Source organism: Bacillus sp. AFS029637 (assembly GCF_002584985.1).
Lineage (GTDB): Bacteria > Bacillota > Bacilli > Bacillales > Bacillaceae_G > Bacillus_A.
Genome location: NZ_NUPZ01000041.1, coordinates 114,440 through 229,782, shown reverse-complemented (window position 1 = coordinate 229,782; position 115,343 = coordinate 114,440). Strand labels below are relative to the sequence as shown.

General features: G+C 33.6%; 125 protein-coding genes, 8 pseudogenes, 1 riboswitch and 1 other annotated feature (1 of these 135 cut by a window edge). Of the genes and pseudogenes, 102 read left to right on the top strand and 31 right to left on the bottom strand.

The features are described 5' to 3' along the window. Positions 1-94: 94 nt before the first annotated feature. The 6 genes and pseudogenes from COE49_RS23830 to COE49_RS23810 all read left to right on the top strand — a co-directional run bounded on the left by COE49_RS23830 (position 95) and on the right by COE49_RS23810 (position 3,758). Entirely contained in the window at positions 95-511 is a 417-nt protein-coding gene (locus tag COE49_RS23830; RefSeq protein WP_088229164.1) for a VOC family protein, read from the top strand. A 123-nt stretch (positions 512-634) separates the two neighbouring features. Beyond that, positions 635-818 (top strand): annotated as a pseudogene (locus tag COE49_RS23825) (hypothetical protein); the annotation flags it as partial. A gap of 15 nt (positions 819-833) precedes the next feature. Further along, on the top strand, positions 834-1,760 hold the full coding sequence (locus COE49_RS23820) for a zinc-binding dehydrogenase (protein ID WP_098946124.1): 927 nt from the start codon (positions 834-836) through the stop codon (positions 1,758-1,760). Between the two features lie 81 nt (positions 1,761-1,841). Beyond that, positions 1,842-1,907 (top strand): annotated as a pseudogene (locus COE49_RS28525) (NmrA family NAD(P)-binding protein); the annotation flags it as partial. Positions 1,908-2,054: 147 nt separating this feature from the next. Continuing rightward, positions 2,055-2,552, top strand: a complete 498-nt coding sequence (locus tag COE49_RS23815; protein WP_098946123.1) for a DUF421 domain-containing protein — start codon at positions 2,055-2,057, stop codon at positions 2,550-2,552. Positions 2,553-3,128: 576 nt separating this feature from the next. After that, on the top strand, positions 3,129-3,758 hold the full coding sequence (locus tag COE49_RS23810; RefSeq protein ID WP_098357684.1) for a class I SAM-dependent methyltransferase: 630 nt from the start codon (positions 3,129-3,131) through the stop codon (positions 3,756-3,758). Positions 3,759-4,097: 339 nt separating this feature from the next. Here the strand turns inward: COE49_RS23810 and COE49_RS23805 are convergent, their stop codons facing one another. Next, positions 4,098-4,799: a class I SAM-dependent methyltransferase gene (locus COE49_RS23805; RefSeq protein ID WP_098946122.1), complete on the bottom strand. Its 702-nt coding sequence runs from the start codon at positions 4,797-4,799 to the stop codon at positions 4,098-4,100. Beyond that, positions 4,796-5,698: an SMP-30/gluconolactonase/LRE family protein gene (locus COE49_RS23800; protein ID WP_098946121.1), complete on the bottom strand. Its 903-nt coding sequence runs from the start codon at positions 5,696-5,698 to the stop codon at positions 4,796-4,798. Before COE49_RS23800 ends, COE49_RS23805 begins: the two co-directional genes overlap by 4 nt. A 142-nt stretch (positions 5,699-5,840) precedes the next feature. Between COE49_RS23800 and COE49_RS23795 the strand changes: the two genes are divergently transcribed. Together COE49_RS23795 and lysS are read left to right on the top strand one after the other, a co-directional pair. Next, positions 5,841-6,011 (top strand): DUF2197 domain-containing protein, encoded by a 171-nt coding sequence (locus COE49_RS23795; RefSeq protein WP_088229169.1) that lies wholly within the window; start codon positions 5,841-5,843, stop codon positions 6,009-6,011. Between the two features lie 70 nt (positions 6,012-6,081). Continuing rightward, positions 6,082-6,338, top strand: a binding site (T-box leader). Between the two features lie 82 nt (positions 6,339-6,420). After that, positions 6,421-7,974 (top strand): lysine--tRNA ligase, encoded by a 1,554-nt coding sequence (lysS, locus tag COE49_RS23790; RefSeq protein WP_098252135.1) that lies wholly within the window; start codon positions 6,421-6,423, stop codon positions 7,972-7,974. 61 nt (positions 7,975-8,035) lie between these two features. On the opposite strand, the gene COE49_RS23785 is transcribed toward lysS, so the two are convergent. Next, positions 8,036-8,464: a cell wall hydrolase gene (locus COE49_RS23785; RefSeq protein ID WP_088229171.1), complete on the bottom strand. Its 429-nt coding sequence runs from the start codon at positions 8,462-8,464 to the stop codon at positions 8,036-8,038. A gap of 116 nt (positions 8,465-8,580) precedes the next feature. Between COE49_RS23785 and COE49_RS23775 the strand changes: the two are divergent. From COE49_RS23775 to COE49_RS23735, 8 genes and pseudogenes are all read left to right on the top strand, one after another. Next, positions 8,581-8,709: pseudogene (locus tag COE49_RS23775) on the top strand (acetamidase/formamidase family protein); the annotation flags it as partial. Positions 8,710-9,083: 374 nt separating this feature from the next. Then, complete coding sequence (abc-f, locus tag COE49_RS23765) at positions 9,084-10,712, top strand: ribosomal protection-like ABC-F family protein (protein WP_088229174.1); 1,629 nt, start codon at positions 9,084-9,086, stop codon at positions 10,710-10,712. 75 nt (positions 10,713-10,787) lie between these two features. Further along, on the top strand, positions 10,788-11,369 hold the full coding sequence (locus tag COE49_RS23760) for a GNAT family N-acetyltransferase (RefSeq protein ID WP_088229175.1): 582 nt from the start codon (positions 10,788-10,790) through the stop codon (positions 11,367-11,369). Positions 11,370-11,739: 370 nt separating this feature from the next. After that, positions 11,740-12,777 (top strand): homoserine dehydrogenase, encoded by a 1,038-nt coding sequence (locus COE49_RS23755; RefSeq protein ID WP_218014246.1) that lies wholly within the window; start codon positions 11,740-11,742, stop codon positions 12,775-12,777. A gap of 142 nt (positions 12,778-12,919) precedes the next feature. Then, positions 12,920-14,368 carry a MocR-like pyridoxine biosynthesis transcription factor PdxR gene (pdxR, locus tag COE49_RS23750; RefSeq protein WP_098840945.1) on the top strand — a complete coding sequence of 483 codons (1,449 nt, stop codon included), beginning with the start codon at positions 12,920-12,922 and terminating at the stop codon, positions 14,366-14,368. A 4-nt stretch (positions 14,369-14,372) separates the two neighbouring features. After that, positions 14,373-15,287: a D-alanine--D-alanine ligase gene (gene ddlB, locus COE49_RS23745; protein ID WP_098252149.1), complete on the top strand. Its 915-nt coding sequence runs from the start codon at positions 14,373-14,375 to the stop codon at positions 15,285-15,287. Positions 15,288-15,360: 73 nt separating this feature from the next. Continuing rightward, a riboswitch (TPP riboswitch) is annotated at positions 15,361-15,466 on the top strand. 123 nt (positions 15,467-15,589) lie between these two features. Then, positions 15,590-16,279 carry a thiaminase II gene (gene tenA, locus COE49_RS23740; RefSeq protein ID WP_088229178.1) on the top strand — a complete coding sequence of 230 codons (690 nt, stop codon included), beginning with the start codon at positions 15,590-15,592 and terminating at the stop codon, positions 16,277-16,279. A 255-nt stretch (positions 16,280-16,534) separates the two neighbouring features. After that, positions 16,535-17,149 carry an ABC transporter permease gene (locus tag COE49_RS23735; RefSeq protein WP_088229179.1) on the top strand — a complete coding sequence of 205 codons (615 nt, stop codon included), beginning with the start codon at positions 16,535-16,537 and terminating at the stop codon, positions 17,147-17,149. Between the two features lie 601 nt (positions 17,150-17,750). On the opposite strand, the gene COE49_RS23730 is transcribed toward COE49_RS23735, so the two are convergent. Beyond that, entirely contained in the window at positions 17,751-18,227 is a 477-nt protein-coding gene (locus COE49_RS23730; RefSeq protein ID WP_098252140.1) for a hypothetical protein, read from the bottom strand. Between the two features lie 259 nt (positions 18,228-18,486). On the opposite strand from COE49_RS23730, the gene COE49_RS27725 reads away from it, so the two are divergent. From COE49_RS27725 to COE49_RS23665, 13 genes and pseudogenes are all read left to right on the top strand, one after another. Beyond that, a complete protein-coding gene (locus tag COE49_RS27725; RefSeq protein ID WP_170933737.1) occupies positions 18,487-18,651 on the top strand; it encodes a hypothetical protein in 165 nt (54 codons plus the stop codon). A gap of 108 nt (positions 18,652-18,759) precedes the next feature. After that, a complete protein-coding gene (locus COE49_RS23725) occupies positions 18,760-19,002 on the top strand; it encodes a DUF3947 family protein (RefSeq protein WP_088229181.1) in 243 nt (80 codons plus the stop codon). A gap of 383 nt (positions 19,003-19,385) precedes the next feature. Next, entirely contained in the window at positions 19,386-20,450 is a 1,065-nt protein-coding gene (locus COE49_RS23720; RefSeq protein ID WP_098882311.1) for a Vgb family protein, read from the top strand. Between the two features lie 822 nt (positions 20,451-21,272). Further along, the gene (locus tag COE49_RS23715) at positions 21,273-23,660 is read left to right on the top strand and encodes an RNaseH domain-containing protein (protein ID WP_088229183.1); all 2,388 of its coding nucleotides are present in this window, start codon (positions 21,273-21,275) and stop codon (positions 23,658-23,660) included. A 207-nt stretch (positions 23,661-23,867) separates the two neighbouring features. Beyond that, on the top strand, positions 23,868-24,632 hold the full coding sequence (locus tag COE49_RS23710) for a DUF3959 family protein (RefSeq protein WP_088229184.1): 765 nt from the start codon (positions 23,868-23,870) through the stop codon (positions 24,630-24,632). A gap of 195 nt (positions 24,633-24,827) precedes the next feature. Further along, positions 24,828-25,052 (top strand): annotated as a pseudogene (locus COE49_RS23700) (RNA-guided endonuclease TnpB family protein); the annotation flags it as partial. A 191-nt stretch (positions 25,053-25,243) separates the two neighbouring features. Then, a complete protein-coding gene (locus COE49_RS23695) occupies positions 25,244-26,029 on the top strand; it encodes a class I SAM-dependent methyltransferase (RefSeq protein WP_098840946.1) in 786 nt (261 codons plus the stop codon). A gap of 156 nt (positions 26,030-26,185) precedes the next feature. Then, positions 26,186-26,374 carry a DUF3970 family protein gene (locus tag COE49_RS23690; protein WP_071711923.1) on the top strand — a complete coding sequence of 63 codons (189 nt, stop codon included), beginning with the start codon at positions 26,186-26,188 and terminating at the stop codon, positions 26,372-26,374. A gap of 78 nt (positions 26,375-26,452) precedes the next feature. Beyond that, a complete protein-coding gene (locus COE49_RS23685) occupies positions 26,453-27,418 on the top strand; it encodes a nucleoside hydrolase (protein WP_088229186.1) in 966 nt (321 codons plus the stop codon). Between the two features lie 123 nt (positions 27,419-27,541). Next, the gene (locus COE49_RS23680) at positions 27,542-27,784 is read left to right on the top strand and encodes a GlsB/YeaQ/YmgE family stress response membrane protein (RefSeq protein WP_088229187.1); all 243 of its coding nucleotides are present in this window, start codon (positions 27,542-27,544) and stop codon (positions 27,782-27,784) included. Between the two features lie 92 nt (positions 27,785-27,876). Further along, positions 27,877-28,272, top strand: coding sequence for a hypothetical protein (locus COE49_RS23675; RefSeq protein ID WP_000847585.1), 396 nt, complete (start codon positions 27,877-27,879; stop codon positions 28,270-28,272). Between the two features lie 173 nt (positions 28,273-28,445). Beyond that, a complete protein-coding gene (locus COE49_RS23670; protein ID WP_088229916.1) occupies positions 28,446-28,592 on the top strand; it encodes a chorismate mutase in 147 nt (48 codons plus the stop codon). Positions 28,593-28,863: 271 nt separating this feature from the next. Then, positions 28,864-29,541 (top strand): YjgB family protein, encoded by a 678-nt coding sequence (locus COE49_RS23665; protein ID WP_088229188.1) that lies wholly within the window; start codon positions 28,864-28,866, stop codon positions 29,539-29,541. Positions 29,542-29,556: 15 nt separating this feature from the next. Here the strand turns inward: COE49_RS23665 and COE49_RS23660 are convergent, their stop codons facing one another. After that, positions 29,557-30,762 (bottom strand): MDR family MFS transporter, encoded by a 1,206-nt coding sequence (locus tag COE49_RS23660; protein ID WP_088229189.1) that lies wholly within the window; start codon positions 30,760-30,762, stop codon positions 29,557-29,559. 101 nt (positions 30,763-30,863) lie between these two features. Between COE49_RS23660 and COE49_RS23655 the strand changes: the two genes are divergently transcribed. From COE49_RS23655 to COE49_RS23635, 5 genes are all read left to right on the top strand, one after another. Continuing rightward, positions 30,864-32,600 carry an ABC transporter substrate-binding protein gene (locus COE49_RS23655; protein ID WP_098252144.1) on the top strand — a complete coding sequence of 579 codons (1,737 nt, stop codon included), beginning with the start codon at positions 30,864-30,866 and terminating at the stop codon, positions 32,598-32,600. A 158-nt stretch (positions 32,601-32,758) separates the two neighbouring features. After that, complete coding sequence (locus COE49_RS23650) at positions 32,759-33,382, top strand: YhbD family protein (RefSeq protein WP_088229191.1); 624 nt, start codon at positions 32,759-32,761, stop codon at positions 33,380-33,382. A gap of 13 nt (positions 33,383-33,395) precedes the next feature. Continuing rightward, entirely contained in the window at positions 33,396-34,106 is a 711-nt protein-coding gene (locus tag COE49_RS23645) for a bactofilin family protein (protein ID WP_088229192.1), read from the top strand. An 18-nt stretch (positions 34,107-34,124) separates the two neighbouring features. Further along, the gene (locus COE49_RS23640; RefSeq protein ID WP_098252145.1) at positions 34,125-34,832 is read left to right on the top strand and encodes a polymer-forming cytoskeletal protein; all 708 of its coding nucleotides are present in this window, start codon (positions 34,125-34,127) and stop codon (positions 34,830-34,832) included. Between the two features lie 24 nt (positions 34,833-34,856). Continuing rightward, positions 34,857-36,392, top strand: coding sequence for an MDR family MFS transporter (locus tag COE49_RS23635; protein ID WP_088229194.1), 1,536 nt, complete (start codon positions 34,857-34,859; stop codon positions 36,390-36,392). 54 nt (positions 36,393-36,446) lie between these two features. Here COE49_RS23635 and COE49_RS23630 read toward each other — a convergent pair whose 3' ends face one another. After that, on the bottom strand, positions 36,447-36,767 hold the full coding sequence (locus COE49_RS23630; protein WP_088229195.1) for a hypothetical protein: 321 nt from the start codon (positions 36,765-36,767) through the stop codon (positions 36,447-36,449). Between the two features lie 399 nt (positions 36,768-37,166). On the opposite strand from COE49_RS23630, the gene COE49_RS23620 reads away from it, so the two are divergent. Then, a complete protein-coding gene (locus COE49_RS23620) occupies positions 37,167-37,946 on the top strand; it encodes a BC_2878 family exosporium-associated protein (RefSeq protein WP_088229196.1) in 780 nt (259 codons plus the stop codon). Between the two features lie 195 nt (positions 37,947-38,141). On the opposite strand, the gene ycaC is transcribed toward COE49_RS23620, so the two are convergent. Continuing rightward, the gene (gene ycaC, locus COE49_RS23615) at positions 38,142-38,777 is read right to left on the bottom strand and encodes an isochorismate family cysteine hydrolase YcaC (protein WP_088229197.1); all 636 of its coding nucleotides are present in this window, start codon (positions 38,775-38,777) and stop codon (positions 38,142-38,144) included. A 290-nt stretch (positions 38,778-39,067) separates the two neighbouring features. On the opposite strand from ycaC, the gene COE49_RS23610 reads away from it, so the two are divergent. The 3 genes from COE49_RS23610 (at position 39,068) to COE49_RS23595 (ending at position 42,219) form a co-directional block, all read left to right on the top strand. Further along, positions 39,068-39,838, top strand: a complete 771-nt coding sequence (locus COE49_RS23610; protein ID WP_088229198.1) for a GNAT family N-acetyltransferase — start codon at positions 39,068-39,070, stop codon at positions 39,836-39,838. 535 nt (positions 39,839-40,373) lie between these two features. After that, the gene (locus COE49_RS23605) at positions 40,374-41,069 is read left to right on the top strand and encodes a CsxC family protein (RefSeq protein WP_088229199.1); all 696 of its coding nucleotides are present in this window, start codon (positions 40,374-40,376) and stop codon (positions 41,067-41,069) included. Positions 41,070-41,199: 130 nt separating this feature from the next. Next, positions 41,200-42,219 carry a BC_2427 family protein gene (locus COE49_RS23595; RefSeq protein WP_088229200.1) on the top strand — a complete coding sequence of 340 codons (1,020 nt, stop codon included), beginning with the start codon at positions 41,200-41,202 and terminating at the stop codon, positions 42,217-42,219. A gap of 237 nt (positions 42,220-42,456) precedes the next feature. Here the strand turns inward: COE49_RS23595 and COE49_RS23590 are convergent, their stop codons facing one another. Further along, positions 42,457-42,888: a GNAT family N-acetyltransferase gene (locus COE49_RS23590; protein WP_088229201.1), complete on the bottom strand. Its 432-nt coding sequence runs from the start codon at positions 42,886-42,888 to the stop codon at positions 42,457-42,459. Positions 42,889-43,113: 225 nt separating this feature from the next. Here COE49_RS23590 and COE49_RS23585 point away from each other — a divergent pair, with 225 nt between their 5' ends. Next, positions 43,114-43,974, top strand: a complete 861-nt coding sequence (locus tag COE49_RS23585; protein WP_088229202.1) for a DegV family protein — start codon at positions 43,114-43,116, stop codon at positions 43,972-43,974. Positions 43,975-44,068: 94 nt separating this feature from the next. On the opposite strand, the gene COE49_RS23580 is transcribed toward COE49_RS23585, so the two are convergent. Beyond that, positions 44,069-44,839, bottom strand: a complete 771-nt coding sequence (locus COE49_RS23580) for a putative protein N(5)-glutamine methyltransferase (RefSeq protein WP_098946119.1) — start codon at positions 44,837-44,839, stop codon at positions 44,069-44,071. 412 nt (positions 44,840-45,251) lie between these two features. On the opposite strand from COE49_RS23580, the gene COE49_RS23575 reads away from it, so the two are divergent. The 3 genes from COE49_RS23575 to COE49_RS23565 all read left to right on the top strand — a co-directional run bounded on the left by COE49_RS23575 (position 45,252) and on the right by COE49_RS23565 (position 48,474). Then, positions 45,252-46,856: a M3 family metallopeptidase gene (locus COE49_RS23575; protein ID WP_098357528.1), complete on the top strand. Its 1,605-nt coding sequence runs from the start codon at positions 45,252-45,254 to the stop codon at positions 46,854-46,856. A gap of 116 nt (positions 46,857-46,972) precedes the next feature. After that, positions 46,973-47,983 (top strand): phosphotransferase, encoded by a 1,011-nt coding sequence (locus tag COE49_RS23570; protein ID WP_088229204.1) that lies wholly within the window; start codon positions 46,973-46,975, stop codon positions 47,981-47,983. A 59-nt stretch (positions 47,984-48,042) separates the two neighbouring features. Continuing rightward, positions 48,043-48,474, top strand: coding sequence for a GNAT family N-acetyltransferase (locus COE49_RS23565; protein ID WP_098252108.1), 432 nt, complete (start codon positions 48,043-48,045; stop codon positions 48,472-48,474). A gap of 83 nt (positions 48,475-48,557) precedes the next feature. Here the strand turns inward: COE49_RS23565 and COE49_RS23560 are convergent, their stop codons facing one another. Next, a complete protein-coding gene (locus tag COE49_RS23560; protein WP_141555251.1) occupies positions 48,558-48,974 on the bottom strand; it encodes a hypothetical protein in 417 nt (138 codons plus the stop codon). A 122-nt stretch (positions 48,975-49,096) separates the two neighbouring features. On the opposite strand from COE49_RS23560, the pseudogene COE49_RS23555 reads away from it, so the two are divergent. Beyond that, positions 49,097-49,195: pseudogene (locus COE49_RS23555) on the top strand (response regulator transcription factor); the annotation flags it as partial. Between the two features lie 216 nt (positions 49,196-49,411). After that, positions 49,412-51,151, top strand: coding sequence for a Xaa-Pro dipeptidyl-peptidase (locus COE49_RS23550; protein ID WP_098946118.1), 1,740 nt, complete (start codon positions 49,412-49,414; stop codon positions 51,149-51,151). Positions 51,152-51,235: 84 nt separating this feature from the next. Here the strand turns inward: COE49_RS23550 and COE49_RS23545 are convergent, their stop codons facing one another. Continuing rightward, entirely contained in the window at positions 51,236-51,514 is a 279-nt protein-coding gene (locus COE49_RS23545) for a hypothetical protein (protein WP_088229207.1), read from the bottom strand. A gap of 221 nt (positions 51,515-51,735) precedes the next feature. On the opposite strand from COE49_RS23545, the gene COE49_RS23540 reads away from it, so the two are divergent. From COE49_RS23540 to COE49_RS23510, 7 genes and pseudogenes are all read left to right on the top strand, one after another. Beyond that, positions 51,736-52,296, top strand: coding sequence for an AAA family ATPase (locus COE49_RS23540; protein ID WP_088229208.1), 561 nt, complete (start codon positions 51,736-51,738; stop codon positions 52,294-52,296). A gap of 144 nt (positions 52,297-52,440) precedes the next feature. Beyond that, positions 52,441-52,707: a hypothetical protein gene (locus COE49_RS23535; RefSeq protein ID WP_088229209.1), complete on the top strand. Its 267-nt coding sequence runs from the start codon at positions 52,441-52,443 to the stop codon at positions 52,705-52,707. Between the two features lie 483 nt (positions 52,708-53,190). Next, positions 53,191-53,682 (top strand): COG4315 family predicted lipoprotein, encoded by a 492-nt coding sequence (locus COE49_RS23530; protein WP_088229210.1) that lies wholly within the window; start codon positions 53,191-53,193, stop codon positions 53,680-53,682. Between the two features lie 215 nt (positions 53,683-53,897). Next, on the top strand, positions 53,898-54,449 hold the full coding sequence (locus tag COE49_RS23525) for an RNA polymerase sigma factor (RefSeq protein WP_088229211.1): 552 nt from the start codon (positions 53,898-53,900) through the stop codon (positions 54,447-54,449). A gap of 10 nt (positions 54,450-54,459) precedes the next feature. Continuing rightward, positions 54,460-55,203 (top strand): anti-sigma factor, encoded by a 744-nt coding sequence (locus COE49_RS23520; RefSeq protein ID WP_098840952.1) that lies wholly within the window; start codon positions 54,460-54,462, stop codon positions 55,201-55,203. A gap of 26 nt (positions 55,204-55,229) precedes the next feature. Next, a pseudogene (locus COE49_RS23515) lies at positions 55,230-55,404 on the top strand (invasion protein); the annotation flags it as partial. Between the two features lie 174 nt (positions 55,405-55,578). Next, positions 55,579-55,809 carry a hypothetical protein gene (locus tag COE49_RS23510; RefSeq protein WP_000789031.1) on the top strand — a complete coding sequence of 77 codons (231 nt, stop codon included), beginning with the start codon at positions 55,579-55,581 and terminating at the stop codon, positions 55,807-55,809. Between the two features lie 263 nt (positions 55,810-56,072). Here the strand turns inward: COE49_RS23510 and COE49_RS23505 are convergent, their stop codons facing one another. Further along, positions 56,073-56,504 carry a cytidine deaminase gene (locus COE49_RS23505; protein WP_098252101.1) on the bottom strand — a complete coding sequence of 144 codons (432 nt, stop codon included), beginning with the start codon at positions 56,502-56,504 and terminating at the stop codon, positions 56,073-56,075. Positions 56,505-56,950: 446 nt separating this feature from the next. On the opposite strand from COE49_RS23505, the gene COE49_RS23500 reads away from it, so the two are divergent. From COE49_RS23500 to dltD, 7 genes are all read left to right on the top strand, one after another. Then, positions 56,951-58,198, top strand: a complete 1,248-nt coding sequence (locus COE49_RS23500; RefSeq protein ID WP_098252100.1) for a DUF4153 domain-containing protein — start codon at positions 56,951-56,953, stop codon at positions 58,196-58,198. A gap of 527 nt (positions 58,199-58,725) precedes the next feature. Further along, positions 58,726-59,082: an FtsB family cell division protein gene (locus COE49_RS23495; RefSeq protein ID WP_088229215.1), complete on the top strand. Its 357-nt coding sequence runs from the start codon at positions 58,726-58,728 to the stop codon at positions 59,080-59,082. Between the two features lie 300 nt (positions 59,083-59,382). Continuing rightward, positions 59,383-59,709 (top strand): DUF3870 domain-containing protein, encoded by a 327-nt coding sequence (locus tag COE49_RS23490; RefSeq protein ID WP_088229216.1) that lies wholly within the window; start codon positions 59,383-59,385, stop codon positions 59,707-59,709. 67 nt (positions 59,710-59,776) lie between these two features. Further along, positions 59,777-60,823 carry a dipeptide epimerase gene (locus tag COE49_RS23485; protein ID WP_088229217.1) on the top strand — a complete coding sequence of 349 codons (1,047 nt, stop codon included), beginning with the start codon at positions 59,777-59,779 and terminating at the stop codon, positions 60,821-60,823. A gap of 45 nt (positions 60,824-60,868) precedes the next feature. Then, on the top strand, positions 60,869-61,870 hold the full coding sequence (locus COE49_RS23480) for a C40 family peptidase (RefSeq protein WP_088229218.1): 1,002 nt from the start codon (positions 60,869-60,871) through the stop codon (positions 61,868-61,870). 21 nt (positions 61,871-61,891) lie between these two features. Beyond that, on the top strand, positions 61,892-63,514 hold the full coding sequence (locus tag COE49_RS23475) for a peptide ABC transporter substrate-binding protein (RefSeq protein WP_088229219.1): 1,623 nt from the start codon (positions 61,892-61,894) through the stop codon (positions 63,512-63,514). Between the two features lie 336 nt (positions 63,515-63,850). Continuing rightward, entirely contained in the window at positions 63,851-65,032 is a 1,182-nt protein-coding gene (gene dltD / locus COE49_RS23470; RefSeq protein ID WP_088229220.1) for a D-alanyl-lipoteichoic acid biosynthesis protein DltD, read from the top strand. 39 nt (positions 65,033-65,071) lie between these two features. Here the strand turns inward: dltD and COE49_RS23465 are convergent, their stop codons facing one another. Beyond that, positions 65,072-65,296, bottom strand: coding sequence for a hypothetical protein (locus COE49_RS23465; RefSeq protein WP_088229221.1), 225 nt, complete (start codon positions 65,294-65,296; stop codon positions 65,072-65,074). 141 nt (positions 65,297-65,437) lie between these two features. Between COE49_RS23465 and COE49_RS23460 the strand changes: the two genes are divergently transcribed. After that, a complete protein-coding gene (locus COE49_RS23460) occupies positions 65,438-65,926 on the top strand; it encodes a hypothetical protein (protein WP_088229222.1) in 489 nt (162 codons plus the stop codon). Positions 65,927-65,964: 38 nt separating this feature from the next. On the opposite strand, the gene uptA is transcribed toward COE49_RS23460, so the two are convergent. Both uptA and COE49_RS23450 read right to left on the bottom strand, forming a co-directional pair. Then, on the bottom strand, positions 65,965-66,570 hold the full coding sequence (gene uptA / locus COE49_RS23455) for an undecaprenyl phosphate transporter UptA (protein ID WP_088229223.1): 606 nt from the start codon (positions 66,568-66,570) through the stop codon (positions 65,965-65,967). Positions 66,571-66,803: 233 nt separating this feature from the next. Further along, positions 66,804-67,568: a DUF1836 domain-containing protein gene (locus tag COE49_RS23450; protein ID WP_088229224.1), complete on the bottom strand. Its 765-nt coding sequence runs from the start codon at positions 67,566-67,568 to the stop codon at positions 66,804-66,806. Between the two features lie 260 nt (positions 67,569-67,828). Here COE49_RS23450 and COE49_RS23445 point away from each other — a divergent pair, with 260 nt between their 5' ends. Then, entirely contained in the window at positions 67,829-68,278 is a 450-nt protein-coding gene (locus COE49_RS23445) for a hypothetical protein (protein ID WP_088229225.1), read from the top strand. After that, a complete protein-coding gene (locus tag COE49_RS23440) occupies positions 68,266-68,574 on the top strand; it encodes a YxcD family protein (RefSeq protein ID WP_000447757.1) in 309 nt (102 codons plus the stop codon). The genes COE49_RS23445 and COE49_RS23440 overlap by 13 nt, the downstream gene beginning before the upstream one ends. 24 nt (positions 68,575-68,598) lie before the next feature. Here the strand turns inward: COE49_RS23440 and COE49_RS23435 are convergent, their stop codons facing one another. The 4 genes from COE49_RS23435 to COE49_RS23420 form a co-directional block, all read right to left on the bottom strand. After that, complete coding sequence (locus COE49_RS23435; RefSeq protein WP_088229226.1) at positions 68,599-69,834, bottom strand: NAD(P)/FAD-dependent oxidoreductase; 1,236 nt, start codon at positions 69,832-69,834, stop codon at positions 68,599-68,601. After that, positions 69,831-70,163 carry a (2Fe-2S)-binding protein gene (locus COE49_RS23430; RefSeq protein WP_088229227.1) on the bottom strand — a complete coding sequence of 111 codons (333 nt, stop codon included), beginning with the start codon at positions 70,161-70,163 and terminating at the stop codon, positions 69,831-69,833. Before COE49_RS23430 ends, COE49_RS23435 begins: the two co-directional genes overlap by 4 nt. After that, positions 70,160-70,432, bottom strand: coding sequence for a (2Fe-2S)-binding protein (locus COE49_RS23425; protein WP_088229228.1), 273 nt, complete (start codon positions 70,430-70,432; stop codon positions 70,160-70,162). Before COE49_RS23425 ends, COE49_RS23430 begins: the two co-directional genes overlap by 4 nt. A gap of 73 nt (positions 70,433-70,505) precedes the next feature. Beyond that, positions 70,506-72,167, bottom strand: a complete 1,662-nt coding sequence (locus COE49_RS23420; RefSeq protein WP_088229229.1) for a sigma-54 interaction domain-containing protein — start codon at positions 72,165-72,167, stop codon at positions 70,506-70,508. A gap of 181 nt (positions 72,168-72,348) precedes the next feature. On the opposite strand from COE49_RS23420, the gene COE49_RS23415 reads away from it, so the two are divergent. From COE49_RS23415 to COE49_RS23385, 7 genes are all read left to right on the top strand, one after another. Further along, on the top strand, positions 72,349-73,524 hold the full coding sequence (locus COE49_RS23415; RefSeq protein ID WP_098252098.1) for an NAD(P)/FAD-dependent oxidoreductase: 1,176 nt from the start codon (positions 72,349-72,351) through the stop codon (positions 73,522-73,524). Further along, a complete protein-coding gene (locus COE49_RS23410) occupies positions 73,521-74,558 on the top strand; it encodes a proline racemase family protein (RefSeq protein WP_088229231.1) in 1,038 nt (345 codons plus the stop codon). Before COE49_RS23415 ends, COE49_RS23410 begins: the two co-directional genes overlap by 4 nt. Then, the gene (locus COE49_RS23405; RefSeq protein WP_088229232.1) at positions 74,555-75,496 is read left to right on the top strand and encodes a proline racemase family protein; all 942 of its coding nucleotides are present in this window, start codon (positions 74,555-74,557) and stop codon (positions 75,494-75,496) included. The genes COE49_RS23410 and COE49_RS23405 overlap by 4 nt, the downstream gene beginning before the upstream one ends. Before the next feature lie 22 nt (positions 75,497-75,518). Beyond that, positions 75,519-76,415 (top strand): 4-hydroxy-tetrahydrodipicolinate synthase, encoded by an 897-nt coding sequence (dapA, locus tag COE49_RS23400; protein ID WP_088229233.1) that lies wholly within the window; start codon positions 75,519-75,521, stop codon positions 76,413-76,415. Between the two features lie 16 nt (positions 76,416-76,431). Further along, positions 76,432-77,916 carry an aldehyde dehydrogenase family protein gene (locus COE49_RS23395; RefSeq protein WP_088229234.1) on the top strand — a complete coding sequence of 495 codons (1,485 nt, stop codon included), beginning with the start codon at positions 76,432-76,434 and terminating at the stop codon, positions 77,914-77,916. A 137-nt stretch (positions 77,917-78,053) separates the two neighbouring features. Next, positions 78,054-79,544 carry an alanine/glycine:cation symporter family protein gene (locus COE49_RS23390; RefSeq protein ID WP_088229235.1) on the top strand — a complete coding sequence of 497 codons (1,491 nt, stop codon included), beginning with the start codon at positions 78,054-78,056 and terminating at the stop codon, positions 79,542-79,544. Positions 79,545-79,574: 30 nt separating this feature from the next. Next, on the top strand, positions 79,575-80,015 hold the full coding sequence (locus COE49_RS23385) for a carboxymuconolactone decarboxylase (protein WP_140417255.1): 441 nt from the start codon (positions 79,575-79,577) through the stop codon (positions 80,013-80,015). 146 nt (positions 80,016-80,161) lie between these two features. Here the strand turns inward: COE49_RS23385 and COE49_RS28155 are convergent, their stop codons facing one another. Both COE49_RS28155 and COE49_RS23375 read right to left on the bottom strand, forming a co-directional pair. Beyond that, the gene (locus tag COE49_RS28155; RefSeq protein ID WP_088229237.1) at positions 80,162-80,458 is read right to left on the bottom strand and encodes a hypothetical protein; all 297 of its coding nucleotides are present in this window, start codon (positions 80,456-80,458) and stop codon (positions 80,162-80,164) included. Positions 80,459-80,476: 18 nt separating this feature from the next. Further along, entirely contained in the window at positions 80,477-81,121 is a 645-nt protein-coding gene (locus COE49_RS23375; protein ID WP_088229238.1) for an HD domain-containing protein, read from the bottom strand. Positions 81,122-81,227: 106 nt separating this feature from the next. Here COE49_RS23375 and COE49_RS23370 point away from each other — a divergent pair, with 106 nt between their 5' ends. From COE49_RS23370 to ppaC, 3 genes are all read left to right on the top strand, one after another. Continuing rightward, complete coding sequence (locus COE49_RS23370; protein WP_088229239.1) at positions 81,228-81,731, top strand: GNAT family N-acetyltransferase; 504 nt, start codon at positions 81,228-81,230, stop codon at positions 81,729-81,731. 149 nt (positions 81,732-81,880) lie between these two features. After that, entirely contained in the window at positions 81,881-82,396 is a 516-nt protein-coding gene (locus tag COE49_RS23365) for a DinB family protein (RefSeq protein ID WP_088229240.1), read from the top strand. A 238-nt stretch (positions 82,397-82,634) separates the two neighbouring features. After that, positions 82,635-83,564, top strand: a complete 930-nt coding sequence (gene ppaC, locus COE49_RS23360) for a manganese-dependent inorganic pyrophosphatase (RefSeq protein WP_088229241.1) — start codon at positions 82,635-82,637, stop codon at positions 83,562-83,564. A gap of 261 nt (positions 83,565-83,825) precedes the next feature. Here the strand turns inward: ppaC and COE49_RS23355 are convergent, their stop codons facing one another. Beyond that, the gene (locus tag COE49_RS23355) at positions 83,826-84,014 is read right to left on the bottom strand and encodes a DUF4017 family protein (RefSeq protein WP_088229242.1); all 189 of its coding nucleotides are present in this window, start codon (positions 84,012-84,014) and stop codon (positions 83,826-83,828) included. 254 nt (positions 84,015-84,268) lie between these two features. On the opposite strand from COE49_RS23355, the gene COE49_RS23350 reads away from it, so the two are divergent. Both COE49_RS23350 and COE49_RS23345 read left to right on the top strand, forming a co-directional pair. Continuing rightward, positions 84,269-84,718, top strand: a complete 450-nt coding sequence (locus COE49_RS23350; RefSeq protein ID WP_088229243.1) for a DUF6884 domain-containing protein — start codon at positions 84,269-84,271, stop codon at positions 84,716-84,718. A gap of 285 nt (positions 84,719-85,003) precedes the next feature. After that, the gene (locus COE49_RS23345) at positions 85,004-85,810 is read left to right on the top strand and encodes a GH25 family lysozyme (RefSeq protein WP_088229244.1); all 807 of its coding nucleotides are present in this window, start codon (positions 85,004-85,006) and stop codon (positions 85,808-85,810) included. 531 nt (positions 85,811-86,341) lie between these two features. On the opposite strand, the gene COE49_RS23335 is transcribed toward COE49_RS23345, so the two are convergent. The 4 genes from COE49_RS23335 to COE49_RS27720 all read right to left on the bottom strand — a co-directional run bounded on the left by COE49_RS23335 (position 86,342) and on the right by COE49_RS27720 (position 88,892). Further along, positions 86,342-86,794 (bottom strand): hypothetical protein, encoded by a 453-nt coding sequence (locus COE49_RS23335; RefSeq protein WP_088229245.1) that lies wholly within the window; start codon positions 86,792-86,794, stop codon positions 86,342-86,344. A 138-nt stretch (positions 86,795-86,932) separates the two neighbouring features. Continuing rightward, complete coding sequence (locus COE49_RS23330) at positions 86,933-87,289, bottom strand: hypothetical protein (RefSeq protein ID WP_000606231.1); 357 nt, start codon at positions 87,287-87,289, stop codon at positions 86,933-86,935. A 129-nt stretch (positions 87,290-87,418) separates the two neighbouring features. Continuing rightward, the gene (locus COE49_RS23325) at positions 87,419-88,042 is read right to left on the bottom strand and encodes an acetylglutamate kinase (RefSeq protein ID WP_141524719.1); all 624 of its coding nucleotides are present in this window, start codon (positions 88,040-88,042) and stop codon (positions 87,419-87,421) included. A gap of 688 nt (positions 88,043-88,730) precedes the next feature. After that, positions 88,731-88,892, bottom strand: coding sequence for a hypothetical protein (locus tag COE49_RS27720; RefSeq protein WP_170933738.1), 162 nt, complete (start codon positions 88,890-88,892; stop codon positions 88,731-88,733). A gap of 282 nt (positions 88,893-89,174) precedes the next feature. Here COE49_RS27720 and recQ point away from each other — a divergent pair, with 282 nt between their 5' ends. From recQ to COE49_RS23225, 19 genes and pseudogenes are all read left to right on the top strand, one after another. Continuing rightward, positions 89,175-91,292 carry a DNA helicase RecQ gene (gene recQ, locus COE49_RS23315; protein ID WP_098357457.1) on the top strand — a complete coding sequence of 706 codons (2,118 nt, stop codon included), beginning with the start codon at positions 89,175-89,177 and terminating at the stop codon, positions 91,290-91,292. Between the two features lie 25 nt (positions 91,293-91,317). Next, positions 91,318-91,698: a gamma-glutamylcyclotransferase family protein gene (locus COE49_RS23310; protein WP_088229248.1), complete on the top strand. Its 381-nt coding sequence runs from the start codon at positions 91,318-91,320 to the stop codon at positions 91,696-91,698. A 250-nt stretch (positions 91,699-91,948) separates the two neighbouring features. Then, positions 91,949-92,236, top strand: coding sequence for a hypothetical protein (locus COE49_RS23305; RefSeq protein ID WP_088229249.1), 288 nt, complete (start codon positions 91,949-91,951; stop codon positions 92,234-92,236). 82 nt (positions 92,237-92,318) lie between these two features. Further along, entirely contained in the window at positions 92,319-93,305 is a 987-nt protein-coding gene (locus tag COE49_RS23300; protein ID WP_088229250.1) for an LLM class flavin-dependent oxidoreductase, read from the top strand. A gap of 230 nt (positions 93,306-93,535) precedes the next feature. Then, a complete protein-coding gene (locus COE49_RS23295) occupies positions 93,536-95,605 on the top strand; it encodes a HelD family protein (protein ID WP_088229251.1) in 2,070 nt (689 codons plus the stop codon). A gap of 77 nt (positions 95,606-95,682) precedes the next feature. Then, complete coding sequence (locus COE49_RS23290; RefSeq protein WP_098252089.1) at positions 95,683-96,015, top strand: DUF952 domain-containing protein; 333 nt, start codon at positions 95,683-95,685, stop codon at positions 96,013-96,015. A 168-nt stretch (positions 96,016-96,183) separates the two neighbouring features. Further along, positions 96,184-96,531, top strand: coding sequence for a PadR family transcriptional regulator (locus COE49_RS23285; RefSeq protein ID WP_088229253.1), 348 nt, complete (start codon positions 96,184-96,186; stop codon positions 96,529-96,531). Further along, entirely contained in the window at positions 96,518-97,525 is a 1,008-nt protein-coding gene (locus tag COE49_RS23280) for an HAAS signaling domain-containing protein (RefSeq protein ID WP_088229254.1), read from the top strand. The genes COE49_RS23285 and COE49_RS23280 overlap by 14 nt, the downstream gene beginning before the upstream one ends. 62 nt (positions 97,526-97,587) lie before the next feature. After that, entirely contained in the window at positions 97,588-98,100 is a 513-nt protein-coding gene (locus COE49_RS23275) for a GNAT family N-acetyltransferase (protein WP_088229255.1), read from the top strand. Between the two features lie 164 nt (positions 98,101-98,264). After that, positions 98,265-99,041, top strand: coding sequence for a serine hydrolase (locus COE49_RS23270; RefSeq protein WP_088229256.1), 777 nt, complete (start codon positions 98,265-98,267; stop codon positions 99,039-99,041). Next, on the top strand, positions 99,038-99,409 hold the full coding sequence (locus tag COE49_RS23265; protein ID WP_088229257.1) for a hypothetical protein: 372 nt from the start codon (positions 99,038-99,040) through the stop codon (positions 99,407-99,409). Before COE49_RS23270 ends, COE49_RS23265 begins: the two co-directional genes overlap by 4 nt. Positions 99,410-99,441: 32 nt before the next feature. Then, positions 99,442-99,858 (top strand): GNAT family N-acetyltransferase, encoded by a 417-nt coding sequence (locus COE49_RS23260; RefSeq protein WP_088229258.1) that lies wholly within the window; start codon positions 99,442-99,444, stop codon positions 99,856-99,858. 35 nt (positions 99,859-99,893) lie between these two features. Then, on the top strand, positions 99,894-100,298 hold the full coding sequence (locus COE49_RS23255; protein ID WP_088229920.1) for a GNAT family N-acetyltransferase: 405 nt from the start codon (positions 99,894-99,896) through the stop codon (positions 100,296-100,298). Between the two features lie 15 nt (positions 100,299-100,313). Then, entirely contained in the window at positions 100,314-100,673 is a 360-nt protein-coding gene (locus tag COE49_RS23250; protein ID WP_088229259.1) for an MmcQ/YjbR family DNA-binding protein, read from the top strand. 86 nt (positions 100,674-100,759) lie between these two features. Next, entirely contained in the window at positions 100,760-101,146 is a 387-nt protein-coding gene (locus COE49_RS23245; RefSeq protein ID WP_088229260.1) for a ribosomal maturation YjgA family protein, read from the top strand. 23 nt (positions 101,147-101,169) lie between these two features. Beyond that, entirely contained in the window at positions 101,170-101,676 is a 507-nt protein-coding gene (locus COE49_RS23240) for a DNA topology modulation protein (RefSeq protein ID WP_098252088.1), read from the top strand. 158 nt (positions 101,677-101,834) lie between these two features. Beyond that, entirely contained in the window at positions 101,835-102,515 is a 681-nt protein-coding gene (locus COE49_RS23235) for a formylglycine-generating enzyme family protein (protein ID WP_088229262.1), read from the top strand. Positions 102,516-102,568: 53 nt separating this feature from the next. After that, the gene (locus tag COE49_RS23230; RefSeq protein ID WP_098252087.1) at positions 102,569-103,771 is read left to right on the top strand and encodes a macrolide family glycosyltransferase; all 1,203 of its coding nucleotides are present in this window, start codon (positions 102,569-102,571) and stop codon (positions 103,769-103,771) included. A gap of 321 nt (positions 103,772-104,092) precedes the next feature. After that, positions 104,093-105,817, top strand: a pseudogene (locus COE49_RS23225) (ABC transporter ATP-binding protein). Positions 105,818-105,959: 142 nt separating this feature from the next. Here the strand turns inward: COE49_RS23225 and COE49_RS23220 are convergent. The 3 genes from COE49_RS23220 to COE49_RS23210 all read right to left on the bottom strand — a co-directional run bounded on the left by COE49_RS23220 (position 105,960) and on the right by COE49_RS23210 (position 107,478). Continuing rightward, positions 105,960-106,394, bottom strand: coding sequence for a GNAT family N-acetyltransferase (locus COE49_RS23220; protein WP_098252086.1), 435 nt, complete (start codon positions 106,392-106,394; stop codon positions 105,960-105,962). 90 nt (positions 106,395-106,484) lie between these two features. Continuing rightward, complete coding sequence (rpiA, locus tag COE49_RS23215; protein ID WP_088229266.1) at positions 106,485-107,153, bottom strand: ribose 5-phosphate isomerase A; 669 nt, start codon at positions 107,151-107,153, stop codon at positions 106,485-106,487. A 4-nt stretch (positions 107,154-107,157) separates the two neighbouring features. Next, positions 107,158-107,478 carry a 2Fe-2S iron-sulfur cluster-binding protein gene (locus tag COE49_RS23210; protein ID WP_060631141.1) on the bottom strand — a complete coding sequence of 107 codons (321 nt, stop codon included), beginning with the start codon at positions 107,476-107,478 and terminating at the stop codon, positions 107,158-107,160. A gap of 143 nt (positions 107,479-107,621) precedes the next feature. On the opposite strand from COE49_RS23210, the gene COE49_RS23205 reads away from it, so the two are divergent. After that, a complete protein-coding gene (locus COE49_RS23205) occupies positions 107,622-108,308 on the top strand; it encodes an RNA polymerase subunit sigma-70 (protein WP_088229267.1) in 687 nt (228 codons plus the stop codon). A gap of 21 nt (positions 108,309-108,329) precedes the next feature. After that, entirely contained in the window at positions 108,330-108,911 is a 582-nt protein-coding gene (clpP, locus tag COE49_RS23200) for an ATP-dependent Clp endopeptidase proteolytic subunit ClpP (protein WP_098252085.1), read from the top strand. 44 nt (positions 108,912-108,955) lie between these two features. Here the strand turns inward: clpP and COE49_RS23195 are convergent, their stop codons facing one another. Then, positions 108,956-109,813 carry a glycine betaine ABC transporter substrate-binding protein gene (locus COE49_RS23195; RefSeq protein WP_098357704.1) on the bottom strand — a complete coding sequence of 286 codons (858 nt, stop codon included), beginning with the start codon at positions 109,811-109,813 and terminating at the stop codon, positions 108,956-108,958. 258 nt (positions 109,814-110,071) lie between these two features. Here COE49_RS23195 and COE49_RS23190 point away from each other — a divergent pair, with 258 nt between their 5' ends. Together COE49_RS23190 and COE49_RS23185 are read left to right on the top strand one after the other, a co-directional pair. After that, the gene (locus tag COE49_RS23190; protein WP_088229270.1) at positions 110,072-111,277 is read left to right on the top strand and encodes a quaternary amine ABC transporter ATP-binding protein; all 1,206 of its coding nucleotides are present in this window, start codon (positions 110,072-110,074) and stop codon (positions 111,275-111,277) included. After that, complete coding sequence (locus COE49_RS23185; protein WP_002147403.1) at positions 111,270-112,106, top strand: ABC transporter permease; 837 nt, start codon at positions 111,270-111,272, stop codon at positions 112,104-112,106. The genes COE49_RS23190 and COE49_RS23185 overlap by 8 nt, the downstream gene beginning before the upstream one ends. Positions 112,107-112,155: 49 nt before the next feature. Here COE49_RS23185 and COE49_RS27390 read toward each other — a convergent pair whose 3' ends face one another. Next, a complete protein-coding gene (locus COE49_RS27390) occupies positions 112,156-112,392 on the bottom strand; it encodes a hypothetical protein (protein WP_140417257.1) in 237 nt (78 codons plus the stop codon). Positions 112,393-112,607: 215 nt separating this feature from the next. On the opposite strand from COE49_RS27390, the gene COE49_RS23175 reads away from it, so the two are divergent. From COE49_RS23175 to COE49_RS23150, 6 genes and pseudogenes are all read left to right on the top strand, one after another. Continuing rightward, on the top strand, positions 112,608-112,775 hold the full coding sequence (locus COE49_RS23175; RefSeq protein ID WP_098357703.1) for a glycine zipper domain-containing protein: 168 nt from the start codon (positions 112,608-112,610) through the stop codon (positions 112,773-112,775). Positions 112,776-112,903: 128 nt separating this feature from the next. Beyond that, positions 112,904-113,396: pseudogene (locus tag COE49_RS23170) on the top strand (HIT family protein). Beyond that, a complete protein-coding gene (locus tag COE49_RS23165; protein WP_088229272.1) occupies positions 113,374-114,216 on the top strand; it encodes a PP2C family serine/threonine-protein phosphatase in 843 nt (280 codons plus the stop codon). The pseudogene COE49_RS23170 and the gene COE49_RS23165 overlap by 23 nt, the downstream one beginning before the upstream one ends. Positions 114,217-114,239: 23 nt before the next feature. Continuing rightward, entirely contained in the window at positions 114,240-114,596 is a 357-nt protein-coding gene (locus COE49_RS23160; RefSeq protein ID WP_170933739.1) for a DUF4181 domain-containing protein, read from the top strand. Between the two features lie 61 nt (positions 114,597-114,657). Continuing rightward, positions 114,658-115,107, top strand: coding sequence for an NUDIX domain-containing protein (locus COE49_RS23155; RefSeq protein ID WP_088229274.1), 450 nt, complete (start codon positions 114,658-114,660; stop codon positions 115,105-115,107). 11 nt (positions 115,108-115,118) lie between these two features. After that, positions 115,119-115,343, top strand: the 5' portion of a protein-coding gene (locus COE49_RS23150; protein WP_088229275.1) for a DUF4181 domain-containing protein. 159 nt of this gene lie beyond the right edge of the window; 225 of the gene's 384 nt are visible here — the first part of the coding sequence; the start codon lies at positions 115,119-115,121; the stop codon falls past the right edge of the window.

The window sequence follows — 115,343 nt, the reverse complement described above, 5'->3', positions numbered from 1 at the left end:
TAGGATTATTTATAAGGAAATCGAAATTAATTCAGAAAATGTTATTTCGTTTAGTATTGAGAAGTACTACTCAATAGTATGGAGGGAATCGATTATGAACGATACAAAGACATTACGAGGACTAACCACAGTTAGTTTTTGGGCGGATGATTTAGAAGCAGCAAAGAAGTGGTATGCTGAGCTATTAGGTAGCGAACCATATTTCGAACGTCCAGGATATGCCGAATTTCGCCTTGGCGACTACCAACACGAGCTAGGTTTAATCGATAGCCGTTATGCGCCAGATGGTTCAGTGACCGGACCATCTGGTGCTATTGTGTACTGGCACGTTGATGATGTAACAGCAACTTTCAATAAGTTGCTGTCTATGGGAGCGAAAGAGTATGAGGCACCTACAGAGCGCGGCGAGGGATTCATCACCGCTTCCTTAGTTGATCCCTTCGGAAATATATTAGGCATTATGTACAATCAGCACTATTTAGATGTGCTGATTTCGAGCAGAAAAGTATGAACCACGCCGTTGCACAGCGAGGTATGGGTTGCGATGCTAAATCTAAATAAATTTAATTAATTATATTTTAACCCCATTCTTAATATCGGAACGGGATTATGCTTATTTTAGGTATTGTATTGTCATTTTATAGCATCAGAAACTCCTTTCTTCGTTGGACGCAAGCGATCCAAATGTTCATGAAAAAACAGACCGTACAATTAGTTCGTCGGAATTAAGAAGAGAGTATGTTTTTACAGATATAGATGGAATATGTACATTTATTATTAAAAATAGTTCAAAAGCTAATTTGAATACATTTTCATAAAAAGAGAGGGTATGAATGAAACAATATAAATTAGTTTTAGAAGGACTTAAACAACTAAAGTGGCAACCATGTGAAATTAGGACCATTCAGGATGATGAAATTATAGTTAAAACAATCGCAGGTGCAATAAGCATTGGGGCCGAGTTACCACAGTATAAAGAATCAGATGTTACAGATATTAATCCTTTTTATCCAAGAAAAACTGGATATGAAAGTTATGGTGAAGTTATCCAAGTTGGTAATAAAGTAACAAATTTAAAAATAGGTGATAAAGTAGTTTCCTTTTATGGGCATCAAACGATAGGGATAGTTAAGGGTCATAAAGTTATTCAAGTACCTAGTTGTATAAAACCTAAAGTTGCCTTATTATCCATCCTTTCATGTGATGCTGCTAAAGGGGTATTAAAACTAAATCCAGGTAAAAATAAAAAAGTACTTATAACTGGATTGGGAGTTATGGGTTTGCTCGCTTGTTATTTCTTGAAATACTATGCAGGTGTTGAGCATGTGGATGTTGTTGAACCTAATAGAACTAGAAGAGAATTTGCAAAGAAATTTGGTGTGAAAAACATATATGATTCAGAAGAGAAAATAATAGAAACATATAGTTATGGTTTCGAATGTTCTGCTACAAATAGTGGATTTCGTACATTGCAAAATGCTCTAAATAGTAACGGTGTAATATGTATACTTTCTGATGGTAATAAAGAAGAACTAACATTAACCGCCGAATTTTATGAGAAAGAATTGCAGATCATTGGGTCAAGTGACGGATATGATTATCAAAAACATGCAGATTGGTTTTTTAGTCAAATAGAGCAAACACCATTTATAGAAGAGATTTTTCAACATGAAATTCATTACACTACACTTGAACAATGTTTTGAGGAATTGAGTGAAGGGATAATAAATCCTTTAAAAGTGTTTGTTTCATATGAATAACATATAAATCTATCAATTACTTGTCACATATCTCATATATATTTCGTCACTTTTATGATTACTAAATGAGGAGGAACATATATGAAAATATTTGTGGCAGGTGCAACGGGGGTAATAGGACGTTCTTTATTGCCAATGTTAATAAAAAAGGAGCTCCAAATGATAAAGCACGTGTCACCTTTATATCCTTCATGGTCTGAAGGGTGTGAAAATTCATTGATTGTGTAAAAAATATATAATTCATCCTTTAATGGAGAACACTATTAATATTCAACATTAAAGGATTGAACGATAATGACTATACTATTTGAAAGTATTATTTTAATTTTGACTGGGATTTTTGTTTTAAAAATGACAGGAAGTATATCTGTTAGCCAAATGACTCGGGCTGAAATTATTATTGTTGTTTCTATTGGACGTATTATTGTAGAACCAGTTTTAAGTAGGAAAGTGATACCATCTATTGTTACTGCTGTTATATTTTCAAGCATTTTACTCCTCATTCATTTTTTAGAATTGAAATCACGAAAAGTGGAAGAATTTTTAAATGGAAGCAGCATCGTTATTGTTGAAAACGGAGAAATTATTAAAGGCGGCTTATCACAAGCAAAAATGTCAGAACAACAATTATATATGCAATTAAGAGAAAAAGGGATTCATGATTTAAAGAGTTTACAGCAAGTTACAGCAGAACCAAATGGGCGAATTGGATATCAGTTAACAACTAAAGTACAACCGATAACGTTGGAAATGTTAGAACAAGTTTTAGATCAATATAATTTGAAAAAGTAATAAAGAAAAAGTCAAAACTGGAATTGTATTTTTGGCTTTTTTCATCTACAAATGAATAGGGAATAGTTTGTATATTTAAACTCAAATTATAATATAAAAATTATTCACGAATAAAAAGGACAAGCATATATTGTCCATATCCACTTAACTTTCGTTAGGGGGTATCTCAAAATCCCTAGAAAGAGCACTTGCGGAAACAAGTGCTCTTTTATTCTTTTATGTTAAGTTAGGTGAAAAGAAATGTTTTCGCACAGTTTATTTGGATTATTAAAAAGTGAAATTAAATAGAAGGGTGGATGGATAACGCATCGATTTTTAAAACAATCTTTAAATTAGATATAGCCATATTAATATGCTATATTCAATGAAGCTAGAATGATTAAGATTAGTGAAACAAGGTGTATGGAAGAGAAGATTACATTTAGATTAACGGAACAAATATCCTTGTAGAGGAGTTTTTTGTATTTTGTATTTTGTACATAAAATGTGAGAGTGCTCTAGGATTTACATATACCAACGAATAGTTTGTACAATTAATGATCTATAATTATATAAAGAATAAGGAGATAGAACATAATGGAATTTTGGGAATCAAGTTTTATCGAGAAACAAACGATGTGGGGATTTGAACCTACAGATTCTGCAATTTTGACAAAGGATTTTTTCCTTGAAAAGAACGTTAAGGATATTTTGATTCCGGGTATTGGATATGGTAGAAACGCAAAGGTTTTTATCCATAATGGTATAAATGTAACAGGTATTGAAATTTCAAAAACGGCCATTGATTTAGCAAAGCAAAACGGACTAGAAGGTATTAGAATACATCATGGTTCGGTAAATGATATGCCTTTTGATCGCAACCTGTATGATGGAATATTTAGTCATGCGCTTCTTCATTTGTTGAATGAACCGGAGAGGGAGCAGTTTATTAAAGATTGTTATAATCAGCTAAAACCAGGTGGATATATGGTTTTTACAACAGTTTCTAAAAAAGCTCCAATGTATGGAAAAGGAAAACAGTTGGATCAAGATTATTTTGAGATAATGGAAGGCGTAAAAATGTTTTTCTATGATGAGGATTCTATAAAACAAGAGTTTAATAAATATGGACTAGTACAAGTTTCGGAAATTGACGAACCAAATAAGAACATGGAAAATAAACCATCAATCAATTTTTTAATGATAAAATGTACGAAAGAGAAATAAGTTTTTAAATAGTACGGATAATTGATATATATTAATTGTACACAAATAAAAGGGACAAGCATATATTGTAAATACCTCTTAACTTTAAGTAACATTAACTTTCGTTAATAGGATATCTCAAAATTCCGGAAAAGAGCACTTGCGGAAACAAGTGCTCTTTTATTTATGTAGTAATAAATTTAAGTCCTATTATTTGGATTTTTAAACCATAAATATAGAAAATATTTTTTTGGTATTACGATTTAAGCAGTAAGCGATTCTTATGGAGAAATCGTAATTGTAATGGAAGGGTATGTCAGTAAATAGGTAATGAAGTATTGTCCTAAGTGTTTTATAATATTATTTCTGTACGACAAACGTAATCGCATTCGTCTTTAATTGAATGTGTCTTTCATTACGAACTATCTCATACGCCAATTCTTTTATTTCAAATTTTATTTCTTTCCATTCCTTATAAATGCTTTTTAAGAGTTGTATCATATCTTCAGTAGGAAGGTTAATTTCAATTAAAGCATCTAATTCTTCATTCGTATGTAAGTCAATTTCTTGTATGTTCGAGTTAATAATTAAACAAATGATACCACCAGTCTTTGTACCTTCTTTCATAGAATGGAGCACGTTTGTTAAATCTTCTTCTGATTTAACATGCTCTAAACTGGATACTGCAACGATATAATCATAAGCGTTAGCGTCGATATGATAGTTTTCAATTGCTGCTTGTACGGTTTTAATAGTATTAATGACACCATATTCTTTACTATAAGTTTGTAGTTTTGTCAAAGCAGAATCAAGTAAATCGACACATGTAACAATGCCGCTAGTATTTTGTAGCTTTTGTGCAATTGGAATGCTATTTCTTCCGACGCCGGATCCAAGGTCAAGTACTTGTAAATTGTTTTGCCCTTCAAAGTAGTCCATTAAGTCCATAACCGTTTTAACCGGTTTGTTAAGCCAAGATCCAGTTTCAAATAGTTTATATTGTTCATAGCAAAGATCGTGATATTTCTTTTCTTCTTGTCTTATGTATTTGATACGATTCATATTGTTTCAGCTCCAATATTTTTATTGAAAAATGAATAGGTAGGACAACCTTTAACATTTGTTTGAATTCGAAAGATACTACCAGCATGTGGATACTTCTTTAATTCGTCATCCGTCATTCTTGTTCTAGCTGTTGTAACATATAAATCTGTTAAATTAGGCCCGCCAAATGTACACGACGTTACATATAACGCTGGAATTGGAATACTCAATATTTGTTCTCCAGTTAAAGGGTTCCACCTAGTAATCTTTGAACCTCCCCAATGAGCAATCCATAAACAGCCTTCTTCATCAATTGTCATACCGTCGGGTAGCCCATCATTTTTGTGGAAAATGATTACATCACTTGGATTACGAATTTCTCCAGTACGTATATCATAATGATAGCGAACCACTTTTTTAGTAGGTGTATCAATAAAGTAAAGGTATTTATGGTTAGGTGACCAAGCAATTCCATTTGATGTATTTACATGTGAAACTTTTTTCTCGACACTTAAATTATTATTTAAACAATACAAGGAACCTGTAGCATTAATACCGTATGTATCTGTAGTACCTGCCCAGAAGCGACCAGCTGGATCACATTTCCCATCATTAAAACGATTTTCAATTAAGTGTGGTTCGGGGTCAAAAATATGTGTCAGTTTTTCAGTATTTAGATTAAGAGAATAAAAGCCGCTTTCCATTGTTAAAAGTACTACATCCTCTACATATGGTACAACACAGCCAATTTGCTGATCGAGGGTGATTACTCGGTTCGTATTATTAGTAGGATTATAAATGCACAATTTTTTCTCCATAATATCAACCCAGTATAAGAGCTGTTCCTTTTCATTCCAACATGGTCCTTCAGCTAAACTAGCTTTAGCAGCTAAAACTAATTCTATATTACTGAACAAGATGTTCACCTCATTTTATAAGATATTTATATAATTCGATAAGAATAGAGGTAAACCTTTAGTGAGAGGATATTAAGATTTGTAAGGTAGAAAACCGACCTTCTCAAATTATTAAAAAAAGTGTATAAACACGGAAAGGAAAATGCATATGATGTTTTATGAGATTGTTTGCTTTTCGTGTAAAAATATATTCCGTGTATACGAGGGAAGTGAAGAATATAAGCGATTTAAAGAGAAATCGAAAGGGATATATTGCTGTGATGAATGTAGCCACAAAATTCAATTAGAAATGATAAAACATTTTTTTAGATAGCTATATATTTTTGTTCGGAAAAGTTTGACAATAAAAGCATTATAAATTATCATATAAAAAACTAACATTTAAAATGGCATTGAAGAGAAGAGTAGTTAAGAACGAATACGTACAGAGAGCTCTAGTAGCTGAGAAAGAGCGGTATACATCTTAATGAAAAAAGACTTGGAGCTGCGCAAGGAACTAATTTATTTAGGGATGGTGCGACGGGATCTCCCGTTATAGAGATAGGGTATAAGCATATTTTGCCGTACCTGAAGAGGTTAATGCGGTGACGTATTAACAAACTGAGGTGGTACCGCGAAGCTAATAACTCTCGTCCTCAAGATGAATAATCTTGGGGGTGGGAGTTTTTTTATTGCATAAAACTGAAAATGTGAAAACAAAAAACAATTGAGGTGAGTAAAATATGCATTGGGCGTATGAAGTAGCAAATGAATTAATTAGGAAACATCCAAACAAAGAAACTTTTGTTTGTGCATCTGGAATTAGTCCATCAGGTTCTGTTCATATTGGGAACTTCCGTGAAATCGTAACGACTTATTTCGTTGTAAGGGCTCTTCAAGATTTAGGGAAAAAGACTCGTTTCATTTTTTCATGGGATGATTACGACAGGTTTAGAAAAGTTCCTAAAAATATTGATCCATCTTTTGCAAAGTATATTGGTATGCCATACTGTGATATTCCAGATCCATTTGGTTGTCATAACTCGTATGCAGAGCATTTTGAAAAAGAGTTTGAAAAATCGCTCCAAGCATTTGGAATTGAAGTGGAATTCATTTATCAACATGCTGAATATAGAAGTGGAAAGTATAACGGAAACATAGTAGAGGCTTTGGATAGAAGAAAAGAAATATATGATATTTTAATGGGTTTTAAAACTGGAGAGTGTAGTGAAGAAGAGCGAGAGAGCTTTTATCCAGCTACATTGTATTGTGAGAAATGCGGGAAAGATACAACAAATATTTCACATTTTGATGAAGTATTAAAAAAAGTTCGGTATGACTGTAAGTGCGGAAATGAAAATGAATTATCGGTATTAAATACAAATAAAATGAAACTGAATTGGAAAATCGATTGGCCAATGAGATGGATGACAGAGGATGTTATTTTTGAACCGGGCGGAAGAGATCATTCATCGGAAACAGGTAGTTATAATGTATCAAAAGAAATTGCAAGGGAAATATTCAATCGTGAAGCTCCTCATTACGTTGCTTATGATTTCATTGGGATTAAAGGTAATCATGAAAAAATGTCCAGTTCTTTAGGGAATAGTATTACACCTAGCGACTTATTAAAAGTGTATTTACCAGAAGTGATTCTTTTTATGTTTGCAAAATATAGGCCAGGCGCTGCTTTTCATATTGGATTGGATGAAGATGTGATTCGCAATTATACAGAGTATGAACGATTGAAGGACAGTTATGAAAATAAAACGCTGAAAAATGAAGATTTATTTGATGCAATTAAACTCTCTAGAGTTGATAGCGGGTTTAAAGAATATCCAAAATTTAATCAAGTAGCAGGAACGTTACCATTATTAAATTTTGATTCATCTATTTTACAAGGTATATTAGAGAAAATAGATAGGAGCTATGCATTACCTGACATGATAGCGATAAGTAATCGTGCAGAGTATTGGATCAGAAACTTTCAATCTAAAAAATTGATTACGGTAAATCAAGAGAGAAATACAGAGTTTTACAACTCATTAGAGGAAAGGCAGAAAAAATGGCTAGTAGAAGTTTGTAAAATACTTCGTTCTAATAAAGATTATGCTAACTTAATGGAACAATTGTATCCGATTTGCCATCATGAAAATAAAAAAATAATGAAAGAAAATCAAAAACAATTGTTTACTATTATATATAAGCTCATTATGAATCAATCAAATGGCCCTCGTATACCATTATTAATACATGTGGTAGGTATCGAAAAATTCGTCACATTATTAGATTTCTAAAATACAGCAAATAACCAACGCAAGTAATTAAATGAATAAATACTTACGTTGGTTATTTTGGCTATCGAGTATACATTTTCGGACATTCATCACCTTTCGGTTCATAAAAACAATGGCTTTTAAATTGTCCTACAAACGGCTGATTATACCACTGGGGCGGGCAAGCCCCGACTGGACGAAAATACCAAAGAGCCCACCTTGCCGGCCAGCGCCATTCACCTTGTAAAACTTTTCTTGCGATTTCTTTTTCTGATTCACGGGCACGTTGATAAAAGTATCCGTATTGAACCGCTTCGAATCCACCAGGGCTTTGATATACAGCATCAGGTACGGTACGGAGTTGTTTAAAATCTAAGCAATCACAAAATACACGGTTTACTACAACACATCCAACAAGTTGTTCGCCTTGCCGACCTTCGCCTTCAGCCTCAGCACGAATTAAACGAGCTAGTAAATCAACATCACTTTCGTTGTATGGAATAAGGGGCATAGTGATACCACCTTTCTATAACTGTTATAGTAAAGAGTGTATGTTTCAAAATGAACTAAGTGCTTTTTTACATGCAAATATCATTAAAATTTCAAGAGGAGCTTGTATGAAAAAAGCTAATTAGCAATGAACTACAAATTCCAATTAATCCAATAATCGGTGTAATTGGTACTGCCCCGAAAGAAGAGAGTATTTCATGTGGGACACCGCATGATCACGGCGGAAATATGGACTGTAAAGAAATTTCGAATGAATAAACCATTCAACATAGTGAAAACTAATGGTTGATAAACATAAGAAGAGTAGCGATGAAAAAATACACTTTTGTAGTACATATAAAAATATTTACGCATACAGTGTTATCATGGTACAATATGGTTACTAATGATGGAAAGGAATGATGGGTGGACGATGATTAACTAATCTTATTTTTAAATGTTGAAATTAAATAAATTTCAATTTATAAAAAATAGGATTAGTCTGCCCAATTCCAAACAACGGTGTTGCTATTTGTTTTGCGTAATAGCTTATTTGGGTATAAATAATGTAACGACTAATCCTGCCAAAATTACTTTGGGAGGATTTTTTTGTTCTCCCTTAATGAAAGGGATCGATATTTATGAAAGAACTTTTAAAATTAAATGATGTTTATGTTGAAATAAATGAAAACACTTTGTTAGAAAAAATGAATGTGACAGTAAAACAAGGGGATGTTATCGGATTAATCGGTAAAAATGGTGCTGGTAAATCAACGTTACTTCAATTAATAAATGGGAAAGTTGAACCATCAAAAGGGATTGTTGAATGGCAGCAAATGAATATGACAACGGCATATGTTGAACAAGAAATAGAATCTTTTATTAGTAGTGATATGATTGCAACAGAAGCAGAACTTCTTGCAAAATGGGGCGTGCCAACGAACGATTTTGTGACGTTAAGTGGTGGTGAAAAGTTGAAGGTTCGACTAGCAAAAGGATTTGCTGAAAACCCTAATGTATTAATACTAGATGAACCGACAAATCATTTAGATGAGATAAGTACGGAATTTCTTATTAAACAGATAAAAAATATGAAAGGTACAGTTATCGTTGTATCGCATGATCGATATTTTTTAGATGTTGTCGCAACAAAAATATGGTCAATTGAGGATAAGAAATTAATTGAGCATAGTGGTAATTATACGAGTTATATGAAAGCACGTGAGCAAAAAAGAAAGACGCAGCAGCGTGAATATGAAAAACAACAAAAAAAGATAGAAGAAGTAGAAGCAAATATAAAAGAATTAAGTTCATGGTCACAAAAGGCACACGCGCAGTCCACAAAACAAGAAGGAGTTAAAGAATTTTATCGTGTAAAAGCGAAGCGAATGGATGCACAAGTGAAGTCAAAACGAAAACGTCTCGAAAAAGAGCTTGAGAAAACGAAAGTAGAGCGTGTGAAAGAAGAGTATTCAGTTGAGTTCTCTATTCAAGCGAATAAAAAAGTAGGAAAACGCTTTTTAGAAGTGAAACAATTGAGGAAAGAATTTAATGGACGAACATTATTTGAAAACGTTAATTTTACAATCCAACACGGTGAGAAAGTTGCGATTATTGGACCAAACGGTAGCGGGAAAACAACATTATTGAAGATGATTATGGAAACGGAAACTGTTCAAGGAGAAATTTGGATTTCACCATCGGCAAACATCGGTTATTTAACACAAGAAGTATTTGATTTACCACTGGATAAAACACCAGAAGATTTGTTTTTTAAAGAGACATTTGAGGAAAGAGGAAAAGTCCAAAATCTAATGAAACATTTAGGATTCCAAGCTTCTCAATGGAAAGAGCCGATTGAGCATATGAGCATGGGAGAACGAGTGAAGTGTAAGTTAATGGCTTATATTTTAGAAGAAAAAGATGTACTTATTTTAGATGAACCGACGAATCACCTGGATCTTCCTTCACGTGAACAGCTTGAAAATACATTAGCGGAGTATAATGGAACACTAGTTATAGTTTCTCACGATCGATATTTTTTGGAGAAAACAACTAATATGAAATTAGTGTTTTCAAATAACACGATACAAAAGCAGCTAGAAGAGTCTGCTAAAACAAGAGATGACATTGAAGAGCTACGTTTAACGCTAGAAACAGAGCGACAAGAAGTATTAGGTAAATTAAGCTTTTTAACTTCTAAGGACAAAGGATATAAAGAACTTGATGAAAGATTTATAGAACTTACGAAGCAGATAAAAGAGCTTTAATGTAATTATGGGTACCTCTAGCTAGGAGGTATCTATAATTATTTTCAATTTCAAACGTAATTAAGGGGGATTATTATGGGAGAAGAAAGTTTGACTAAGTTATTTAGAATAGATTGTGGAGATATTTACTTACAAGAGTTTACCATCAAAGATGCGGAGAGTATTTATAAAATATCAAATCAACCAGAGATAGAAAAGTATTTGCCAGACTGGAAATCAACAAAAGAACAACGAGTTAATTGGGTTGCAAATTATGAAATACCAGCAAATAAAGCATTTCTTGACGCCGTCAAAACCACATCTAACATAGATGGCTATTCTTTAAAGCTAGGAATATTTATGAAAAATACAAATGAATTTATTGGATGGTGCTGTACAAGTATGAAGGAAGAACTTCCGTCACCAAACCGAGAAATTATGTATGCCGTTTCAAATAAATATCAAAATAATGGTTACGCTACAATAGCGACTAAAGGAATGATTGACTATTTGTTTGAATATACAAATGTAGACATTCTTAACGCAATTGCTTTAATTCATAACGTATCATCAAATAAAGTTATTGAAAAATGCGGGTTTACTTATTTGAGTCAACAGACGATAGAAAACGAACTATACAATCATTATATATTGAGTAAATCAGAATGGATAAAGTGAAACTTTAATCAGTGGGGGACTATCCCCACTGATTATTAGCCTTCACCAATTGGGTATTTACGGGAAGTTATCTCCCAGCTAAATTCCTCGCATTTGCTGAATTTTTAGCTGAGAGTCTTACTGTCCGTCAATACGGAATAAAAAGTATCGCTCTTTAAAAGGAATTGTAATGCAATGAAGTATGTAAAAAGCTTAGAGCCTAAAACTCTAAGCTTTTTTACATACTATTTTAGTAATTATTATTTGTTATTTTTAATCTGTAGGTTTCCTCATTACCAAAACAGAAAATGATAAAGCCCCTCGATGGAATTCAAGGGCGCTTTATATTATATTGAAAGAGGGATTTGGTAGAAAAATATGGGGGGATATTATGAAAATTCAAATTGTGTTATCAGGATATGGAACAGTAGGAAGAGAGTTTATAAAATTATTAAATGAAAAATATTTATATATAAATGAAACATATGGAATAGATTTAGTTGTAAGTGGTGTATTAGGTAGAAATGTTGCAATACATAATGTGGAAGGGTTGTCTATTCATCATTTATTAATGTTTGGGAGCGGTACTGCTGCAATTGAAAAATATTTAGAACATCATCCGAATGAGCGTGCAACAAATAGCATCAGTGGTACTGTTTGGGTAGAATCAACCGTTACAAACCTTAGAGATGGAAATCCAGGGAAACAATATATGAAACAAGCGATTGAGAAACAGATGGATATAGTTGCAATTTCAAAAGGGGCACTTGTTACAAACTGGAGAGAAATAAATAAAGCAGCAAAGCAGGCGAATGTACGAATTCGATATAGCGGTGCAACAGCAGCTGCATTACCAACACTAGATATTGGGCAATTGAGTTTAGCGGGCTGTAATATTGAGAAAATAGAAGGGATATTAAACGGGACAACAAATTATATTCTTACAAAGATGTATGAAGATGATATTTCGTTTGAAGAAGCATTGCAAGAAGCACAAAATAAAGGAATTGCTGAAACGAATCCAATATTAGATGTAAGTGGTTCAGATAGTGCATGTAAATTGTTACTTTTAACAAACAGTTTAATGGGAGTAGAGAATGCGCTTACAGATATACATATAAAAGGAATTGAGAACGTTACAATACAGCAAATACGAAATGCTAAAGAACAAAATAAATGGATCAAACTAATTGCATCAGCGTATAAAGATAAGGATGGCAACGTGAATCTTACTGTTGAACCATATGAAATAGATAAAGAACATCCGTTAGCAAAAGTAAATGGGACAGAAAAAGGAATTACGTTCTTTACAGATACGATGGGGCAAGTTACTACAATTGGTGGTGCTTCTAATCCGCGCGGAGCTGCAGCGGCTGCTTTAAAAGATATAATTAACTTATACCGAAAAGATTTGTCCCGCTATTTATGAGCAGACCGATTAGTGGGGGGATATCCTCCACTAATTAAAGTTTCACTTTATAAGACCGTACCGCCCATTATAGAAAATACATATGTAGTGGACCTTTTGAGAATGAAATAAATATGCAAAAATAATTGCAGGGGGTAAGGAATTGTTTAAGGATTTTAAAGTTGTAAAAGATCGTCCCGTTTATATTCAATTAAAGGATTATTTGAAAAAGATGATTATGAAAGGGCATTTGTTAGGGAACCAAAAAATCCCATCAACAAGGGAACTGAGTGAATTATTATCAGTGAGCAGAAATACAGTACTCTCTGCTTATGCGGATTTAGAACAAGAAGGGCTCATTTATGCAGTTAAAGGAAAAGGGAACTTTGTTGCGAAGGTGGATATTTCTAACACTTCGTCTGTTGAAATAGATTGGAAAAATAAACTTAATACAGTTACCGCATTAGCGGATGAATTAGATTTAATGAAACATGGAGTTCGCTGGGAAAAAGGAATGATTGTTTTTAATAGTATAGCACCAGATGAAAAGCTATTTGATGTTGAAAATTTCAAAAGAGCTTTTCTTACTCGTATGTCCATTGAAGGGGATATCGTATTGAATTACGGATATGCAAAAGGTTATCGACCTTTAATGAATTATCTACTTCATTATATGGAAATGAAAGGTGTAGATATTTCGAACAAAGATATTTTAATTACAAATGGATTTACAGAAGGATTAGATATTGTACTCTCTTCTTTATCAAAGAAATCAGGGCGTGTTATTTGTGAGAATCCAACTCACCATGCTGCACTGAAGCTTTTTCGCTTGCATGGACTTGAAGTTCATGGGATTGATATGAATGATGATGGTATTGATACGCATGAAGTAGAAAAAAGTTTACGTGAAATGGATTTTGATTTTGCGTATTTAATTCCTTCTTATCATAATCCGACTGGCATTGTTACGAGTTCGGAGAAAAGAACGGAACTAATGAGACTATTTTCAAAATATAAGATTCCTATTATAGAAGATGGGTTTAATGAAGAATTACGTTATTCAGGTTCGCATTTAGCACCATTATTAACTTTTGCTGGAGCTGGTAATAATGTCATTTATATTAGTAGCTTTTCAAAGGTACTTTTTCCCGGGTTACGTGTAGGCTGGATTATCGCAGATAAAGAGCTAATTCATTATTTAGAAAGTGTAAAAAGAGCGAGAACGATTCACACATCTACGTTAGATCAAGCTGTTTTATTTCAATATTTACATGAAGGATATTTTGAAAAATATTTAAAAAAGGCAAGGTCTGTTTATAAGAAAAAATATGAGTTAGCTGTTGGAGCGTGCAATCAGTACATTCCGTTTAAAAGAATGACTGGAGACGGTGGACTTCATTTATTTATAGAACTAGAAGAGCATATTAATGCCCGAACACTTTTACAAAAGTGTTTTGAGAAAGGAGTTACGTTTTCTCCGGGAGATGTTTTTTATTCTGACGGAGGAGGAGCGAACACTTTCCGATTAGGATTTTCACGTTTGAAAGAAAAGGAAATAGTTAGCGGGATTCAAATAATTGGTGATACATTAAAAAATGAAACTTGGAGTTGAGAAGATGAGAATTGGCGTTATTATGGGAGGAGTATCCTCTGAAAAACAAGTATCAATTATGACTGGAAATGAAATGATTGCACATTTAGATAAAAGTAAGTATGAAATCGTTCCAATTACGTTAAATGAAAAAATGGATTTAATTGAAAAAGCGAAAGACATTGATTTTGCATTGTTAGCATTACACGGAAAATACGGAGAAGATGGTACGGTTCAAGGGACGCTTGAGAGTTTAGGTATTCCTTATAGCGGTAGCAATATGTTATCTAGCGGTATATGTATGGACAAAAATCTTTCAAAAAAGATTTTACGTTATGAAGGAGTAGAAACACCCGATTGGATTGAACTTACAAAAATGGAGGATCTAAACCTTGAAGAGTTAGAGAAGTTAGGATTTCCGTTAGTGGTAAAACCTAACTCTGGTGGTTCGAGTGTTGGAGTGAAAATCGTCTATAATAAAAATGAATTGATTTCAATGCTGGAAACTGTATTTGAATGGGATTCAGAAGTAGTAATTGAGAAGTATATAAAGGGTGAAGAGATTACATGTTCCATTTTTGATGGAAAACAGTTACCTATCATCTCAATTCGACATGCAGCTGAATTCTTTGATTACAATGCAAAATATGATGATGCTAGTACAATTGAAGAGGTGATCGAACTTCCAGCTGAAATTAAGGAACGTGTAAATAAGGCGTCACTGGCTTGTTATAAAGCATTAAAATGTAGTGTTTATGCAAGGGTTGATATGATGGTGGAGGACGGAATTCCATATGTAATGGAGATTAATACGTTACCAGGGATGACACAATCAAGTTTACTGCCAAAAAGTGCAGATGCTGCGGGGATTAATTATAGTAAACTATTAGATATGATAATTGAAACTTCATTAAAAGTGAGGAAAGAAGAAGGTTTTTAAGATAATTGCGCAATTAAAACTTTTGATAGTTCCACGAAGTATGCTATGATAATTACAATACGATAACTAAATATTTATCCACTAGGGGGGCCTTTTATAGGCTGAGATCAAATGGGATTTTGAGACTCTTAGTACCTGATCTGGTTAATGCCAGCGTAGGGAAGTGGGAAAGACGTTGCTATTTAATGAATAAATACTGTCAATTTCACTTTCTTTACGCCTGTAAAGAAAGTTTTTTTGTTTTATAGATTTAATAATTGTGGGTAAATACGTATGTTTTATAAATTATTGGAGGGATTTAAATGACTTTTTCACAATCATTACGTAAAGAAGTAGATTCAATTTGGGAAGCTAGTTTTAATCATCCTTTTGTAAAAAAACTTGGAGAGGGAACGTTAGATTTAGCTAGTTTTCGCTATTATGTGCTTCAAGATTCATATTATTTGAGTCATTTTGCTAGAGTACAAGCGTTAGGAGCTGCAAAAGCTCTTGAATTAGAAATAACTGCCCGTATGGCGCACCATGCTCAAAATACGTATGAGGCGGAATTATCATTACATGAGAATTTTGCCAAAAAGCTAGGGATTACAAAAGAAGAAAAAGATCATTTTATCCCTGCGCCAACCGCATATGCGTATACTTCACATATGTATCGAGCTGCGTACGAAGGACATTTAGGGGATATTATTGCAGCAATTTTACCTTGCTACTGGTTATATTATGAAATTGGTGAACGTTTAAAAGTGTGTCAACCTGAAGAGCCAATTTATCAAGAATGGATTTCTGCTTATGGATCTGATTGGTTCCGTACGTTAGTTGAGGAACAGATCGCTCGGTTAGATGCTATAGCTGAGACAGTAACAGAGGCAGATCGTAACCGTATGAAACAGCATTTTATTATTAGTAGTCAATATGAATATTCATTTTGGGAAATGGCTTATACTTTAGAAAAGTGGCCAGTGGATACAGACGTAAAAGATGTAATTGGATAAAGAGTAGAGGTATTGCTATACATAGGTATAGACAATACCTTTTTTTATAGTTTTTTGATGATCAAGAGAAATGAGAAAAGGAAGTAAGAATTATATGGGGGAATTACGGTTATTAACATTTATACATTTTATTGTTTCCTTCCCCACAAAATGGTGGGATTTTTTTAATTCTATTAAAAATAGTAAAAGCTCGTCCAAACTTTTTAAATCTATCTTACATAATATATAGTAATAAATTTGAAAGGAGATGTTAGTATGTCCTATTCTTATGGTGAAAATTGTAAGAGTTACAAAAAGAAATATCATGATTGTCAAAAAAGTAGTAAGTGTTATGACAAATATGATGGATATTATGAAAAATGTGATAAAAAGCATGAGGAAAACCCTTGGGTTCATGTGAAAGTGGATTGTTGTGATGATAAAGGGGAGAAGCTTGTAAGGGCGTCTGCTTTTAGAGCTATAAAAACAGGAAGCCAAAATGTTCCAGCTGATACTTTTGTTAAAGTATTATTCCAAAATGAACAATTTGATTTAGCGAATGAGTATAATCCAGCTACATCAATTTTTATTCCAAAGACAAGAGGCGTTTATTCTGTTATTGGAACGATTGCTTTTATTCCGAATAACATAAACGTAAATTATAGAGCGCGGGTAGAAATTCGTGTTAATGGAAATCCAGCAATTGCAATAGATAATGACTTTTTTGGTCCAATAAACTTTGCCAATGTCGTTGCTGTTTCATCAATCATTCAATTGAATGCAGGGGATTTAGTCGAGATTTTTGCACAAAGTAGCGCAGCTGGAGTTATTTCTAATGTAGAAAACAGTACGCATTTTGAAGCTGCAAGATTTCCGTCTCCAAAAGCATAAGTGATATGAAATTTCATCAGTAATTTTTTCTAAGGACATTCCCTAATTTATATTTGACCTGCATGTATGCAGGTCTTTTTTTCGAGAAAAAGGGGACGTTTCCGGGGATTTCTCAAAATAGAATCAATATACGCTATACCTATACAGTTCTTTGAAAAAAATAATGTGTGGATAACGTATCTATGCGCTCATAATCGATGATCGTAGCCCTTCTTATGTAGGGAAATTGAAACAACAATGGAAGCAAGCTAGTGTTTGGAAAGGACTAACTATTTGTAGTTTAAACAAGCATTAATTAATTATACAAACAAAAAAAGAGCACTTTGTATAGGTGACATGATCGGGCGTGCGTAATGATCAAGATAATTACTTGCCGCATATTTATATGTTTTAAATAAAAGCCCTTTTCGTGTAGATTGTTTTTTTTTTGCGATGAAAATAAGACCTTAGATCAAATCCAGGTCTTAAGTATTTATGAAAGCTTTCTTCGTATGGCGATATTAATCTTCAACACAATTTCTAAATTCAAACAATAACCTAAATAAATGCACAAGGTAGAATCCGAAAATCAGCTTTATAAATATAAATATTTACTAAAATTCTATTTTTTGTGCACATTGCCATTTAGAATATTGTTGCATTTTCTGATATTTCGCTTGATTTGCTGATTTTCAAAAAAATAAACCTCTGTACCTGCCCAAATAAAAACCCAACAGACAATGCTTAATACTCCTGCAACATAGGCATGAGTGCTTGAAAGTTTCAAGAATATTAACCCAACAATAATACCAAGCACAAACAAAACAATAGCCTTTTTGACATTTCTCGCATATGTATATTCCTCTTCGTTCAAGAGGTTAGAAAAAGTGTTAAATGTTGCAGTCTTCAATGACTTTTCGTCAAAATCATTCTGACCTGAAAAAAATATTTCTACTTCTTTTCTTTTGCCACTGTGCAGCTTTGACAAAATAAAATCTTCAAGGTCAGAGCTTAGGTGAACATTATCTGAGCTATAATATCTTGAAAACGGAGTATCAGTTTCATCTAAATAGATATTTATACTTAATTCATCTTTCATATTAACCCCCCTTTAAATCCAATTTACTAGTTGAAAGTCAACCTTTTATCAGTATGGTCAAGATAGCAACAATTCTTACGAAAACAACGTAAATAAAAAAACAGAACAGAATTCTTATTTAAACATAAAAGAGTGATTTCCAATGCGCTCTCTGACCAAAATTAATATTGAAAAAGAATACCAAATGTTATCGTATGTATGCTTCTTAGGTTTGTGTGGATTTAATGCAAAATCTTTATTTTAGAAGGAAGAGAACTAAATGGGAAAATTGATCTATGATTTTGAGTTAATGATACAAGATGGTGATTTGAAAGTAGGAGATAAAATTTATGCTCCTAATGATAGAAAAGCGGAAGTACTATCAATTAAAATTTTGTGTTGGAAAGTAAAGATTAAAGGAAAAGACAAGTTAAAAAGGCTATAATAAAAACACTATTTGAATAAAGGCTAGTGGGCCAGTTTTTAACACTCACTGAAATTAAGAATCATAACATACTTTGTAATAACTTATATGGAAGTGAGTTGAATAATAATGTTTTATTCATATTTTGATACCAGAGCTAGAATGCGTCCGTATGGTACGGCGGGTATTACGTATAGCGGAGCACAAAGTACAATTCAGGCTGTTCAACAAGCGTTACAAGCACAGCAGCAAATGCAACAAGGTATACAGCCGTACTATTCATCTACGGAATATTATTACCCAATGCATTATATTACGCCATACGGAATTTCTTTTGCAACGGTTCCATATGGAACTGTATACAATTTATAAAAATATACGGGAGGATAAATTTAAGTATTTAATTAAGGGAGCAAGCGCAGTGCGTCCTTATAAGAAATGATTCGTGTCTGATGAATTACTATTCAATTAAATGTGTAATTTAGATTAATATAAAAATTTCATTTTAAGGAACTGTTGAGTAGCAATAAAGTTCCTCCACTAAAGGGCCAGATTGTGGAGGAAACAGAAAGAGTAAGAATCCTGATTAAAGATCATTTGTGAAACGTTTTACTTAAACTAAACGTGGCAGGTTACTTTAAAAATATGCTATATTATCAGCTGCATGTCCTATACGAAAAAATCTCCGTAAGCATATATTAATTTAGGTAAAAGCTAGTTTTTTATTTAAAATATGTTTTTAAAAGGGTGATAAAATGCATAATCAAAAAGATCAGGACAGGTGCTTCCAGTGCGACTTTCTCTACATTGGTGATAGCTTCGACGACACTGTGAAGACTTTCGACCCGAAAACAGGGAAGTTCCTTGGCACTTTTGTCGCACCAAATAGTGGAAACTTGCATGGTCCCCGGGGACTTATCTTTAACCATGTGGGCAATCTCCTTGTCACTAACCAGAACGTCGGGCAACCCGAGAATGGCGACGTATTGAAGTTAAATGGGCAAACCGGGGCGTTCCTGGGCGAACTCGTCCGTTCAGCCGAACCAGGCGCTCCGTTGGCACCGCGTGGTATCTTACTCTCCAAACATAATGTCCTGTTTGTGGCGGATTTGGGTGACTTCGACTTCAACACGGGCATAGAAGTGCCTGGAGAAGTGCGGATGTACAATGGTTCCACTGGGATGTTTCTAGGCAATGTCGACCACCCCTGCTTCAACCCATGCCACCCCCGCGGATTGGTCTTCGGTCCTGACGGCTTGCTGTATGTCTCCGTCATTGACTTTTTAGATTCGAATAAAGGTTGGGTGCTGCGCTTCAACCTGAAATCAGGGGGATTCGATGTGTTTATTGTGAGTGATAACAAGAACAAACTCCATCGTCCCGAAGGTTTAGTCTTCGGTCCTGACGGCAACCTCTACGTCACTAGTTTCAAAAAACTTGATGACCCTAATGACACCGACAAAATTCTGATCTTCGATGGTGATACTGGCGAGTTTATCGACAAGATTGACCTCTATGCCCCGGGAAAACCACGTGCTTTCGCACAGGCACTCCTTTTTGGACCGAATGGAAAATTGTTTGTCCCTATTACGGGCCCGTTTGACAATGCTACGGGGGCCCCTACAGGCGAATTTACCGGTTCAGTACGACGTTATAATGTCCATAGCAAGAAGTTCAAGGAGGTGGTCCCCCCTTATAAAAAGGGCGGACCATTGGGAGTGCCGTGGTACCTGACGTTTGGCAATACGAATCCCGCAACACTAGCTTACCGGTGTAACCGGGAAGAGAACAGCCATCATCATCATCAACCTCATGAGTAAAGTAGTAACGAGAGCAGTAGTTAATATTTGAATATATAAGGAAAGACCGCTTCTAGAGTTTAGAACGGTCTTTTTAAACCTTCTAAAAGGTTAGATTCACAATATCCTATGATTTGTTAAACGATATTCCATATTCAGCGAACGGGTGCTTGTCTTGAATAAGATTTAAGCAATGATCTTCAACAATCGGGAACGATTGTTGAGCAAACACAGGTAGAAAAATGATTAAACTTTTTTATGAAAAATTATTCACTAGCAACAAATAACCCAAGGATTTTAATCAAAATCCTTGGGTTTCTTCTGTTGAAAAATCAATTTTTGTAACATGCTTTTGATCAAAATTTATTACAAACCACTAGCATTCACGGCAAGCTTATGGGTTAATAATTAAGCTACGGCAAAGATAAGCTTCCTTTTGCGGATATTACGTAACCTTTGGCCAGAAAGATGTACAAGTTATGGAATCGTTTGGACCTGTAAAAGATGAAGTCGGGAATCGTTATATGCTTAAATGATAGGGTGCTTTCTATTAGGTATAGAATTTATATAACTATGCTATTTTTTGGTTTTTTGTAAAAATATTGTAAATATTAAATGTAATACACTTGTATATTGTATAATCATAATGTGTAATTACAATGATTTCGAGAGGGGGATGTAAATGATAATTACTTTAAACTTTTAAAAAGGTTGTTTTAATAATGTATTATACAAATAAAATGTTTTTAAAAAAATACTCGGTTTAAATTGTTTAGATTAAGCAACGGCTTCTTCTAGTTTTTTGGATGATCAAGACAAATGAAGAAAGGAAGTAATCATTACATGGAAAAATTATCGTTATTAACATTTGAAAATATAGTAGAACCTCTTTTAAACGAAAGTGTATCATTTATATATTTTCCTATTGAATGGCTGGACATTGTAGAAATACATTATAAGACGTTTTTATTAACGAGTAAGTTGAAACGTTTGAATGAAAGATTGTACGATATGTTTTCTGATATATTGTTTATTCAGCATAATCCGTATGTATTAAATGAAGATACACCATGGATTATATCAAAAAAACCGATTAGACAAGAACAACTCGATTATATTTTCCAATGCTGGTATGAAGTCATTCATGATTGGAAACCGAACAAATTAATAGAACCACCAAAATATGAATGGCATAACGATTTAATTTCTAATTTGGCAATTTTACATGATAATGAAACGTATGCTAAGTGGGTACCCGCTTTAATTTCACATATTTTTTGTGAACGACCTGTACAAATGGAAGATAAAATTGAAGAAGAGATCTATTTTTCGCCACTACGATCACAAAATATTTGTGAGGCAATGTCAGAACCGATTAAAGATGAAAAAACACAAGATTTTTTTGCCTATGTATATAGGTTTGAATGTATAACTCGTGCAGGAGAGAATACCCCTTTATTAAATGTTTCAGTAGGTATTCGAAGATTCTATCAAGAATATAATCATCCAGATATTCCTTTGCTTTTGAGACGAAAACGGGGAATGATATTGATTTCTACCCCAGATTCTGCATTAAATAATAAAAAGTTGAGGTTTGTAAAACTGAAAGTACAGCAAGCGACAAACGGTATGAAATGGATTAAGATATTTAGAAATTTAAAAGATGATTTTCATATAGGTGGAGAAGTAGAATTAGACCATATTCTCGAATATCCGAAAGACTATATTATGGGAACAAATATTAAGGTACTACTTCCATATAATGAGAGAATATATAAAGTGCAAGGCACTAAAATAAAGTGTGGTATAAAAGTAGAGGATAGGAAGTATTTATTTAAAGAATTTCAGCAGAAGTTTACTTATTTCACATTACTCCCAGAATGTAAAAAGATAGTAACAAATAATGAAGATGAATTATTTCCTTTAATTGCCCCAAAAGGATTAGAGACTTTAACGTTAGAAGTTTGGTCTGAAAATATATCGATGGAAATAGAACAAGCATTAATGGATAGTGAACTTGTTTTAGCTACAATTGGTGAGTCATCTTATGTATTAAATACAGATTCACCAGTATTGTTAAAGGTAGTGAGATTTAATATTGAAAAGGTGTTGCAAAATCCATATAAAATGCAGTATTGCCAGAAGTATAAGACAAACCTTGTAGATGATGTTACGAAAGCGGTTTATGAAACTGCAGGAGAGCGGTGTGATGCGACATTAGCATTAATCGCAATGAAAAATTGTGATGGGCGAGAGAAAGTTGATCCAAAACAAATTGTTCGAGAAGGATTTGCACGAACAAATCGTATTTCATCATTTATTAATTTATTTATAGGTAAAAGTGTTTCTCGTAAAACAATTGTAGATTGTATTTTTAGTTTATTAGAACAAAAAGGGTTTTTGAAGCGTAGTTGGAATAAAATACATTTACCTTGTACATATGTCAATTTATCAATTGAACGAATTTCGAAAGTTGATTTCTTGCCTATTTTTTCGAAAATACAAGGTAGGGAAATTTTATATAAATTATATGGGAATAAAGAGTGGCAAATGATTGACCAGTTATTATTAAATATAAATAAACATAATGCATTTTTGCCGCAACCATCAAAAAGAAATGATATGGGGGCTCTTTTTAAACAATTTGTTTCCGATACATTAATGGAAATTTTACAACATGCGAAAGAGCGAAATGAACAAGTGTATTTCATTGTAGATGCGGATATGAGAAAATATTGGATAAAAGAGTTGCAAAATGAAAAAATTGACATAAATATTTTACCTGAGATTGTTCCAGCTATGCAAAAGGTTCCAAACTTAAATGTCATAAGAATAAATACAGCTTTTGATGTACCAAGCTATGGTGTGATAGAACATGATGATGTTACGGATGGCACAGGTTTATATGCAGATCAAAAAGGTATGTATTATAGCACTGGTGAATATGCATTAAATGGTCGTGAAATATTGCAGCGGCATATACTTGAAATTTTACCGTTAGGTGTAAAACCTATAGAAAGGGATTACATTGCTAAAATGATACATTACATGTGTTGTAATTCTAGTATGCTCTTGGAAAAGAATGTACATATGACATATTCCGGACATATGGTTAAAGTGATCAAAAGTTACGTTACAGATATAGATGCAAGAGAGTTTAAAGAGTTTGAAGATGAATTAGATGTAGATATAATAAAAATAGAAAAGAAAGATTCCATGATTCTACTATAAATAACGTTAACAAATCCTGTTCGTTATATACCGATCAGGATTTGTCATTTTTTCATGTAAATAATGCTATCCTTTGTCATGTATCGCTTCTTTTAAGTATTTACTTTATGAACATACAGGATTAAGATGTTTTTTAGAAATATAAAAACTATATCATATGAAAAAACGAGTTTTACTAATTTAAAAAATTGAAAGGAATGGGGAATTGTGAAGAAATTAGATGTTCTATTAATGCTACTGAGCGGCCTCTTTCCAATTGCAGGAATTATAAAGCAAATCCCGCTAGAACAATCTTTATATATTGGAGGACTATTATTTTTTACTAGTTTCGGTAGTTATTTTGCGAAAAAGATATATTCACGTATATGTAGCTGGATAGCGTATGCACCATTTATAACACTACTGTTAGTCATTTGGAATCAGGATATATCAACAAGTTCAATCATTTCGAACGCAAAAATTGCCGCTTGTATCGCGTTAATTCCGTGTTTATTCCGTTTTCGTACATATGGACTTACTTTGGGCTTATTCTCATTATGGGCTGCTTTACTATGGGATATAAAAGAAGTACAGTCGTTAGTCATACTTGAACGCATGACAAGTTTAATGACAAGCCATTATGTGTACCTACTACTTCTAATTGGAGGACTTATATTAGGAGGGTTACTTGCGATGTTAATACATCGCAAAGAGAAAGATAATAAAGAGAATACAAATCTATTTCAACAAAAAAAGAAACGCAAAAGGCTATCATTTAAGATCCGTCTTCCAAGATTACCAAAATTAAAAATGAAATTATTTAAGTTTGGGAGAAAGACGTCTAAACGTAAAAATCCAGAAAGAGTCCATGAGCGTAATTACGAAGAACCAGCTGCAACGTATGAAATGACAGAGCAAATAGATCAATATAAAGAAGGGACTGCTCAAGGACAAACAAGGATGGAACGTAGAAGAAATAAGTATAATACGTAATGAAATTTAGTAACCCTTTAATGATTTATCGTTAAATAGATAAATTATTAAGGGTTTTTTTATCTTTTTCGGCAATTCATCTCCATCTGATTTGTATTACGGGTGAAGCCCAACAATTCAGGTGGAGATGAATTGCCGTTAGAAGGTAGACTGAACTCTTTTGTTTCGTTCAAAATAATTTTTTGAGGGCGAATAGTTTGGTCTAAGGATAATAGGACGCATTATCGATATAGTGGCAAACGAATCACTCGTGGGCAGTACCAAAGTAAAGCAGGAACATGTATACACGTTGATATTTATGGTGCATTGAATACATTGCAAAAATCAAGAGTTGTAGAATTACATGAAAATCTCAAAGTGAAAACACCGATTCTATTAGAAGTGCAAAAACGTAAGGCTGTTGCTTCACGTATAGTTTAGTGGGTGTGTCAACCATCTATGTGTACTCGACTTGTCGGGGCTTGTTGCACACGCCGGAGTCATCTCGGTAGGGGTAGTTGACTTCTCAGGATTATATGTCATACGTCTAAAAGAGGAATTGATAATATGAACGAGAACTTATTAATTAATTGAATCGCATATGTGAATAATAATAGAAAGAAGATGATAAAGTGAACAAAGAAGAGCTTGTAAAGAAACAATTTGGTAGTAATGCAGAAAAGTATGTGAAAAGTAAAATTCATGCACAAGGACTGGATTTACAATATGTAGTTCAACAAGTTGAAACTCGCCATAATACTCGTCTTCTTGATATTGCTACTGGTGGTGGACATGTTGCAAATATATTAGCACCTATGTTCGAAGAGGTAGTTGCACTTGATTTAACAGAAACGATGTTGGAAAAAGCAAAAGGTTTTATAAAACAAAATGGTCATGAAAATGTGTCTTTTGTAGCTGGAAACGCAGAAGATTTACCATTTGCAGATCATTCTTTTGATACAATTACATGCCGCATTGCAGCACATCATTTTACGAATCCAATGCAATTTATTTTTGAGGTGAATCGTACGTTACAGGATAAAGGGCTATTTATATTAATAGATAATGTCTCACCAGAAAATAATGAATTTGATACTTTCTATAATTTTATAGAAAAGAAACGAGATCCGAGTCATGAACGAGCTTTGAAGAAAACAGAATGGATTACGTTATTGGAAAAAAGCGGTTTGCAAATGCAGTCATGTTTCACCTTTGATAAAAAGTTTGATTTCGACTGGTGGTGTGACATGATGGACGTACCAGTACAAAAGCGTGAAAAGTTAACAGAGTGTATGATGAAAACACCAAATGAAATGAAAGAATACTTTCATATTCAATTTAAAAATCATAAAGTAGAGTCGTTCTATACTGAAATGGCAATGTTTATATGTAAAAAAAGTACAACGTTAAAAAGATAAAGTGAAATTTTAGTCAACGAGGGAGTGCCCACTTATTTCTAATTACTAGTCTTCACCAATCGAGCTACCCGGCAAATAGCAGAATAAATATGTTGCAGTCTTTCCGAAGTACGATATACTTAGTACAGAGAAAATGAGAATTGAGGAATAGTAATAATGATTCGTGTACGTATTGAAGGAACCGAGGAAGAAATGCTTGAATTTATGGAGAAAATGCCGGACATTCCTGGTTTTGAAAAAACACATATGAGAGAACCGAGAAGAGGAAATAATCCAAAATATGATTCCAGTAAAAATGTATTAGCATATTTATCTTATAAAAAGATAGAAGTCGCCAATAAATAGGCGGCTTTTATTATTTTGTGCGGTTTCACCACCTTGTCTTTTTCGCATAATAATGGTAGTAGATTATGCTGAAGAGGGGTGAAGACAGTTAATAAGAAAATAATTTTTTTCGGAGATTTTGGTATTGATGATGCTGTTACTTTAATTTATGCGAATAAAACATGTAAATTAGATATTTTAGGTATTGTTGCAGAGTATGGAAATGTATCGAGGGAAATTGTTACGGAAAATGTATATTTTTTAGAAAGATATTATGCGACAGAAGTGAAAATTATTGAGGGCGCTAGTAGGCCTATGACAGCTGAAGAACCTTTATTTTTCCCTGAAATCCATGGTGATCATGGTTTAGGACCAATAATCCCTCCTGAAATGAGGATTTGTAAAAGGGAAAATTTTTGTGAGTTGATTACATTAATTGAGCCGTGTCCAGAAGAGATTGTTATTGTGGCGACGGGACGTTTGACAACACTTGCAACGTTATTTTTATTGTATCCAAATGTAATGAATCGTATTTCTTCATATTATATAATGGGAGGCGCTTTCCTATTTCCTGGTAATGTTACACCAGTGTCTGAGGCGAATTTTTACGGCGACCCAATTGCGGCGAATATTGTTATGAAGTATGCGCAGAACGCTACTATATATCCGTTAAATGTAACGCAAGAAGCACTTATTACACCTGAAATGGTCGATATTATAGATAAACAAGGAACCGGACAGGCGAAATTAATTAAGCCAATGCTTGATTTTTACTATGATAACTTTTATAAAAAAGAGTATCCGGGTATTGGTGGGAGTCCGATTCACGATTTACTTCCGTTCATTTCATTTATAAATGATGATATTTTTGAATATAAAAAATCCGCAATTTGGATAAATACGACAAATGATGTAACGAGAGGTCAAAGTGTTGCGGATTTTAGGAAAATAGCTGAGCCGACGGTGTTTGATAATAGGCCTGTACAAAAAATTGCGGTTGGTTTTAACTATCCGGCTTTTAAAGAAGAGTTTATGAAGACGATATTGAAGCCGGATTGTCCTTAAGTTTTGTATACACAATCTGATTGATTTTTGAAGAGCGAATAACTTATGAGAAATGAAACATAACTAATGGTAAGCAATTGTTTCTGATTATAATTTTTGTTTCTATATAAAGGAGGCTTTCATATGATTTGGTCTTTAATTGTCGGTGGTATATTAGGATGGTTTGCAAGCTTACTTATTGGAAGGGATGTACCTGGTGGTGTAATTGGTAATATTATTGCTGGTATTGTCGGTTCTTGGCTTGGTACGAAGCTATTTGGTAATTTTGGACCTGTTATAGGTGGATATGCAATTGTCCCAGCTTTAATTGGTGCAATTATTTTGATTTTCATCGTAAGTTTTCTATTTCGGTCAATGCGAAAATGAATACAAGGGACTGCTTGCATTTGTAAGCAGTCCCTTTGAATTATGTTGTTTAATCTGTTATGCTACTGTTATACAATCAGGAGGTGTCAGCATTGAAAACATTTACAGTAAATTTCCATCAAGAAGATAATGCAAAAGCGACAACAGTACATAAACTAAGTGAAGAGGACTTCAATAAAGCAACAGAAAAAGGTACTCGTCATCTATTTGATTTAGATACAAACGTTGGCTTCTTTGTATTCTTTGACGCAGAAGATGCAGAAGGAAATGATCAATACTTAATGTTACAATATGAAGGAGATCATGAAGAGCCTAGTGCTTGCTACGGATTTGATTTAAAACTATACTATCAATTTTTAGCACTATACTTAAACGATCTTGAATTCCATGGCGAGACAGATGAAGAAGAGGAAGAGTATGGTCCGATTCATCATTTAGCGCATTTACTTTATCATATCGTTGAAGATGGTAAATCAATCGAAGTGTAATATACATATTTGAAGCTGTCCTTAATTAGGACAGCTTTTTAATTATAGGATATGGGACATGTAGATTGCAGGATAAACAAGGGGAGCTTACGATGGCTTGTTTATTTCTTCCATATTCCTATGGCAATACATCTGTTCTAATGAGCGTAAGTAAATGTATGGAGGCTAATTCAATGCTTGTAGATGTAAAACACTTTATTAAAGCAGCAGGCTTAACATGTATAACGACACTGAGTGGAGATAATACATTTGCTCATAATTTTGAAACTGTAAAAAGTACAATTACTACATATGTAAAAAAATTAACATTTATCTCTTAGTTTTACTTTTATAAGGTATCTACATATATTATTTTGAAAAGAATCTGTTTTACTTCAGGTTTTTTTTATTTGGTATAAAGTCTGTTGTTTTTTGGCATTTACATATGCTTTTTGTGACATATTTTATTTCATGCAATAGAAGAAGGATATAGCAGGTAAGAAGAGAAGGTGTATATAAGGAAAGTATAAACAGCAAAATCTCAATTTATTTGAAATCGATGCAAGGTAAAAATAATGTTATAGAATGTTTATGAATAGGAGGTAGAAAAGTATGAAAGTATATTTGAGAGTACTGAAATTTTTTCTAACTTTAACATGTGTAATAACATTGATTGCTTGTGCGAATACCGAGGAAAAGAAACAAACAAATTCAACATCTGAAAATGATATGCCTGAAACGGGTAACAAGAATGAGGATACTGCATCGAAAAAAGAATCAACGGAAAAACCAAAAAATCAAGATTCAACAAAACCTTCAGCAGATTCGAATTCGAAAAATACAACACTTAATCAAAAATCAATTAACCATGTTAAAGAGTTATTTGAGCAAGCAAAAGAAGGGAAAGTACCTAACGTACCATACGCAGCACATACAGGTGACATCGAGGAAATTGAAAAAGCGTGGGGAAAAGCAGATAAAACAGAGCAAGCGGGGAACGGAATGTACGCAACTTTTACAAATAAAAATGTTGCATTCGGCTTTAATAAAGGATCACAAGTTTTTGATGTTCGTTCTTACCATGCTGAGCTTAAGTTAATTACGTTACAAGAAATCGAAAAAGCTTTAGGAAAACCGTCATCGGTTAAAGTAAATGGGAATGATAAAATATATGTCTATAAAGTAAACGACCAATTTGAATTAAAGTTCATTATTCCAAATTCAACTGGTAAAGTACATCATATTTCGGTTTTCTCACCGGAGGATAGTATGAATAAAATGGCAGGTTAAAAGAAAGAGCTGTTCCTATAGGGATAGCTCTTTTACTTTTGTTCGCTCTAATGACTGAACGAAAACTGCTTGAATAATTCCACCAATAACTAAGAAGAAGGCACAAATATAAAATAGAGTACTACCACTAAATATGCTTACTAATAGTGCTCCTACAAACGGTCCGCAAGTTCTTGAAATATCCCAGTGTATACCGTAAATCGAAAAATACAATCCGCGTCTATGACTTGGAGCAATTTGTGAAACGAATCGAAGCAAGTGGTTTAAAGCAATACTTTCCCCCATTACTAAAAAGAGTAATGTAAAGAATAATGACCATATAGTTGTAGAATAACCGTATCCAAGCGCAGCTAATGTATAGCAAGTATAGGAAATGATAATGATTTTAGACATTGAAAATCGTTCAGACCATTTTACAAGAAAGATTTGGAGAATGACTTCCATAACAGCTTTACAAGTCGAGATAAATACAAGTACGAATAGAAAATTTGGAAATACACTTTCGGCATATATTCGATAATTCGATTCGGTTTGAGCGTAGAAAAAACTAATAGGAAGTGTCGAAACCATAAGTCCAAATACAGCATAATGTTTTGAAATAAATTGTTTTGGTGAATATGCTTCTTTCGTTGTTTTGATGTTTTTCATAAGTGGCGCTGTTTCAGGAAGCTGCGTCCAAACAAGTACGGCATATAGCGTAAGGACTACACCTTGCAGTACAAATAAATATTCAGGGTGACTATTATAGAAAAAGGCGCCAATTAATGGGCCGATTACAGACCCAATCGCTCCCATCGTTTGCAAAACAGCAAATATTTCAGCCTGTTGTTCTTTCTTTGTTAAGTCAGCGATTTGAGCTCGCTGTGCTGGAATATATAAGGAGCGTCCAATACCATTTAAGATATAAAGTAAGGCGAAAAATACGACTGATTCAGCAAAAACGAATCCACTTATGGCAAAAGCTTGTAAAAGTAACCCGATTAACATGATTTTCTTTCGGCCGTATTTATCTGTTACGCCACCAGCAATTAATGTAAACACAATATCAGATAGTGGCTGTAATCCGAAAAGAAGCATCGTTACGATGATATTTCCATGTAACGCTTTATTAACGTGAACAATAAAAATGATGGCTAGCATCGCTTCTGTCGTTCGGACTAATAATTCACCAAAAAATCGAATGAGAATGGGCTTGTTATAACGTTTTATCAGTTGATTCATTTCTATATCCTCCTCTCTATATTGAAATGATAAGATGGAAGCAAGAAATGAAAAAGTGTAGAATGAAAGTGGAAGATTTTTCATCTTTTAGGGGGCGTTTTATGACGGTTTTGGAGCAATATATGCACCTATGGCTTCAGTATGGAAAAGGACGATCAGAGGGGGAACAAGTAGAAATAACAATACAAAATATATCTGAAACATTATTTTGTACGGAGAGAAATAGTAAACTAATCATAAAGAAATTGGAAGACTTACATTGGATTATGTGGTTTCCTGGCAGAGGAAGAGGAAATCGTTCGAAATTGTCATTTGAAAAACATCCACTATTTTTAATTTTAGAACGAGGGAAAGAAATAACGAGACAAGGGGATGTAAAAAGCGGAAATGCATTTATTGAAAGGTATAGCTCGTATTTTCCATCGCTTCAAACACAGTTTCAAACGTGGATCGATTCGATATTTGGTTATCAAGTTGAAAGGACATCTTATGGGAGAAGAGATGTGCTTCGTTTGCAAGTACAAATGAATCTAGATATCGCATTAGATCCTGTCTACGCTACAATGCGTTCGGAGTGTCATATGGTAAAACATATATTCGACACACTCGTGTATGTAGACGGTAATACAAACATTATAGAACCAAGACTTGCATTTCACTGGGAATATAATGATGTTGAAAAGGTATGGACGTTTTATTTACGAAAAGGAGTCTACTTTCATAATGGAAAACAACTTACTGCACATGAAGTTGTATACTCACTGAATCGATTTCAGAAAGCTGAAAACAATCCACATGCATGGATGTTACAACACGTTGCAAGTGTCCGTTCAGTAGATGATTATATTGTAGAAATTCAATTACATATGGAAAATAGTATGTTTTTACATATGCTAAGTACAGAACAGTGTTCTATCGTAAATGAAGATGAAGCAGGAAATTTAATTGGGACAGGGCCTTTTAGGTTATATAAAAGGAATGAAAATCTCTTTATACTAGAAGCTCATCATTTATATTTTCGAGAAAGGCCTTTTCTAGATCGCGTTGAATTATGGAATGTAAAGCAAAGTGTCAATACATATGATGTTTTAGTAAAGGCGCAGTATAAAGATAGAGAGAAACATAATAAAGACCTGTCTCGACTTGAGTCGAATGTAACATATATAACATGTAATCAAGTGAAAGAGGGACCAATGCAAGATGAGTTATTCCGGAAAGCGTTATATAAAATCATTCATGGCAATCCAATCGTTCAACAACTCGGCGGAGAACGTGGAGAAGTGGCAAAGGAGCTACTATTAGCAAATGGCAGTGTAATAGAGAGTGAAGAAGATATAAAAGGTTTAATTAAGAGAAGTATTTACCGTAATGAAGTACTACAACTCTATACATTTAAAGGACGGGACCATGTTGAAGATGCACATTGGATACAAAAAGAGTGTGCAAAATATGGCGTAAATATTGAAGTCAATTTTCTAGAAACAGAAGAGTTATTGCACATAAATATAATACAAAAAGCTGATATGATGCATGATAGCGCAACGATTAGTGAACGGTTAGAAGATAGTCTGCTGTACATGTTTCTTACAAAAAACAGTTTCGTTCATCAGCATAGTAATATAAATTTTAATGAAGAATTACAGCTGTATTTTACCGAAAATCAATTAGAGAAACGGGTCACATTGTTGCGCGACATTGAGGACACATTGTTACGTAGAATTCATATTGTTCCGTTATATCGCAACAAACAAGAGGTAAGTTCTCACGAAAAAGTACAAAATATAATAATTAATTCACAAGGGTGGATTGATTATTATAAAATATGGTTTAAACCTTGATGAATAAAGGTTCTTATGCATTTTCATGAAATGTACAAGAGCCTTTTTTCTGTGTAAAACAGGTTTGGTTTACACATTGTTACGCTAAATGTAGTAAAAGTTTATTTACAGCGTAACAGTGTTATGTTACATTGTTGTTAGGAAGGAGTGTTATACAGTTGAGTACAGATTTAATTTCAAAAAAAGATTTATTAGAGCTTACTGGTATTTCATATGGACAGTTATATAGGTGGAAGAGAAAAAATTTAATTCCGGAAGATTGGTTTGTACGGAAATCAACATTCACTGGTCAGGAGACATTTTTTCCGAAAGAAAAGATTTTAGAGCGTATTGATAAAATCCAAACGATGAAAGAGGATTTATCACTAGATGAATTAGCGAATATGTTTTCACCAAGTGTAACAGAGATTCTTTTAACGAAAGAAGATCTCATTCATAAAGGGATTACATCAGAATCTGTTTTACAGTTTTTCATAGAGCAAACGAACAAAACGGAAGATTTTCAATTTGTAGATATTCTTTATGTGTATATGTTAGAAGAACTATTGCAATCGGGAGAAGTTAGTTTAGAAGAAGGAAAAATGGTTCTGCAAGTTTTACGAGAAAATTATGAAGCGATTAAGCATAAAAATTGTGACTTAGTTATGATCCGAAAAATGGGGATTTCTACATGCTTATTAGTATCAAATGTTGAAGATTTGATTTTTGAAAGGGGAACGAAGATTGTTTTACGTGAAGCAATTATGAAGTATACAGAAGCATTAAAAACTAAACTATTGTAGTGGAGGAGAAATAATGCGTACAGAAAATTTAATTATAAACGGTTATGGTACATCGAATGGTGGTGGGTTTTATAAAGTACAACTAAATGGAAAAGGGACTGTGAATGGAAATGTTGAATGTGAGCAATTTGAATGTAACGGTTACGGTGCAGTTACTGGCGATTTGAAAAGTAGTAGTGCACGAATTAGCGGATCTGGTAAAGTCGATGGCACAGTTCATGCTGAAACGATGCGAATTGATGGAAAAGCAACAATTACGCAAAATGTAAAGGCAAACAGTTTGAAAATTGCAGGAAAAGGTACGATAGGTGGAAATGTCACTGGTGAAGAATTTAAAGTCAATGGTCAAGCAACAATTGACGGTAATTGTGAAGTGGATACTTTCTCTTCAGAAGGACAATTTACAATTGGCGGATTATTAAGCGCTGATGAAATAAATATTAATATTCACGGTACATGTCGAGCGAAAGAAATTGGTGGTCAAACGATTAAAGTAAGACATAGATCAGGTACATTAAGTAGGCTGTTTAAAACAGTATTTGGTTTGCAGTTAGAAGCGGAACTATTAGAAGGTGACAATATCGATATTGATTATGCTCACATAAAAACGGTAAGAGGAAACAATGTTACAGTAGGACCGAACTGTGAGATTGAACTCATAGAATATACCGGTGTTCTTACTGTTGATAAAAGTGCAAATGTAAAAGAAATTAAGCAGGTATAAAGGAAGGGAGAAATCAGTATGGAACATCAACATAGTCTTACAGTGAATGGTTCTGGTAGTTCGGCAGGCGGAGATTATAATAAAGTGAAGATTCGCGGCGAAGGAACAATTTCTAACGATATGAGTTGTAATGACTTTAAAACGTACGGCACAAGTGATGTACGCGGTAATATGAAAGTTAAAAATTATGTTGTGTATGGAGATAGTGAAGTACAAGGAAATGTAAATGCGGATTATGTAAAAGTATACGGTAATACACAAATAAATGGTGATGCTCATATTGAAAAAACAAAAGTTAGAGGTATGATTGAAGTGAAAGGAAAGCTTTCAGGTGATTTCGTAGATGTGAAAGGTGCTTTAAATGTGAAGGGAGATATTGAAGTAGAGGAACTATCACTAACTGGTGGTCTTGAAAGTGATGGATTACTTAATGCTGAAAATATTGAAATTTCACTTCGTTATGAAGGAAGTAAAGTAAGAGAAATCGGTGGTAAAAAGATTACCGTTCGTAAAAAAGCACGATTCGTTCCATTTATAAGTCATGCTGGAAGCCTTCAAACATCGATTATTGAAGGAGATGATATTTATTTAGAACATACTATTGCTGAAGTAGTAAGAGGAAACAACGTTATAATTGGTCCTGGATGTGAAATTAGTGTTGTAGAATATCATACTAGTTTTAATCAGAAAGGTAACGCAGTCGTAAAAGAACATAAACAAATATAAGTAATGCGAGGGAGAATACGAGATATGGTTGAGAAGAATAATAAGCTCGGCTTTGTTGTGGCGGGTTTATTGCTAGGTATTTTAATGGCATCAATGGATAATACCATTGTCGTAACAGCGATGGGAACAATCGTTGGTGACTTAGGAGGCCTTGAAAACTTTGTATGGGTCGTTTCTGCCTATATGGTTGCAGAAATGGCAGGTATGCCGATTTTCGGTAAACTATCAGATATGTATGGTAGAAAGAGATTCTTTATTTTTGGTTTAATCGTCTTTATGATTGGTTCGGCACTTTGTGGCACTGCTGAAAATATTACACAGTTAGGTATTTATCGTGCTATTCAAGGTATTGGCGGCGGGGCATTAGTACCGATCGCTTTTACAATCGTTTTTGATATTTTCCCTCCTGAAAAGCGTGGGAAAATGGGCGGGTTATTCGGAGCAGTATTTGGCTTATCGAGTATTTTTGGGCCACTACTAGGCGCATATATTACAGATTACATTAGTTGGCACTGGGTATTTTACATTAACTTACCACTTGGTATTTTAGCACTTATTTTTATTACATTCTTTTATAAAGAGTCACGAGTTCATAGAAAGCAAAAAATTGATTGGTTTGGCGCAATTACTTTAGTTGGTGCAGTAATTTGTTTAATGTTCGCCTTAGAGTTAGGTGGTCAAAAATATGATTGGGATTCTAGCTTTATTTTAAGTTTATTTGGTGGATTCTCTATTTTAATAATCGCATTTATTGTTATTGAGCGAAAAGTCGAAGAGCCAATCATTTCATTTGAAATGTTTAAACAACGCTTATTTGGAATGAGTACAATTATTGCCTTATGTTACGGTGCTGCGTTTATGTCAGCAACTGTATACATACCGCTATTTATTCAAGGTGTATACGGTGGTACCGCAACAAACTCCGGATTATTACTTTTACCGATGATGTTAGGGTCAGTTGTAACAGCTCAATTAGGCGGATTTTTAACGACAAAGCTTAGCTACCGAAACATTATGATTATTTCTGCAGTTATTATGCTAATTGGATTATTCTTATTAAGTACGTTAACCCCAGAAACAAGCCGTGTATTATTAACTATGTACATGATTATAATTGGTTTTGGAGTCGGATTCTCCTTCTCTGTGCTAAGTATGGCAGCTATTCATAACTTTGGTATGGAACAGCGCGGATCTGCGACTTCAACGAGTAATTTCATTCGTTCATTAGGAATGACACTTGGTATTACAATCTTTGGAATGATCCAAAGAACAGGTTTCCAAGATCAATTAGAGGAAGCTTTTAAAGGGATGAGCGGAGGAATGAATACAAATGCATTAGGAGATTCAAGAGCCATTCTATCAGAATCGGCAAGATCTCAAATTCCTCCGCAAATATTAGATAAAATTATTGAAGCTCTTTCTAGTTCAATCGTTCAAACGTTCATGTGGGCATTAGTACCAGCTGGTTTAGCATTCATATTCATTTTCTTTATGGGAAATGAGCGCATGGTAATTAAGAAACAACAAATGAATAAAAAGAGTGAAACATCAAAAGCGTAATGAAAAAGCTCCTTTCAAAGTTGAAAGGAGCTTTTTCGTATGTACGGCGTTAAATTAGCCTTCGATAATTTCGTATTCTTCGTCTGCTAATAATAAAATTTGTGTTTTCTTACCTTTGTTTTGAACTTCGATTACATCGTATGTACCTAAGTCTCTTACTTTGCTTTGAGAAGCGTTAACCATAACTTCAATAGAATCAATTAAGATATCTTCTTCAATATATGATTCAGGTAATGCCATATCTTCAGTATCTAATACACATGCGTATAGATTTTGTAAGTTTTCAGCAGTTGGGTTTTGTTCCTCAACATCAATGATGTTTTTTACTGCTTCCATATTTTCTTCTTTTGCTTGGTATACTTTAATTTTAGCCATTGTTTTAATCTCCTTTATAACGTAATCGTAGAGGCTACACATCATCCCGCGCTAACGAGCAGTAACTCCCACCCAAAGGTGAAGAAGCGAATGATGAGAAGCGTGGCAGATAACTGCCTGTAAGAGCTCGATTGGTTCAACTAACCATTAGTGGGGGAAATCTTCCCGCTAATGAAAGTTTCACTTTATTATAACGTTTTTTTCATGAAAGATGAAATTGTTATATGTATTTATAGGAAAATTTATGTGTTATTACGCATTATTGACGTAATTTCATTATTAATGTGATGAGTAGGTAACTATATTCCTACGTTAAAGTTATATTGTCCAAGCTTTTCTTATATTCCGCTCATATTATATGTATTAGATAAAAACAAATAGGGAAGGGATGGAGTGTAAGTGGATTGTGAGCCGAAACGTAATTATAGATGTCGCAAGAATAGAATTTGTGAATTTTTACGAAGTTTAGAACCTTTTACAAAGGTTGAAAGTGTCGTAATAGCTGGAAACGAAATTGTTGTATCTTATTTTCTCTCATTTAATAATATGAAAGGCATCGTATCATTCGTACAAGAGGACAATGATGTTATCTTTGTAGATTGTTCAAAGATTGATGCAATTCGAATAGGAAAAGTGTGTAGTTGTAAAACGAAAGTTAAATTTATTGAAGAGGATTTTAGTCTACTTGGAAATGTTTGTCCACAATGTTTAACGGAGGGAAGTACACTCTTTTTTGACTTTCACAATCCAGAATTGAATGTATCTCTACAAGCAAAAACAATTGATGCGCCTAGTTGTACTAAATTTACAGATGAAAATGGCAATGCAGTGAAGCAGGTTACAATAGTTGGGGAAGCGGTTGTTTCTAAAGATTTTGTGCAAGTACCTGAACTGTTAGATTTTCGATTAGTTTTATCGAATACAGCTGCGAATCCTTTGAAGTTTGGAGTACTGTTCATTAATTTCCCTGATGTTACGTTTATTATTCTTTTCGCATCAAGGGGATATCTCAACATTTCGAACTGTTTAAAAATAGAAAGTGGGACTGGTAATGTTGAGATTGAAGAGATGAAAAAAATGATAATTGATGATCATACTTTGTATAAGTCAATTATTAAGTTGACTAAAATATATACAAATGGTGCCACAGAATCCTTTACTTCTAAGAAGGAAATATAACGTATTTATAATTGATTAATCCTCTTGCAAGATAGTGAGAGTTTTTATATATATGAATTGAATTGTATTAACGAAAAAATTGCTTTGTTAATATGAATGTTAGTAAAGCAAATAAGAAAAGGGCTATTGAAGTAGCCCTTTTTTACTATGCAAATAGTTGTGAGTAACTTTTTTTAAGATTAATTAATAATTGTGTTATTTACTAAATTCTTTTTGAGCTCCCATGTAGCTTCCGATGATATTTTGATAACTTGGAAGGTGCTTAGCAAGTAAAGCTCCAAAGCCTTCAACATCATTTCGCCAGTCACGCTGTAATTCAGCTGCAACGCTAAACCAGTTCATGAGTTGAACTCCCCCATGGGCCATACGCATAAGAGCGGCATTAGCGACTTGTTTATTAAAAGTTCCAGATGCATCAGTTGCCACAAATACTTCATATCCTGCATTTACAGCAGATAGCGCTGGGAATGCAACACAAACATCAGTAACGACGCCTGCGATAATTAGCTGTTTTTTACCTGTTGCTTCAATAGCTTTTACAAATTCATCATTGTCCCATGCGTTTATTTGTCCAGGACGCGCTATTTTAGGCGCATTTGGAAAAAGTTCAATTAATTCTTGCATAAGTGGGCCATTTGGGCCATCTTCAAAGCTAGTTGTTAAAATAACCGGTAAATCAAAAAACTTAGCGGTATTTGCAAGAGCTAAAACATTATTTTTGAACTCATCAGCTCCATAGTCACGCACTAGGCTAGAAATTAGACCAGTTTGATGATCCACAAGAAGAACAGCGGCATCACTTTTTGAAAGACGAGAATAGAAATCAGACATTTTATAATCCCCCTTAAAAAGTTTATTTACAAATTAATCTTACAGTTATTTAGATGGGTTTGGTATACGTGAAAAAGTTTTTCAATAAATTGGTTTTATTTAGATATAAAGATGTGTATTTTGAAATTGCAAAAGTGAATTTTACTTTTTTGATTAGATGTTATAATAATTTTATATTTATGAATATTTTATAATTATATGGAATTTAGTAGACGTTTGCATATTTGTAGAATAAAAGGGCTTATGAAAAAAGTAGAGGTACATGGATTCTAATGAAAGCAGGAATGTAAATGATATATGAAGCGAATATGTATACAAGAGAAAAACTAGTTACTATGTTCGAAGATTTCAATAACGTTGTTTTACTGTCTTATTTACAGGGACATATGGGGACCGCTTGGGTAAATAATCTTGAAAATCCAACAGTAGCGCAAGTTACGATAGGGATTTTCACATTTTATGCTGGGGATTCAAATGCGAAAGAAACAGAAGAATTAGTACGTAACATTCCTGATAGAATGTTAGTAATCGTAAATAGTGAAGATTGGAAAAAGCGTTTAGAAACATTTTACGGAAGAAAAATAGATAAGTTTTTACGCTATAAATTCAAACGTAATGCTGAAGTTTTTAATCGTTCAAAATTACAATCTTTTATATCAGTGCTTCCAAAAGGATACGAGTTAAGAAGAATAGATGAAGATATCGTAAATAACCCTACATTACATAAAGCCTCTGAAGATTTTACAAGTCAATTTCAATCAGTTGAAGATTATATAAACCGAGGTATAGGGTATTGTATTTTGTATAAAGGAGAAGTTGTATGCGGTGCATCATCATATATCATTTATGATGATGGAATTGAGATTGAAGTTGCGACTGATCAAAATCATAGAAGAAAAGGTTTGGCGACTGTAGTAAGTGCGGCGTTAATATTGGATTGTTTAGAAAAGGGTAAATATCCAAACTGGGATGCAGCGAATACTACATCTGCCAAATTAGCAGAAAAGCTAGGATATATTTTTGACAGGGCCTATGATACTTATTTTGTGGATAATAGGTAAATGAACGGGGATTGATACGAATTGAACAACACAAAAAAGCTAATAAATCCTATTAAATTAATATTAATTAATCCTTTTTTAAAATGACAAATTGGGTATAAAAACTGACTTGAAAAAGTCGGTTTTTATTTTTTAACAATAAGGTAAGGTGCTTCCAATATTAATTTGCTGGTTCATGAATATTATGAAATGAAGAAATTAACAAAATTAATTTTATCTGTTTTAATAAATTTAAGAATAGAATTTTGAAAGTTTCTTCGGAAATATTGTTATCTTTTTAACTATTGAACTTACTCAACATATTATGGTATTTTTCCGCGATTCTAGTTAAGAAATTTCATTTTTAATAGGTAAATATTCATAAAAACTAGGTATATTAAGCTGGGTGTATTTGATTATTAAAGAGAGAACACTCTTTATATTTGCAAATGATAAAAGTGACTATGATACAAGCCCGCGCATTAATAGAAAAAGTACATATACAGTAAAGAGAGTTAAAAAGCTCTAAATTCTTTTATAAAGGAGATTATAAAATATGAGTGAACAATGCCCAATTAATGTACCATGTCAAGTAGAAGGACAAACTCAAACACCATTAAGTGATGCAGCTGCAACACCAATTCTTACTCCAGGAGCGCCAATTGTAAAAATACCAGTTGTATTAGCAGAAAGAACAATTCAAATTGTTGTAGAATCTGATATTTCATTAGATCCTCCAGCAGTGGAAATTAAACGTATTTTAAAAAATGTATTTTTAACACAATGCAAGTTAGTTCCTGTAGCATTTACTCCAGTACCAGGTACAAATTTCCGCCGAGTTACAAGAGCAAAATTATTTGTACAAGGATATATTCGTAAAAATATTGAATATGCAAATGATGAGTGTAATGGAGTGCTATATGACCGCGTTGCTAATGTTCCATTTTCTGGTTTTGCGGATTTAATGGAAGCTGATTTTCTATCACTAGCTTTAGTAGCTGCTTCCTCAGATACTACTTCTCACTTTATTAATCCTAAAAATGGTGATCTACCACGTTTAGACAAATACTTCTTCGAAAATACAGTTTTTTATAATGAACAACCGTATTGCGAATTAGTAAGCGCTCAATTTTTCGAGTTAGACTTTTCCCCTTGTCCAACAGAATTAAACGAGCCATTTGGTACTCTTCGTGAAAAAATTGTACTAGACCTTACTTTAAAAGTGTTGCAAGTACAACAAGTACAAGTATAAAAATAAAAAAGGCATTGTCTTTAATAAAAAGACAATGTCTTTTTTATTATTATAAAACATATATAATGATGAAATACTCGTGTACCAAAAGCATATTCTTATGAATTTCATCAGATGGGGGGGGATGGTGATGAATAAGCCATGGGTTGGTAAGGAAATATGGAACAAAGTTTACAAAGAGAAAATACTGAATGGTCAAGATGATTCGGGCGAAATAAGAAAAAAAGGGGGGATTGAAGAAATTGAATCAAAAAAAGAAGACGTAGTAATTGAACCAGAGAGAGAAGAAATGACAATTGAATCAAAGAAAGAAAGAGAAGAAACTGGATCAGTAAAAGAAGATAAAGAGGTTAGATTAGAGGAAGAGGAAATAGCAATTGAATCAAAGAAAGAAAGTAAAGAAATTGGATTAGAGAAAAAAAGTATAGATTCAGGATCAAAAATAGAGACTTCAGTGCGTTCAATAGTAGTAAAAACTCCATTTTCTATTATTTCGGATGTGACTAGTTTTATAAAATTCCCTAATATAAATGTGAAAACTCAAGAAGCGTTTCTATTTCGTAATGAACAAAATGTAGGCGGGCGTGAGCTGGATGCTAAGTTATTAACTACAGTGCAACATTATCATGGAGAAGTTAATTGTAATTTAATTTCTTCAAATCTTTATGAAAAGAGAGTGCTTTTAGAACTTCCTAATAAAAAAGTAAAAGGGAATATGGAGGAGAATTGGGTAGATGCATCTTCGTGGATTCCTATCCACGGTATAATATTAGAGAAGGAAGATGAGGCAGACGTAAATAATTATATAACTGCGAAACTACCAATAGAAATAGGGAGATATAAAGGTGAAATTAGTTTGCAAGAAAAAGTGGAATTTAAAGAAAAAGTTACAGGGATAAAAGAGGTGTCACAGGAAATTATTTTAACAAAAAAAGAATTCTTATTGCCTAAAATAATAAAGGAAGGAAATAATCCATCTAAAATTGAAAAAGGGAGTTTACTTGTAGAAGGTTATATTTTTCAATGTATAGAATTTATATCAGAGCGCAGTACATTTCATGATAATGCGTATCAGCTAATACAAAATATTGTATTGGAATTAACAGTACAATTATTACAAGAACAGGAAGCTTGGGTGCGGATTAAATAAATGATCATATCTCCATAAATTAGCTAATAATATCTTCAGGAGTATGTAATAGTGAAACTTAAAAATAATGCTAGCAAGTTTGTAAACGAGCTAGCAAATAAGGGATGGGAAAAAATCCAAAATACAACTGATGGGTTGATTGAAAAAATTATGCAATTATACGATAGATAAAACGGATAAATATTCGTTAAAACATGATGTGTATTAGAAGGTATATCCCCTACAAGTAAAGAAAACTCACAACTTAAATAGTAATACATGTTTATCGTAAGTTTTTAAACACCAATTATATTTTTTTAGAATAACTGGATGGACAACCTCTTGTGTAGTATCTATTTCAGTAAAACCATATTTTTTATAAAAGTTTTTTAATTCCTCGAAAGGGAGACAGAATACATTTTGAATATGTGATTCCTGCGCTGTTTGCACTAAAAATGAAACGAGTGCTTCTGCTAATTGTAACCCTCTAAATTTAGGAGCGATGAAAATACCACCCATTTCCATAGTCTCTCCGTCAATTTGGACTAAACGACCTACACCTGCATACTCACCCTTACATGTAATAATCGCAACTTTATCCCGCTTTAAATCACTTGGTGCAAATCCTACAGATGCATATTGATTATTAATCCATTCTAAATCTTGAATGGTGGCTAGTTGTATACCCATATGCCTCCCCTTTCGGAAAAGTATTAATGTTCTCATTATATATAGCTCAATAACTGGTGAAAAGAGGATAAATCGAAATGATTTTTCTCTGTGGTTCAAGTTTTGAAGAATAGTGCATACAATATAAAGTCTTTCCCTTTCTTCATTTATGTTTTACGTATATAATTTAAAAGTACTATTATTTATTATTATTTTTTTATATTTTAACAGAATAGAGGTTTAAAAATGGGTGTTAAAATCATTACGGATAGTGCGGCGGATTTACCGGTAGAATTGCTGCGGGCATATGATATTGATTTAATTCCACTCCGTGTATATGATGAAGCAGAAACAGAGTATTTAGATGGAGTTACATTAAATTCAGTTACATTATTGCAAAACATGAAAGAAGGCGCGGCTTACAGAACGTCATTGCCTTCACTTGAAACATTCCAAGAAAAATTTGTTTCTTATGCAAAAGAAGGTAATCCTTGTATATATTTAGCTTTCTCATCTGAACTATCAGGTACATATCAATCGTCAGTTCTTATTAAAGAAGAAGTGAAAGAAACATACGCTAACTTAGATTTAGAAATTATCGATACGAAATGCGCTTCACTAGGTCAAGGGCTTGTCGTATTAGAGGCTGCTAAAATGGCAAAAGAAGGCGCAACAAAAGAAGATATCTTAAACCGTGTCGCTTTTCTAATGAAGCATATGGAACACATCTTCACTGTAGCTGACTTACAGTACCTTGTTAGAGGCGGGCGCTTAAGTAAAGTAGCAGGTTTTATCGGCGGTTTATTAAACATTAAGCCGATATTAAACGTGGAAGAAGGAAAACTTGTACCACTTGAAAAGGTAAGAGGGAAAAAGAAAGTACTTGGCCGAATTGTAGATATTATGGAAGAGCGTGGAAAAGACCTTAAAGGTCAAACAATTGGTATAACACACGGTGATGACTTAGAAACAGCTGAAGCGTTAAAAGAGTTAATTACTGAAAGATTTGGCTGTGAAGTATTTATTGTAAATACAATCGGAGCAGCAATCGGGGCACATACAGGACCTGGTGTTATAACATTGTTCTTCTTAAATAAAGTAGGGTAAAGGATTGATCTTTTGATCAATCCTTTTTGTTTATTGTTATAATGCTAAGAAAATTATTATTTCGTTTGTGATTAAGTCTAAGTACGTATTTAATCTAAAAAACAGAATTCAATCCGATAACAACAGTAGCGTCCAATTTCTCGTCTCTAGCCACTTTCGTAGTGAGGCCAGCACGAGTGAAAATTTCAAATGTCTGAGGTGCCTGTATTTCACTCGTCTCTATCAAAAGATGTCCTCCTGGTGCTAGCCAGAGAACCGCTTCATCTACTACTCTTCGCTGAATATCAAGTCCATCCACTCCGCCGTCAAGCGCCAACTTTGATTCATATAGGCGAGCCTCCTGTGGAAGCAGTTTGATAGCTTCAGTAGGAACGTAAGGTACATTCGCAACTAAGGTGTTCACATGACCTTTAAGTGAAAGGGGAAGAGATTTATACAAATCACCTTCAAAAACATGGCCACCGAAATCCATTACGTTGCGTCCAGCGCATTGTACTGCGATAGGGTCAATGTCAACAGAATATAATTCAACCCGTCCTAAAGCTGCCGACAGTGCGACACCTACAGCACCTGATCCGCAACATAAGTCAACAATGACATCATTGGAGCATGACAGGGCTTCAGCTTGGTGAACAAGGAATTTGGTACGTTGGCGCGGTACGAAAACACCTCGGTCCATTTCTATCCTCACACCACAGAAATCTGCATATCCAACAACATATTCTAGAGGTAAACCATCAACTCGCATTTTCACCATTTTCTTAAGGTCATCAGGAGTTCGTGCCTCTGAGATAAGGAAACGAGCCTCTTCTGCTGCGAAAACACAACCAGCGCTCTGAAGCTGTTTAATTATACATTTTTCCATTTTATCGTCTAATAAGAAATTAAATTGTTTTCCTATTTATCTCACCACTTTTGATAAGGTTATTTATAATCCTGTATTCGTTAAAGAGTGAAGATATCCTTCTGTTGTGGTTGGAGTTAAATTAATAAAGAATAGGCTAGGTGAAATTTTTTCTATTATTGCGTTTACATGTTGTGAAGCGGTTTACCCTTTTATTGGAGGAGTAATACTTATTCCAATAGCAGTAGATTTAGTGCTTTAATGCTACTTACATTCGAAAAAAGGTAGACTTTTAAATAGGAGAAAATAAGGAATGTTAATCTGGATTCGTTTAAGAAAGAATATTTAAAAATATTAAAATATTGTAGGTTCGTATATAATTGTGGAGAGGTTAATTTTCTGTAACTATTTGTAAAAATAGGAGGCTATTAAAATGAAAATGCTTATACAAGCTCCGACTAACTGGAATTTATGCAGATTATATTCCAATGAACAGGACCTTATGATTTCTATAGAACAGCTAAAAGTAGAATATAAAGCAACAAAAGACCAAGTAATCCTTTCACAACTTATACAGGCAATTGAAAAAGCAGAGTATTACTTATATTGCCGATCTATTGAAGATGATACACAACCTGAAGATACTTTACTAAGTGTAAAAACAAATCAATTAAAGAAAGAAGTTCAACTATTAATAGAATCTAGTAAGGAACAAAGTGTTAACAATCCAATTATTAACCTATTAGAAAATGAACTGAAAGCTTGGGAAAATATGTATATACAATTACGAAACAAGATTGAAGTAATACATGGTAAAGATACGTTATTTTATGGACAAGCAAACTACGTTGCAATGAATAATGATGATCCTAATAAAAGATTAAAAGTATTTGATTCTCTTACAAATGCTTTGAATAAGGAAAAAGAAATCTTTGCGACTGTGTTAAATCAAATAGGGAGATTACGTAATGCAAAAAGTTGCGAGATAGAAGATAGTGAGATTTTAACACAATCTCTTCATGCAAATGGTATTTCTGAAACTGTATTATTACAAATGTGGAATGCGACAGAAGAAAATCTTAATAAATTAGTAAGTGCTTTAAACGTGTATAAGAAAGGGAAAACTCCGATTACATGGCATGAACTTATGACAGTAAAGGAAAATAATGGGGATAGTATTCCTTTTTCAGTAGCAGTACAAAACATATATGATGCATTAAAGATTATAGATGAAGAATTAGCAGAATTTGCACGGAATGCGATTGTGAGTGGATGGATAGATGCGGAACCGAGAGAGAATAAACCACCAGGTGGATTTTGTGCTCCTTTTTTCAGTGAGAAAGAATCGCGAATTTCAATGCGTTATGATGGAAGTATTGATAGTGTAAGGGTACTTGCTCACGAATTAGGTCACGCTTGGCATTTTTATAATATGAGTTTTGAACAGTCTAGTTCATTTTTAGATGATTATTTGCCAATGAGTACAGCAGAATCAGCGTCTATTTTTTTTGAAACTGTACTCATAAACTATTTAATCGAAACTACAGAGTGTATTGATATGAAAAAGTCATTGCTTAGTTGGAAAATAAGAAACTGTTTTAATTATGTAATGGCAATTCGAGCATCGTTTCAATTTGAGAAGAAGTTTTATGAGAGATGTAAAGCAGGTCCTTTAAGTGCTGATGAAATAGAAAAAACATCTATAATAGCACAAGAAGAAGCGTATGGAAATGCTTTAAGTGAATACCAGCCCTTCGTTTGGATGAAATACATTCAATTTTATATTGCAGATGTTCCTTTTTATAATTATCCATACACATTCGGGTATTTAGCAAGTTTTAGTTTATTAGAAGTAGCTCAGGAAAGTAAAAGTACTTTTCATTCGAAGTATAAAGAGTTTTTACGAGAAACAGGAAAGGCCCCAGTAGAAGAACTTATGAAAAAACATTTTGAAATAGATATAACAGATTATGAATTTTGGAATAAAGCCTTTATGCAAATTCATAAAGATGTAGACGAATATTTGAGGCTTATTTAAAGGAATCGAAACTAAATAATGGGGACTATTAAAAATATATCGAGTGAATGCTCTAATATTTTTGAGCATTTTTTCATAGATTTGAACAAGTAATTTTAGAATAGCAGGTGAAAAGAATGGATAGCATAAATTATCAATTAGAATTTGAAGGGATATGTAAACAATCTTTTCTTGGAGAATTGTTAACTTCTCCAAAACCTATATGTGGAGGTCTTTTGCATCGGATGTATGCAATTGAAACGACAAAAGGAAAGTACGCGATAAAACTTTTAAATCCACAAATTATGATTAGAACGACGGCGGTGCAAAACTATATACATTCAGAAAAGATAGCTACTCTCATATCGAAGAAGGTACCAGCTCTTCCCGCTAAAAAAATCAATGGAGATTCCTTACATAAAATTAATAACCAATTTTATCTTATATTTGATTGGGTGGAAGGTAAAAGATTGAAAGACGATGAAATAAATAATACCCAATGTGAAAAGATAGGTGAAATACTTGCGGAAATACATAAAACTGATTTTACAAAGTTAAGTATAACCAATGATACATTCGAAAACGACCAATTAATTGATTGGAACTATTACTTAGTAAGAGGCGAAGAAGAACATTTGGAATGGTATCAGCTATTCTTAAAAAGCTATGAAAACCTTAAAAGGTGGAATGCAATTGCGAATGAAGCATCCAAAATGCTATCAACAACTACGGTAATTAGTCATAGAGACTTAGATCCTAAGAATGTAATGTGGAATTATAATAAACCAGTACTTATCGATTGGGAATCAGCTGGTTATATTAATCCGATGCAGGATTTAATAGAAACTGCAATTTATTGGTCAAAAAATGAACAAGGTAAACTTAATAAACAAAGATTCGATTCTTTTATAAATGGATATAAAAAGAAGTTTGGTGCACTACATGCGAACTGGGAAAATATATTAGCAACAGGATTTTTAGGGAGGTTAGGTTGGCTAGAGTATAATGTAAAGCGCTCGTTAAGGCTTGAATGTACGGATGAAGAGGAGCAAAAACTAGGAACGAATCAAGTGACTACAACATTAAATGACATCAATCTTTATGCAGATACTATTCCTAAACTATTGAATTGGTTAAATAATGAATAAGCAAACGTTCAAATAAATTTCAAAAGATGGAGTAGGTGGCAAAGTTGAAAGAAATACAAATGAAGAAATTTGAAGATGTATTCAAATATGAGATTCATCACCTTGTCCAAGAAAGTAAAGAAGAAGGCTTTAACTTCCTAACGAAATTAGTAAATGAATATGAAAGCGAAGTAAATACATTTAATAAAACTGGTGAATGTTTATATGGTATGTTTCAAGAGGAAATGTTAATTGGAATTGGGGGCTTAAATCAAGATCCATACACAGAAGATAATAAGATTGGCCGGTTAAGGAGATTTTACATTTCAAAGGATTATCGGCGTATAGGGTTAGGGAACTTATTATTAAATCGGCTATTAAGTCATGCGGAGAAGTATTTTCAAATTGTTATTTTACATACAGATACAAAACAAGGTGATGCGTTCTATATGGCAAATGGATTTGTAAGAGGGAACATGTATAAAGGATCTAGTCATTATAAAGTATTATAGGAGTAGCTGTCCAAAGAAAAGTTTTGGACAGCTATTTTAGTTGTTGATTTATATTGTGAAAATTAGATTAGAGACCAATCCAATTACATTTTAACTTTCATCTGTTTCAATAAAACTTTTGGATCACCTTTTACATAATAAAAATGTGGATTATTTTCATCATCGTAAAGCATAATATAAGGTTTTTCATTAAGAGGAAGTAAGATAAGTACTTCATCAATTGTTGAATGTAACCATTGATTTGTGATGGAAACTGGTTTAGATAAAGGGATTTTTATCATATGGCCATCTTTCGGAACAACATTTAAGTTTTTAAATGGGCCAGTGATTGCTTTAGCGTATTGGACTGCTTCTTTTTCAAGCGCTGGATTTAAAGATTGCTTTTGAACGACCATTTCTTTTTGACAATCAAATAATTCAATTTGTTTATTTGTATTTGCGAAAGCATTTGTTGATAATAAGAAGAAAAGAAGAGTAATGACGCCGATTTTTTTAATCATAGTATAACACCTCATCATTACTATACCCTCAATAGATATAAATATTTTTCTTTCACATTCATGTAACAAAGAAGTTGTATGATACAATTGATTTTTTGTTTAAAAGTAATGGAGAAATAAGCATGAAAGTATTAATTGCAGATGATGAACAAGATATGTTAAAAATTCTAAAAGCTTATTTTGAAAAAGAAGATTTCGAAGTTTTATTAGCGAAAGACGGTTTTGGATATGAAGTTTCTATTATAGGTGAAGAAATACAATTTTATGTGAATATGAAAAGAGGCTAATGAAATATTAGTCTTTTTTACAGTTTTAGAAATTACCGATGATCGATAGATACATCACCATAAATTTCTCAACTTTTACACAAAATTAAAACTGAATTTTCAGTTATTTTATTATATAGTAAAAGAGAGCAATTAAGGGGAGGGGACATTTTGAGTAAAAAGAAAATAGCAATTACACTGTCAGCAATGCTATCTGCAACTTTTATACCTAACTTGACAACGGATGTGCATGCAGAGAAGAAGGACGAGACAAGCAGTACGAAAATTGAATTAGAAAATGGGATGACAAAACCAATTTATTCTCTTGATGAAGCAATTATTGAAAATTTATTTGTAGAGACAGAAGTTGATAGTGATCGCGATGGTAAAAAGGACCGCGTATCAATAAAGGTAATGCGTCCAAAGACTGAACCGAATGTGAAGGTTCCTGTTATTTATGAAATGAGCCCATATCGGGCAGGGTTAAAAGATGTTCCGGTTTACAATGTAGATAAAGAATTGTATGCGTATGAAGGAAAGCCGTATGGGGCGGTTAATCTTGGTTCATACGGAAATTATTACGTGCCAAGAGGTTATGCCGTTATTTTAGGAGAAAGTATTGGGACTGGAAAATCAGATGGGTGTCCGACAACTGGAGATGAACAAGAAATACTTGGGACGAAATCTGTGATTGATTGGGTGAATGGACGTGCGAAAGCCTATACAGAAAATGGTGAGGAAGTTAAGGCTGATTGGTCTACAGGAAATGTCGGTATGACAGGGGTTTCTTACAATGGTACATTACCAAATGCTGTTGCAACGACTGGAGTTGAAGGATTAAAAACGATTATTCCAATCGCAGCGATTAGTAGTTGGTATGATTATTATCGCGCAAATGGTGCAGTTATTGCTCCTGGTGGATATCAAGGGGAAGATACAGATAATATGGCAGAAGCAGTACTAACAAGAAAGAATCCAGAAGTTTGTGGTCCCATAATAAAAGAACTGACTGCTGGACAGGACCGAAAAACTGGTAATTATAATGATTTTTGGGATAAACGAAATTATGTAAAAGATGCTAAAAATATAAAAGCAAGTGTATTTGTCGTTCATGGTTTAAACGATTGGAACGTAAAAACGAAGCAGTTCGCACAATGGTGGGATGCGCTGGGAGAAAATGATGTACCTCGTAAAATGTGGTTACATCAAGGTGGACATGGTGGTACGTCAAGTAATGACTGGCAAAAAACACAAAATAAATGGTTAGATTATTGGTTGTACGGAATTGAAAATGGAATTATGGATGAACCAATGGTTGATGTACAACGAGAAAATAAAGCATGGGAAAAGTTGAAAAATTGGCCAGATTCAGCAGCTGTACCATCAAAAGTTCGCATGTATTTAAGTAATAAAGCAGTTAATTTACCATTAAGTATGGGATCTGCTAATAAGGTTTTCTCATTTGTTGATGATGCAAAAATAAAGTCAAATCAATTAGTAGAAAATCCGGATCTAGAAGTAGCAAATCGATTAGTGTATACAATGCCTGTACTGCAAAAAGACACGCGTATTAGCGGTACACCGAAGATTTCATTTACAGGAAATATTGATCGCTCTGTATCTAATTTAACGGCATTACTTGTTGATTATGGCGGAGCGAAGCCTGAAATCGTTACGAGAGGTTGGATGGACCCACAAAACTTAAATAGCATAAAAAACTCAACAGCACTTCAACCAGGTAAAGATTATACATTTACATGGGATATGCAACCAGATGATTATGTATTTAAAGCTGGGCATCAAATAGGAGTTGTTTTAATCGCAAGTGACTACGACTATACAATTAGACCGAAAGCTGGAACAAAACTAACAGTAAAATTAAGTGAAGTGACATTACCGATTGTGAAATAAATGATTAAAAACAAAGAGCTTACTCTTACTATAGTAAGCTCTTTGTCATTTGAAATGATATATTTTTATAAATGTAGTGATTTATTATGAATTTTTATTTGTTGAAACAAAAAAACTTACAACAAATAAGACTATTGCATTTATGATTAAAAGTCCTCCAAAGGTAAGTCCAGCAATTCCTCCAGCGAAGCCATCTCCTACTTTTTCACCAATTATGTGCAAAGTGGTGAAAAAAACAAGAGGAGAAGAAAGAATAAAAATACAACTAGCTATTTTCCATGTTTGCTTATATTTCTTTGCTATAAAGAAAATTAGTGTATTAGAAGCGATAAGAAGAAAAAGAAATCCAATTAATGAATTCATTATATCCTCCTTTTGAGAATTCCACATGTTTATTTTGAAGGGAATATTATACAATATGATTACATTCTATGGAAATGAGTATTGCCAAGAACGTTTTTTAAAATTCTCAAAGAAACGTTAGAAGTGGCACGAGTCATTATTTCATTTCTTAAGGATAATTTTAAAGTTGATACAAAAGTGACTGCCTTATTTTCAATCTTATGTGGTTCGGAGGAAAAAATATGAAATTCATAATAATATTTGGCCCACAAGCAGTTGGGAAAATGACGGTTGGACATGAATTAGAGAAAATAACCGATTTGAAGTTGTTTCATAATCATATGACAATTGATTTTGTTAGTCCATTTTTTGATTACAGTACAAAGGAAGCAAAAAGATTAGTGAGTTTGTTTCGGAATGAACTCTTTGAAGAAGTGTCTAATAGTAACCTATATGGAATGATATTTACATATGTTTGGGCATTGGATCTGCAATCTGATTGGGAATATATAAATCATATAGTAAGCATTTTTGAATCAAAAGGTGGCACAGTATATTTTGTAGAGCTAGAAGCAGACTTAGATGAAAGATTGGAACGCAATAAAAGTTCACATAGATTAGAGCATAAACCGAAAAAAAGAGACATTGAGTGGTCTGAAAAAAATTTAAAAGAGACGTTGGAAAAACATAGATTAAATTCATTTCATGGTGAAATTGAAAAAGAAGATTATATAAAAATTAATAATACTCATTTGAGTGCTAAAGAAGTAGCTGTAATGCTTAAGGAAAAATTCCGGTTGTAAAATACTTAAATGTTGTTATGTTTTCGTTGTCCAAGCATTTTCTTAATAAACACATATACTATTTATATTAAAGGCGGTCACTAATTTACTGAGAAACCGTCATTTATATAAAAATGACAACTTCAGAAAGAAGGTAAGAAGAAATTGGAAAACGAACAACCTGGAAGAATTGAAAATCAAGTGTATTCTAATCGAGTGCTAAGATCGGAATTTGATAAGAATTGGGCAACTTGTATTTCGAAGAGTGGATATGTAATATATACGGCTACGAATGACAATGCAGAAGTAGTAGTGTTACTTTCTGATGGTTCAAGAAAATTATTAATCTTTGATAAAGGTGGAAAAGTAATAGTAGGCGGTGGTGGAACGAGTCATTATAGTAAACCACATATTGCAAGAGATATTATATAAGGTAAAAATGTTAATCAAAAAGACGTAGGTAATCCCATAATTTTTAATCCGTATATATGTGTTTCATTTTGTAACGGAAATGATAAGAGGGAAATGTCGTTATAAATGTAGAATCGCACAACAAATCATAATACAAAAAGGGTATTTCGTTTTTAAATAAATGCCCTTTTCTATAAAAACTAAACTTAAATTTACTAGAAGAGAATCAATTTTGATCAATCCTTTCAAAATTGATTCTTTTTATTTATCGTAAAACTTTTGGTTATGAGGTATTTTTGAGTGAACTTTATTGTAGAGATATAGAATACTATGAGGGGAGTATCCCTTTTTGGTATAAGAAAAATACATAAATTGATAGAGTTAAAAAAGATGTAAGTAGAGGGAGAGATGAACAACTTGCATCTTTTTTTATTTTTTATCAAACCATTTAAACCTTTCTATCGTTACCTTAAATATAAATAAAAAATTGAAGGAGGAATCAGTATGAAAGTATGGCAATGTATTGTGTCTATATTAGCAAGCCTTTTTTTATTAACAGCGTGTAATAGCGATCAGAAAGAAGATTCTCAAAGTAAGAAAACGGGTGGAGAAAAGGTGAGTGAAGTTAGTAGTGATAAAAACGAATCTCCTAGTTTACAAGTATTAGAGAACGATAAGGTTGGAAAATACTTAACAGATTCAAACGGAAAGACACTCTATTATTTTGCAAAAGACACATCTAAGGTAAGTAATTGTAGTGGTGATTGTGTAAAACTTTGGCCACCATTTGTTGCGAAAGATTTTGAAGTTCCAAAAGGATTTGATAAAAAAGACTTTGCTACGATAACAAGAGAAGATACAAAAGAGAAACAAGTAACGTATAAAGGCTATCCTCTTTACTATTTTGCTAATGATAAATCAAAAGGGGATATAAATGGACAAGGGGTTAAAGATATATGGTTTGTACTGAATAGTGAAACTACATTTAAGCAGTGATGGGAAGCATGTTGAATAGGGCACATGCCAGCAGTTATTCACCTCAATGAATTTTGAAGTGGGGGTCTTACTGCCCGCGAATAGCGGGATAAATATTCTGCTAAAAGGAGCGACCAACGTTGTTGGTGGTTCCTTTTTCTCTATTTGGATTATATAATTAAGTTAATTTAGAATTATCAAAAATTAAAGAAAAACAATAGGGAGTGCAGGTGAAAATGAAAGAAAAAAATGATTATGAGTTAATGCAATTAGTACAAAGAAACTATCGTCCTGCATTAGAAGAAATATATGAACGATATGTTAAGTTGATATATAGCTTCACTTTTAAATTTTTCAAAGGAAATGAAGACAAAACAAAAGAAGTTGTTCAATTAATTTTCTTGAAACTTTGGACAACTAAAAGTATGTATAATCCTTCAAAAGGTGATTTCGTAAATTGGATACTTACTATTACGAGGAATGTATGTGTTGATTATGTCCGAAAAGAAAATAAAGAACTTATGTATAAAAACTTTCAAAATATTTATGATTCTGAAAAACATATGCATATAGCAGATTCGGAAAATCAAATCGAGCAAAGGATGCACAGTGTTGAAATTCAAAAGGCAAAGCAGAATTTGTCTATATCTCAAAAAAGATTAATCGACTTGCTATATTGGAAAGGTTATTCCCTTAGTGAGATTGCTAAAATGGAAGGTGAACCAGTAGGAACCACTAAAAGTCGTCTTCATCAATCTTTAAAGCGATTAAAAAGATATCTAGAATAGAGGGGATAGTATGGAGAGAGAATGTGAGCATTTATTATCTTACGTTACGAATACATTTGATGAAAGAGAACAAAGAAAGTTTCAAGAACATTTAAAGACATGCCTGAAATGTCAAACTGAGTATTCATCAATGCAGGCAGCTTGGGAAGCGTTACATTTCGATTTTGAAGAGAAAGAAGTACCAGCAACATTAAAAGCGGAAGTGTTTGATTTTATATTTGTTCACGAACAAACGAGTAGAGATAATACAGTAACAGCGAAATTGAAAGAATGGACGGGTTTACTAAGAAAACAATTTACACCGTTGGCAACGGTATTATTAGGGATAATGGCAGTGATTACTGTAGCAGTAACAATCGAAAATTCGCAATTAAAAATACAATCTTTAGCTAAGCATGAATTAAGCAGTGATCCGATTAAAGTAATTTCTACTCGGCCATTAATATCAAGCGATCAAAACCATGAAAATACAAAGGGCTATATATTTGTTATGCAACAAGGAGAAAAGAAAAAATTAATTGTACAAGCCGAACATTTGCCACAAGTAAAAAATTCAGAAGTGTATCAAGTTTGGTTGTTAAAAGATGGAGAAAGAAAAAACGCTGGAATATTTAAACCTGATGAAACTGGTTCTGGACTCTTGACATATGAAATCTCACAAAAACAGCCCGTGTCCTTTGATAACATTGGTATTACAATTGAACCAGATTCGAATAGCACGAAACCTCTTGGTAAAAAAGTACTAGGGACTTAAACATATGCCGCAGTAATTTCACGGAAATTTCCAGTGTAGTCAAATCGTATGAACGTGTTGTAAAAAAGATTGAAGGGTTGAAATTTACTTAAATATGTTACCAATACATCAGAATGGCCAGGAGGTTTAGGGGGAGAATGGACAGATAATAATATAAAGTATAATATAGGGCTAGAACAATCATATCAATTATATAAATAAAATAGATACATATAAAAGGCATTTCCAATTTGGGGAAATGCCTTTTATATGTTATAGTGTAATAGTGTTTTAAGACGATGTTATTTTAATATATTTCGAATTTTGTTATGTATTATTTTTATATTAAATAATCATTTAACGTATTTTTTTATATGAGGAGTAAGAATTAGAGAAATGAAAAATATAGACTTTATATTAGAAAGTGATGAGGCATTAAAACCGTCAGAGCGATTAGTACTATTATTATTAGAGAAACATAGAATGTTATATACGAACGATCTATTGGCGCTATCTAATTTATCATATAAAACATTAACAGATTCGTTAACCGCTCTTGTTTTGAAGTCGTATGTGTTAAAGGAAACAGGTAAGGGCAGAAGACAGAATTGTTATAGATTGGTATGATAAGGCTACTAAATTAAGAGAGTTTTATACATATTTTTCAAATGTAAGGGTAAAGTGGATTTTTGTTTTCGAATGATAAATTCTATCGTGATATACACGAATATATTCTGATTTCATTTTTCATTAATGAATTTCTATTAAGAATAAAAATAAGAAAAAATAAACTGCATAAAAAAGAAATACAAAAACAATCCATTTCAAAAACGGATTGTTTTTTGTATTTATTGGAATAATATTTTTTTATTAATTGTAAGCATTAAAAATTATTTTACTTCACTTGTATACTTTTCAGGTAATAATTCCATTACGTTACATTTTACAATTTCGCCATTATAAGAAAGGATAACGTTCGTATTTTTTCCATAATCACTTATTAATTCTCGACACATGCCACATGGAGCAACAACCCAACATTTTTCTATATCTTCGTGAGGGTGTGGGTGAGCAACTGCTACAATAGTATCAAATTCATGATCACCTTCTGAAATAGATTTTCCGATTGCCATAGCTTCACCGCATACTGTTATTCTTCCGACGTTTGCTTCAACATGTACTGCTGCATAAACATTTCCCGTTTTAGTTCGTACAGCTGAACCGATATGGTGGCGACCATACTTATAGTTTTTTTCGATTACTTTTTCAGCAGCTTTAATTAAATCATAGTCTTCAGTGTCTAAAGGCATTACTCGTAACATAATCTCTCCCCCTTAAAATAAGCATAATACGATTATTTTAACAGAAAATTTTAATATTTAAAATAGACAATAAAGTTTAATTAAAATCAATCGAATAATATTATTATGTAAACTATTGATTTTCAAATGAAAACGTGCAATTAAGATAACAACTAGAAGTAGCCTAGTCGATGTTTATAAAAAGTTATAGAGTATTTCTTGGAATGAGAAATACTTTTTATTTTTCCTTGAAACAAAAATACAATAAAAATATTATTTTAATTGATAAAAATTTATTGTAAAACAATAAAGTTTGTATTAAAATCAGAATGAATAATTGAGGTGCTTTTTATTGAAAAAGAAACAACTTTGTATTTAAAAATAGCTGTTATTTTTTCAGGAGTGATGAAGACAGTTAATTACTGTCGGAGAAACGTAACATAATAATTATTAGGGGAGGCATAACTATGGATATTAACAATTGGATTGTTGAAAATATTGATAACCCTCATGAGTTGGAGAAAATGTATAGAAAAGACCCGAAAGCTTTTAAAAAGTCATTCTCACATGCATGGGAACAAAATCCTGATTCTCAAGTTCTGGGTATTTGGTATGAAAGATTGCATTTCAAGGAGGCGGAAAATACAGGGAAAACTTCCTTGATTCAAAAAGGTTTCTTATTCATGGGCATTTTATCCATTTTGGCCGGGATAAGCACTAGGATCATTTTCCATTTTGTTGAACAGGAAGTAATTGCTCCAATTAACCTAGCTTTTGGTATAATCCCTTTTATTGCTGCCTATTTTATTTACAAAAATACGCCGAAAAAAAGTGTTATATATTCCATTGCAGCGTTGTTCCTAATTTCCGGATTGTATTTTAATATGCTGCCATTAAATTATAAAGACAGTATTATCCTTGCCTATTTACACTTTCCTATATTTTTATGGGTATTGGTAGGACTTGCATTTACAGGAAATGAATATTCAAAAGGAAGTAAAAGATTAGCTTATATTAAATTCAATTTAGAATATTGTATTCTCTACGCCTGTATGGCAGTTAGCGGAATGATACTAGCGATATTAACCATGCGATTATTTAGCTTTATTGACTTGGATATAGGAGACTTCTATTTTAGTAATGTCGTTTTATTTGGTGCTGCCGCTCTCGCTATTGTGGCTGCATATGTAGTATCAATGAATCTTAAACTTGCTAAGAATATTACACCCTATATAGCTAAAATTTTTAGTCCGCTTGTCTTGGTTACATTGTTGGTATATCTTATAACGGTTATATGGGTAGGGAAAAATCCATTCTTGGATCGCAATTTCCTGATAGCCTTCAACGGGATACTTCTTGGTGTATTGGTAGTTACTGTATTTTCTATTACCGAGAGCAACTCAGACGAGCAAAAGAACATTTCAGATTATATAAATTTTGCCTTAATTGTTCTTGCGCTTATCATTGACAGTGTAGCTCTGTCAGCTATCGTATTTAGACTTTCTTCTTATGGGATTACGCCTAATAGGCTGGCTGTTTTAGGAGTAAACATACTTATTTGTGCAAATCTAATTTGGATTATGTTCTCCTATATGCGTTTTCTACAAAATAAATCTGGACCTTCAGCTATCCAAGATGCCGTTACTAAGTATTTGCCGGCCTATGGACTTTGGGCAGCTTTCGTTACATTTACTTTTCCGATCATTTTTAATTAGAAGAGTTCTGTAAATGTAATGAAAAGTTAATCTTCTATAACGTATAAAATTACTAGAGCCGATATTATACAGCATTGTGTAATATCGGCTTATTTTCATTACTAAAGTTAAAAAATAGGGTATTCAAACTAGAAGACATAATATATTGTCGCAACTGGATTCTTCAAAATATATCTATATGGATTTTTAACTTGAAAAGGTTGCTTATGTTGAAGTTTATAGTTGTTGGATTGATGAGGAAAAGGACATTACATATTAGTCATGTAATGTCCTTTCATTTATCTATATTTATTTTTTTGTGTGGAAAAACTCTTCTACAATAGTAGAAAAAGAATAACATAAACTACTATTTTATTGCAGCATACATAAAAAAATTCGATGGAAATACGGAAATGTCGTCGAATGCTATCTTTAATTGGTTAATTTATGAGATATTTTTGTGAAGGAGCTTATTTTATAAAAATAGAATTTAGTTAAATAAGAAAACGTGCCGATGGTAGTGAAAAATATGGGTTAGGGGGATTTGAATGAGGAAACTCAAACGAGTAAATGTTCCTAATATACCAGAGCAACAATCACAGCCTAGTCACAATCGTACTATAAACAAAAAGAAGTTAAGACGACTTATTTTAATGACCCTTTTTATTGCAGCAACTACTTTGTACGTTCAATATATTTTAACGAAGCAACAAGAGATAATAATGAATAAAAAAAATACGATTACAAGTCAAAAAAAACAATTAGTTTCATTAGAAAAGGATCATTTGTCTTTAAAGACGAATATCGAGAATTTAACGGATAATGAAGAGGAAATATTAAAGTTTGCGAGAAAAGAATATCAATTTTCTAAGTCAAATGAAACAATTTTCGTATTGCCAAAGTAATGAAACAGTTAGCTATAGCTAACTGTTTTTTATTTGTGAAGAAAGTGTGGAAAAAGAAGGAGTTAAATTTTAGCATGTTACAAGGAATAGTGACATATTTTTAGATGAAGAGTTAGAGATTTCTCCAGTCAAATGTATGAATATCCTTAATTATGGAATATATGTAAAAATAAATGTTGTTAAAATTCTGATAATTTTATATAATGTGCGTAAGCGGATACATTTCTTAATCAACGTTGAGTTACCACTCATACGTCTATTAAGAAAACCGTTATCCTCGTATAAGAAAGGAAGATAGTTGTGTACGCTTCAAATACAATTTATATTGTAGGAGATGCGAAATCTCCTCAAAATAATCCGATTACAGAGAAGTTTAAAAGTTATTTTGTAGCATTTGTAATCGAAAAGGATACAGGAAAAATTGTTGATGCAGATTGTTCCGCAACAATTGCATTAACATCGCAGTTCGTTAAATATTTATTCTTATATAAAAGTATAAACGATCCAGAGCTAGTCATGGAAATTAAAAATCGTTATTTCGGTTCATCTCAAAAGGCGCTACTTGTGGCGCTAAAAGATGCGCAAAAAAAATATAATCAGATTGCTGCTTTGTCTACTCAATCATAGACAAAATCCAGCCGTAAGCATGTTCTTACGGCTGGATTTTTTATTGGACAACGAAAGGATGATCGACATGAAAATTACGGATATAAAAGTGAAGCGCCGACATGTAAAGCTTCATACTCCTTTTAAAACAGCACTTCGCACTGTAACAGAAATTGAAACTATAGATGTATATATTCATACGGACGAAGGCATTGTTGGAAAGGGTGCCGCGGCTGCAACACCAGTTATTACAGGTGATTTTGCAAGTGGGATTGAGGAAGCGATATTAGGGCCGATTCGTTTATGTTTAATTGGTCAAGATATGATTCAATTTCAACAATTGATCCAGTATATTCAAATGAGTTGTATTGGAAATACAAGTGCGAAAGCAGCGGTAGATATCGCTTTATTCGATGTATATTGTCAATATCAAAACGTTCCACTTTACGCATTATTAGGCGGGAAGAAAGAAATTTATACAGATATTACAGTGAGTGTAGATGAACCTTTATTTATGGCAAAAGAGGCGAAGAAACATATAGAAAAAGGATTTCAAACATTAAAGATTAAAGTGGGGAAAGAGGCACATTTAGATTTGGAGCGCATTGAGGCAATTCGAAATGTGGTCCCAAAAAATACGACGTTACGTTTAGATGCGAATCAAGGATGGAGTCCAAAAGAAGCGGTATCTATCATTAAAGAGATGGAAAATCGTAATTTAAATATTGAATTTATTGAACAACCTGTACACGCGAAAGATTGGGATGGGTTAAAGTACGTCAAAGAAAATGTACAAACGCCAATTATGGCGGATGAAAGTATATTTTCAGCAAGTGACGCCTTAAAACTCGTTCAAGGAAGATATGCAGACTTAATCAACATTAAATTAATGAAATGTGGTGGCATACGCGAAGCATGGCGTATTGCAGATATCGCAGAAGCAGCTGGTGTGAGATGTATGGTGGGCAGTATGATGGAATCTTCGCTTTCTGTTAGCGCTGTTGCACATTTAGCAGCAGCTCATCCTAATATTCATTATTTTGATCTTGATGCACCACTGTGGTTAATGGAGGAGCCTGAGGGAATGACGTATTCTGGTTCAAAGGTAAACCTCCATTCTACAGTGAATATTTAATCTTAGAAGAAGTGACTAGTAAACTATCTTTTAAGGAGGATATATATGAAAAAAGTAGGAACTGCATTTTTAACAACTTTATTTATTTTTTCATCGTTTACATCGGTAAATGCTGAAGAAAAGAAGGATAGTACAGCATTTATAGATGTATCTGCTGCGACACTTTGGACTGCGCCTGATTCATTACGGCCAATTGATGCACCGAGCGCTACAAATCCAGTTGATTTATGGAAGTGGACGAAATCAATGACACTTGATGAGAAGCTATGGTTAACAAGTGCGAATAAATTAGAAACGCAAGCACTACTCGGTCAAGAAGTAACGGTTGTTGATAAGAGAGGTGACTGGGTGAAAGTGTTAGTCCATGGTCAGCCAACACCACGAAACGAAGAAGGTTATCCGGGATGGATGCCTGAAAAACAATTAACATATAATCAGGAATTTGCAGATAAAACAAATGAACCTTTCGTATTAGTAACGAAACCGACAGCGATTATATATATTAATCCTTCTGAAAAATATAAATCACTTGAAGTTAGCTATAATACGCGTCTGCCGCTACTTAGTGAAGATACAATTTCATACCGTGTATTGTTGCCAAATGGTCAGAAGGCGTGGCTACGGAAAAATGATGGCACTGTTTATCGTTCTCAAAATGATATTCCGGCTCCGACGGCCGACGATTTAATAAACACTGGAAAAATGTTTTTAGGTTTACCGTATATATGGGCAGGTACAAGTGGTTTTGGATTTGATTGCTCCGGGTTTACACATACGATTTATAAATCACACGGTATTACAATTCCGCGGGATTCTGGTCCACAATCAAGAAATGGAGTTGCGGTTGATAAAGAAAACTTACAAAAAGGGGATTTAATCTTCTTTGCACATGATCAGGGGAAAGGTAGTGTTCATCATGTGGGGATGTATATTGGTGATGGAAATATGATTCACTCTCCAAAAGCTGAAAGGTCGGTAGAAATTATACCGCTCAATACACCAGGATATATTGAAGAATTTGCTGGTGCACGTCGTTACTTGCCTTAAAACATAGAGGGGGGTTTTTACATGAAAAAAGTTGTTCGCTACTCATTAGTTAGTACTCTATTAGTTTCTTCATTTTTAGTTGGCTGTGCAAAAGAAAAAACAGCTACAAAGCCGAAAGATGAGAAGAAAGTATTACAGCTACTAGAAACGGGTGAAATTCCATCATTAAATTCAGGTAAAGTAACAGATGCGGTCTCGTTTAACGTTTTAAATAACGTGATGGAAGGGCTATTCCGTTTATCAAAAAATGATGAAGTGATTGAGGCGGGAGCACAAAAGTATGAAGTGAGTAAAGATGGAAAGACATATACGTTCCACTTACGTGATGCGAAATGGTCTAACGGAGATCCAGTAACCGCTCATGATTACGTGTATGCTTGGAAGCAACTAATTAATCCAGATATGGCTTCTCAATATGCATATATTGCGTACGATGTAAAAAATGCTGAGAAGATAAATAAGAAGCAGCTAGGGCTAGATGAATTAGGGATAAAAGCAAAGGATGATAAAACATTTGTTGTAGAGCTAGAACATCCTGTACCGTATTTTACGAAACTACTCATTTTACCGTCCTTCTATCCAATTAATGAAAAGTATGCGAAAGAACAAGGTGATAAATACGGATTAGAAGCAAATAAAACGATATATAATGGGCCATTTACATTATCAGAGTGGAAGCATGAAGCTAGTTTTACAATGAAGAAAAATGATAAGTATTGGGATAAAAAAGAAGTGAAATTAGATGAAGTAAACTATCAAATTGTTAAAGAAATTTCAACTGCGGTAAATTTATATGAGACAGATAAAGTTGATAGAGCTGTCATTTCCACAGAATTTGTAGATAAATATAAAACTAGTAAAGAACTAAAGCAATATACAGATCCGGTTATGTACTTCTTCCGTTTCAATGAAAATGTACCGATTCTTAAAAATAAAAATGCACGTCTTGCGCTGAGTACAGTGTTTGATAAGAAAGGCCTTGCAACTTCATTTTTAAACGATGGATCGGTTGCTGCGAACTACTACGTACCAAAAGGGTTTTTAAAAGGACCAGATAAGAAAGATTTTAGAAGTACAGCAGGTGAGTTTAATAAGACGGACGTAAAACTGGCGAAAGAATATTGGGAAAAAGCAAAACAAGAGACAGGTACAAATGAAGTGACATTAGAACTATTGAACTATGACTTAGAAAACTTTAAAAAAGTAGGAGAGTATATTAAAGAACAACTTGAGAAAAACTTACCAGGCTTAAAAGTGAATGTAAAACTACAACCACATACTCAAAAACTAGCACTTGAGAAGAAGAAAGAATATGAAATGTCATTATCACGTTGGTTACCTGATTATCCAGATCCAATGACTTACTTAGAAGTATTCCTTTCTGGAAGTACTGTCAATAATACAGGATATGCAAATCCAGAATATGATGCGTTAATTAAAAAGATTAAAACTGAATTAGGTAATGATGAAAACGTACGTTGGAAAGCACTGCAAGATGCTGAAAAAATACTTCTTGATGATGCAGTAATTGCACCGGTATTCCAGCGCGGTTTATCTTACTTGCAAAAACCTTACGTGAAAGATCTATACGTACATCAATTCGGTCCAGCAACAAGTTTAAAGTGGGCAAATGTACAAAAATAAAATGGTAGAAAAACAGACTTCACAAATGTGATAGTCTGTTTTTTTCTTTTATATTCAAATGAATTATAGACATTTATTATGTTTTTTCATCTTTGATAAATAAAATTGTTACAAAAATTCCAGTGTGAAATTTATGTAGAATCTTGTATAATTAACGTGTTTCTATGGAAACATTTTCTTGCGCTATTTATATAGGATTTAATAGAACAAGGAAAGAAATACATACATGTATATAATAGATAAATAGAATGGAACATGTATAGAGAAAAAGGAGAAAAAAATGACGTGTCAAAAACAAGGGTTACAATTTAATAGCGAGAGAAAGAGGAATAGACGATGAAGATGAAACATGCTTTTGGTCCAATTATTATAGCATGTCTACTCTTTTTCATTGTCGTGCTTATTCCATCTAAAAATTTAGTATCACTTATTAGCGATAAGAAAGTTGAAGATGCGGCAACTTCCTTACAAAAAGAAAAATTACAAAGTGTTTTCTTACAGCAGAAAATGTTAGAGAATTCGCAGTATTTACCGATGTACGGTTCATCTGAATTTTTACGAATGGATGCATACCATCCGTCCAATTATTTCAAAGTAAATCCAGCAGGTTTCACACCATTTTTAATTGGAACTGGCGGTACGCAAAGTTTAGCTCATATTTTAAATATGACATCTACGATGGATGAATTAGAAGGTAAAAAGGTAGTCTTTGTTCTTTCACCACAATGGTTTACAAAAACCGGTGTATCACAAGGGGATTTTACAAATAATTTCTCCAAACAACAAGCCTATCATTTTATTTTTAATGACGAAATAAATCCTGAAATGAAGAAAAAAATTGCGGAACGTTTGCTAGATTATAAAGTTGTTCGTAAAGATGCGATATTAAGTAGTTCTCTAGAAAGTATTGTATATAACGATACAAAACATAATATAAAAGCTGGGCTAGCTAAACCGCTAGCATATATGTACCGGAATATTTTAGATCATAGAGATTTATTTAATTCCCTATTTAAGATCGAACCGATGAAAGAGAAAACAAATACGGGACTACGTTCACTTTCTTGGGAAGATGCACGTAAACAAGCGGAACAAGAAGGTAAAGCGGAATCTACAACAAATACATTCGGAATTGAAAATCCGTATTACTATAAACATAATTTCAAGAAAAAATTAAAAGGTCTAAAAAACTTTAGAGCAAATGAATCGTATGATGAATCACCAGAATATGATGACTTACAAATTGTTTTAGATCTTTTCAAAGAAAAAAATGTTGAACCACTCTTTATTTCTGTTCCTGTAAATGGACCTTGGTATGATTATGCTGGTTTCCCGAAAGAACGCCGTGATGTGTATTATAATAAGGTTCGCGAGCAAGTCGAGAAAGCGGGATACCCAGTAGTTGATTTCTCTAACCATGAATATGATAAGTATTTCTTAAAAGATACAATTCATTTAGGTTGGAAAGGTTGGATTTACTTTGATGAAGCGGTGCAGAAGTTTTATTCTGAGAAATAAAGTAGAGAAACCGGAATGGCTATTAGCCGTTCCGGTTTTTTAGTATAGAGGATTTTGGTGCGGGCAATTAGGAAATGCATGTATATCTTGAATTTGTCTAAAATCATAATGTTTCATGGCGAATTGTGCTTGGTACAGGTATTCATATACATATAATTGGCCATCATGTGCTGAACATAATACACCAGAAGTTCCTTGCCCGTTAATGAAGGAAATGCCGATAGGGCGTCCAATTAAGTATGGTATTTTTTGTTGCCAGTGCATAGGAAAATCACTCCTTTTTGAGATAATATACGAAATGAATGAGTGAATTGTAGCTTATCCACATAATTATGGAGGCTTTTTTATACAATTTCTAGAAGATATTAATATGAATGAATTATAAGTACGAGAAAGGAATGAATAATGAAGAAAGAGAATATTTTGGAAGGAAAATTAAATTTAATAGAGTGGTGTCAAACATTACAGCGAGTGCCTGATGATATATGGTTTCAGGCATTAAAAAAAGGTTCATGGGCAATTGCGGATGTGATTTCACATTTTATCGTTTGGGATGTGTTTATAATAAAGGATAGAATTCCATACTTTATAAGTGGACAATCTGTACCAAATGTTCCAATAGATGTTGAGGAAATGAATATGGGAGCAATTAAATATGCGAGATCTGGTATTTCAAAAGAAGAACTATTAAATCAATTTAGTGTTACTCGTAAACAATTAGTGGATGAAATTGAGCGAATTCCCACCAAATATTTTTATAATGACTACCAATTTGACACTAAAAAAGTGAAATTAAATAATTACTTTTCATCACTCATTCAGCATGATTTAAAGCATAAAGAAGAAATAATACAATTTCTAATATATAATCAAGCCTATAATAAAAACCGCTAACATTCGTAATGAATATATAGCGGTTTTTATTTATATTTTTACGCAAGATTTTTACGCTTTTTTGTCCATTTTTTTATGACGAAGTATAAAAGAATAAGTATGACGCCACCTATTGCGAACGATTTCACATACGGTCCAGCAATATCATTAATATTCTCCCAGTTTTCACCTAGTTTTTCACCTAAGTAAATGAAAATGATAGACCAAGGAATAATCGCAAGTCCTGTTAACGTAATGAAACGTGAAATTGGCATTTTTGTAATACCAGCAGGAATTGAAATCGCATGGCGTACTACTGGAATAAAGCGGGCTGTGAAAATTACGCCAGTTCCGTAACGATTAAACCAATCTTCAGCAGCGTCTATTTGTTTTTTATGAATGAAAATATATTTTCCGTAACGTTCTAATACAGGGCGACCGCCGTATCGGCCAATCCAATAAATAAAGACTTGAGCAATAACACCGCCAATTGTACCGAATATAACTGCGCCTACAAACGAGATACTTCCATTTGATACTAAGTATCCTGCGTAAGCGAGGACAATTTCACTCGGGATAATTTCAATCATTAATCCAAGCATAATGCCCCAATAACCTAACCCTTCAAAAAACGTCAATACTGAATGAATAAAACTACTTAACATTGTTGCACCTTCTAGTTTATGAATTTTTGAATAGATAAACCTTTTTGTTAATAAAGTAAAAGGTTTATCATGTGTAGATTATACCTTATTTACATAGGGGATTGCTATTTCAATTCTTTTATGTCTCTCTTAAGTATTATAGTAAAGCATGTAAGCTGATTTTTCATGAAGTGATAATGAAAAGAGTATTAAAAATTTCTCATAAAAAATAGAAGCACTTCTGCTCCTATTTTTTACGGCTTTACATCTAAATTTTGTAAAAATAACGTTGCTGTTACGTAACGTTTCGCTAGCATTTGTACATAAGCGGTATGTACAGAAAGCGTGGCGATAATAATAGCGTTACGAATTGCTTCGCGTTGTTCATTATTAACTTGATCGAACTTGCTTGCAATTTTATCAGCTTTTTCTTTTACAATATTTTCAATCGTATGAATTGTATCTGTTGCATTTAGTTGTAAGCAATTCCCTTGATTTAGTTCTTCAAATAGAGAAGAGTATGCTACATATAAATGAACAGGATTGATTAAATCATCACTTCGATCGGCTGGGTCATTTACGATAAGGCGCAATAGCTTACGAATGGATTCAAAATCCAGTGCTGTTTTTAAATCTTCGACAATGAATAGTAAGGCTGCTTGTTCGATTGAATATTTCTTCCCTTTTTGAGGGGAGCCAATCATTTCTTTTATATCTCGTTTCACCCAGTTTTGCATAGCGGTTACAGAGAAACTCGTGTTTTCAATCTGATTACCAAGCGCAACTATTTCATTTAATGAAAAACCAATGTCTGTATCTTCAATTTTAATCAATTTTTCAAAAATAGGTGAAAGTGCGGTTGTAATAAAAGCTGTAACGCTTTGTCCGCTTTCAATATCTTTTTTATGTGACTTTGCCCAAGCTTCTTGTAAAATGCTAAGAGGCTTTTTCGGATTCCATCCTCTAAGTGATAGAAGGAGCGTTGCCATTTCGTTTCGTGTGAGATGAAATGTTTCCATCTTTTCACCTCCAAAATTATAAAAAGTTCTTATGAACTTATAATATGTTTTGTTTCATTTAAAGTCAATTCCGTTTTTCTTATTTTTTCCTTTGTTATGGAATTATTGTCTTAAGTAAATAATACTTGCATATTTCGACAAAAGTTCATATAATAAGTTCATAAGAACCTTTAAAATGATTTTAAAACAAATCTATCATTCTGAATTTACTAGAAAGGTAGATTTCACATATATCTATATAAAAGGAGAATGGATATAATATGTTGAAAAAACTTGTAGCAGTAATGACAGCATTCATGGTTATCTTTGGGGCTAGTAGCTTTATGTTCGTAAATCACGCGGAAGCGAAAAGTTACAAATCTGGTAAAAAATCATATACACCAAGTTCTGGTCAAAAGTCTAAGGTGGATTTAAACAAAAAAGATTCTAACGTAAATTCACAAAAAACGACAACAGATTCAAAAACAAAAGCAACAAACACAGCGCCAAAAAGTAATAAAGGAAGCTTTATGAAAGGTTTATTACTAGGTGGTCTTGGTGGTTTACTAATGGGTAGCTTATTTGCAAATATGGGAGCTCTTGGTTCTGTATTAGCGTTTATGGTAAATATGTTAGTTATGGCTGGTATCGTAATGTTAGCAGTTCGTGCATTTAAATACTTCAAAAATCAACGTAAGAAAAAGGCAGATGAAGTAGCATGGAAACAATAAAAATTTCCGAACAAGAACTTATAAATGCGCTTTGTGTGTATATCGCTGAAAAAAGACAAGTTGGTCCAGAAGAAGTTTTAGTTGAACTGATGTATGATGATGACTATGGTTTCTCAGCTGAAGTAGAGGTAAATGGTCGTCAGCAAATATTAATTCAAGCAAACTTAATTGAAGCGTTGCGCTTATTACTTGACAGAGAATATAATGTCAATGCATTCGCGGCAAGATTACAACTTGAATTAGATGATGAAGAAGGCATTTACGCATTAGCGAAATTTAATAACTCAGATGAGTAGGAAAAAGAGCTGTTGAGAGTAATCTCAACAGCTCTTTTTAGTATGTGCATATGAAGAGGAATAATCACGCCAAATTTCATTCATTTTTCGTCTACCAGCATCGATCATTGGATTAAACTGAATTGCTGCTTGTTGACGTACAGCGTGTACATGTTGAATTGCTTGTTGCAAGTGTTGTTCAATCGAATTAGATTTTATATTAGCGTGTTTTACAATTGAGTAGCCAGCAACTGTTCCTTGCGCCATTGCGATTTTTCCGCTTTCAATTCCTGTAATATTTCCAGCTACAAATAAGCCCGAAAGAGGGGTTTCCATTGTTTCGGAATGAAGAGGGACGTGTCCGCCTAATTCCGGGATGTAACGGAAAGGACAACCAGCTACAGCAGCAAGCTCGGCAAGTGGGTATAAACCACCAGCAATACAAACGAAGTCTGCCTCTAATATTTTTTCTGATCCATTAATAATATTCCCTATAGAATCAATGTTAGCAACACGAACACCTTCAACTTGATCTGTTCCAATAATTTCAAGTGCGGCTTTACGGAGATGAAGTGGTGTCCCATTTATTTTCATCCCGTTATTTGGGTAGAAGGTTAATCCGGCTTTTCGAATCCAATCATATTTCATAAAGCGGCTACCTATGCGTAGAAAAGCAGAAGGAGCAAGATGAGCTGCATTTAAAAGAGAGTTTAAAACTTCTTCTGGTTCACCAGCTTTTTGGCTTAACTCACTTTTTTCAGGAAGTACAATATGATCCACTTTAATTCCAGCTAATTGCAGTTCATTTAAAATCGCAAATGACAAAATGTTAGCACCAATAATGATTCCTTTTTTCCCAACTTGCACTCGGTGAACATTTGTCATAACTTGAGCTGCTCCAATTGACATAACTCCTGGAAGTGTCCAGCCAGGAAGGGGAATAGAATATTCAGCAGCCCCGGTAGCAATTAGTACAAACGGTGCTTCTAACGTACCGATATTTGTATGTACGAACCAATTACTTTCATCTTTATCTAAATTAAAGACGGAAACACCGCACTGAATATCGACTGAAAGGGATTTTGCTTCTTCGTGAAGGCGTTTTGACTCTTCTATTCCGTTCCACCATTCTCCAGTAGGTTCCTGGTGTAACTGACCTAATAATCTCCCACCTGGCTTCATAAATTCATCTATTACAAGTACGTTAAGTCCAAAGCGTGCACAAGAGATGGAAGCTGATAATCCTGCTGGTCCTGCGCCAATAATAATTACATCAATCATCGCTTTTTCACCATCTCTCTCACGATATTCGGGTGCTGTTTTCCGCTTTCCACAACCATATTGTTTTCAACTACAGTTAAGCAAGCTCGTACGTTCGTTTGATTGTTTACAGTTACGCGGCATTCAGAACAATGCCCGATATTACAATAAATGCCTCGCGGACTCCCGCTATCTTCATGGACTCTTAACGTTCGAATTCCGTTTGCAAGTAAAGCGGCCGCAATTGTTTCATGTTCATATGCTTCATATTGTTGACCGTTAAATTGAAAGGTGATGCGCTGACTATGATTTAAACTACCTAAAATAGGGTGATGTGTAATTCTACTCATTTACTTTCACCTACCGATCCAAAAGTAACCGCACGTACTGGTGGCTGATATTTCAAAGGAATTTCATTCGAATTTATATTAGGATTTGCATTTTCAATCATTCGATCTATCATCATTCTACATGTGCGGCCACCACAAAATCCCATGCCAGCACGTGTTCTTAGTTTTAATTCCCTTGCCGAGCAATTATATTCAGCGATTGTTGATTGAAGTTGTCCGTATGTTACTTCTTCACAACGACAAACAATTATGTTCTCTTTATTCGTCATATGTATTCCTCCTCTAGTTCGGTTTGCACAAATTATAATGCAAAAACTGTGCCAAAGTAGAGGGGAGAGGTGGTTATTGTAACCCAAGTTTTTTTAATCGGTTATATAAAGTAGCCCTCGTTATGCCGAGTTGCTTTGCACATTCTAATTTATTTCCATTTAGAATGCGTAAAGCTCGTTCAATTACCTTTTTCTCATGCTCATCCATTTCATTTTGTAAAGAGAGGATCGTGTTATTGTTACTCAGCAAAAAGGAATGAGACGTTTCGCTTTCTAAAGTATCATTTGTGTGAAATGGTAAATATTCTTGTTTAATAATACCGTCTGTCGCAAATACGACGAGCCGTTCGACTACGTTACGGAGCTCGCGAATATTACCTGGCCAATTGTAATGAAGTAGTTCATGCATAATACTTGAAGGTAAGTCGCGAACTGGTCTGTTATAGTTAATTGAAAAATCATTTAAGAATGAGTATGTTAATTCAATAATATCTTCTCGTCTTTCTCGTAGTGGCGGAATATGCAAACTAACTACATTTAAGCGATAATATAAATCTTCTCGGAAAGTTCCTTTTCTCATTTCTTCTTGTAAATCACGATTTGTAGCAGCGATAATACGGAAATCAATATTTATTTCTTTTTCTCCACCAACTCGGTAATATTTTCGTTCTTGTAGTACACGTAAAAGTTTCACTTGCATATCGAGTGGCATTTCGCCAATTTCATCGAGGAATAAAGTACCGCCTTGTGCCAGCTCAATTTTCCCTTTTTTCCCTTTACTATTTGCGCCAGAAAAAGCGCCTCGTTCGTACCCAAATAACTCACTTTCAAATAACGCTTCAGGGATGGCACCACAGTTGATCGAAATGAAAGGTGACTTTGCTGTCTCGCTTGCTTCATGAATTGCTTTCGCAAATACTTCTTTTCCAACTCCACTTTCGCCGAGAATTAAAACAGTCGACTTCACAGAACAAACCTTTCGAGCTAATTGTATCGTTCTTTGTATGACAGGGCTTTTTCCGTTCATTGCATGGAAAGGATCAGATGTATCTTTATACTTTGCAACTTCTTGTTCTAATCGGTGCATTTCATGCGACATATTAAATAATTTTTCATTCAAAGCGACTTGATTTGTAACATCCGTTTCTGAAACGACTGCCCCTATTATTTTATCGTTACAATAAACTGGGTTTGAATTAATTAATACGAACAAATCAGGCCGAGGCTGATGGAATTGAGCGATTATGCTTTTTCCACTATGTAATGATTGTAAAATTTCTAAATCTTTATAATCAAAAAAACGAGTGATCGGTTGCCCGATAATTTCATTATGGTTTACTGAAAAAATCTTTTCAGCACCATCTGTCCAAGTGCGAACGCATTCTTTATCATCAATGACTGTAACAGAAGAATCAGACGTTTCAATAACAGTGTTATAAAACGCTTGTAGTTCATTGTAATACTTATAAAGAAAAGGAATCATTTGCTGTGTAGTAATACAGTATATAGGTTCTTCGTCTTTGTTCATGATGACAACAGCTAGTTCATGAGAAAATGCGTCGATTAAAGCAGTGAAAGAGTCATCCTCATATATAACTGCGCAACGCCATTTTTCAGTAGATGAATGGATGTAATAAAAGTTCTCGTTTACTTGCTTGATTGATTGCATGATACTGTTGTGATCCATTGACAAAATTTTTATAAACTCTTTTATTGTTGGAAATGAAAATGTCATAGTGACCTCCTATTGTGTAAAAAAAAATAGACAGTGATAAAAAAATAATACACCTATTTATGATAAATTTAAAATATTTTTACAAATAAAAATATTATTTATAAAAAGTGTATATATGTAGAGTTGGCACGTCAATTGCATAAAAGAAAGTGAGAGATTTATGAGAAAGGAGGAGTGCTATGTGAGGCACTGCGACGTTTTAATTATAGGTGGTGGAATAATAGGATGTTCCATCGCTTATTACACTTCAAAATACGGAAGAGATGTAACAATCATTGAAAAAGGAGAATTTGTCAGCGGGACGTCTTCACGGTGTGATGGAAATATATTGGCAATTGATAAAGATCCAGGGTTTGATAGTCAAATGTCATTAGTAAGTCAAAAGTTAGTAACCGAACTAAGTGAAGAGTTGGAGCATTCATTTGAATATAGGGCACCTGGCAGCATCCTTGTTTGTGAATCAGACGAAGAGATGGAAGCGGCGCAGCAATGGGTAGACAGGCAAAAAGAAGCGGGTTTACCGTTTCGAATGTTAGATAGGCAAGATATAAGAGAGGAATCACCATTTTTTGCTGATGATTTATTAGGTGGTTTAGAATGCGCAACTGATTCAACTGTAAATCCGTATCTTCTCGCTTTTTCACTTTTAGCAGAGGCGAAAAAATTTGGTGCAAAAGCTTATAACCATACAGAAGTTAAAGAAATGAAAAGAGAGAAGGACGGCTCATTTATTGTAGAAACGACAAACGGTACATATACTGCGAAGCAAGTTGTGAATGCAGCTGGTGTGTGGGCTCCTAAAATCGGACAGATGTTAGATGTGAATATCCCAATTGAACCGAGAAAGGGACATATTATTGTAGCTTCGAGACAACAACATGTTGGCTGCCGTAAAGTAATGGAATTTGGTTATTTGATTTCCAAGTTTGGTGGGAAACGAAAAGTAGATGCTTTAACTGAACAATACGGAGTCGCGCTTGTATTTGAACCGACAGAAAGTCAAAATTTTTTAATTGGTAGTAGTCGAGAATTTGTAGGGTTTCACACGAGAATAAACAATGAAGTTATTAAATGTATTGCAAATAGAGCAATTCGTTTTTATCCGAAAATGGCGGATATGATGGTGATCCGTTCATATGCTGGATTACGTCCGTGGACAGAAGATCATTTGCCAATCATTTCACGAGTGGAACATATTCCGAACTACTTTATAGCAGCGGGGCATGAAGGTGATGGGATTAGTCTTGCGGCAGTTACTGGGAAGGTGGTTGAGGAACTGTTAAATGAAAAAGAAACAATCATTCCTATTGAACCACTTCGTTTGAGTCGTTTTACAGAAAGGGTGTTAAACGGATGAGGTCACAAAGAGTCTTTACGACGATTGATACACATACGGGCGGGAATCCAACGAGGACATTAATTAGCGGACTTCCTAAGTTAATTGGAGAGACGATGGCAGAGAAGATGTTGCATATGAAAAAGGAGTATGACTGGATTCGCAAATTGTTAATGAATGAACCACGTGGGCATGATGTAATGTCAGGTGCACTATTAACAGATCCGTGTCACCCTGAAGCTGATATAGGTGTTATATACATAGAGACAGGCGGGTATTTACCGATGTGTGGCCACGATACAATCGGTGTATGTACATCATTAGTTGAATCAGGCTTAATCCCAGTAGTTGAACCGGTTACTTCTTTAAAGCTAGATACACCAGCAGGCTTAGTTGAAGTAGATATTTTTGTTCAAGATGGGAAAGCGAAAGAAGTCTCCTTCTGCAACATACCAGCTTTTTTATTGAAAAACATTACTGTAGACGTTGAAGACATTGGAACTGTAGAGGCTGACATTGCATATGGAGGGAATTTTTATGCCATTATCGATGCGAAGTCAGTAGGTTTAGATTTAGTACCAGAAAACGCATCTACGATCATTGATAAGGCAATTCATATTCGAAATACAATTAATGAGAAGTTTGAAATCATTCATCCAAAGTATTCGTTTATAAGAGGATTAACACATGTTGAATTTTATACAGATCCTACTCATGAAAGTGCGCATGTGAAAAATACAGTTGTTGTTCCGCCAGGAGGAATAGATCGATCTCCATGTGGTACAGGAACATCCGCGAAGTTAGCTGTACTATATGCCCATAAAAAAATTGACATTGATGAAGAATTTGTTCATGAGAGTATTGTAGGTTCTTTATTTAAAGGGTGTGTTATGAGTACAACAAATGTAGAAAATATTGAAGCTGTAGTAACGAAAATTACTGGATCGGCTTGGCTTATGGGCATGCATAGATTTTTTTACAATGAAAAGGATCCACTTAAAGAAGGTTTTTTGTTAATTCCGCCGATGGAGCATGAAACGGAGGATGTAAAATGAACATTCAAAAAATGTATACAGCAGTAGATGTGCACGTAGCTGGCGAAGCATTTCGTGTAATAAAAGATGTACCATGCAAATACTACTACAGTTTAGAACATTTAAATGAACAGTTTTCTGGGGAATTAGCAGAAGAAATGCAGCTTTTATTAAATGAACCACGTGGTTTTATCGGTTTAAATGGATGTATTGTCGTTCCTTCTATTCATAAGGAAGTGGATGCAGCGGTATTGTTTTTTGATCATGAAGGATCTATTCCTCTTCATTATGGCGGTATAGTAGCGGTAATAACAATGTTATTAGAAAGTGGTTATTTAAAAAAGAGAGAGTCTAATCAATACAAAATCGAAACGCTATCTGGAATATTTTCGGTTCATGCGTATGTGGAGCATGATGAAGTTGTATCTGTTTCGTTTGAAAGCAAACTTTGTTATATGGTTGAGAAAGATTTGAAGATTGGTAATATAAATTACTCTCTCATACAAGCAGATAAAGTTTATGCAGTTGTAGAAAAGGATACGTATTCGCCTGAAATTTCTGTTGAAAATATATCTGAATTAAAAAAATGGGGAGAAGCTACACTTGAAGCTATACAAAAACAGTCACTTATAAAAAGACTTATTTTAGTAGATTCTTCGCAAAAAGAAAAGAATCATATAAAGTCAATCACATTTCATGAAGATAACTTTATCGTACGTTCACCAGGTTTTGTTTCTACAATTGTGTCTTATGTTCATGCTTTATTTAAAAATGATTATATAGCGGATAAACCTTTTAAAAATGAAAGTATTTTTAATAGCTTTATAACAGTGGAACAAGTGAAGAAAGAAGAATTAGGATACATTTTCCGTTTTGAAAGTAGAGGATTTATTACAGGTATGCAGACGTTTTTGCTAGATCCGACAGATCCGTTTCCAACAGGGTTTCTATTAAAATAAAATGTTAAAGGGAGAGATAAAGATGAAAAAAATTAAAGGGGCATTTCCAGTATTAATAACACCGATGGATGAGTTTCAAGAGATTGATTGGAAAGGTGTAAAACAAAATGTAAATTACTTTATTGAACAAAAAGTAGCTGGAATTATTATTAATGGAAGTACGGGAGAATTTGTTAGTTTATCAAAAGAAGAACGTTTTAATATGGTAGAAACTGTATTAAAAGAAGTTGATGGCCGTATTCCCGTTATCGTTGGTACTGCAGCAGAGACGACGAAAGAAACGATTGAATATACGAAACATGCGGAAGCGCACGGGGCGGATTGTGCGTTAATTATTAACTCGTATTATTGTAAACCGAAAGAAGAAGAAATCTATTTTCATTTTAAAGAAATCTCAAACGCTGTAAATATACCAATTATGCTATACAATAACCCATTTACTTCTGGTGTTGATATGAGTACAGAGCTTATGCTTCGCATTGGTAAAGAGTGTGAAAATGTTACACATATTAAAGAATCTAGCGGAGATATTCGAAAAGCGAGAGATTTAGTAAGACAAGGCGAAGGTGCTTTTCAAGTCTTCTGCGGATCTGAAGATTTAGTTATGGAATCTTATTTAGTTGGTGCCTCGGGATGGGTTTCAGTAGCAGGAAATATCGTTCCAGGTCTAGTTACGAAAATGTATGAGCATTTTCAAAATGGTGAATTAGAAAAAGCGTGGGAAATAAACGATGCGATTTTACCTCTTTGCGAGTTTCTTGAAGGATCGGGAAAATATGTACAAATCGTTAAACGCTCAATGGAATTACACGGGCAAGTCGGAGGACCTTCACGTTATCCGAGACTCGGATTAACTGAAGAAGAAGATCAAAAGCTTCAATCGATTTTATCAAATATCACAGCTCATACAGCTGTTTAAATAAGGAGGAGTGTATATGTTAACGACAAATATTGAGCTGAAACCAAAAGTGAAAGCGTTTTTAAACGAAGAAATTAAAATGTTTATTAATGGTGAATTTATTTCTTCTATTAGCGGGAAGACGTTCGAAACATACAATCCAGCAACAGAAGATGTTTTAGCTGTCGTATGTGAAGCGCAAGAGGAAGATATTGATGTCGCAGTCAAAGCAGCAAGAGCTGCATTTGAAAGTGGACCTTGGGCAGAAATGACTACCGCTGAAAGAGCACATCTTATTTATAAATTAGCAGATTTAATTGAAGAGCATGGAGAAGAATTAGCGCAGTTAGAAGCTTTAGATAATGGGAAACCATATCAAGTAGCACTAGATGATGATATTGCAGCGACTGTAGAAAATTATCGCTACTACGCGGGATGGGCTACAAAAATTATCGGGCAAACCATTCCAATTTCAAAAGATTACTTAAATTATACGCGCCATGAACCAGTTGGCGTTGTAGGTCAAATTATTCCTTGGAATTTTCCGCTCGTTATGTCTTCTTGGAAAATGGGGGCTGCACTAGCAACAGGCTGTACGATTGTATTAAAACCAGCAGAGCAAACGCCTTTATCGTTATTATATACAGCGAAGCTCTTTAAAGAGGCTGGTTTTCCAAATGGTGTTGTAAACTTCGTTCCAGGTTTTGGTCCTGAAGCAGGAGCAGCAATCGTAAACCATCATGATATTGATAAAGTAGCCTTCACTGGTTCAACAGTTACGGGAAAATATATTATGCGTCAATCAGCAGAAACAATTAAACATGTAACGTTAGAACTTGGTGGCAAGTCCCCAAATATCATTTTAGAAGACGCTGACTTAGAAGAAGCGATTAACGGTGCGTTCCAAGGTATTATGTATAATCATGGTCAAAACTGTAGTGCGGGATCTCGCGTGTTCGTGCATCGAAAGCATTATGAAACAGTCGTAAATGAACTTGTAAAAATGGCAAATGAAGTAAAGCTTGGAGCAGGTATGGAGAAGGAAACTGAAATGGGTCCACTCGTATCTAAAAAACAACAAGAGCGTGTGCTGCATTATATTGAACAAGGGAAGAAGGAAGGTGCTACTGTTGCTGCTGGTGGAGAACGTGCATTTGAAAAAGGTTATTTTGTACAGCCGACAGTATTCACAAATGTTACGGATGATATGACAATTGTTAAGGAAGAAATTTTCGGACCAGTTGTCGTTGTACTTCCATTTGATTCGACAGAAGAAGTAATTGAAAGAGCAAATAACTCTTCATATGGGCTTGCTGCAGGGGTATGGACACAAAATATTAAAACTGGACATCAAGTTGCTAATAAGTTAAAGGCAGGAACAGTGTGGATTAATGATTATAACCTAGAAAATGCAGCGGCACCATTTGGTGGGTTTAAGCAATCTGGTATCGGTCGTGAGTTAGGCTCATATGCGCTAGATAATTATACAGAAGTGAAGAGTGTTTGGGTCAATATTAAGTGAAACTCTATTTAGTAGCAGTCTTGTAGACTGTAAATAATAGGATAAATAAGAGAAGCGGACAACTGGAATGCAAGTCAAAGGTTGTCCGCTTTCTATATATAAATATTCTTTTCAAAACAAGTAAGAGGGGGACTTTGATGGAACAGTTAGTAGAATGGCTAGTAGGGCAAGTATGGAGTATTGGTTTAGTTGTTTTTGCATTAGGGGCAGGCATATATTTCACAATTGCGACACGTTTTTTGCAAATTCTTTATTTTAAAGAGATGATTACATTACTATTTGAAGGGAAAAGCTCAGAGACTGGCATTTCATCTTTCCAAGCATTCTGTTTGGCCTTATCAGGAAGGGTTGGAATAGGTAATATCGCAGGAGTAGCGACAGCTATCGCTTTTGGTGGTCCTGGAGCTGTATTTTGGATGTGGGTAATGGCTCTTTTAGGAGCAGCTAGTGCATTTGTTGAATCAACATTATCTCAAGTATATAAAAGTAAAGTAGGAAATGAATACCGCGGTGGTACACCATATTTTATTGAAAAAGGTTTGAAAATGAAATGGTTTGCGGTTATTGTAGCGGTGGTTGTAACACTGTCATATGGCGTATTATTGCCAGGTATTCAATCAAGTAGTATCGCTGTTGGATTTGAAAACTCTAATGGCATTAGCAAATATATAACTGGTATATTGTTAGTCATATTATTAGCAGCAATCATTTTTGGTGGCGTAAAAAGAATTGCGGGCGTCTCTCAAATGCTTGTTCCATTTATGGCAATTGGTTATGTAATTGTTACATGTATCGTATTAATTGCGAATGTAACGGAAATTCCAAGTATGTTCGCTTTAATTTTCTCTAGTGCTTTTGGTGTAAATGAAATGTTTGGTGGTATCGTTGGTGCAGCTATTGCTTGGGGCGTAAAACGTGCTGTATTTTCAAATGTTGCTGGTGTTGGAGAAGCGACATATAGTTCAGCTGCTGCTGAAGTATCCCATCCTGCCAAACAAGGGTTAGTTCAAGCGTTTTCTGTATATATCGATACAATTGTTGTATGTACAGCGACAGCTCTTATGATTTTAATAACAGGTATGTATAATGTTATACCTGAAGGAAAAAGCGCTATTGTAAAGAACATTGGGAATGTAGATGCAGGTCCAATCTATACACAACAAGCAGTTGAAACTGTTATGACGGGATTTGGTCCAATATTTATTTCAATCGCAATCTTCTTCTTCGCATTTACAACTTTACTTGCTTACTATTATATCGCTGAAACGACACTTACTTATTTAGATCGTGAGCTTAAATATAACTGGTTAAAACCCGTTTTAAAAATTGGATTTTTAATTATGGTTTACATCGGTAGCGTAGAATCAGCATCGCTATTATGGAACCTTGGAGATTTAGGAATTGGTAGTATGGCATGGTTAAACCTTATTGCGATCATATTATTAAGTAAAACGGCATTAAAAGTATTAAAAGATTATGAAGCGCAGAAAAAAGAAGGGAAAGACCCAGTATTTGATCCTAAAAATGTGGGGATTGAAGGCTTAACATTTTGGGAAGAGAGAAGTAAAGAGGTTGAAGGAAAAAACTCTAAAGAACAAGCGGTAGTGGATGATAGTCTGCAATTGTAGTCTTAATAAACTGAATATTCATTCTATTCTGTGTGGTATATTGCCTTCTTTTCATCACATACTACAGTAGGTACAGATAATTTGAATGGGGGTAATAATAAGATGGAAAACGAACAACATCATAGTTCAGTAAATGACGTTCTACATCATTATAAAGAAGGAATCGGTAGTTTCACAAACCAAATTCCTGAAATTGCTGAAACATATAATGCGTTCACGCAAGCTTGTTTTCAAGAGGGCGCTTTAACAAAAAGGGAAAAACAACTTATCGCATTAGGAATTAGTCTAGCAACGCAAGATGAATATTGTACCATTTATCATACAAAAGGTTGTCTTGATCAAGGGTGTTCAGATAAAGAGATTCTGGAAGCGTGTGGGGTATCAGCAGCATTTGCTGGCGGAGCTGCAATGAGTCAAGCGGTAACTTTAGTACAAGAGTGTTTAATTGAACTGAAAAATCAAAAGCATTGAATAGAAAAGAACGTTTTAAACTTTATGTTTAAAACGTTCTTTTACGTGAGATTAAATTTGAGTATGAAATTTACATTGTATGTGATGTAATAAAGTGAAAATTTTAAATCTAGTGGGAATGAGAAATCGAAACTATTTATTTAGTTTTAAGATTTTCTAAAAAGTTTCAATTGTTTCATATAATCAATAGCTTTTGTTTTGTTCTTTTGTTTACATACATATTCGAATTCATTCTTATCTCTATAATAACTATTCATTATATCTTCTGTAAGAACTCCATCGGATATAGCTTTTTTAACTGCACATTGTGGTTCATTTGTATGCGAACAGTTAGAAAATTTACAGCTCTTAGATATAATCACTATATTTTCATACCCAAAAGCAGAGTTATCTCTATGGTTTATCAAGTCAAATCCCATTTTACTAATAAGTAATCCCTCCACTTTTAAATTGTATGTAATTTAATATTCTATATTACCATAAATCGATTTCTTTATGTCAGGAAGAACGCTGTATATACTCTTACCGATTAAAGATTCTAATTCTTTCTTAATTGTATAGAATCCTTTCCAATGTAAAGATGTATGAGCAGTTGTTCCATGACGTAAGCCAACTGAAATTAATCTTTTTTCAAGGGTAGTAAAGCCATCTGCGTCAGCTAGAGCGTCACAAAGGGTGATTACTTTATTATATAAGTCGTAGTTACTATGTTCGTTCAATATTTCAATCAACCGGCTTTTCATATAATCGGGAACAAGACTCCACTCCGCTGCGATATCTATATGTTCATTTTTGCAAGGGAATGAATGTGTCACACAAATAATCGCGTTTCCTGTATAACCTAAATCATTCATGTACATATAACCATCATAGGAATGTATAACAGATCTGGTAAAACCTTTATACCTTCCTATATCATGCAGGAGGGCAGCATTATATGCTATGTCAGCATTTAGGTCATAATACCCATTATTAATAAGTTCTACAACTATCTTTTCCGTTGCAAGGGCAACATTAATTGAATGTTCAAACCATGGACCTGGATTTTGTTCATATGCCCACTCGAGTAATTCTCTCGCGTATGTCGTATCTAATATATATTTCATATAGGTATCCTTTCTCTAAAAATTCATATTTAAAATAATTTCATCTTAATATTTAATTATTCCTGCTTTAAAAATTGTTAAAATAAAAATAAAAGGGGGGAAAGTAATGGGGAATTTAGTAATTGAAGAAATTAAGAAATTAGAAAACAATATTGAAGAGCTTACTAAACTTTTGAAAACTGTAGTAGATGATGGGGCATCAATCGGGTTTTTACCGCCAATGGAACGAGAAGAAGCGACGAAGTATTGGCAAGCTGTCTTAGTGCCGGAAGTGATATTATATGTCGCTAAAATAAACAATGAAGTAGCGGGAAGTGTTCAATTACATTTAGTCACAAAGCCAAATGGTAGCCATAGAGCTGAAATTTGTAAGTTAATGACTCATCCAAATTTTAGACGTAACGGTATTGGACGTTTGCTTATGCAAAAAGCAGAGGGACGAGCAAAACAAGAAAACAGGTCTCTTTTAGTGCTAGATACGAGAGAAGGAGATCCTTCTAATAGATTATACAAATCATTAGACTATCGAGAAGTTGGAAAAATACCGGAATATGCAATTTCTCCGAATGGTGCGTTAGATGCAACGGTTATATATTATAAAAGTATTTAGTTTTTTGACCCTTTAACTATGGTTGGAATGTTCAATTAAAGGACTAGTTTGTAGAAGGTTGTAACAGTTTTTTTAGTTATTATTTAATAGGGGTTTAGCAGTCTTTTGGTGAATATTAAATGTTAATCTAAAAGATGGAGGTTGCTGTCATGTTGAAACTGTTTCAATATAATTGGCAAGTTCGTGATGAGTGGTTTACATTTTGTGAAGATATATCGGATGAAGAACTATTAAAGAAACGGGTTGGTGGGTTTGGTAGTATCCTACATTCGTTATTTCATATTGTAGATGTGGAGTATATGTGGATCTTAGGTTTGCGCGGTGAACCAGTGCCCGAGGAGCCGGAATTTGAAGATTATTCTAGCTTGCAAAAAGTGAAAAAACTCTCAGCTCAATACCACGAGAAAGTGCAGCCATTTGTGACCTCTTGGACAAGTGAAATGGAATCTCGGAAATTTTCAGAAACTGATTTCAATGACGCACCGATTAGCTCTAGAGACGCACCAATTAGGCGCCGAGTTATTGAATGTACACACGGAGAGATAATGCGTCATGTCATTGTCCACGAAATTCACCATATCGGTCAGTTATCTATATGGGCACGTGAAATAGGAAAGGAGCCAGTTTCCGCAAATTTGAGAGGGAGAGGGCTATTCGGTAATTAGACTGTCTTTGCCAATTTTGCAATTGGGCGCTTTAATGGTACAATAATCAAGAATGGAAAATATAGTGCAAGTGCCTACACTATTTTAAATTAATATACATTTCGATCATCTATTTCATTTTAGATGATCTTTTTTATGAAAATTATAGAAGAAAGTGCAATTATTTATAAAAAAATACGCTTTAAATATTGTCATATTTGCTTCTTTAAGATATCCTTTTCATGAAGAGGTGGAAAACATGGAAAAAGTACTAGTTTTCGGGCATAAAAACCCAGATACAGATGCAATTTGTTCTGCAATTGCTTATGCAGAATTGAAAAAAGAATTAGGAATGAATGCTGAGCCTGTACGTTTAGGCGAAATCAGCGGTGAAACTCAATTTGCGTTAGATTATTTTAAAGTAGAAGGACCGCGTTTTGTTGAGACAGTTGCAAGCGAAGTGGACAACGTTATTTTAGTTGACCATAACGAGCGTCAACAAAGTGCTAACGATATCGAATCTGTTCGTGTGTTAGAAGTTATTGACCATCACCGTATTGCTAACTTTGAAACAAGCGATCCTATATACTACCGTTGTGAGCCAGTTGGTTGTACAGCTACAATCTTAAACAAAATGTACAAAGAAAACGGCGTTGCAATTCGTAAAGAAGTTGCAGGTTTAATGTTATCTGCAATCATTTCAGATTCTTTACTATTCAAATCTCCAACTTGCACAAAGCAAGACGTAGCAGCAGCACGTGAATTAGCGGAAATCGCTGGTGTAGATGCAGATAGCTATGGCTTAGAAATGTTAAAAGCTGGTGCTGACTTAAGCGGAAAAACAATGGAGCAATTAATCTCTCTTGACGCTAAAGAATTCCAAATGGGTAACGCGAAAGTTGAAATCGCACAAGTAAACGCTGTTGATACAAACGACGTTCTTGTACACCAAGCGGAACTTGAAAAAGTTATCTCTGCAGTAGTAGAAGAAAAAGGTTTAGACCTATTCTTATTCGTTGTAACTGATATCTTAACTAACGATTCTGTAGGTCTTGCAGTTGGTAAAGCAGCAAACGTTGTTGAGAAAGCTTACAACGTATCTCTAGAAAACAACACAGCTACTTTAAAAGGTGTTGTATCTCGTAAAAAACAAATCGTACCTGTATTAACAGAAGCATTCCAAGCTTAATAGTATTGAGTACAGATAAACAAAAAGGACAAGTAGTCAGATGGACTACTTGTCCTTTTCTCTTTTAAATGGCGGGAAATCCAGATTTTTAATTAGAGGGACTTGCGTATGTTGAATGACTCAAAGTTGTTAAATTGGGATGAAAATAAGAAATGTTATGACTTGGAAACATTGAAAAATTTGATTTTTCGTAAGAAGTAGTACAAAATACGTTCAGGGCAATACTCAATACGATAAGCGAATAAAAAAGGATAGCATTTTCTATCCTTTTAAACGATTCTTATTCACATAAAAAGTAACGATAGCAACAACGAGGAAAATAGGAATTGCGTATACTTGCCCAACAAATAATTTCCAACCAACAGTATTATAACCGTCAGATGCTGGTAAGGTAATTACAATAACGCAAACGATAAAATAAACAAATAGTGCAGGGATAATATTTTTCATTGCCGTTCACCTCCTCTCTAAACTTTAATGTATAACATTTGTATATTATAATATTATTAAATGGAGTTGGATAAAAGCAAGTAATTTAAATTTGATTTATATACGTATGTATTAAAAGACTAATTGTAAATGAAACTTATGAAAAATGTGGTAAATAATGTATTTTCATTTCAGGATTATTATATAGTATTTTGTGAAGAAAATGTACAAAAAATTTAACTTTATATACGAAAGAAAAGAGGTAAGACATAAATATGAAGAGACTATGCATAATCCCATGTGGAAAAAAGAAAATTTGGGATAAGTATGTAGATTACGGGGAGACAGAGGCAAAAGATGTGTATATCAGTCCGTTCGGAAAGGCGTGTCAGGCATACGCAACTATGTTTTTTGAGAACTGGGTTATCTTATCAGCGAAGCATGGATTTTTAAGACCGAATGATATTGTGCAAGAAAACTATGATCTTGCATTTGATTCCAAGAGTAATGAGATTATTAGTATTGAACAATTACGACAACAGATCGTTGATAAAGAGTTGCTTCAGTTTGACGAAATCGTTTTACTTGCTGGGAAGAAACATAAAAAAGTAGTGACGAAATTATATTCGGAAGAAATTATTACATATCCGTTAGAAGGATGCAAAGGAATTGGATATATGTTGCAGAGGTTAAAGAGGGCTGTAGAGGAAGAGAAGGAAGTATAGTTTTTATGATAGTAGTAGGTTGGTCACATTTTGATAATAGGCATCGCCAAAATGGTGGTGCTTTTTCTATTAGTCAGTACAGCTCCCCAAATAGATTTGGTATTTGATAGCAATAGTTTTGTTCGTTAAGTGCCAATTTTCTTTTTCAAGTATAATGAATTAAAAATGCAGTAGGTAGGGGAATCATAGTAACACAAGTATTAACGAATCTGGTTGGATTTTTAAACGATAATAGCAAAAAAGACAAGCTATGAATATGATAATAAAAAAAGGAGATGTTGGATAATGGGTTACATTGTAGATATTTCGAAATGGAATGGCGATATTAACTGGGATGTAGCAGCACCACAATTAGATTTCGTAATTGCACGTGTGCAAGATGGTTCAAATTATGTAGACCCTTTATATAAAAATTATGTACAAGCAATGAAAGTGAGAAATATTCCATTTGGTAACTATGCATTTTGCCGTTTCATTTCAGTAGAAGATGCGAAAGTAGAAGCACGTAATTTTTGGAATCGTGGGGATAAAAATGCTACAATTTGGGCTGCAGATGTTGAAGTGAAAACAATGGATGATATGCGAACAGGTACACAAGCTTTTATCGACGAATTACGCCGACTAGGTGCTAAGAAAATCGGTTTATATGTTGGTCATCATATGTATGAACCTTTTGGGATGGCAAATGTGAAATGTGACTTTGTATGGATTCCGAGATATGGGGGAAATAAGCCAGTGTATCCGTGTGACCTTTGGCAGTATACTGAAACAGGGAATGTTCCTGGCATCGGTAAATGCGATCTCAATTCACTCATAGGAAATAAACCTCTAGCGTGGTTTACTGGAGCAGTACAACCAGTACAACCTGTGCAAGTACAAGCAAATAAACAAAATATCATTCAATCTGGAGCTTTTTCACCGTATGAAACGCCCGATGTTATGGGAGCATTAACTTCTTTAAAAATGACAGCCAAGTTCATTTTACAATCGGATGGATTAACATATTTCATTTCTGATCCAACTTCAGACACGCAATTGAATGCAATGAAAGATTATCTTGAACGTAAAAAATGGTGGTATAAAGAAATGTAGTAATCAAAGTTTGTACCATAGAGCGTGCCCCACCTAAAAAACAGCTTCTTATAGAAGATAAAATAGAATTCCCTTCGAAATGTATCCTCCTAAATGTATAAAATATATTTTCGATTCATAAAATAATAGATTATAAGTAATTGTTTTGTAAAAAAAACCAAAATGTTAGTGTTCATTAAATATGAAATATGTTCCCTAAACCTTAAAAACTAGACTAGTAAACAAGCCCTTCTATTAGTTCCAACATAGAATATAATGAATTCTATTTAGGAGGAAGTATATTCATGGGGAATCATTGTCATTGTAGACGTTCATTTTGGGATGATTTAATGTTCGGAGGATGTAGATGCAGGAATTGTCATACATGCAGTTGCAAAGAGAAAGCGAAATGCGATGGTGACAAGTGTAGTTGTAAGGAGAAACCGAAGTGCGATTGTGAAGAGTGTAAGCATAAAGAGAAACCGAAATGCCATTGTAAACATGAAGGGTACTAGTAATAAAAAAGAGTANNTACTCTTTTTTATTACTAGTTTATATTCCATCTTGAACTGATTTTTTTTCAATTTCCCATGTATCTTTCTTTTTAATTTTTATAGATACATAAGTTCCATTAGATTTTTGATAAAAGATATAGCCATTATTCGATTTTACATAGGCTAATGGCTCACCTATGCAATCTCGTGAACAAGACGTATTGATTAGCTCAATTAATGAAAGGTTACTTGGATCAGTTTTACTTGTATCTATAAGGGTATCGAGATTTGTTTTACGAAATCCCTGTAAATTTACATTGAAATTTTTTTCGATTTCTCCAGTACCGTTCGTACTTATTACCTCGGCGGAGTTTTTCTTTTCGAGAAGGAAACCACTTGTATAAAGGAATTTTGTATATCCTATCCAGGCGATTAAAATGATTGTAAAAAATATACTAGCTGTTCTAAGTTTGCGAAGCCGTTTGCTTACAATTGTTTCTGAGTATTTCATTCAGTCTAATCCTCCAATGTTTTTTTATCTAAAGTATGCTTGGACACATATATTTAGAAGAGAATGAAAGGTAAAGGGTTCTTGATTCAAAAAAGAAAGCATCCAGTATGAGATGCTTTCTTTTTTGAGTATTTTTTGCTATCTGTTAGTTACTTGTTTCATAAGTGGCCTTATTTCTTTCACAGGAGGCTTTTTATCATATGCATCAACGTAAGAAAAGTAATAATTTAAGTTTCTAAGAAGGCCTTTTCCTATTTTTGCGCTTAAGAAGGGGAATACTTGTCCCGTATAATCATCGAGGGATTTACAATAATATTTTTCATCTAAATATATACTGTATTTACATGTTAGTTCTACTAATGGGTTACCTTCATCATCAAATACTTCCTTAGAATCGATAATGTCTATTAATGCGAATTTTTCATTCAAATAAACTTTCTTTTTTTTCTCGTGTTTATTTGTGAGAATAAATACGAGACCAATGGCGTTAATCAAACTATGTCCTCCTATAAAAAACGGATATTAATAAAATATATCGATATACGTTAAATGTAAAGAGGAGAAGTGAAATATCCTTGAATGAACGTTTTATAAGCCGATTTGTTTTTTCAAATCGGCTTATTGTTATTGAAATACTTGCGGGAATTGTTTTACGATTGCGTCTGTTATCATGTCGGCCATTTCTAATGCTTCTTTTTCAATTTTATCGTACAATTTTACTCCTGCCTCATAATCTTTATTTAGGAAGGAAAGTGCTTCTGCTTTTGTTAGTGCTAAATGTTCATAAAACATTTTTCTAAATTCTTCTTTTTCTATATATGGGTTGATGCTAGTAAGAAACGCAACAATTTCATCCCCGTTAGCGTACCATTTTTTCTCTATCGCGGCAGCTGCATTTTGATCACCTGCTTTTGCAGCTTTAACAAGATCAGCGGCGATTACTAAATGGTCTTTAATTAATGCACTATATTTTTTTACTGCATCCTCACCATAGAACGGTTCAAGGGATAGTCCCATGTGTGTTGCGTTTTGTAGAAGGCGTCCAACTGAAACGTTAACATCTGGTAAATGAAAGACAATGCTTATAATGGCTAATCTCGTCCAAGCGACATGTTGTTCCCATAATGAACGCATATAACCTTTTAAAAAGTTCTCATTTTTACTAATTCGGTAATTACGTACGGGTACATCAAAGTTTACATAAGGGTTATGATAGGGGGAGTAATACGATTGCCAATAAGAATACATAAGTAGTAACACTCCTTTGAACATGTATATCTCAAAGTATGATGAAATTTATTTTTTAGTTACGTGTCCTAGATTATTTTCAACAATTAGATAGGTGGCTAAAAAGGTGAGAAGATTTGAAAACGAAGTTGTGGTATATGTGAATTAATTGAATATAAAGTAAAAGAGGCTCTGCAAGGGAAGTTGCAGAGCCTCAAAAGGGTATTGTCGAGATGTCGGACTCGACTACGTAATAGTACCATAATTTTTTTTTGAAAAACCTTGGTAAATTCGTCCAAATGAATGATTTAACACTTTAATAAAGTAAAAAGGAGTTGCTTCCCGCAGCAGCCCCCTTTCACTAGATAATGTTGATGAGTAAAAACTCATCTAGAGTACCTTTATAGTAACAAGTAAAAATAGTTTTGTGTATTGAGAAAAAACGAATTACATAATTAGACGTTAAGAATTTATATTTAAAATTTTTTCGATTATTATCATTTGTTGCGATTGGATTATGGTTATAAAATGTAGAAAAGGTTTGTATGCAAGACTAAGGGTAATTATTAAGTCGACCTGCTAATGTAAGCAGGTCGACTTAAGGGGTTTATTCAACAGATTATTTTACATGTTAACAGCTGTATTGGAGTAAGTCTATAAGTTTTATATTGAGAAAATTTATATGAATTATATATTTTTTGCACATGTATTACCGTCTAAAAAGTTGAAGTAGAAAGTTACATATCTTTCTATAAGAGAATAATGGTTGATATTTATAATATGATTCATATTTCCACGCATCATTATTAGAGAATTGGAGTTTATTCGTTTCTGTTTTATGTTTGATGGAACTAATATTACGACGCTTCATATAGTAACCTCCTGAATTTATACGTATATGATTAGTAGTATTCAAGGAAGGGAAAGAAAATGAATATTTAAATTGAAATTCTTACTTTTTGTATATTGAATATGCGTTGTAGATGTTAGGAAACTTAGAAAGTAACAAAACACCTATATGAATGAATATTTGATACGAAAGGGAATATAGAGTAATGAAAAAGGAATAAGCATGTATTCATCACTTTCAAGTCACATAAGTGATGATATAATAGAGATAGATGAAAGATAAAGAAAAGCAGGTGAATCTTTTTTGTTTACAAAAGCACAAGAACTTTTAGCGACTTACTTCGGTTATTCGTCATTCCGAAGAGGACAAGATGAAACAATTAAAAATGTATTAGAGGGGAAAGATACAGTTTGTATTATGCCTACGGGCGGTGGTAAATCCATTTGTTATCAAATTCCCGCATTAGTATTTGAAGGAACGACGTTAGTAATATCCCCTTTGATTTCACTTATGAAAGATCAAGTAGATACATTAGTGCAAAACGGTATTTCCGCTACGTATATTAACAGTTCTATTTCAATGACAGAAGCAAATCATAGAATTCAATTAGCGAAACAAGGACATTACAAGTTGCTTTATGTTGCTCCTGAGCGTCTCGATTCAATGGAGTTTGTTGACCAACTCATTGATATGAAAATCCCGATGATTGCAATTGATGAGGCGCACTGTATATCGCAGTGGGGTCATGATTTCCGCCCGAGTTATTTACATATACATCGTATACTAGATTACCTTCCAGAAAAGCCGCTCGTTTTAGCATTAACTGCAACGGCAACACCACAAGTACGTGAGGATATTTGTAACACGCTTGGAATTAATCAAGAAAATACAATTATGACAACGTTTGAGCGTGAGAACTTATCGTTTTCAGTCATTAAAGGACAGGATCGTAATGCGTATTTAGCGGATTACATTCGCCAAAATCAGAAGGAATCTGGGATTATATATGCAGCTACTAGAAAAGTAGTCGATCAGTTGTATGAAGATTTAATGAAAGCTGGAGTTTCGGTATCGAAATATCACGCTGGTATGAGTGACCATGATCGAAATGAGCAGCAAGAACTTTTTTTACGAGATGAAGTCAGTGTAATGGTAGCAACCTCTGCATTCGGTATGGGTATTGATAAATCGAATATTCGTTACGTTATTCATTATCAGCTGCCAAAAAATATGGAAAGTTACTATCAAGAAGCAGGACGTGCTGGCCGTGACGGATTAGATAGTGCATGTATATTGTTATATTCTTCGCAAGATGTGCAAGTACAGCGTTTTTTAATTGATCAATCAACGGGAGAATCACGTTTTTCAAATGAACTTGAAAAGTTACAAAACATGACCGATTACTGTCATACCGAACAATGTTTACAATCATTTATTTTGCAATACTTTGGAGAAGAACCGAAAGAAGATTGTGGACGCTGTGGTAATTGTACGGACGACCGTGAGAGCATCGATGTGACAAGAGAATCACAAATGGTTTTATCTTGTATGATTAGAACGAACCAAAGATTTGGAAAGCAAATGATTGCACAAGTTTTAACGGGATCAAAAAATAAGAAAGTTATTGAATTTAATTTTCATACTTTACCAACGTATGGTCTTTTATCAAACCGTAGTGTAAAAGAGGTAAGTGAGTTTATTGAGTTTTTAATTTCAGACGAGTTAATTGCAGTCGAACATGGTACGTATCCGACGTTAAAAGTAACGGAAAAAGGGAAAGAAGTATTACTTGGTAAAGAGAATGTTTTACGTAAAGAACGAGTGGAGACAAGGCAAATCGTCCAAGATCATCCATTATTTGAAGTACTTCGCGAAGTGCGTAAAGAAATTGCTCAAGGAGAAGGTGTACCGCCATTCGTTATTTTCTCTGATCAAACGTTAAAAGATATGTGCGTGAAAATGCCGCAAAGTGACTCTGAACTCCTAACTGTAAAAGGAATTGGAGAACACAAACTTGTGAAGTATGGTTCTCACTTTTTACAAGCGGTTCAACACTTTATTGAGGAAAATCCAAACTATGCGGAAACAATTAAGACGGAAGTTGTTTCAGAGCGTAAAAAGTCAGGAAAAGCTTCAGCAAATTCCCATTTAGAAACGTATGAAATGTATAAACAAGGTATTGATTTAAATGAAATTGCGAAAGAACGTGGGTTATCGAGACAAACAATTGAAAATCACTTAATTCGCTCTTTTGAAGATGGTATGGAAGTAGACTGGCATAGTTTCGTTCCGAAAGAGTATGAACCTCTTATTGAAACTGCTGTACAAAATGCAGAAGGTGGTTTGAAATCGATTAAAGAACAACTTCCAGATGAAGTGAGTTACTTTATGATTCGTGCATATTTACAAATAAGAAAGTAGAGACATATAAAGGGGATAGGGATATATGCATCATGTTTTCGTGTACGGTACGTTAAGAAGAGGGCAAACGAATGCTCATTATTTGCAAGGCGCAACATGCATCACTGACATAGCATGGACGTATGGGAAATTATTTGATACAAACGAAGGGTATCCAGCAATGATTTGCTCACATGAAGAAAAGGTATATGGGGAAGTTTATGAAGTAAATGATGATGTTTTAAAAAAATTGGATGAACTTGAAGAGTATACAGGTAATGCAGAGACTGATTTATATGATCGGATAACGCAAACAATGTATGTTGCTGATAGAGAAATACACGCGTATGTGTATATTGCCCGGAATAAAGAAATGTTAAAGAAAATCATTGATTCTGGGGATTGGCTCGTGTATCAAAAAGTATAATTAAAGCAGCCATAGATAAAAATTGGAAAGCAGATAATGGAATCATTATCTGCTTTTTAGTGTGTTTACAGTTGGATTTCTCAAAGTGATAGAGGATAGATTATATTATCTTGATAATAGTAATAGGGAGAGAATCTATTATGTTCAATCAATAATATAATGACACAATTGACAAAAGATACACCAGTGTTATAATGATATCTTGTTACCGAGGTAACAAAGTATTATTTTTTGGTAAGGATGTGAAATTATGAAACAAAATAATGAGCAAATAAATGAAAAGAATATAAAAATTAAAGTTGAACGTGTGCAAACGGGAATTAGGATGGAAAAAAGAATGGTAAAAGTTTTGAAAGCGATGGCAGAATACCATGATATTTCACTTGGTGTTCTTCTTGAAAGAATCGTTCTACATTCTTTTGAAAACAAACCTGTGTTTAGTGATGAAAGCCTTGAAAAAGTTAAAGCTATAAAAGAAGTTTACGATATGGATTATGGTCTAGAAATAAGTCGTAAGTGGAATGATTCGGATAACTAGAATATTAATAATACCATTTAGATTTTATGTAAAAGGTTTATGAAATATAGAAATGAAAATAAAGTATCAGGAGCGATATTAAATGAAATTCAGTACATTGACTATATTTGATAATTACCCCGATCAATTATCTCGAACTCCTAGACAATTCTATAATGAGGTATTGGAGCAAGCCGTTCGAGCTGAAGAAATGAATTTTGATGGGGTATGGTTTGCAGAACATCATTTCTCAGATTTTGGTATTAATCCTTCACCAGCAGTTTTGCTCGCTGCGGTATCTCAAAGAACGAATAGAATTCGCCTCGGCGTGGGTGTTTCAGTACTGCCATTACACAACCCTATACGAGTTGCCGAAGATTATGCGATAGTTGATCTTTTATCAAACGGAAGATTAGATTTAGGGCTAGGTAGTGGATATGCACAGAAGGAATTTGATGGCTATAATATTTCATTGGAGGACAAAACTGAACGTTTTAACGAGTCTCTAGAAGTGCTGCGTAAGGCATGGTCAGGCAAGATCTTTTCTCATCAAGGGAACTTTTATCAATACAAAGACCTTAAACTTAATGTTCAGCCCATACAAGCTCCTTTTCCGCCTCATTGGATTGCAACCTCTAGTGAAACAGGTGTTAGTCATGTTGCTAGTATGGGAAACAATTTCATGGGTCTTGGGTTTAGTAAATCACGAGATGAATTAGCAAAGCTGATTGATACTTACAAGAATACGTATCTAAAGTCAGGATACGGTAATCCAGAAGAACTGGAAATCCCTGTTGCATTTCATGTTCATGTCGGTGAAACATATGCAGAGGCTGAATCTAATGCGAAAGATCCATATCAACGATTTATGAATACTCCGCGTGGGACAAATATTTCATATGAAGACCTTACACATAAATTCAATCCAGTAATAGGAAGTTCTGATGAAGTTATTAAACAAATTCATTCCTACAGTGAAATAGGTGTTACGAATTTTATGGCAGTAATGAATTTTGGTGGACTAGAACATCATAAAGTTCTTTCATCTTTGGACTTATTTGGTAAGTATGTAATTCCTGCATGTAAGTGACAAATTAATTGGTCACTTAACTAATAAAATGAATGTATTTTTTATAAATAAATATAAAGAGAAAAAAGTTATTTTGAGGATACTTCAAAATCTTAGATCGAAGGGCATGGTTTTTTATGCCTTTATTTATTTTGGAAAATTCTCACTTATTCTATTGACTTTACGAATGGATTTTTAATAAAATTATATTTCGACTGAAAAAATTGGAACGGACAGGAGGGAATCATCAAATGAGTAACATATTTGAAGAAGAATTACAGAAAATGAAAGATATTTTATGTACGATGGATGAGCAATTAGAGCAGCTTGAAAAAATCCCAGTTTATTATGGAGAAGATTTTAAAGAGCAAATTCTTGAAAGTATGAGGGAGTCTAATAGACAAAACTTACGTATCGGTGTACAAGAGCCGTACTTTGGAAGATTAGACTTTCAGGAGGATGGCAAAGAAGATGTTATGCCTATTTACATCGGTAAAGTAGGTGTTTCAGATAAAGATACGATGAAACCGATGGTCATTGATTGGCGAGCACCTGTCGCAAGTATGTTTTATTCATTTACCGGGGGGGATGAATTAGCATTTTATCAGTCACCAGACGGTTTAGTAGAAGGCGATGTTTATTTAAAACGAAACATTTCTATTCGAAAAAGAGAGCTTGAACGTGTTGTAGATACATATGTAAAAGGAAATGAAGATGTATCGCATGCCGATGATTTTCTTCTATATCGATTAGGCGAGAATAAAGATAATAAATTGAAAGATATTGTTTCGACTATACAATCGGAACAAAATGATATTATTCGTGCGGAAAGAAACTTACCATTATTAATTCAAGGGGTTGCAGGGAGCGGAAAAACAACGATCGCTTTACATCGCCTTGCTTTTTTAATTTATGAATACCGTGAACAACTTGAAGCGGAGAGAATGATCGTATTCGCTCCAAACAGTTTGTTTTTAGACTATATTTCGAGCGTACTTCCTGAATTGGGTGTAGGCAATATTAGTCAAACAACGTTTCCAGATTGGGCATTGCGTATGTTAGAGGGTTCGGTGAAACTAAAGCAGACAGAAGAAAAATTGAAAGAAGCCTTTTCAATTAATCGTGATGAAAAAAAGGTTATGCTAGGTAAGTTTAAAGGCACGCTTGAATTTAAGTCATTCATTGAAGAGAGAATGGTTCAACTTGAAAAAGAATTAGTACCGACGAAAGATTTTGAGGCGTGGGATAAAGCTGTTATTCCAGTGGAAGACGTTAAAAAATGGATGCAAGTGGAATATAAACATTATCCATTAAAGAAAAGAAGAGAACGTTTAGTCGGCCGAATGAAGCGTTGGATTGAAATTGAACTTAAAAAGTTTGGAGAAACAAACGAGAAAAAGTTACTGAAAAAAGAAGCGACAAAGAGATTGAACACATATATGAATTTTTGGCCAAAGATGAGCCCGCTTTCACTATACAGTTCAATGTTGAAAAGTAAAGAAATACTCGACGTATTACCTGAAGAATTAGTGCAAGAAACAGAAAAGAATTGTCGTAAAAAAGAAGTGTATGTAGAAGATTTGCCTGCTTTAATTTACATACATCATCGCATAACAGGTATTGAAATCGGACAGAAATTTCATCATGTCGTTATTGATGAAGCGCAAGACTTCTCACCATTCCAAGTTTATGTACTAAAAGAAATTACACTAGGTAATTCTTTCACTATATTAGGTGATTTATCGCAAGCGATTTATGATTATCAAGGAATTGAAGACTGGAGTGCTTTTAAGGAAGTATTCCAAGAAACAGGTTATTTTGAATTAACGAGAAGCTATCGTTCTACAAAAGAAATTATTGAATTCGCAAATGAAATAATTAAAAATGCAGAAATTCCTGTAGGGCTCGCAACGCCAGTTTTCCGTAGCGGGGAAGATGTGAAAGTAATTGGTACAGAAGATCAATTCACTGAAATTGTGAAGACATTACAATATCTACAAAATGAAGATGTGAAAACAATTGCGGTAATCGGAAGAACGGACGATGAATGCCGTGAAATGTATGAAAAATTAACGAATGCAGGATTAAAAGTGAACGTAATCGAAGCGGATCAAAGCAAATATGAAGGTGGTATTTCAGTAGTACCTGTCTATTTAGCAAAAGGTTTAGAATTTGACGCTGTATTACTAATAGATGTGGATGAAGAACATTACAAAAACACAAAACACGATGCGAAGTTATTGTATGTCGGATGTACGAGATCACTTCATGATTTATGGATTTTCTATAGTGGGGAAGCATCTCCGTTAATTAAGAAATAAAAAAATTCAAGAGGACTTTCTAGTAATGAACAGAAAATCCTCTTGTTTTTCTATATAAAGATACGGGGGAAATGAGTATGATTACAAAAGTAATAACAAAAAGAAATTGGGAAATCGCAAAAACAACTGGAGAAATTAATGAATCCTCACTTAATGAAGAGGGATTTATTCATTGTTCATTATTAGACCAAGCTTTAAAAGTGGCTCAAAAACATTTTAATCATGAAGAAGAGGTTTTATTACTTACAATAGATCCATCTCTTGTAAAAGCAGAAATAAAATATGAACTTGCTTCAAACGGTCAAGAATACCCGCATGTATATGGAGTAATCAATGTTGAGGCGATTGTAGAGGTTATCCCATTTCCTAAAGAAAAAGGAGAGTTTATATTACCAGAGGTACAAAGTTAAGAGTGTTATAGGTATTTAGGTTAGCTAGAAAAGCACAAATCATATAATTTGTGCTTTTTATTATCCTTTTTTTGTAAATGATTATTGTTTTTGTCACACTAATACTGTACGATACATAGTATAAAACATATACTGTATGACATATAGTAATGGAAATGAGGTGAATAAATGGATGCTTTATTAAATTCATTAATTACTGAGCTTAGAAGAGGGACTTTAACATTGGCGGTTTTAAGCCAATTAAGAACGCCGCAGTATGGATATTCACTTGTCCAACTATTAGAGAAATCAGGAATCGTAATCGATCAAAGTACTTTATATCCACTACTTCGCCGATTAGAAAAGCAGGAGTTAGTGACGAGTAGTTGGGATAAAACGGAGAGTAGACCTCGTAAGTATTATGTTTTAAGTGAATATGGATCAGAGATATTTTTACAATTGAAAAAGCAGTGGGTAAAGGATTCAAAAGAACTTTATAACTTATTAAAGGAGGAGGATGAAAATGAGTTTGATTGATATGTACGTCCATGAAGTTGCGAAGAGATTACCTGAAAAAAATCGTGAAGATATTACACTTGAACTACGGTCAACAATAGAGGATATGTTACCAGACGATTATAATGAGGAAGATGTGAAGAGCGTACTCGAAAAATTGGGAAGTCCAGTTTCATTGGCTAATGGGTACTTGGATAGACCAATGCATTTAATTGGACCACGTTATTTTGATGTATATACGACGCTATTAAAAATGATTATACCAATTGCAGCTGTTATTGCGCTCATTTCAATGGTGGCAGAAAATTTTATAGGCTATAATGGTGATCAAGCGGTATTAAATGTTATTTTACAATTGATAGGTAAAGGTATGGGGGAAATTTTTGAAGTGGGTCTCCATGTATTTTTCTGGTTAACACTTGTATTTGCTGTTATAGAAAGAACTGATAAAGAAAAGGATCCACACCCATTAACAACAAGTTTAAAAAAATGGACGCCAGATGATTTGAAAAATATTTCGTATATCCCGAAGAAAAAGGCGATCTCAAAGTTTGAAGTTTTTGGAGGTTTAATGTGGACGGCAATATGGGCTACACTTTACTTTTATGCGAATCATCTTGTAGGCGTATATCATGGTACAGAAAATGGACTGAAGTTTGTCGCGCAGACGTTTAATCAAGATGTTTTACTTCAATATTGGCCAATCGTTGTGGTTATGATCGTTTTCGAAGTAGCTATATCTCTTTATAAGTTAGTACTGGGACAATGGACGAAAAGATTGGCAATTGGGAATGCGATTCTTCAAGTAGTCGGAGCAATCATATTCATTGTAATTGTAGTAAATCCACATTTATTTAACGAAGGATTTATTACGTATTTGGCAAATGCATTTACTACTTCCCCAGAGGAATTTAAAACGTGGTTAATTGGCGGTGGGATTTTCATCTACTCGTTATCTGCTGCGATAAATATATTTGATGGTTTCCGAAAAACTAGTATTCGTAAGTCGTTATAAGTCTGAAATTTCGGTATAATAAAACTACTAAAAAAGATAAGCATTTTGAAAGGAAGAAAACTATGATAAGGGAAGCAACGACAAAAGATTTAGCCTTTATGTTAGATATTTATAATGATGCGATACTGAATACAACAGCTGTATATGCGTATAAACCTGTGACCCTTGAAAATAGAATAGATTGGTATGAACAAAAAAAAGCTGACGGTTATCCAATTTTCGTATACGAACTAGATAATAAAGTAGTAGGATTTGCGACATTCGGTCCATTTAGAGCTTGGCCTGCCTATAAATATTCAATTGAGCATTCTGTGTATGTTGATAAGGAATATAGAAAAAATGGAATTGGGACTTCTTTAATGAAAGAACTAATAACAATTGCACAGGAAAGAGAATATATGACTTTAATTGCTGGGATTGATGCAGAAAATGAGAAAAGTATTGCCTTGCATGAAAACTATGGATTTGTTTATGCAGGCACAATTAAAAAGGCAGGTTATAAGTTTAATAAATGGCTAGACTTAGCCTTTTATCAATTGGAGCTTAATGGACCTGTAAATCCTACTGAGAAATAGATATATCAGTTATGCGAAATAATTTTTTAAAAAGATAGTGTGAAGAACTTTCATACTATCTTTTTCTTATTGTGTTCAAGAATATCATTTAACAAATAAAGGGTTTTTACATTCTATATCGAATTTTCAGAGGGTGATAAAATGATATAGAAAGAGGAATGAATATGGAAACTGTCATACGAAAAATAAAAGAAATACAAACTGGCCAAGTCGGAATACTCGTTTATTCAACAAAGAATGGAAATATAGTTGCTTCCCATAACAATGAGCTATATGTTCCGTTAGCATCAGCAGCAAAAGTAGCAATTGGATTTGTAGTAGCAAAAATGGTAAAGGACAAACAAATTAGTTGGAATGATACACTTCATCACATTAAGTTTAATCCAAATGAGGATAGTGAGCAATTATATCCTCATTTACAGGGAAGAAATACATTAACACTTAATAAAGCGGTTGAAGTGATGATAGCTTGTCACGACAGTTATATTGCTAAGTCAATTGTTATGTATTGCGGAGGATGGGATACTGTCAGAGAATATATTTCAACATACTTTTCGAAGATTCATATACAGGAAAATCCTAGAGATGAGCAAAATGTAGGAGAGTTAAATCAAGTTCTTTCACTTTTAGTACATATATTTCAAGGTTACAAATCAGAACCAGTAGTATGGGAGCCAATTATTAACGGAATGGTAAGACAGCAAGGCGAATATGAAGGAATACCTTCATATCATTTAGCTCATATGACAGGTGGATTGCCCACAGCTACAATAAATATTGGTATAATGGGAATGTTTTATGAATTCCCGTTCCTTTATGTTATTGGGGGGGAAGATTTACCTAATCGACTTGAAAATAAAGATGTTGATGAAACTATTACAACAGCTTTGAAATATATATACAAAGAATATAGTGAAAGCATGTTAGGGGGGAACGATTGAAAAGAAACTTAAAAACTTCAACAATCATCATTTTAATTTTAACAATTATTGCTTTGGAAGTTGGAATCGCACTATATGATCGTACTTTGTCATTAGATACAATTTACTTTGCCGCGATTCTTATTTGCATTGTATTGCTTTTTGGTACACGTATTTCTGAAGATAAAGAAAATACATCGAAACAGAGACGGAGAAAAACTGCTCTTATATTTTGGCCATCTATTTTATTGTCAATCGCTTGTTTTGCAGTTGTAAGTTACGTAAGAACAGGCTATGTCTCTATACCCGGGATAATTGGCTTTACATGCTTTATTACATACGGAGGATTTGTTTTTATAAGTATTTTAAAACGAAGAAATAAAAATTAAATGTAGCTTACTAAGCTGAAAGGATGGTATATATGAAACGCATAGAGAGTGGTACTCGCAATGAAGGAGAATACATAAAAAATAAAGTAATTCAATATAACATGTCCATCTTAACAGAGGAAGTAAAACAACAGATGGAACAAGTAAGTTTTGTAGTGAAAGATGAAGAAGGGAGAATTTTTGGTGGTGTAACAGGTACAATGTATTTTTATCATCTACATATCGATTTTTTATGGGTTGATGAATCAGTTCGTCATGACGGATACGGCAGTCAATTGCTACATAAAATCGAAGAAATTGCGAAGGAAAAAGGATGTAGATTGATATTATTAGATTCATTTAGTTTCCAAGCACCAGAGTTTTATAAAAAGCATGGATACAGAGAATATGGTGTTGTTGAAGATCACCCGAAAGGGCATAATCAGCACTTTTTCGAAAAGAGATTATAATAATGTTATGTAGACTAGATGACGGGAGTATTAAAATGTACAATTATAAATTGCAACATGAACAACCGATCTGTGTAGAAAAAATAAAAACACTTTATGATTCTGTCGGTTGGTGGCCAGAAAGAGAAGAAGTCGATATTGAAAAGATGTTAAAGAATAGCATAGCAATTGGAGTATGGAAAGAAAATAAATTAATTGGATTTGCTAGAGTCGTTTCTGATGGTGTTTTTCGAGCATACATAGAAGATGTTGTTGTACATGAAAGTGTAAGAAATAACGGCATTGGAGAGAAGATGCTTACAATGTTACTTGAAGAAATATCTCATATTCATATTGTTAGTCTATTTTGCGGAGAGAAACTAATACAGTTTTATGGTGAACAGCAATTTCAAGCGACGAAGCAAATTGTGATGCATCGTAATCAAATTGTGAAAGAATAAGAGGTGTCAGTAAGAATGAATACAACGAGAGAGTATTGTTTATCAAAAAGAAAAGCGACAGAAGATTCTCCAGATGGCTGGAGTGCTACTTGCATGAGGCTCAATAATAAAATATTTGCGATATTGAATCATGAAGAAGGTGAAAAAGCTGCGATTACATTAAAATGCGATCCAGAACTTGCGTTAAGAATACGAGAAGATTATCCTGAAACAATTATTCCAGGGTATCATATGAATAAAAAGCATTGGAATACAGTGTACATACATAAGGATATAGGACAAGAACAAATTAATAAGATGATAGATTGGTCGTATGATTTAGTACTGCACTCATTTTCAAAGAAAAAGCAGCAAGAGTTAATGGATGAAATGTAAAGTGAACTCGATTATAAATAGCTAGTAAAATGATTATATTTTACTAGCTATTTGCAGTTTTAAAATATTTATCAGGAGACTTTGAAATGAATACGAAACGAAATAGATTACGATATGCTATGTTTACTATCATTGTTATTATTTTAGGCCTTAGTTCAAGAAAGTTTGCTTTCGCGTTACCGGATTTATTAAATGATTACTTAGGTGATGCGTTATGGGCGTTAATGATTTTCATTGGATTTGGATTTTTGTTTCCTAAAATAGAAACGAAGAAATTAGCTTTTATTAGTTTAATATTTTGCTACGGGATTGAAATTAGCCAATTGTACCATGCGGCTTGGATAGATAGCATTCGCGCAACGACTTTAGGTGGACTTGTATTAGGGTACGGATTTTTGTGGAGTGATTTAGTGGCTTATACAATTGGTGTTGGGGTAGGAATGCTTTGTGAATTGATGTTACAGAAGAAATAAGAGGTTTGTAAAAGGGGGCCTTTATGAAAAAAATAATATTAATTGGTTCTGGTGGTTCAGGAAAATCTACATTGGCAAAGCAGTTAGGAAATAAACTAAATATTAAGGTGCATCATCTTGATGCACTATTTTGGAAACCGAATTGGGAAGGTGTTCCGAGAGAAGAACAAATAACAGTTCAAAAAAACTTAATTAAAGATGAGAAGTGGATTATTGATGGGAATTACGGTAGGACGATGGATATAAGACTGAATGCAGCGGACACAATTATCTTCCTTGATATTCATAGAACAATTTGTATTTATCGCGCTTTTAAAAGGATGATCCAGTATCGAAATAAAACAAGACCAGATATGGGCGCGGGATGTGAAGAAAGGTTTGATTTGCAATTTTTCAAATGGATATGGGAATATCCTAATGCAAAACGACCTACAATTTTAAAAGCATTAGAGCAATTTTCGGAAGAAAAAAAGGTAATTGTTTTAAAATCTCCAAATGAGGTTCGGAAGTTTTTAAATCACATACAATAATAGATTGTGACGTAACAAACCTTTGTGGATATTACCGATTAGTTTAATAAAACTAATCGTTTTTTATTATGAAAAATTTAATATTTTCTACAAATTGCATATTGTTATGAGTACATCATTATTAATCTATGTAAAATGAATGTTTGGAGGAATAGAAAATGGATAACGATTTAATTCAAATGGTCGATTCATTAATGATTAATATTCCAGCAGGAGAGGTAGTATTAAGAGATGATCGAATAAAAAAAGAATGGCAAGTTCAAATTAAACCATTTCTTCTTGCAAAGTATGTTGTGACGATGGAAACATATTATGCTATTACGAATAGTACAGCAAATAATAATAAAGATAATCATAAACCAGTTGTAAATATTTCATGGAATGATGCAATTGCCTTTTGTAATTTACTTTCTAAAAAAGCGGGATTAACAGAGTATTATTCCATTAGTGATGACGACCAAAAGGTTAGTTGTAATGTAGAGTCCAACGGCTACCGATTACCTTCTGAAGCTGAGTGGCAATATGCATGTAAAGCAGGGACAACGGGATATACGTATGGGGAACTTCAGGAAATAGCATGGTATAATGAGAATTCAAGTGGACAAATTCATGACGTCGGTAAAAAGGAACCAAATGCATGGGGACTATACGATATGTTAGGTAACGTTTGGGAATGGTGCTATGATTTGTATGATGAAAAAGTATACGGATCGTACCGGATTTTTCGTGGTGGTAGTTGGGCTGAAGCAGCCAGAGGGTGTGGGGCTACTTGTCGCCGGCGTAGCCACCCTACATTTCATATAGATGATCTTGGTTTTAGGCTTGTGAGGTCAATTTAGCAGGAGAATGAAACAAAGAATATGGAAATGATTTAACTTAAGGAGTGTATTTAATGGCTAAAGTTTTATTCATTAACGCTGGATCAGAAGGACATATAAATCCAACATTACAAGGTGTAGAGGAACTGATTTCCCGTGGTGAAGAGGTCGTTTATTTTTCAATAGAAGCTTTCAGGGAGCGTATTGAGAAGACAGGTGCTACTGTACGAACGATTGATGATCAAAAATTTTTAAAAGCGTTTCTTTCCGGTGGCCGAAATTATTTACAAGAAAGAATTAATGGCCTTCTACATACAGCGGATATTGTAATACCAAGTGTTCTTGAACAAATTGAAGGAGAGCATTTTGACTATATGATTCATGATTCTATGTTTGGATCGGGCCATCTAATTGCTCAAATTCTTAAACTTCCAGCAATTAATTCATGCACATCTTTTGCACAGGATGAAAAATCATTTAAACAAATGTTAGACCATCTTTCTAAAAATATCCCGCTGGAAATTCAGGATAGAATACATAATGATTTTCAAAACTTAACAAAAGGAATTGCAGAGAAATATGGTGTTGAAATAAAATCACCATATGAAGTTTTTTGTAATCCAGCACCACTCACTATTGTGTGTACAATTAAGGAGTTCCAACCTTTTGGTGATACGTTTGATGAAACATATAAATTTGTAGGCCCATCTATTTCTGCACAAGTAAAAAATGAAGACTTTGATTTTACTTCAATTGAAGAAAAAAGCCTGATTTATATTTCTCTAGGTACTGTTTTTAATGAAGCGCTTGATTTTTATAAACTTTGTATTAAGACGTTTGAAAATAGTGAGCATACAATAGTTATGTCCGTGGGCAATAAAACGAAAATAAGTGATTTAGGTGATATTCCGAAAAACTTCATTGTGAAAAATTATGTACCACAAACTGAACTTCTAACATATACGAAATTATTTATTACACATGGTGGGATGAATAGTACGCATGAAGGATTATATAACGGGGTTCCACTAGTTGTAATTCCGCAAAGTGCAGATCAGCCAGTAATCGCAAAGCAAGTAGCAGATCTTGGAGCAGGAGTTAAATTACATATGAAAGAATTAACCGAGGAGCAACTACGTGAAAGTGTAGAGCTAGTATTAAAGACTCCTTCATTTACAGAAGCTGCTTTAAATATGAAGGAGTCTTTCCGAAAATCAGGTGGTTATAAGCAAGCGGTTGATGAGATTTTAAAGTTTAAAAGTAAATATGATATTTAATTCAAAGTTAAATTTTATATAAAAACAAGTGTCTATACTACATGGTATAGGCATTTTTTTATAAATATATTAACAGTTTCGTGTTATATAAAGTGGAGAATTACACTCATTTAAGTTAATGGATGGGTGGTGTTAGCCATTTAAATCACCACTTTTTTGAATATAAAACAAAAATTCTTAATAGTAAGATGAAAAATTGAAGTCCTGTAATCATTCCATATTTCGCTTTATAATGATAAAATGGTATTTTGTGGTTTTTAAAATTGTATTATCATATTGAAATACTATTTAAATTAAACGATGTAAAGGAGTAATAAGAATATGGAAGAGGAAAATAATTTTTCAATAAAGAAAATGTGGAAGATAACTAATCCTTCTAAAATTCATTTTATCTCAGGATTAATATTATCTATTGTTTCAAGTGTAATTTCATTGATCATACCTTTATTAATAAAGGATATAATGGATGAACTTTCAAATGGTATATCTTTTGGTTTAATAAGTCAAATTTCTATTTTGTTAATTTTAGAAATAATTTTTTCAGCTTTTTCTCTTTATCTACTATCTAAAGTAGGGGAGGAAATAGTGAAAAACTTGCGTGAAAAACTTTGGGAGAAGTTTTTAAAATTACCTGTAAAATATTACAATGATAATAAATCTGGTGAGATGGTAAGTAGAATAACTAGTGATACTACTGCAATAGTGAATATTATTTCATCTGAAATTGTTGATTTAATCACGAGTTGTATAACGTTAATACTTTCTTTAATTATTTTATTTACGTTAGATGTTCCAATGACATTGGTTTTGATTTTAGTAGTACCGATAACCCTTTTTATTGTAATTCCTTTGGGAGAGAAGGTATATGATCTTTCTTTTCAAGAACAAAATAAAATGTCTCAGTTGACGGCTTATTTATCACAGACCCTTTCTGAAATAAAGCTTGTGAAATCTTATAATACTGAATTGAAAGAAACGGAAAATGGAAAAAAACATTTTGAATTTCTTTATAAGAATGGAATAAAGAGGGCTAAACTTAATTCTATATTAACTCCAGTTTTAGGGACATTTACTACTATAGTTTTAATTGGTGTAATAGGTTTTGGTGCCTGGAGAGTAGATCAAGGTCTTATTAGTTCTGGTGAGTTAGTAGCGTTTTTATTGTATTTGTTTCAAATTATGTCTCCCTTTATACAAATGAATCATTTTTTAACGAGTTTTCAAGAGGCAAAAGGGTCTATGAAAAGGTTATTTGAAATATTAGAAGAAGAAGAGGAAGTTCAAGTTGTTACTAATGCATGTATTGGATCTCCAACACAATTAGAGTTTAAAGATGTTTCTTTTAGATATGATGAAAAAGAGAATGTTATTGAAGACATTTCTTTTAAAATTAAAAAAGGTTCTTTGACAGCACTAGTTGGACCAAGTGGTTCTGGAAAAAGTACGGTATTTTCGTTAATAGAAAGGTTTTATGATCCAACTAATGGAGATATTTTATTAGATGATGTATCTTATAAAAATATAGATGTAGAAGAATGGAGACAGAAATTTAGTTATGTTTCGCAAGATACTCCAATTTTTTCAGGTACAATTAGAGATAATATTTTATATGGAAAAAATGATAAGGTTACAGATGATAAATTGATAGAGATTGCAGCATTTGCAAATGCACATGAATTTATTGCTGGTTTATCGGATGGTTATAATACGGAGGTAGGAGAAAGAGGTAATCAACTTTCAGGTGGACAAAAACAACGTATTGCAATAGCTAGAGCATTAATGCGTGATGCTGATTTCCTGTTATTAGATGAGGCTACAGCAAATCTAGATTCTGATTCAGAAAAACAAGTACAAAAGGCTATAAACACATTAATTCATAAACAAACAACTTTTGTAATAGCACATAGGTTGTCTACTATAGTAGATGCTGATTAAATTATTGTATTACAAAATGGTAGAATTACAGGTTTTGGAACTCATGATGAGTTATTAAGTAATCATGGGTATTATCAAAAAGTTATTAAACAGCAATTTGAAAGACAATAATTCACAAATCGATGCAAGCTTAATAGGGAAATTTAAAATCTATTACAGTGAAGAATATGATAAGTTTTATGAAACAAACGAATAGGCTACAGAAAGGGTATTATACGAATCCATAATGCAGATTCATATAATACCCTTTTTATTACGACAATTCTTTAATCATAAGTATATGAGGAATACCATCTTCCATAAACACATCAGAAGAAGTTTGATAGCCTAATTTCCCATAAAATCCTTCCGCTTGTGTTTGACCATGTAATTTCACTTTTGTTGCTTCTTTGTTTCGAGCAATCTCTTCTAATGCTTGAATGATTACTTTTCCTAGTCCATATTTACGATAGTCTTTTAAAATACAAATGCGCTCTAATTTTCCAGCACCGTCAACAAATCGCATACGACCTGTACCTACAGGAAGCTCGTTATAATAAACTAAAATATGTTTACATTCTTCACCAATTTGATCAAATGTATCGAATTCATCTGCAAGAGGAACACCTTGTTCTTTTACAAATACTTCTTTTCGAATATGAAAGGCGATTTCTAAATCTGTAAGTTCTGTTATGAGTTTGGATTGCAAAATATTCAGCCCTTTCTAGTGCGATATGAATGTGTTTTCATAGTATATCATATTGTAACGTAATAGTAGAAAAAGGCTGACTTTTATAAGTCAGCCTTTTAACTCTTTTATGCCGTTTTCTGTTCCAATAATCGCTTTACTCGTCATATTTATAAACAATCCTGTTTCAACTACACCAGTAATCATTTTTAATTGATCGTGTAAATTGGCAGGATTAGATATATGATTAGGGAATACACAATCGATAATCATATTATTGTTATCCGTTATAAATGTATCGTTATCTTTTAAACGTAACGTTGTTTGACACCCTAAAGATTGAATTTTACTTTCGGTTTGTTTCCATGAAAAAGGTACAATTTCAACAGGCAATGGGAAAGTACCTAAATGCGTAACGAGTTTCGATTCATCAACAATGATAATCAGTTCTTTAGAGGAGGCGGCAACGATTTTTTCACGAAGTAATGCACCACCGCCACCTTTTATTAGCTGTAAATTTGAATCAATTTCATCAGCTCCATCGATTGTCAGGTCAAGCGTTTGTATGTCATTTAACGAAATCAGCGGAATGTTTAGTTGTTGCGCTAATACTTCAGTTTCCTTAGATGTAGGTACAGCTTGAATGGATAAACCTTCTTGTACACGTTGTCCTAACTTTTGTATCATCCAATATACAGTTGAGCCTGTACCAAGCCCAACTTTCATTCCATCTTGTACAAAGTCAGCGGCGTATTCGCCTGCAAGCTGTTTTAAATTCATTATTTTACTCCGCCGGTCGTGGTCCAGCATCAAGACCGGAATTTTCAACTGTAAGTACCGGACGAACGACTAAATCTTTATGTACACGCATTTGACAAGATAATCGTAAATGGTCTTCAATCCCTTTTTCCGTCATCGCATTTTTTTCATTCGCACTCGCTTCACAGAAATCACCTGCTATTATTTCTACTCTACAAGTTGTGCACCTTGCTTTTCCGCCGCAACGATGGAGAATATTTACACCGTTATCTTCAATTGCTAATACTAACTTTGTACCTTCTTTTACATCAAACGTTCCTGCACCTTCAATTGTTAATTTTGGCAAATTTGTTCCTCCTCACGTAAAATTGTACATAACATATTTATGACCGCGAATTCTTGAACATAAACATTATTTTTTTATATGCCCCGTAACTTTTTTATTTGTGGAATCGTTTATTAAGTAAGCGCTGAAAAGGAGTGGTTATTTTGTGCACAAAAGTAACTCAGGTTTTAAAGAATCATATCGATATGAATCATTCAAATATAAACTTTTTAATTGAGCAATATGGAGAGTTAAAAAGGTACTGTACATTTTTAACGAAAAACAAATGGGACGGAGAAGATCTCGCCCAAGAAACAGTTTGTAAAGTTCTTCAAAAATATAAAAATAAAGATATTTGTATGACGCTGTTATATAAAATAGCAAGAAATCGTTGGTTAGACCAACTGAAGTTGAAATCAGTTCATGAAAAAATAAAAGAACAAATTACTTTTGAAGAACCACATAAGAAAATTGCAGATTTGCATGAAATGGTAGGTAAAGTATTATCTTCATTAAATGTACAACAATCCGCAATTTTATTATTAAAAGATGTGTTTCAATATAGTATCGCGGATATCGCTAAAGTATGTTCTGTATCGGAAGGTGCAGTGAAAGCTTCTTTATTCCGGAGTAGAAATAGGCTGAAAACTGTAAGTGAAGAAGGGATTGAGATAGTCGAATTTACAGATGATATTGACATTGTTGTAACGTCTATTCGTGAGGAAAGACCGGAATTGTTAACAAAACTTCTTCCGACAATAGATTTTACTAAGTTACCATCTAAACAGCCAGTCTTATTATATAGTGTCAAAAAGCCTTCTTCCTACAGTTGTATGCTTTGTGCGGCATAACAATTATTGGAGGGATTTAAAATGAATGCAATTCCATATGTTGTAGAACAAACGAAATTAGGAGAACGTTCCTATGATATATATTCAAGGTTATTAAAAGACCGAATTATTATAATCGGTTCAGAAATTAATGATCAAGTAGCGAGTAGTGTCGTAGCCCAATTATTATTTTTAGAAGCAGAAGATGCAGAAAAAGATATATATTTATACATCAATAGCCCAGGCGGTTCAACGACAGCCGGTTTTGCAATATTAGATACGATGAATCTCATTAAACCAGATGTGCAAACACTTTGTATGGGATTTGCCGCATCATTTGGTGCATTGTTATTATTATCAGGTGCAAAAGGAAAACGGTTTGCGCTGCCTAACAGTGAAATTATGATTCATCAGCCACTCGGTGGTGCACAAGGGCAGGCAACGGAAATTGAAATCACAGCAAAAAGAATATTAAAGTTAAAGCATGATATTAATAAAATGATTGCAGAAAAAACAGGGCAATCACTTGAACGAGTAGCCCATGATACAGAAAGAGATTATTTTATGACCGCAGAAGAAGCAAAGGAATATGGGATTGTAGATGATGTTGTTGCGAAAAAATAACATGAAGCAGGCTAGAGAGTAATGGATATTCTCTAGCCTGCTTTTTAATCTTTTATCCATTCATCAACTAACGATTGATTCTTTTTAATCCACTTTCGCGCAGCTTCTTCTGGATCTTTCGTTTTATTTAACATGACCATTAACGTACCAAGCTGTTCATCATTCATTTTCCATTTATCAAAGTATTTTATAACATCTGGGTGATCTTTTTCGAAACCTTTACGAACGGAGTAATAAATGTCATCTTTTTCACCATATACTTTCTTAGGGTCTTTTAAATATTTTAAGTTGAATTCTGAAAAGCCCCAATGCGGATTCCAAAGCGTTACAGCGATTGGTTTCTTTTTCGTATATGCTTTTTTTAGTTCGCTCATCATTGCAGCTTCTGAAGATTGGACAAGTTTTAGTTTAATATCATATTCCTTCATCGCATTATTCGTTAAATTCATAAGGCTACTACCGGGTTCGATTCCGACAATTTTATTATCTAGTTCATCTTTATGAGCATTTAAATCTTCGATACTGTTTATGTTTTTCATATAAGAAGGGACGACTAAACCTAGCCCAGTGCCTTCATACCATTTTGATTTTAAGACAATGTCATCTTTATAACGATTGTTTAGCGGTTTATCCGTAACTGGTAGCCATACTTCTAAATTAGCATCAACATCACCACGAGCGACTCCAGTCCAAATTGCAGCTTTTTCTAAATACATGAGTTCAACTTTATAGCCTTTTTGTTCTAGTAATACTTTCCACATGTTTGCTGTTGCGATGTTTTCTTTCCAACTTGTTACACCTAGTTTAATTTTTCCTTTCGAATTTGCATTTGTTGCATTACATGAGGTGAAAATCATAGTAATAAATAGTATAAGGCATATAAGCCATATTTTCTTTCGCATCGAAAACCTCCTGAAGAACGTTTGCCTTTTTAAATAAATGTATAAGTAAACATTCTTATTATGAACGGAAATGAGAATTTTAAAGTAGGCTTATAAATGTCATTTTTATCCCGCTATTTTCCGAGCAGTAAAAGCCCAATTGGTGAAGACGAATAATCAGTAGGGGATGCCCCCACTGATTAAGGTTTCACTTTATGTAATATTTCTTTGTAAAATCGCAACACTATGTGAATAGATGGGTAGAAAAGGAGTAGTGACATGAATAATACAAAGGTGCGTGTTGAAAATGTAACAAAAGTATTTGGGAAACACCCGCAAAGAGCCCTTGCCTTATTAAAAGAAGGGAAAAGCAAATCAGAAATTTTGAAAGAGACAGGAATGAACGTTGGTGTGAAAAAGGCAACGTTTGAAGTGTACTCTGGAGAAATTTTCGTTATTATGGGGTTGTCAGGTAGCGGGAAATCTACGTTAGTTCGTATGCTAAACCAATTAATTAAACCAACCGCAGGTCATATATACATAGATGGTGAAGACATCGCAACGATGGGGAAAGAAGAGTTACGAAGAGTGAGAAGAACGAAGATGAGTATGGTGTTTCAAAAGTTCGCTTTATTTCCGCACCGTACAGTAATACAAAACGTTGCGTACGGGTTAGAAATTCAAGGAGTTCCAGTAGAGGAACGAGAAAATAAGGCGTTAGAATCGCTACAGTTAGTAGGACTCGATCATCATAAAGATAATTACCCAAGTCAACTTAGTGGTGGTATGCAGCAGCGTGTTGGAATCGCAAGGGCACTAACGAATAATCCAGATGTATTACTAATGGACGAGTCATTTAGTGCATTAGATCCACTTATTCGAAAAGAAATGCAAGATGAATTGTTAGAGTTACAAGATAAAATGGAAAAAACAATTATATTTATTACACACGATTTAGATGAAGCGCTTCGAATTGGAGATCGTATTGCATTAATGAAAGATGGAGAAATCGTTCAAATTGGAACGCCGGAAGAGATAATGATGAGCCCTGCTAATGAATTTGTAGAGAAGTTCGTTGCGGACGTTAATTTAGGAAAAGTAATTACCGCGGAATCTATATTAAAACGACCGGAGACTTTATTAATTGACCGTGGGCCGCGTGTAGCACTTCAAATTATGAGGAACGCTGGTGTTTCTACAGTATATGTTGTAAACAAAAAGTATGAGTTTTTAGGTATATTAACCGCAGATGATGCGAGTAAAGCAGTGCAAAAACAGTGGCCGATTGCTGATTTACTACTTAACGATATTCCACATGTTTATTTAGATACTTTACTGGAAGAGACCTATGCGAAAATGGCGGAGATGAAATATCCGTTACCCGTAATTGATGAGAAGAAAAGACTAAGAGGAATTATTAAACGTGAAAGCGTCATTCAAGCTCTTGCAGGAAATATTGAGGAAGAGGTGAAAGACGATGAATAGCATACCTCGTATTCCATTAGGGGAATGGGTCGATTCATTTGTTGCGAGTTTATATGAGCACTTTGAAGGATTGTTCCGAGGATTCTCTTATATTATCGGTGGATTTGTTGATTTACTCACTAATTTTTTAACAATAATACCAGCTATATTGATGATTATTATCCTATGTTTTCTCATTTGGTACACAACGAGAAAATTATCTTTAGTCATTTTTACACTCATCGGATTGTTATTTATTTTAAATATTAATTACTGGGCACAAACGATGCAAACATTAGCACTCGTACTTACATCTGTTATTATTTCAATCATTGTTGGAATTCCAATTGGGATATTAGCATCTCAAAATGAACGTTTCTCAAAATTTTTAAAACCGACTTTAGATTTTATGCAAACAATGCCCGCGTTCGTTTATTTAATACCGGCCATTACGTTTTTTGGCGTAGGTGTTGTTCCTGGTATTATTGCTTCAGTGATTTTTGCAATGCCACCGACAATTCGTTTTACTGACCTCGGAATTAGACAAGTTCCAGAGGATTTAATTGAAGCAGCGAATGCATTTGGTTCAACCGCATCACAAAAACTATTTAAAGTGCAATTACCGCTCGCAACTGGAACAATTATGGCAGGTGTAAATCAAAGTATTATGCTTTCATTATCAATGGTCGTAACAGCATCACTTGTAGGAGCACCAGGTCTTGGAGTCGATGTGTACCGTTCTGTTACACAAGTAAATATCGGAATGGGATTTGAGGCGGGACTAGCCATCGTCGTGATTGCGATTATATTAGACCGCATTACACAAGGATTTCATCAAAAAAGAAGATAAAAAGAAAACACACTTTATTATACAAAGTGTGTTTTTTTGTTCGGAAAAATTACATACGAACAATAACAGAACCGCCAGCTGGTGCGCAAACTTGATTTTGCTGTTGTTCCATTGATTTTATTAAATGATTATTCTCTTCGATTAATGAGATTAATTTCGCTAATTGGCTTTCAAGGCTTGCAATGCGCTGCATCATATGCTGAGAATCATAATACAGTGTATTCCTTGTAGCGTGGGGCGAGTAAATATATTGTTGATTTAGATTTGGATTCCAATGAGGATGCATTTGAATCGTTCCTCCTTCAATGAATTACTGTTCTTTCTTATAGTAAATGCCTATGTATATGTAATGGTGACTTAAAAATCCTTTCAAATGAAGAGGATTATGTAGGGGGAATGGAAAAGTAATAAAGTACATATTTTGGAAATTTTTAAGCGGGAAAGCAAATATATTAGGAGATAGTAACGTTCATGTAAATGGATATTATATGAGGAGAAATTATGAGAGGAGATGCAGTTTTGGCTAATAATACAAAAAGAAATGACGCAATGACAATCGGTATCGCTATAGGTATTGTAATCGGTGTAGTACATAGTTTATTTACTGATAATTTAGTAATCGGAATTGTCATTGGAATTTGTATAGGGATTATTGTGTTGAAGAAATAATCAATTGTAAATATGAAATTTGATTGGATCGTATATGATTTTAATGAGGAAATTGCTAACTAAAGAGAGTGAATTTTCGGAATATAAAACCTGTTTTTCCTTTTTTTATGATATTATAAATGGAAAGGATGGTGATGGATATGTCAATTAATAATCCAGCAGATAAAAACTGTTTCATTTGCGAAAAACACAACGGAAATATTACAGTTCCAGGTGGTGCTATTTATGAAGACGATCTCATATACGTTGGACATGTCCATTGGGAAAAGGAAGAAACATATCTTGGTTACGTAATGATTGATATAAAAAGACATGTACCTGGTCTAGCTGAATTAACTGAAGATGAGGCAAAAGCATTCGGACTCATAACAAGCAGAGTAAGTAAAGCGCTAAAAGAAAGCGAAGGTGCAGAACATATTTACACTTTTGTTTCAGGAAATGGTGTACCACATATGCATATGCACATTATACCGCGTTATCCGAATACACCAAAAGAGTTTTGGTCACCGACTGAGGTAGCAAATTGGACTGGGGCACCATATGGAAATTCAAATGAAATTAAAAAAACTATGCGAAAGAATACGAAAGTATATGGTAAATGAGTATGCATACAACAAATAATACACAATATTCATGGGTTGGAAATACAGAAATGTGTTTAGGAGAAATCTCAGTTAAACATTATGGTGATATCGTGCTCGGTAAATACGGTGGGAATATAAGTGCTGGAGCGAAAAAGAATGAAGATGGTGCGTTAGTTTGGTCAAATGTTGACTGGGAATTCGCTATTATATTAGACGGACACAATAGCGCAGAAAGTGTTGAGCTAGTAGTACACACAATCGAAAAAGAATATGAGAATATCAACACGATTATGAAAGAACCAATTGAAACAGTTTTTCGATCTGTTGAAAATCATATACTTACAATTTTTCAATCGCAGTCATTTAAAGAAGAATGTGAAAAAATTAAAGGTGAGACAGCTTGTTTAATCTGTGTAAGAAAAGATAATTTTATATGGTGGCTATCTATTGGCGATTGTCTAGTGTATGTATTTCATGAAGAATTACATAAATTAGGACAATATACATTAAATCAACGTCATTTTTACGAATGGATTGGTAATGTTAATACATTTGATTTACCTGTTCCGTGCTATTCATCAGGGATTCGTGAATTACGTACTGGAAAGAATCGAATTGTAATGGTGACAGATGGGGTATTGGGATGTGGGGAACGACGATATGAAAAGTCATTAAATTTGTATGAAGATATGAATGGAAATAAGAAAGAGCTAACAGAGTGTGTTCGAAATGTATTAGAGCACGTTCATCATCAATTAGGACGTGATAGTGCGACAATTATAAGTTGGGATGTTGAAAATAAAGGGAATGCTACGTATCCGAGTGATCAGCCGGAGAAAATCCAAACGATTAAGTAAAGGAGGATACCTCTCTGTTTCATGTGAAAGTCATTGTATTAGTTTTATGGATCTTATTCTTAGGTGTTTTAGAAAATATAGTGAGAAAAAAGATGAATATACCGAAACAAAAAGGATGGAATAATAAATATGTAAACAAGTCTCATAAATGGGGAAACAGAATTATTATTTTTTCTTATATAGTGGTTATTATTATATGTTCTTCTCTTTCAAACCCCTTATACATGGGCTTTCTACCTTTTCTGTTTTTAATTACGTTATATAGTTTTGATACATATATGGAATGGAAATATGACAGGGAATCGAGGGAGTTCTTGATGTCCTTAGGTGGGGCTGTATCGATAATGATAACAGGGCTGATTCTATATTTTTTTATTTAATACGTATTAATTACAGCCCTATAGCAATGTCATATAATAAGCAATTAAAGGGAGAGAAGAAATGAAAAGTCCTCGATTACGTGCAGAAGCAATGATTTTAAACGAAGAACACACAAACATATTAGTACAATGTGATGAGAATGAATCATTTTACCGTTTTCCAGGTGGCTCCATTGAATTTGGTGAAACGGCAAAAGAAGCAATAGCACGAGAACTATGGGAAGAATATAATTTAAAAGTTTTTGTTCAAGAATTAGCAGTTGTAAACGAGAATATTTTTGAATGGAACGGAGAAAAGGGACATCACTGTACATTAATACATTGGGGAACTGTTCGAGAAGTAGTTGCAAATGAAATAAGGCACAAAGAGCATGAGGATATTATTTTAATCTGGAAAAGTATAGAGAAATTAAAGGCAAAGCCAACATATCCTGAAGGAATCTTAAGTTATTTAGAAGAGAATAACCGTAATATAGCCCACTTTATTTTAGATAATTCAATGGGGGAATAGGAGGAATGTTAATGGGAACTTCTACTTTTTGGATTATAAGTATTGTTTTTTGTATAGCTGTCTATTTTTTTGATAAGTTTTTAAGAAAAAAATTAAATATGCCAAAAATAGGTTTTTGGGGATATAAAAAACATGTAAATAGTTTGCATAAAAAATTGGAAATAGGACTACTTTTTATTTATTTAATAACTAGCTTTATTTTTATTTTTAAATTCGAAAGTATTAATATTGCTTAT

Bases quoted from the DNA above. Each gene is read 5' to 3' on its own strand.
- COE49_RS23830 (WP_088229164.1), top strand. From the start codon at position 95: ATGAACGATACAAAGACATTACGAGGACTAACCACAGTTAGTTTTTGG.
- COE49_RS23820 (WP_098946124.1), top strand. From the start codon at position 834: ATGAAACAATATAAATTAGTTTTAGAAGGACTTAAACAACTAAAGTGG.
- COE49_RS23815 (WP_098946123.1), top strand. From the start codon at position 2,055: ATGACTATACTATTTGAAAGTATTATTTTAATTTTGACTGGGATTTTT.
- COE49_RS23810 (WP_098357684.1), top strand. From the start codon at position 3,129: ATGGAATTTTGGGAATCAAGTTTTATCGAGAAACAAACGATGTGGGGA.
- COE49_RS23805 (WP_098946122.1), bottom strand. From the start codon at position 4,799: ATGAATCGTATCAAATACATAAGACAAGAAGAAAAGAAATATCACGAT.
- COE49_RS23795 (WP_088229169.1), top strand. From the start codon at position 5,841: ATGCATATGATGTTTTATGAGATTGTTTGCTTTTCGTGTAAAAATATA.
- lysS (WP_098252135.1), top strand. From the start codon at position 6,421: ATGCATTGGGCGTATGAAGTAGCAAATGAATTAATTAGGAAACATCCA.
- COE49_RS23785 (WP_088229171.1), bottom strand. From the start codon at position 8,464: ATGCCCCTTATTCCATACAACGAAAGTGATGTTGATTTACTAGCTCGT.
- abc-f (WP_088229174.1), top strand. From the start codon at position 9,084: ATGAAAGAACTTTTAAAATTAAATGATGTTTATGTTGAAATAAATGAA.
- COE49_RS23760 (WP_088229175.1), top strand. From the start codon at position 10,788: ATGGGAGAAGAAAGTTTGACTAAGTTATTTAGAATAGATTGTGGAGAT.
- COE49_RS23755 (WP_218014246.1), top strand. From the start codon at position 11,740: ATGAAAATTCAAATTGTGTTATCAGGATATGGAACAGTAGGAAGAGAG.
- ddlB (WP_098252149.1), top strand. From the start codon at position 14,373: ATGAGAATTGGCGTTATTATGGGAGGAGTATCCTCTGAAAAACAAGTA.
- tenA (WP_088229178.1), top strand. From the start codon at position 15,590: ATGACTTTTTCACAATCATTACGTAAAGAAGTAGATTCAATTTGGGAA.
- COE49_RS23735 (WP_088229179.1), top strand. From the start codon at position 16,535: ATGTCCTATTCTTATGGTGAAAATTGTAAGAGTTACAAAAAGAAATAT.
- COE49_RS23730 (WP_098252140.1), bottom strand. From the start codon at position 18,227: ATGAAAGATGAATTAAGTATAAATATCTATTTAGATGAAACTGATACT.
- COE49_RS27725 (WP_170933737.1), top strand. From the start codon at position 18,487: ATGGGAAAATTGATCTATGATTTTGAGTTAATGATACAAGATGGTGAT.
- COE49_RS23725 (WP_088229181.1), top strand. From the start codon at position 18,760: ATGTTTTATTCATATTTTGATACCAGAGCTAGAATGCGTCCGTATGGT.
- COE49_RS23720 (WP_098882311.1), top strand. From the start codon at position 19,386: ATGCATAATCAAAAAGATCAGGACAGGTGCTTCCAGTGCGACTTTCTC.
- COE49_RS23715 (WP_088229183.1), top strand. From the start codon at position 21,273: ATGGAAAAATTATCGTTATTAACATTTGAAAATATAGTAGAACCTCTT.
- COE49_RS23690 (WP_071711923.1), top strand. From the start codon at position 26,186: ATGATTCGTGTACGTATTGAAGGAACCGAGGAAGAAATGCTTGAATTT.
- COE49_RS23680 (WP_088229187.1), top strand. From the start codon at position 27,542: ATGATTTGGTCTTTAATTGTCGGTGGTATATTAGGATGGTTTGCAAGC.
- COE49_RS23670 (WP_088229916.1), top strand. From the start codon at position 28,446: ATGCTTGTAGATGTAAAACACTTTATTAAAGCAGCAGGCTTAACATGT.
- COE49_RS23665 (WP_088229188.1), top strand. From the start codon at position 28,864: ATGAAAGTATATTTGAGAGTACTGAAATTTTTTCTAACTTTAACATGT.
- COE49_RS23660 (WP_088229189.1), bottom strand. From the start codon at position 30,762: ATGAATCAACTGATAAAACGTTATAACAAGCCCATTCTCATTCGATTT.
- COE49_RS23655 (WP_098252144.1), top strand. From the start codon at position 30,864: ATGACGGTTTTGGAGCAATATATGCACCTATGGCTTCAGTATGGAAAA.
- COE49_RS23645 (WP_088229192.1), top strand. From the start codon at position 33,396: ATGCGTACAGAAAATTTAATTATAAACGGTTATGGTACATCGAATGGT.
- COE49_RS23640 (WP_098252145.1), top strand. From the start codon at position 34,125: ATGGAACATCAACATAGTCTTACAGTGAATGGTTCTGGTAGTTCGGCA.
- COE49_RS23635 (WP_088229194.1), top strand. From the start codon at position 34,857: ATGGTTGAGAAGAATAATAAGCTCGGCTTTGTTGTGGCGGGTTTATTG.
- COE49_RS23630 (WP_088229195.1), bottom strand. From the start codon at position 36,767: ATGGCTAAAATTAAAGTATACCAAGCAAAAGAAGAAAATATGGAAGCA.
- ycaC (WP_088229197.1), bottom strand. From the start codon at position 38,777: ATGTCTGATTTCTATTCTCGTCTTTCAAAAAGTGATGCCGCTGTTCTT.
- COE49_RS23610 (WP_088229198.1), top strand. From the start codon at position 39,068: ATGATATATGAAGCGAATATGTATACAAGAGAAAAACTAGTTACTATG.
- COE49_RS23605 (WP_088229199.1), top strand. From the start codon at position 40,374: ATGAGTGAACAATGCCCAATTAATGTACCATGTCAAGTAGAAGGACAA.
- COE49_RS23595 (WP_088229200.1), top strand. From the start codon at position 41,200: ATGAATAAGCCATGGGTTGGTAAGGAAATATGGAACAAAGTTTACAAA.
- COE49_RS23590 (WP_088229201.1), bottom strand. From the start codon at position 42,888: ATGGGTATACAACTAGCCACCATTCAAGATTTAGAATGGATTAATAAT.
- COE49_RS23585 (WP_088229202.1), top strand. From the start codon at position 43,114: ATGGGTGTTAAAATCATTACGGATAGTGCGGCGGATTTACCGGTAGAA.
- COE49_RS23580 (WP_098946119.1), bottom strand. From the start codon at position 44,839: ATGGAAAAATGTATAATTAAACAGCTTCAGAGCGCTGGTTGTGTTTTC.
- COE49_RS23575 (WP_098357528.1), top strand. From the start codon at position 45,252: ATGAAAATGCTTATACAAGCTCCGACTAACTGGAATTTATGCAGATTA.
- COE49_RS23570 (WP_088229204.1), top strand. From the start codon at position 46,973: ATGGATAGCATAAATTATCAATTAGAATTTGAAGGGATATGTAAACAA.
- COE49_RS23565 (WP_098252108.1), top strand. From the start codon at position 48,043: ATGAAGAAATTTGAAGATGTATTCAAATATGAGATTCATCACCTTGTC.
- COE49_RS23560 (WP_141555251.1), bottom strand. From the start codon at position 48,974: ATGATTAAAAAAATCGGCGTCATTACTCTTCTTTTCTTCTTATTATCA.
- COE49_RS23545 (WP_088229207.1), bottom strand. From the start codon at position 51,514: ATGAATTCATTAATTGGATTTCTTTTTCTTCTTATCGCTTCTAATACA.
- COE49_RS23540 (WP_088229208.1), top strand. From the start codon at position 51,736: ATGAAATTCATAATAATATTTGGCCCACAAGCAGTTGGGAAAATGACG.
- COE49_RS23530 (WP_088229210.1), top strand. From the start codon at position 53,191: ATGAAAGTATGGCAATGTATTGTGTCTATATTAGCAAGCCTTTTTTTA.
- COE49_RS23525 (WP_088229211.1), top strand. From the start codon at position 53,898: ATGAAAGAAAAAAATGATTATGAGTTAATGCAATTAGTACAAAGAAAC.
- COE49_RS23520 (WP_098840952.1), top strand. From the start codon at position 54,460: ATGGAGAGAGAATGTGAGCATTTATTATCTTACGTTACGAATACATTT.
- COE49_RS23510 (WP_000789031.1), top strand. From the start codon at position 55,579: ATGAAAAATATAGACTTTATATTAGAAAGTGATGAGGCATTAAAACCG.
- COE49_RS23505 (WP_098252101.1), bottom strand. From the start codon at position 56,504: ATGTTACGAGTAATGCCTTTAGACACTGAAGACTATGATTTAATTAAA.
- COE49_RS23500 (WP_098252100.1), top strand. From the start codon at position 56,951: ATGGATATTAACAATTGGATTGTTGAAAATATTGATAACCCTCATGAG.
- COE49_RS23495 (WP_088229215.1), top strand. From the start codon at position 58,726: ATGAGGAAACTCAAACGAGTAAATGTTCCTAATATACCAGAGCAACAA.
- COE49_RS23485 (WP_088229217.1), top strand. From the start codon at position 59,777: ATGAAAATTACGGATATAAAAGTGAAGCGCCGACATGTAAAGCTTCAT.
- COE49_RS23480 (WP_088229218.1), top strand. From the start codon at position 60,869: ATGAAAAAAGTAGGAACTGCATTTTTAACAACTTTATTTATTTTTTCA.
- COE49_RS23475 (WP_088229219.1), top strand. From the start codon at position 61,892: ATGAAAAAAGTTGTTCGCTACTCATTAGTTAGTACTCTATTAGTTTCT.
- dltD (WP_088229220.1), top strand. From the start codon at position 63,851: ATGAAGATGAAACATGCTTTTGGTCCAATTATTATAGCATGTCTACTC.
- COE49_RS23465 (WP_088229221.1), bottom strand. From the start codon at position 65,296: ATGCACTGGCAACAAAAAATACCATACTTAATTGGACGCCCTATCGGC.
- COE49_RS23460 (WP_088229222.1), top strand. From the start codon at position 65,438: ATGAAGAAAGAGAATATTTTGGAAGGAAAATTAAATTTAATAGAGTGG.
- uptA (WP_088229223.1), bottom strand. From the start codon at position 66,570: ATGTTAAGTAGTTTTATTCATTCAGTATTGACGTTTTTTGAAGGGTTA.
- COE49_RS23450 (WP_088229224.1), bottom strand. From the start codon at position 67,568: ATGGAAACATTTCATCTCACACGAAACGAAATGGCAACGCTCCTTCTA.
- COE49_RS23445 (WP_088229225.1), top strand. From the start codon at position 67,829: ATGTTGAAAAAACTTGTAGCAGTAATGACAGCATTCATGGTTATCTTT.
- COE49_RS23440 (WP_000447757.1), top strand. From the start codon at position 68,266: ATGGAAACAATAAAAATTTCCGAACAAGAACTTATAAATGCGCTTTGT.
- COE49_RS23435 (WP_088229226.1), bottom strand. From the start codon at position 69,834: ATGATTGATGTAATTATTATTGGCGCAGGACCAGCAGGATTATCAGCT.
- COE49_RS23430 (WP_088229227.1), bottom strand. From the start codon at position 70,163: ATGAGTAGAATTACACATCACCCTATTTTAGGTAGTTTAAATCATAGT.
- COE49_RS23425 (WP_088229228.1), bottom strand. From the start codon at position 70,432: ATGACGAATAAAGAGAACATAATTGTTTGTCGTTGTGAAGAAGTAACA.
- COE49_RS23420 (WP_088229229.1), bottom strand. From the start codon at position 72,167: ATGACATTTTCATTTCCAACAATAAAAGAGTTTATAAAAATTTTGTCA.
- COE49_RS23410 (WP_088229231.1), top strand. From the start codon at position 73,521: ATGAGGTCACAAAGAGTCTTTACGACGATTGATACACATACGGGCGGG.
- COE49_RS23405 (WP_088229232.1), top strand. From the start codon at position 74,555: ATGAACATTCAAAAAATGTATACAGCAGTAGATGTGCACGTAGCTGGC.
- dapA (WP_088229233.1), top strand. From the start codon at position 75,519: ATGAAAAAAATTAAAGGGGCATTTCCAGTATTAATAACACCGATGGAT.
- COE49_RS23395 (WP_088229234.1), top strand. From the start codon at position 76,432: ATGTTAACGACAAATATTGAGCTGAAACCAAAAGTGAAAGCGTTTTTA.
- COE49_RS23390 (WP_088229235.1), top strand. From the start codon at position 78,054: ATGGAACAGTTAGTAGAATGGCTAGTAGGGCAAGTATGGAGTATTGGT.
- COE49_RS23375 (WP_088229238.1), bottom strand. From the start codon at position 81,121: ATGAAATATATATTAGATACGACATACGCGAGAGAATTACTCGAGTGG.
- COE49_RS23370 (WP_088229239.1), top strand. From the start codon at position 81,228: ATGGGGAATTTAGTAATTGAAGAAATTAAGAAATTAGAAAACAATATT.
- COE49_RS23365 (WP_088229240.1), top strand. From the start codon at position 81,881: ATGTTGAAACTGTTTCAATATAATTGGCAAGTTCGTGATGAGTGGTTT.
- ppaC (WP_088229241.1), top strand. From the start codon at position 82,635: ATGGAAAAAGTACTAGTTTTCGGGCATAAAAACCCAGATACAGATGCA.
- COE49_RS23355 (WP_088229242.1), bottom strand. From the start codon at position 84,014: ATGAAAAATATTATCCCTGCACTATTTGTTTATTTTATCGTTTGCGTT.
- COE49_RS23350 (WP_088229243.1), top strand. From the start codon at position 84,269: ATGAAGAGACTATGCATAATCCCATGTGGAAAAAAGAAAATTTGGGAT.
- COE49_RS23345 (WP_088229244.1), top strand. From the start codon at position 85,004: ATGGGTTACATTGTAGATATTTCGAAATGGAATGGCGATATTAACTGG.
- COE49_RS23335 (WP_088229245.1), bottom strand. From the start codon at position 86,794: ATGAAATACTCAGAAACAATTGTAAGCAAACGGCTTCGCAAACTTAGA.
- COE49_RS23325 (WP_141524719.1), bottom strand. From the start codon at position 88,042: ATGTATTCTTATTGGCAATCGTATTACTCCCCCTATCATAACCCTTAT.
- COE49_RS27720 (WP_170933738.1), bottom strand. From the start codon at position 88,892: ATGAAGCGTCGTAATATTAGTTCCATCAAACATAAAACAGAAACGAAT.
- COE49_RS23310 (WP_088229248.1), top strand. From the start codon at position 91,318: ATGCATCATGTTTTCGTGTACGGTACGTTAAGAAGAGGGCAAACGAAT.
- COE49_RS23305 (WP_088229249.1), top strand. From the start codon at position 91,949: ATGAAACAAAATAATGAGCAAATAAATGAAAAGAATATAAAAATTAAA.
- COE49_RS23300 (WP_088229250.1), top strand. From the start codon at position 92,319: ATGAAATTCAGTACATTGACTATATTTGATAATTACCCCGATCAATTA.
- COE49_RS23295 (WP_088229251.1), top strand. From the start codon at position 93,536: ATGAGTAACATATTTGAAGAAGAATTACAGAAAATGAAAGATATTTTA.
- COE49_RS23290 (WP_098252089.1), top strand. From the start codon at position 95,683: ATGATTACAAAAGTAATAACAAAAAGAAATTGGGAAATCGCAAAAACA.
- COE49_RS23285 (WP_088229253.1), top strand. From the start codon at position 96,184: ATGGATGCTTTATTAAATTCATTAATTACTGAGCTTAGAAGAGGGACT.
- COE49_RS23280 (WP_088229254.1), top strand. From the start codon at position 96,518: ATGAGTTTGATTGATATGTACGTCCATGAAGTTGCGAAGAGATTACCT.
- COE49_RS23275 (WP_088229255.1), top strand. From the start codon at position 97,588: ATGATAAGGGAAGCAACGACAAAAGATTTAGCCTTTATGTTAGATATT.
- COE49_RS23270 (WP_088229256.1), top strand. From the start codon at position 98,265: ATGGAAACTGTCATACGAAAAATAAAAGAAATACAAACTGGCCAAGTC.
- COE49_RS23260 (WP_088229258.1), top strand. From the start codon at position 99,442: ATGAAACGCATAGAGAGTGGTACTCGCAATGAAGGAGAATACATAAAA.
- COE49_RS23255 (WP_088229920.1), top strand. From the start codon at position 99,894: ATGTACAATTATAAATTGCAACATGAACAACCGATCTGTGTAGAAAAA.
- COE49_RS23250 (WP_088229259.1), top strand. From the start codon at position 100,314: ATGAATACAACGAGAGAGTATTGTTTATCAAAAAGAAAAGCGACAGAA.
- COE49_RS23245 (WP_088229260.1), top strand. From the start codon at position 100,760: ATGAATACGAAACGAAATAGATTACGATATGCTATGTTTACTATCATT.
- COE49_RS23240 (WP_098252088.1), top strand. From the start codon at position 101,170: ATGAAAAAAATAATATTAATTGGTTCTGGTGGTTCAGGAAAATCTACA.
- COE49_RS23235 (WP_088229262.1), top strand. From the start codon at position 101,835: ATGGATAACGATTTAATTCAAATGGTCGATTCATTAATGATTAATATT.
- COE49_RS23230 (WP_098252087.1), top strand. From the start codon at position 102,569: ATGGCTAAAGTTTTATTCATTAACGCTGGATCAGAAGGACATATAAAT.
- rpiA (WP_088229266.1), bottom strand. From the start codon at position 107,153: ATGAATTTAAAACAGCTTGCAGGCGAATACGCCGCTGACTTTGTACAA.
- clpP (WP_098252085.1), top strand. From the start codon at position 108,330: ATGAATGCAATTCCATATGTTGTAGAACAAACGAAATTAGGAGAACGT.
- COE49_RS23195 (WP_098357704.1), bottom strand. From the start codon at position 109,813: ATGCGAAAGAAAATATGGCTTATATGCCTTATACTATTTATTACTATG.
- COE49_RS23190 (WP_088229270.1), top strand. From the start codon at position 110,072: ATGAATAATACAAAGGTGCGTGTTGAAAATGTAACAAAAGTATTTGGG.
- COE49_RS23185 (WP_002147403.1), top strand. From the start codon at position 111,270: ATGAATAGCATACCTCGTATTCCATTAGGGGAATGGGTCGATTCATTT.
- COE49_RS27390 (WP_140417257.1), bottom strand. From the start codon at position 112,392: ATGCATCCTCATTGGAATCCAAATCTAAATCAACAATATATTTACTCG.
- COE49_RS23175 (WP_098357703.1), top strand. From the start codon at position 112,608: ATGAGAGGAGATGCAGTTTTGGCTAATAATACAAAAAGAAATGACGCA.
- COE49_RS23165 (WP_088229272.1), top strand. From the start codon at position 113,374: ATGAGTATGCATACAACAAATAATACACAATATTCATGGGTTGGAAAT.
- COE49_RS23155 (WP_088229274.1), top strand. From the start codon at position 114,658: ATGAAAAGTCCTCGATTACGTGCAGAAGCAATGATTTTAAACGAAGAA.